At 59.2% G+C, this 115,343-nt stretch carries 97 protein-coding genes and 3 pseudogenes (2 of these 100 running past the window's edge); 53 read left to right on the plus strand and 47 right to left on the minus strand.

Features of this window, described 5'->3' with window-relative positions:
• The 4 genes and pseudogenes from PMI27_RS06720 to PMI27_RS06705 form a co-directional block, all read right to left on the minus strand.
• Positions 1-370 carry the 5' end (the start) of an ABC transporter ATP-binding protein gene (locus PMI27_RS06720; RefSeq protein WP_008153187.1) on the minus strand. It extends 1,463 nt beyond the left edge of the window, so the window shows 370 of its 1,833 coding nt (coding positions 1-370); the start codon lies at positions 368-370; its stop codon lies beyond the left edge, outside the window.
• An 82-nt stretch (positions 371-452) separates the two neighbouring features.
• Positions 453-1,010: a peptidylprolyl isomerase A gene (locus PMI27_RS06715; protein WP_008153188.1), complete on the minus strand. Its 558-nt coding sequence runs from the start codon at positions 1,008-1,010 to the stop codon at positions 453-455.
• Between the two features lie 3 nt (positions 1,011-1,013).
• Positions 1,014-1,819: pseudogene (locus tag PMI27_RS06710) on the minus strand (alpha/beta fold hydrolase).
• A 14-nt stretch (positions 1,820-1,833) separates the two neighbouring features.
• The gene (locus PMI27_RS06705) at positions 1,834-2,757 is read right to left on the minus strand and encodes a LysR family transcriptional regulator (protein ID WP_008153190.1); all 924 of its coding nucleotides are present in this window, start codon (positions 2,755-2,757) and stop codon (positions 1,834-1,836) included.
• Positions 2,758-2,806: 49 nt separating this feature from the next.
• Here PMI27_RS06705 and PMI27_RS06700 point away from each other — a divergent pair, with 49 nt between their 5' ends.
• The 4 genes from PMI27_RS06700 to PMI27_RS06685 all read left to right on the plus strand — a co-directional run bounded on the left by PMI27_RS06700 (position 2,807) and on the right by PMI27_RS06685 (position 6,180).
• Positions 2,807-3,136 (plus strand): hypothetical protein, encoded by a 330-nt coding sequence (locus PMI27_RS06700; RefSeq protein WP_008153191.1) that lies wholly within the window; start codon positions 2,807-2,809, stop codon positions 3,134-3,136.
• A 276-nt stretch (positions 3,137-3,412) separates the two neighbouring features.
• Positions 3,413-4,012 carry an FMN-dependent NADH-azoreductase gene (locus tag PMI27_RS06695; RefSeq protein WP_008153192.1) on the plus strand — a complete coding sequence of 200 codons (600 nt, stop codon included), beginning with the start codon at positions 3,413-3,415 and terminating at the stop codon, positions 4,010-4,012.
• A gap of 338 nt (positions 4,013-4,350) precedes the next feature.
• Positions 4,351-5,217 carry a carboxylate/amino acid/amine transporter gene (locus tag PMI27_RS06690; protein WP_008153193.1) on the plus strand — a complete coding sequence of 289 codons (867 nt, stop codon included), beginning with the start codon at positions 4,351-4,353 and terminating at the stop codon, positions 5,215-5,217.
• A 114-nt stretch (positions 5,218-5,331) separates the two neighbouring features.
• Positions 5,332-6,180 carry a mechanosensitive ion channel family protein gene (locus PMI27_RS06685; protein ID WP_008153194.1) on the plus strand — a complete coding sequence of 283 codons (849 nt, stop codon included), beginning with the start codon at positions 5,332-5,334 and terminating at the stop codon, positions 6,178-6,180.
• 10 nt (positions 6,181-6,190) lie between these two features.
• Here the strand turns inward: PMI27_RS06685 and PMI27_RS06680 are convergent, their stop codons facing one another.
• Positions 6,191-7,489, minus strand: coding sequence for a mechanosensitive ion channel family protein (locus tag PMI27_RS06680; protein WP_008153195.1), 1,299 nt, complete (start codon positions 7,487-7,489; stop codon positions 6,191-6,193).
• A 193-nt stretch (positions 7,490-7,682) separates the two neighbouring features.
• Here PMI27_RS06680 and PMI27_RS06675 point away from each other — a divergent pair, with 193 nt between their 5' ends.
• On the plus strand, positions 7,683-9,029 hold the full coding sequence (locus PMI27_RS06675) for a DEAD/DEAH box helicase (RefSeq protein ID WP_008153197.1): 1,347 nt from the start codon (positions 7,683-7,685) through the stop codon (positions 9,027-9,029).
• Positions 9,030-9,099: 70 nt separating this feature from the next.
• Here PMI27_RS06675 and PMI27_RS06670 read toward each other — a convergent pair whose 3' ends face one another.
• Both PMI27_RS06670 and PMI27_RS06665 read right to left on the minus strand, forming a co-directional pair.
• Entirely contained in the window at positions 9,100-9,375 is a 276-nt protein-coding gene (locus PMI27_RS06670; RefSeq protein WP_008153199.1) for a hypothetical protein, read from the minus strand.
• A gap of 178 nt (positions 9,376-9,553) precedes the next feature.
• Positions 9,554-10,288 (minus strand): DUF899 domain-containing protein, encoded by a 735-nt coding sequence (locus tag PMI27_RS06665; protein ID WP_008153200.1) that lies wholly within the window; start codon positions 10,286-10,288, stop codon positions 9,554-9,556.
• Positions 10,289-10,465: 177 nt separating this feature from the next.
• On the opposite strand from PMI27_RS06665, the gene PMI27_RS06660 reads away from it, so the two are divergent.
• Positions 10,466-10,858, plus strand: coding sequence for a hypothetical protein (locus tag PMI27_RS06660; protein WP_008153202.1), 393 nt, complete (start codon positions 10,466-10,468; stop codon positions 10,856-10,858).
• 123 nt (positions 10,859-10,981) lie between these two features.
• Here the strand turns inward: PMI27_RS06660 and PMI27_RS06655 are convergent, their stop codons facing one another.
• From PMI27_RS06655 to PMI27_RS06645, 3 genes are all read right to left on the minus strand, one after another.
• A complete protein-coding gene (locus PMI27_RS06655) occupies positions 10,982-11,851 on the minus strand; it encodes a DUF6279 family lipoprotein (RefSeq protein WP_008153204.1) in 870 nt (289 codons plus the stop codon).
• Between the two features lie 80 nt (positions 11,852-11,931).
• Positions 11,932-12,648, minus strand: a complete 717-nt coding sequence (locus PMI27_RS06650; RefSeq protein WP_008153206.1) for a TorF family putative porin — start codon at positions 12,646-12,648, stop codon at positions 11,932-11,934.
• Between the two features lie 219 nt (positions 12,649-12,867).
• Positions 12,868-13,056 carry a hypothetical protein gene (locus PMI27_RS06645; protein ID WP_017337097.1) on the minus strand — a complete coding sequence of 63 codons (189 nt, stop codon included), beginning with the start codon at positions 13,054-13,056 and terminating at the stop codon, positions 12,868-12,870.
• 351 nt (positions 13,057-13,407) lie between these two features.
• On the opposite strand from PMI27_RS06645, the gene PMI27_RS06640 reads away from it, so the two are divergent.
• A complete protein-coding gene (locus PMI27_RS06640) occupies positions 13,408-14,244 on the plus strand; it encodes a CvfB family protein (RefSeq protein ID WP_008153208.1) in 837 nt (278 codons plus the stop codon).
• A 71-nt stretch (positions 14,245-14,315) separates the two neighbouring features.
• Positions 14,316-15,260 (plus strand): DMT family transporter, encoded by a 945-nt coding sequence (locus PMI27_RS06635; protein WP_008153210.1) that lies wholly within the window; start codon positions 14,316-14,318, stop codon positions 15,258-15,260.
• On the opposite strand, the gene PMI27_RS06630 is transcribed toward PMI27_RS06635, so the two are convergent.
• On the minus strand, positions 15,205-16,386 hold the full coding sequence (locus PMI27_RS06630) for an MFS transporter (RefSeq protein WP_008153212.1): 1,182 nt from the start codon (positions 16,384-16,386) through the stop codon (positions 15,205-15,207). The genes PMI27_RS06635 and PMI27_RS06630 overlap by 56 nt on opposite strands.
• 103 nt (positions 16,387-16,489) lie before the next feature.
• Between PMI27_RS06630 and ptrR the strand changes: the two genes are divergently transcribed.
• Both ptrR and PMI27_RS32280 read left to right on the plus strand, forming a co-directional pair.
• Entirely contained in the window at positions 16,490-17,383 is an 894-nt protein-coding gene (ptrR, locus tag PMI27_RS06625; RefSeq protein WP_008153214.1) for a putrescine utilization regulator PtrR, read from the plus strand.
• 139 nt (positions 17,384-17,522) lie between these two features.
• Positions 17,523-17,651, plus strand: coding sequence for a PA1414 family protein (locus tag PMI27_RS32280; RefSeq protein ID WP_007914492.1), 129 nt, complete (start codon positions 17,523-17,525; stop codon positions 17,649-17,651).
• A gap of 206 nt (positions 17,652-17,857) precedes the next feature.
• On the opposite strand, the pseudogene PMI27_RS32170 reads toward PMI27_RS32280, so the two are convergent.
• The 6 genes and pseudogenes from PMI27_RS32170 to speB form a co-directional block, all read right to left on the minus strand.
• Positions 17,858-18,034 (minus strand): annotated as a pseudogene (locus tag PMI27_RS32170) (acyl carrier protein); the annotation flags it as partial.
• A gap of 17 nt (positions 18,035-18,051) precedes the next feature.
• Positions 18,052-18,777 carry an MBL fold metallo-hydrolase gene (locus tag PMI27_RS06620; RefSeq protein WP_008153216.1) on the minus strand — a complete coding sequence of 242 codons (726 nt, stop codon included), beginning with the start codon at positions 18,775-18,777 and terminating at the stop codon, positions 18,052-18,054.
• A gap of 85 nt (positions 18,778-18,862) precedes the next feature.
• Positions 18,863-20,242 carry a sodium:solute symporter gene (locus PMI27_RS06615; protein WP_008153218.1) on the minus strand — a complete coding sequence of 460 codons (1,380 nt, stop codon included), beginning with the start codon at positions 20,240-20,242 and terminating at the stop codon, positions 18,863-18,865.
• 148 nt (positions 20,243-20,390) lie between these two features.
• The gene (locus PMI27_RS06610; protein ID WP_008153220.1) at positions 20,391-21,902 is read right to left on the minus strand and encodes a purine-cytosine permease family protein; all 1,512 of its coding nucleotides are present in this window, start codon (positions 21,900-21,902) and stop codon (positions 20,391-20,393) included.
• Between the two features lie 54 nt (positions 21,903-21,956).
• Positions 21,957-22,364, minus strand: coding sequence for a YybH family protein (locus PMI27_RS06605; RefSeq protein ID WP_008153222.1), 408 nt, complete (start codon positions 22,362-22,364; stop codon positions 21,957-21,959).
• A gap of 9 nt (positions 22,365-22,373) precedes the next feature.
• Positions 22,374-23,324: an agmatinase gene (speB, locus tag PMI27_RS06600; RefSeq protein WP_008153224.1), complete on the minus strand. Its 951-nt coding sequence runs from the start codon at positions 23,322-23,324 to the stop codon at positions 22,374-22,376.
• A 331-nt stretch (positions 23,325-23,655) separates the two neighbouring features.
• Here speB and PMI27_RS06595 point away from each other — a divergent pair, with 331 nt between their 5' ends.
• Together PMI27_RS06595 and PMI27_RS06590 are read left to right on the plus strand one after the other, a co-directional pair.
• Entirely contained in the window at positions 23,656-24,552 is an 897-nt protein-coding gene (locus PMI27_RS06595) for a LysR family transcriptional regulator (protein WP_008153227.1), read from the plus strand.
• Between the two features lie 14 nt (positions 24,553-24,566).
• Positions 24,567-25,163, plus strand: a complete 597-nt coding sequence (locus PMI27_RS06590) for a tRNA-uridine aminocarboxypropyltransferase (RefSeq protein ID WP_008153229.1) — start codon at positions 24,567-24,569, stop codon at positions 25,161-25,163.
• Positions 25,164-25,405: 242 nt separating this feature from the next.
• On the opposite strand, the gene PMI27_RS06585 is transcribed toward PMI27_RS06590, so the two are convergent.
• The 3 genes from PMI27_RS06585 to PMI27_RS06575 all read right to left on the minus strand — a co-directional run bounded on the left by PMI27_RS06585 (position 25,406) and on the right by PMI27_RS06575 (position 30,470).
• Complete coding sequence (locus tag PMI27_RS06585) at positions 25,406-26,782, minus strand: HlyD family type I secretion periplasmic adaptor subunit (protein ID WP_008153231.1); 1,377 nt, start codon at positions 26,780-26,782, stop codon at positions 25,406-25,408.
• 9 nt (positions 26,783-26,791) lie between these two features.
• Positions 26,792-28,951 carry a type I secretion system permease/ATPase gene (locus tag PMI27_RS06580; protein WP_008153232.1) on the minus strand — a complete coding sequence of 720 codons (2,160 nt, stop codon included), beginning with the start codon at positions 28,949-28,951 and terminating at the stop codon, positions 26,792-26,794.
• Between the two features lie 160 nt (positions 28,952-29,111).
• Positions 29,112-30,470 (minus strand): TolC family outer membrane protein, encoded by a 1,359-nt coding sequence (locus PMI27_RS06575; protein WP_008153235.1) that lies wholly within the window; start codon positions 30,468-30,470, stop codon positions 29,112-29,114.
• 592 nt (positions 30,471-31,062) lie between these two features.
• Here PMI27_RS06575 and PMI27_RS06570 point away from each other — a divergent pair.
• A complete protein-coding gene (locus tag PMI27_RS06570; protein ID WP_024164591.1) occupies positions 31,063-36,201 on the plus strand; it encodes a retention module-containing protein in 5,139 nt (1,712 codons plus the stop codon).
• Positions 36,202-36,342: 141 nt separating this feature from the next.
• Here the strand turns inward: PMI27_RS06570 and PMI27_RS0229745 are convergent, their stop codons facing one another.
• From PMI27_RS0229745 to PMI27_RS06540, 7 genes are all read right to left on the minus strand, one after another.
• Complete coding sequence (locus tag PMI27_RS0229745; RefSeq protein ID WP_008156172.1) at positions 36,343-39,978, minus strand: hypothetical protein; 3,636 nt, start codon at positions 39,976-39,978, stop codon at positions 36,343-36,345.
• Positions 39,979-40,115: 137 nt separating this feature from the next.
• Positions 40,116-42,098: a hypothetical protein gene (locus PMI27_RS06565; RefSeq protein WP_008156170.1), complete on the minus strand. Its 1,983-nt coding sequence runs from the start codon at positions 42,096-42,098 to the stop codon at positions 40,116-40,118.
• Positions 42,099-42,164: 66 nt separating this feature from the next.
• Positions 42,165-45,332, minus strand: coding sequence for an RCC1 domain-containing protein (locus PMI27_RS06560; protein WP_008156168.1), 3,168 nt, complete (start codon positions 45,330-45,332; stop codon positions 42,165-42,167).
• A gap of 116 nt (positions 45,333-45,448) precedes the next feature.
• A complete protein-coding gene (lapD, locus tag PMI27_RS06555) occupies positions 45,449-47,389 on the minus strand; it encodes a cyclic di-GMP receptor LapD (RefSeq protein ID WP_008156166.1) in 1,941 nt (646 codons plus the stop codon).
• A 22-nt stretch (positions 47,390-47,411) separates the two neighbouring features.
• Positions 47,412-48,119, minus strand: coding sequence for a cysteine protease LapG (lapG, locus tag PMI27_RS06550; protein WP_008156165.1), 708 nt, complete (start codon positions 48,117-48,119; stop codon positions 47,412-47,414).
• Positions 48,120-48,371: 252 nt separating this feature from the next.
• On the minus strand, positions 48,372-48,767 hold the full coding sequence (locus PMI27_RS06545) for a YbaN family protein (RefSeq protein WP_008156164.1): 396 nt from the start codon (positions 48,765-48,767) through the stop codon (positions 48,372-48,374).
• A 10-nt stretch (positions 48,768-48,777) separates the two neighbouring features.
• Positions 48,778-49,365, minus strand: coding sequence for a UPF0149 family protein (locus tag PMI27_RS06540; protein ID WP_008156162.1), 588 nt, complete (start codon positions 49,363-49,365; stop codon positions 48,778-48,780).
• A 412-nt stretch (positions 49,366-49,777) separates the two neighbouring features.
• Between PMI27_RS06540 and recQ the strand changes: the two genes are divergently transcribed.
• From recQ to PMI27_RS06520, 4 genes are all read left to right on the plus strand, one after another.
• Complete coding sequence (gene recQ, locus PMI27_RS06535; protein ID WP_008156159.1) at positions 49,778-51,904, plus strand: DNA helicase RecQ; 2,127 nt, start codon at positions 49,778-49,780, stop codon at positions 51,902-51,904.
• A 119-nt stretch (positions 51,905-52,023) separates the two neighbouring features.
• Complete coding sequence (locus tag PMI27_RS06530) at positions 52,024-52,458, plus strand: MarR family transcriptional regulator (protein ID WP_008156157.1); 435 nt, start codon at positions 52,024-52,026, stop codon at positions 52,456-52,458.
• A gap of 128 nt (positions 52,459-52,586) precedes the next feature.
• Positions 52,587-54,353 (plus strand): FimV/HubP family polar landmark protein, encoded by a 1,767-nt coding sequence (locus PMI27_RS06525; protein WP_008156155.1) that lies wholly within the window; start codon positions 52,587-52,589, stop codon positions 54,351-54,353.
• Between the two features lie 33 nt (positions 54,354-54,386).
• Positions 54,387-54,674, plus strand: a complete 288-nt coding sequence (locus PMI27_RS06520) for a SelT/SelW/SelH family protein (RefSeq protein WP_008156153.1) — start codon at positions 54,387-54,389, stop codon at positions 54,672-54,674.
• On the opposite strand, the gene PMI27_RS06515 is transcribed toward PMI27_RS06520, so the two are convergent.
• Together PMI27_RS06515 and PMI27_RS06510 are read right to left on the minus strand one after the other, a co-directional pair.
• Positions 54,668-55,561 carry a DMT family transporter gene (locus PMI27_RS06515; protein ID WP_008156151.1) on the minus strand — a complete coding sequence of 298 codons (894 nt, stop codon included), beginning with the start codon at positions 55,559-55,561 and terminating at the stop codon, positions 54,668-54,670. The genes PMI27_RS06520 and PMI27_RS06515 overlap by 7 nt on opposite strands.
• A gap of 74 nt (positions 55,562-55,635) precedes the next feature.
• The gene (locus PMI27_RS06510; protein ID WP_008156149.1) at positions 55,636-56,400 is read right to left on the minus strand and encodes a helix-turn-helix transcriptional regulator; all 765 of its coding nucleotides are present in this window, start codon (positions 56,398-56,400) and stop codon (positions 55,636-55,638) included.
• Positions 56,401-56,529: 129 nt separating this feature from the next.
• On the opposite strand from PMI27_RS06510, the gene PMI27_RS06505 reads away from it, so the two are divergent.
• The gene (locus PMI27_RS06505; protein WP_008156147.1) at positions 56,530-57,345 is read left to right on the plus strand and encodes a UDP-2,3-diacylglucosamine diphosphatase; all 816 of its coding nucleotides are present in this window, start codon (positions 56,530-56,532) and stop codon (positions 57,343-57,345) included.
• Positions 57,346-57,482: 137 nt separating this feature from the next.
• Here the strand turns inward: PMI27_RS06505 and PMI27_RS06500 are convergent, their stop codons facing one another.
• Together PMI27_RS06500 and PMI27_RS06495 are read right to left on the minus strand one after the other, a co-directional pair.
• The gene (locus PMI27_RS06500) at positions 57,483-58,073 is read right to left on the minus strand and encodes an HD domain-containing protein (RefSeq protein WP_008156145.1); all 591 of its coding nucleotides are present in this window, start codon (positions 58,071-58,073) and stop codon (positions 57,483-57,485) included.
• Positions 58,074-58,100: 27 nt separating this feature from the next.
• The gene (locus PMI27_RS06495) at positions 58,101-58,412 is read right to left on the minus strand and encodes an Mpo1-like protein (RefSeq protein WP_008156143.1); all 312 of its coding nucleotides are present in this window, start codon (positions 58,410-58,412) and stop codon (positions 58,101-58,103) included.
• Positions 58,413-58,572: 160 nt separating this feature from the next.
• On the opposite strand from PMI27_RS06495, the gene PMI27_RS06490 reads away from it, so the two are divergent.
• Positions 58,573-59,634, plus strand: coding sequence for an AraC family transcriptional regulator (locus PMI27_RS06490; protein WP_081757436.1), 1,062 nt, complete (start codon positions 58,573-58,575; stop codon positions 59,632-59,634).
• On the opposite strand, the gene PMI27_RS06485 is transcribed toward PMI27_RS06490, so the two are convergent.
• A complete protein-coding gene (locus PMI27_RS06485) occupies positions 59,591-61,045 on the minus strand; it encodes a TrkH family potassium uptake protein (protein WP_008156138.1) in 1,455 nt (484 codons plus the stop codon). The genes PMI27_RS06490 and PMI27_RS06485 overlap by 44 nt on opposite strands.
• Before the next feature lie 122 nt (positions 61,046-61,167).
• Between PMI27_RS06485 and PMI27_RS06480 the strand changes: the two genes are divergently transcribed.
• Positions 61,168-61,734, plus strand: a complete 567-nt coding sequence (locus PMI27_RS06480) for an NAD(P)H nitroreductase (protein WP_008156135.1) — start codon at positions 61,168-61,170, stop codon at positions 61,732-61,734.
• 206 nt (positions 61,735-61,940) lie between these two features.
• Here PMI27_RS06480 and PMI27_RS06475 read toward each other — a convergent pair whose 3' ends face one another.
• From PMI27_RS06475 to PMI27_RS06450, 6 genes are all read right to left on the minus strand, one after another.
• Positions 61,941-63,281: a sensor histidine kinase gene (locus tag PMI27_RS06475; protein ID WP_008156134.1), complete on the minus strand. Its 1,341-nt coding sequence runs from the start codon at positions 63,279-63,281 to the stop codon at positions 61,941-61,943.
• A 244-nt stretch (positions 63,282-63,525) separates the two neighbouring features.
• The gene (locus PMI27_RS06470; RefSeq protein ID WP_008156131.1) at positions 63,526-63,978 is read right to left on the minus strand and encodes a Spy/CpxP family protein refolding chaperone; all 453 of its coding nucleotides are present in this window, start codon (positions 63,976-63,978) and stop codon (positions 63,526-63,528) included.
• Positions 63,979-64,197: 219 nt separating this feature from the next.
• The gene (locus PMI27_RS06465) at positions 64,198-64,875 is read right to left on the minus strand and encodes a response regulator transcription factor (protein WP_008156129.1); all 678 of its coding nucleotides are present in this window, start codon (positions 64,873-64,875) and stop codon (positions 64,198-64,200) included.
• A 7-nt stretch (positions 64,876-64,882) separates the two neighbouring features.
• On the minus strand, positions 64,883-65,296 hold the full coding sequence (locus PMI27_RS06460) for a hypothetical protein (protein ID WP_008156128.1): 414 nt from the start codon (positions 65,294-65,296) through the stop codon (positions 64,883-64,885).
• 109 nt (positions 65,297-65,405) lie between these two features.
• Entirely contained in the window at positions 65,406-65,705 is a 300-nt protein-coding gene (locus tag PMI27_RS06455; RefSeq protein ID WP_008156126.1) for a YciI family protein, read from the minus strand.
• Between the two features lies 1 nt (position 65,706).
• Entirely contained in the window at positions 65,707-66,303 is a 597-nt protein-coding gene (locus PMI27_RS06450) for a septation protein A (RefSeq protein WP_033053479.1), read from the minus strand.
• A gap of 87 nt (positions 66,304-66,390) precedes the next feature.
• On the opposite strand from PMI27_RS06450, the gene PMI27_RS06445 reads away from it, so the two are divergent.
• From PMI27_RS06445 to rluB, 5 genes are all read left to right on the plus strand, one after another.
• Positions 66,391-67,254: a PHP domain-containing protein gene (locus PMI27_RS06445; RefSeq protein WP_033053481.1), complete on the plus strand. Its 864-nt coding sequence runs from the start codon at positions 66,391-66,393 to the stop codon at positions 67,252-67,254.
• 13 nt (positions 67,255-67,267) lie between these two features.
• Positions 67,268-67,897: an L-threonylcarbamoyladenylate synthase gene (locus PMI27_RS06440; protein ID WP_033053560.1), complete on the plus strand. Its 630-nt coding sequence runs from the start codon at positions 67,268-67,270 to the stop codon at positions 67,895-67,897.
• Complete coding sequence (locus tag PMI27_RS06435) at positions 67,898-68,719, plus strand: segregation and condensation protein A (RefSeq protein WP_008156118.1); 822 nt, start codon at positions 67,898-67,900, stop codon at positions 68,717-68,719.
• An 11-nt stretch (positions 68,720-68,730) separates the two neighbouring features.
• On the plus strand, positions 68,731-69,732 hold the full coding sequence (gene scpB, locus PMI27_RS06430; RefSeq protein WP_008156115.1) for an SMC-Scp complex subunit ScpB: 1,002 nt from the start codon (positions 68,731-68,733) through the stop codon (positions 69,730-69,732).
• Between the two features lie 279 nt (positions 69,733-70,011).
• A complete protein-coding gene (gene rluB, locus PMI27_RS06425; protein WP_008156114.1) occupies positions 70,012-71,310 on the plus strand; it encodes a 23S rRNA pseudouridine(2605) synthase RluB in 1,299 nt (432 codons plus the stop codon).
• Between the two features lie 201 nt (positions 71,311-71,511).
• Here the strand turns inward: rluB and PMI27_RS06420 are convergent, their stop codons facing one another.
• Both PMI27_RS06420 and PMI27_RS31910 read right to left on the minus strand, forming a co-directional pair.
• Positions 71,512-72,477 carry a hypothetical protein gene (locus tag PMI27_RS06420; protein ID WP_008156112.1) on the minus strand — a complete coding sequence of 322 codons (966 nt, stop codon included), beginning with the start codon at positions 72,475-72,477 and terminating at the stop codon, positions 71,512-71,514.
• 69 nt (positions 72,478-72,546) lie between these two features.
• Positions 72,547-72,684 (minus strand): hypothetical protein, encoded by a 138-nt coding sequence (locus PMI27_RS31910; protein ID WP_008156111.1) that lies wholly within the window; start codon positions 72,682-72,684, stop codon positions 72,547-72,549.
• A 929-nt stretch (positions 72,685-73,613) separates the two neighbouring features.
• Here PMI27_RS31910 and PMI27_RS06410 point away from each other — a divergent pair.
• The 3 genes from PMI27_RS06410 to PMI27_RS06400 all read left to right on the plus strand — a co-directional run bounded on the left by PMI27_RS06410 (position 73,614) and on the right by PMI27_RS06400 (position 76,438).
• The gene (locus tag PMI27_RS06410; protein ID WP_008156107.1) at positions 73,614-75,035 is read left to right on the plus strand and encodes an amino acid permease; all 1,422 of its coding nucleotides are present in this window, start codon (positions 73,614-73,616) and stop codon (positions 75,033-75,035) included.
• A gap of 220 nt (positions 75,036-75,255) precedes the next feature.
• Positions 75,256-75,756 (plus strand): Hcp family type VI secretion system effector, encoded by a 501-nt coding sequence (locus tag PMI27_RS06405; RefSeq protein WP_008156106.1) that lies wholly within the window; start codon positions 75,256-75,258, stop codon positions 75,754-75,756.
• Complete coding sequence (locus PMI27_RS06400; RefSeq protein ID WP_177327878.1) at positions 75,749-76,438, plus strand: DUF4225 domain-containing protein; 690 nt, start codon at positions 75,749-75,751, stop codon at positions 76,436-76,438. Before PMI27_RS06405 ends, PMI27_RS06400 begins: the two co-directional genes overlap by 8 nt.
• Before the next feature lie 416 nt (positions 76,439-76,854).
• Here PMI27_RS06400 and PMI27_RS06395 read toward each other — a convergent pair.
• Positions 76,855-77,135, minus strand: a pseudogene (locus PMI27_RS06395) (alpha/beta fold hydrolase); the annotation flags it as partial.
• 70 nt (positions 77,136-77,205) lie between these two features.
• On the opposite strand from PMI27_RS06395, the gene arfB reads away from it, so the two are divergent.
• Positions 77,206-77,619 carry an alternative ribosome rescue aminoacyl-tRNA hydrolase ArfB gene (arfB, locus tag PMI27_RS06390; protein ID WP_008010994.1) on the plus strand — a complete coding sequence of 138 codons (414 nt, stop codon included), beginning with the start codon at positions 77,206-77,208 and terminating at the stop codon, positions 77,617-77,619.
• On the opposite strand, the gene PMI27_RS06385 is transcribed toward arfB, so the two are convergent.
• From PMI27_RS06385 to phhA, 6 genes are all read right to left on the minus strand, one after another.
• Positions 77,616-78,830 carry an MFS transporter gene (locus tag PMI27_RS06385; protein WP_008156103.1) on the minus strand — a complete coding sequence of 405 codons (1,215 nt, stop codon included), beginning with the start codon at positions 78,828-78,830 and terminating at the stop codon, positions 77,616-77,618. The genes arfB and PMI27_RS06385 overlap by 4 nt on opposite strands.
• Before the next feature lie 105 nt (positions 78,831-78,935).
• The gene (locus PMI27_RS06380) at positions 78,936-79,118 is read right to left on the minus strand and encodes a hypothetical protein (RefSeq protein ID WP_033053561.1); all 183 of its coding nucleotides are present in this window, start codon (positions 79,116-79,118) and stop codon (positions 78,936-78,938) included.
• A gap of 76 nt (positions 79,119-79,194) precedes the next feature.
• Positions 79,195-79,326: a hypothetical protein gene (locus tag PMI27_RS32285; RefSeq protein ID WP_008156098.1), complete on the minus strand. Its 132-nt coding sequence runs from the start codon at positions 79,324-79,326 to the stop codon at positions 79,195-79,197.
• 248 nt (positions 79,327-79,574) lie between these two features.
• Positions 79,575-80,771, minus strand: coding sequence for an amino acid aminotransferase (locus tag PMI27_RS06375; RefSeq protein ID WP_008156097.1), 1,197 nt, complete (start codon positions 80,769-80,771; stop codon positions 79,575-79,577).
• Positions 80,771-81,127: a 4a-hydroxytetrahydrobiopterin dehydratase gene (locus PMI27_RS06370; RefSeq protein ID WP_008030478.1), complete on the minus strand. Its 357-nt coding sequence runs from the start codon at positions 81,125-81,127 to the stop codon at positions 80,771-80,773. Before PMI27_RS06370 ends, PMI27_RS06375 begins: the two co-directional genes overlap by 1 nt.
• A gap of 104 nt (positions 81,128-81,231) precedes the next feature.
• A complete protein-coding gene (phhA, locus tag PMI27_RS06365) occupies positions 81,232-82,017 on the minus strand; it encodes a phenylalanine 4-monooxygenase (protein WP_008156095.1) in 786 nt (261 codons plus the stop codon).
• 414 nt (positions 82,018-82,431) lie between these two features.
• On the opposite strand from phhA, the gene PMI27_RS06360 reads away from it, so the two are divergent.
• The 24 genes from PMI27_RS06360 to PMI27_RS06245 all read left to right on the plus strand — a co-directional run.
• Positions 82,432-83,991, plus strand: a complete 1,560-nt coding sequence (locus PMI27_RS06360; protein ID WP_024164592.1) for a sigma-54-dependent phenylalanine hydroxylase transcriptional regulator PhhR — start codon at positions 82,432-82,434, stop codon at positions 83,989-83,991.
• Between the two features lie 272 nt (positions 83,992-84,263).
• Positions 84,264-85,004: a flagellar basal body rod protein FlgF gene (locus PMI27_RS06355; RefSeq protein WP_008146778.1), complete on the plus strand. Its 741-nt coding sequence runs from the start codon at positions 84,264-84,266 to the stop codon at positions 85,002-85,004.
• 45 nt (positions 85,005-85,049) lie between these two features.
• Positions 85,050-85,835, plus strand: a complete 786-nt coding sequence (gene flgG / locus PMI27_RS06350) for a flagellar basal-body rod protein FlgG (protein ID WP_008146776.1) — start codon at positions 85,050-85,052, stop codon at positions 85,833-85,835.
• Between the two features lie 52 nt (positions 85,836-85,887).
• Positions 85,888-86,583 carry a flagellar basal body L-ring protein FlgH gene (gene flgH / locus PMI27_RS06345; protein ID WP_008146774.1) on the plus strand — a complete coding sequence of 232 codons (696 nt, stop codon included), beginning with the start codon at positions 85,888-85,890 and terminating at the stop codon, positions 86,581-86,583.
• Between the two features lie 27 nt (positions 86,584-86,610).
• On the plus strand, positions 86,611-87,699 hold the full coding sequence (locus PMI27_RS06340; protein WP_166675827.1) for a flagellar basal body P-ring protein FlgI: 1,089 nt from the start codon (positions 86,611-86,613) through the stop codon (positions 87,697-87,699).
• Positions 87,700-87,710: 11 nt separating this feature from the next.
• The gene (flgJ, locus tag PMI27_RS06335; protein ID WP_008146770.1) at positions 87,711-89,009 is read left to right on the plus strand and encodes a flagellar assembly peptidoglycan hydrolase FlgJ; all 1,299 of its coding nucleotides are present in this window, start codon (positions 87,711-87,713) and stop codon (positions 89,007-89,009) included.
• Between the two features lie 23 nt (positions 89,010-89,032).
• Entirely contained in the window at positions 89,033-91,099 is a 2,067-nt protein-coding gene (gene flgK / locus PMI27_RS06330; protein ID WP_008146768.1) for a flagellar hook-associated protein FlgK, read from the plus strand.
• Between the two features lie 13 nt (positions 91,100-91,112).
• Entirely contained in the window at positions 91,113-92,681 is a 1,569-nt protein-coding gene (locus PMI27_RS06325) for a flagellar hook-associated protein 3 (RefSeq protein WP_008146766.1), read from the plus strand.
• Between the two features lie 124 nt (positions 92,682-92,805).
• The gene (locus PMI27_RS06320) at positions 92,806-96,378 is read left to right on the plus strand and encodes a glycosyltransferase (protein WP_008146764.1); all 3,573 of its coding nucleotides are present in this window, start codon (positions 92,806-92,808) and stop codon (positions 96,376-96,378) included.
• 216 nt (positions 96,379-96,594) lie between these two features.
• Positions 96,595-99,669: a beta strand repeat-containing protein gene (locus tag PMI27_RS06315; protein ID WP_024164593.1), complete on the plus strand. Its 3,075-nt coding sequence runs from the start codon at positions 96,595-96,597 to the stop codon at positions 99,667-99,669.
• Positions 99,670-99,949: 280 nt separating this feature from the next.
• Entirely contained in the window at positions 99,950-100,723 is a 774-nt protein-coding gene (gene rfbF, locus PMI27_RS06310) for a glucose-1-phosphate cytidylyltransferase (RefSeq protein ID WP_008151005.1), read from the plus strand.
• Positions 100,705-101,787, plus strand: coding sequence for a CDP-glucose 4,6-dehydratase (gene rfbG, locus PMI27_RS06305; protein WP_008151006.1), 1,083 nt, complete (start codon positions 100,705-100,707; stop codon positions 101,785-101,787). The genes rfbF and rfbG overlap by 19 nt, the downstream gene beginning before the upstream one ends.
• Positions 101,784-102,344, plus strand: coding sequence for a dTDP-4-dehydrorhamnose 3,5-epimerase family protein (locus PMI27_RS06300; protein WP_008151008.1), 561 nt, complete (start codon positions 101,784-101,786; stop codon positions 102,342-102,344). Before rfbG ends, PMI27_RS06300 begins: the two co-directional genes overlap by 4 nt.
• Complete coding sequence (locus tag PMI27_RS06295; protein ID WP_008151009.1) at positions 102,341-103,567, plus strand: class I SAM-dependent methyltransferase; 1,227 nt, start codon at positions 102,341-102,343, stop codon at positions 103,565-103,567. Before PMI27_RS06300 ends, PMI27_RS06295 begins: the two co-directional genes overlap by 4 nt.
• Positions 103,564-104,421, plus strand: coding sequence for an NAD-dependent epimerase/dehydratase family protein (locus PMI27_RS06290; RefSeq protein WP_008151012.1), 858 nt, complete (start codon positions 103,564-103,566; stop codon positions 104,419-104,421). The genes PMI27_RS06295 and PMI27_RS06290 overlap by 4 nt, the downstream gene beginning before the upstream one ends.
• Positions 104,411-105,481, plus strand: a complete 1,071-nt coding sequence (locus PMI27_RS06285; protein ID WP_008151014.1) for a class I SAM-dependent methyltransferase — start codon at positions 104,411-104,413, stop codon at positions 105,479-105,481. Before PMI27_RS06290 ends, PMI27_RS06285 begins: the two co-directional genes overlap by 11 nt.
• Positions 105,482-105,498: 17 nt before the next feature.
• Entirely contained in the window at positions 105,499-106,236 is a 738-nt protein-coding gene (locus tag PMI27_RS06280; RefSeq protein WP_008151017.1) for a cephalosporin hydroxylase family protein, read from the plus strand.
• Positions 106,237-106,287: 51 nt separating this feature from the next.
• Complete coding sequence (locus PMI27_RS06275) at positions 106,288-109,224, plus strand: TIGR00180 family glycosyltransferase (RefSeq protein WP_008151019.1); 2,937 nt, start codon at positions 106,288-106,290, stop codon at positions 109,222-109,224.
• 29 nt (positions 109,225-109,253) lie between these two features.
• The gene (gene pseB, locus PMI27_RS06270) at positions 109,254-110,255 is read left to right on the plus strand and encodes a UDP-N-acetylglucosamine 4,6-dehydratase (inverting) (RefSeq protein WP_008151021.1); all 1,002 of its coding nucleotides are present in this window, start codon (positions 109,254-109,256) and stop codon (positions 110,253-110,255) included.
• A complete protein-coding gene (gene pseC, locus PMI27_RS06265; RefSeq protein WP_008151023.1) occupies positions 110,252-111,415 on the plus strand; it encodes a UDP-4-amino-4,6-dideoxy-N-acetyl-beta-L-altrosamine transaminase in 1,164 nt (387 codons plus the stop codon). Before pseB ends, pseC begins: the two co-directional genes overlap by 4 nt.
• Before the next feature lie 6 nt (positions 111,416-111,421).
• Positions 111,422-112,117 (plus strand): pseudaminic acid cytidylyltransferase, encoded by a 696-nt coding sequence (pseF, locus tag PMI27_RS06260; protein WP_008151026.1) that lies wholly within the window; start codon positions 111,422-111,424, stop codon positions 112,115-112,117.
• Positions 112,114-113,619: a UDP-2,4-diacetamido-2,4,6-trideoxy-beta-L-altropyranose hydrolase gene (gene pseG / locus PMI27_RS06255; RefSeq protein ID WP_008151028.1), complete on the plus strand. Its 1,506-nt coding sequence runs from the start codon at positions 112,114-112,116 to the stop codon at positions 113,617-113,619. The genes pseF and pseG overlap by 4 nt, the downstream gene beginning before the upstream one ends.
• Positions 113,612-114,664, plus strand: a complete 1,053-nt coding sequence (gene pseI, locus PMI27_RS06250) for a pseudaminic acid synthase (RefSeq protein WP_008151030.1) — start codon at positions 113,612-113,614, stop codon at positions 114,662-114,664. Before pseG ends, pseI begins: the two co-directional genes overlap by 8 nt.
• A gap of 228 nt (positions 114,665-114,892) precedes the next feature.
• Positions 114,893-115,343, plus strand: partial view of a ketoacyl-ACP synthase III gene (locus PMI27_RS06245; RefSeq protein WP_008151032.1) — the 5' portion only. It continues 476 nt past the right edge of the window; only the first 451 of its 927 coding nucleotides appear in the window; the start codon lies at positions 114,893-114,895; the stop codon falls past the right edge of the window.

Consider the following 115,343-nt stretch of genomic DNA (forward strand, 5'->3'; position numbering starts at 1 on the left):
TGTGGTTCTGCCAGCGGATCAGGCTGGTCATGCTGGGGCTCAGGGTCTGGTGAACCAGCAGGTCATGCAGGCCAACAAAAATCGGCCGGAAAACCAGGGCTACCACCGCCATCCAGGCCAGCTCGATACCGTGTTCCTTGAAGAAATCGACGTTAGGCGTGCCTTGGGTCAGGTCGATGATGCGGCTCAGATAACTGAACAGCGCCACTTCAATCAGCGCACCGATCAGACCGACGAGCAGCAGGACGGCGAAACTCGGCCAGACCTGCTTCAGGTAATAGGTATAAAAAGGGAGAACCCGATCCGGCGGAGCGGCCGTCGGGGCCTCGCGGAAAATGTCGATCAGTTTCTCGAAACGGCGATAAAGCATCAGTTCTCCGCCCGCGCACGGGCTCTCCTTTGAACAGTGTGAGCGGCGCACTCCGGCAGCCGCTCAAGACTTCCTGTGTAGCTTAGTCGATGACTTTGGCCGACTTGATGAACACAGGGTCGGCTGGCACATCTTTCATGCCGCCACGGGTGGTGGTTTGCGAGTTGACGATGACGTCCACCACGTCCATGCCTTTCACGACTTTACCGAAGACCGCATAGCCGTCACCGCTGTCGAGGAAGTCATTGTCCTTGACGTTCACGAAGAACTGGCTGGTGGCCGAATCAGGATTGGAGGTGCGGGCCATGGACAGCGTGCCACGGACGTTATGCAGACCGTTTTTGGACTCGTTCTTGATCGGTGCCTTGGTTTCTTTCTGCTGCATTTGTTGAGTGAAACCACCGCCCTGAATCATGAACCCTGGAATCACACGGTGAAAGATCGTGTTGTTGTAGAAGCCGCTGTTGACGTAATCGAGGAAGTTCTTGGTACTGATCGGCGCCTTGACCGGGTCCAGTTCGATTTCGATCTGGCCGTTGGTGGTCTCCAGCAGCACGTGCGGCGCCTTGGCGGGCGTTGCGGCCATCAGGTTGGCGGCAAACAGAACGGAGCCAGCGACGAGGGCGATTTTTTTCAGCATGGGTCAGTGATCCTGAGTGAGGTGGTGTCGACTGCGGTGAGAAACTCGAGCAGCGTTTGGTTGAACATTTCGGGTTGATCCAGCGGGGTGGCGTGGCGCGAATCGGCGATCACCACCAGCCGTGCATCGGGCAGCAGTTTTACGTAGGTCTCTTTCAGCGAGACCGGCGTGTAGTCACGGTCGGCGCTGACGATGAGGGTTGGACAGGAGACCCTCGAAAGTCGTTCCTGAACCCCCCAGCCAACGATTGCATCGAAGCTGGCGAGATAAGCATGTTTGTCGTTTTTTGCCCAGCGCTCGGCCATCTTTTGTCGCAAATCTGCCTGTTCCGGTTTCGGGAACAGCTTGCCTCCAAGAGCCGTACCGATAGCGCCCAGACTGAGGACGCGCATCAGGCTCCAGCGCTTGAACCACTGCCAGTAATCGTCGCGGCTGCGCAGTTTGACCTCGGGCGCGCTGTTGACGATGCACAGGCTTTTGAGCAATTGCGGCTGGTCCACGGCCAGTTGAAAACCGATCATGCCGCCCATGGACAGGCCCACGTAATGAGTGGGGCCCAGGTTCAGGTGTTCAATGAGGGCGATCAGGTCGGCGCTGAACCCGGCGATGCTGTAGCGCTCGCGGGGTTTGTCTGAGCGACCGTGGCCGCGTACATCCGGCACGATCACCCGGTAGCGGGTCGACAACGCCGGGATCTGCTTTTCCCAGTCCAGGGTGCTGGAGCCGAGCCCATGGACCAGCAGCAACGGCGTGCCGTGGCCATATTCCTCATAGTGCAGGTTGCAACCTTCATGTTCGAAATAGGCCATGCGTACACTCCGTGTCAGGCTTGTTCTGGGGCGGCGAAAGGTGCATCCAGCGGCGCAGTGTCGAAAGTGCGCAGCAGTTCGATGAGAATCTGCGTGGCCGGACCCAACGGTTTGTCCTTGTTCGAATACAGAAAGAAGCTCGGGTTGCGGCTGCCACCCTGGTCCAACGGTAGCAGCTTGAGCAGGCCTTCCTTGATTTCCCGTTCGATCATGTGCCGAGGCAACCAGGCGAAACCCAGACCGCTGCTGACAAACGTCGCGGCGGTGGCCAGGCTGCCGACGGTCCAGCGCTGTTCCGCGCCGAGCCAGCCGACGTCCCGTGGCTGCTGGCGACCGGAGTCGCGGATGACGACTTGCAGCTGGCTTTCCAGGTCCTGGAAATTCAGTTCGCGGTTGAGACGGTGCAATGGATGTTCGGGATGGGCAACCGCCACGAACTCGACGTCGCTCAATTCCGCGCCCAGGTAACCGGGAATGCTGAAGCCACTGATGGCCAGATCGGCCACGCCTTCGAGCAAGACTTCTTCCACGCCCGACAATACTTCTTCGCGCAGACGCACCCGGCAGCCACGGCTCTGCGGCATGAACGCGGTCAAGGCGCGAACGAGGCGGGCGCTCGGGTAAGCGGCGTCGACCACCAGCCGCACTTCTGCTTCCCAGCCCTGTTCCATGTGATGGGCCAGGTCTTCCAGCTGGCTGGCCTGTTTCACCAGTTGCCGCGAACGGCGCAGCAGCACGCCGCCGGCTTCGGTCAGCACCGCTTTGCGGCCGTCGATGCGCAACAGCGGTACACCGAGTTGGTCCTGCATGCGCGCCACGGTGTAGCTCACCGATGATTGCGAGCGGTGCAGCGCTTCGGCGGCCTGGGCGAAACCACCGTGGTCGACCACGGCCTGTAACGTTCGCCATTGATCAAGGGTCACGCGGGGCGCTTTCATGAATAGCTCCTCTTGTCCTAAGCTGGCAGTCCTTATTGGAGACTGCTGAATGAAAAAGCTTTGTTGTGTGGTATCGGGTTGTGTGCTGCTGGCGATGCTGCCGCTGACGGCGTTTGCCTATCCGATCGACGTTGAAAAACAGCTGAACGGCTTGAGCATCGACTACAACGCGTATGACACGGATAGCGACATCGCCTCCATTCAGGTGAACAACTACGGCACCACCGATGCAGCCTGTAAGGTAGTTTTCAACAATGGCCCGGAAGCGCCACGCACCCGCAATATCGAAGTGGCCGCCGGTAAACACAAAAATGCCACCGCCAAGTTCAGCCGAAGCATCATCAAGATGCGTATCAAACTGACCTGCACCCCCAAATGACATTACAACCCTGTGGGAGCGAACTGTGGCGAGGGGGCTTGCCCCCGTTGGGTCGCGAAGCGGCCCCAAAAATCTGATGCACCAAAGATCTTGTGAGTGCTACGCACTCAAACGGGGGTAAACCCCCTCACCACAGCCCGCTCCCATAGGGCATGCTCTGCTTATAAACGAATTTATTGATGGTTTATAGCAGTTATTTGCGCTTTTTCATCGATTTAACTCTGTTTAACCTTCACTCCATCGACTTACAACATTCTCAGATGGAGGCTACATCCCATGTCCCGCGTTCTGATCATCGAAAGCAGCGCTCGTCAGCAAGACTCGGTTTCGCGTCAACTGACCCAGACCTTCATCAGCCAGTGGCAAACCGCGCACCCGAACGACTCAATCACCGTTCGTGACCTGGCCGTCAACCCGGTGCCGCATCTGGATATCAACCTGCTGGGCGGCTGGATGAAACCTGCCGAGCAGCGCAACGACCTCGAACAGGTTTCCCTGGAACGCTCCAACCAGTTGACCGACGAATTGCTGGCCGCCGATGTACTGGTCATGGCCGCGCCGATGTACAACTTCGCCATCCCGAGCACCCTTAAAGCCTGGCTCGACCATGTGCTGCGTGCCGGCGTGACCTTCAAGTACACCGACACTGGCCCGCAAGGCTTGCTCAGCGGAAAGCGTGCCTACGTACTGACTGCCCGCGGCGGAATCTACGCCGGCAGCACCGCGGATCACCAGGAACCGTACCTGCGCCAGGTCATGGCGTTCATCGGGATTCACGACGTGACGTTCATTCACGCCGAAGGCATGAACCTGGGCGGTGACTTCCAGGAAAAAGGCCTGAGCCAGGCCAACGCCAAGCTTTCCCTCGTCGCCTGAGGCTTTAATCGCCAGATAATCCCTTGATGTTCAAGTGACCTGGCGCAACCCCTTCATGGCTTTACGCGCATCGAACCTCCCTTTGCACTTATTGCTCCTGAGTGCTGTAGCCCGATTGAACGCTTTAGCGAGATCGGGCTTTTTTTTGCCTGCGATTTGGTTGGCTGCACGCAATCCTGTAGGAGCTGAGCTTGCTCGCGATGGCGGTATCACATTCAACATCGATATTGGCTGACACACCGATATCGCGAGCAAGCTCAGCTCCTACAGGGATCTGTGTGTTCTCGCGATAACGGGCAAAACCCGCTATCGTCGCCGCCATTCGAAACGAGGCGAGCATGGGCTATCTACTTTTTGTCACGCTGATTCAGGCGTTTTCCTTCAGTTTGATCGGCGAGTACCTGGCCGGTCATGTCGACAGTTACTTCGCGGTGCTGGTGCGAGTGGTACTGGCGGGGCTGGTGTTCATTCCGTTGACCCGCTGGCGTTCGGTTGAACCGGCGTTCATGCGCGGCATGCTGCTGATCGGCGCGTTGCAGTTCGGCGTGACTTACGTCTGCCTGTACCTGAGCTTTCGGGTGCTGACAGTGCCGGAGGTGTTGCTGTTCACCATCCTCACGCCGCTGCACGTGACCTTGATCGAAGACGCGCTGAACCGGCGCTTCAATCCGTGGGCATTAGTCGCGGCACTGGTGGCGGTGATGGGGGCGGCGGTGATTCGCTACGACCGGATCAACCCGGATTTCTTCATGGGGTTCCTGCTGCTGCAACTGGCCAACTTCACTTACGCCGCCGGACAGGTGCTTTATAAACATCTGGTGGCGCGTCATCCGAGCGATTTGCCGCATTACCGGCGCTTTGGCTACTTCTATTTGGGCGCATTGGCGGTGGCGCTACCGGCGTTTCTGCTGTTCGGCAAACAGAACTTCCTGCCCGAAGCGCCGCTGCAATGGGGCGTGCTGGCGTTCCTCGGGCTGGTCTCGACTGCGCTCGGGTTGTACTGGTGGAACAAGGGCGCGTGCCTGGTGAATGGCGGGACGCTCGCGGTGATGAACAACCTGCATGTGCCGGTGGGGTTGCTGATCAATCTTCTGATCTGGAATCAACATGAAGAGCTGGGGCGGTTGTTCCTGGGTGGGTCGGTGATTTTGATGGCGGTGTGGATTAGCCGGTTGGGTGTGCGAAAGTCTTTGGCGGTCACCTGACCCCTGGAGACTTGGTGCTGTTGTACTGCGATACATGGCGCAGCCCATTGACTGGCGGGGCATACAGGCTGTGCTAGGGTTTCGGAACCAATTCTTCACCTCTGGGCCCCAGCCATGGACGAGACTATCGTTAACGTTACTACCGCGAAGTTCAACGCGTTAATCGCGCTGGTGCAACAGTATGGTGCCGCTTTCGCGGTGAAGATCCTCTCCGCCATCGCCTTCTGGATTGTCGGACGCTGGCTGATAGGCTTTGCTGTCGGCATGGTGCAGCGGGCCCTGGGCAAACAAAAGGTCGACCCGACCGTTCTGCGCTATGTTGGCTCAGCCATTACCGTGACGCTGAACATCATTCTGGTGATCGGTATCCTCGGCTACCTGGGCATGCAGACGACCACCTTTGCCGCGCTGCTCGCTGCGGTCGGTCTTGCGATCGGTCTGGCCTGGTCGGGGTTGCTGGCCAATCTGGCGGCGGGCGCGTTTATTATTGTCCTGCGCCCCTTCAAGGTCGGCGACTTCATCTGCGCGGGTGGAGTGACGGGTACGGTCACCGAGATCGGTCTGTTCGCTACCGCTATCAACACCCCGGATAACGTGCTGACTCTGGTCGGCAATAACAAGATTTTCAGCGACAACATCCAGAACTTCACCCACAACCCGTTCCGCCGTGTCGAACTGAAAGCACAGCTATCGGGCGCGGCCGACTGGAAAGCGGCGGCGGCCTTGCTGAAACAACACATTGCCACGATCCCCAATGTGCTTGCCGAGCCAGCAGTGGAGGTGGAGATTTTAGAGTTCAATCTGGTCGGTCCGGTGTTGGCGGTGCGTCCTTACTGCCACAACGAGCACTATTGGCAGGTCTATTTCGACACCAACCGCACCATCAAAGACTCCCTCGGTGAAGCCGGTTTCCCGGCTCCGATGCCGGCGCAGACGGTAATCATCCAACAGCAAGCCGGGTGAGCCGAGGTGGTTACATGATGTGTTTTTCGGGTTCAGGGATGTGGCTCGCGCCTAACATGGCTGGCAACAACCCGGCCCGCAAATCCCCGCCACTCGGCTGCTGATACAAACTCAAGCCAAACTCCGGCAACACCGCCAGCAGGTAATCAAAAATATCCCCCTGGATCCGCTCGTAATCCGCCCACACGGTGGTGCGGGTGAAGCAGTAGATCTCCAGCGGAATGCCCTGCGCGGTGGTTTGCATCTGGCGGACCATGCAGGTCATGTTCGGCTGGATTTCCGGGTGACTCTTCAGATACGCCAGCGCATACGCGCGGAACGTCCCGATATTGGTCATCCGCCGACGGTTGGCCGACATCGCCGCCACATTACCCTGGGCTTCGTTCCAGGCCTTGAGTTCAGCCTGCTTGCGACTGATGTAGTCGGTCAGCAGGTGCACCTGGGACAGCTTCTGCTCTTCGTCATCGCGGATGAATCGCACGCCACTGGCGTCGATGAACAGACTGCGCTTGATCCGTCGTCCACCGGATTGCTGCATGCCGCGCCAGTTCTTGAACGACTCGGACATCAGGCGCCAGGTTGGAATCGAAACGATGGTCTTGTCGAAATTCTGCACTTTGACCGTGTGCAGCGTGATGTCGACCACATCACCGTCGGCGCCGACTTGCGGCATCTCGATCCAGTCGCCGACCCGCAGCATGTCATTGCTGGTCAGCTGCACGCTGGCGACGAACGACAGCAAGGTGTCTTTGTAGACCAACAGAATCACCGCCGACATGGCGCCCAGCCCTGACAGCAGCAATAGCGGCGAACGGTCGATCAGCGTGGCGACGATGATGATCGCGCCAAATACGTACAAGACCATTTTCGCCAGTTGTATGTAGCCTTTGATCGAGCGGGTACGGGCATGTTCGGTGCGCGCGTAGATGTCGAGCAGGGCGCTGAGCAGGGCACTGACCGCCAACAGCAGGAATAGAATGGTGAACGCCAGCGCCACATTGCCAAGGAAGATCAGACTGGTCTTGCCCAACTCCGGCACCAGGTGCAAGCCGAACTGGATCACCAGCGAGGGGGTGATCTGCGCCAGACGATGAAAGACCTTGTTATGCCGAAAGTCATTGATCCAGTGCAATGCCGGCTGGCGACCGAGTATTTTGGTCGCATGCAGAATGAGGAAGCGCGCCACTCGTCCGAGGACCAGCGCAACCACCAGCAATACCACCAAAGCCAGGCTGGAATGCAGGAGGGGGTGCTGATCGAGGGCACCCCAAAGGTCTTGGACGTTGAGCCAGAGCTGTTTGATATCCATGGGTAAAAACGGTTCTTCTGTAGGACGCGACGGGGCGATTAGAGCATTTAAGACGCTTTGGATGACGTTTGAGGATAAAAGACGCAACAAAAAAACCACTGTTTAGCGCCGTTTGTATAAAGAAACTCGGCCTGAGCGCTCGAAACCGTTACCCTATGCAGCTGTTTTTTTGTATTTCTTCGAGGTAGCACCCGTGTTTTCCCAATTCGCCCTGCACGAACGCCTGCTCAAAGCCGTGGCCGAGCTTAAATTTGTCGAGCCAACGCCTGTGCAAGCAGCGGCTATTCCGCTGGCGCTCCAAGGGCGTGACCTGCGGGTGACAGCGCAAACCGGTAGCGGCAAAACCGCTGCATTCGTTTTGCCGATCCTCAACCGTCTGATCGGCCCGGCTAAAGTCCGCGTCAGCATCAAGACCCTGATCCTGCTGCCGACCCGCGAGCTGGCCCAGCAGACCATCAAGGAAGTTGAGCGTTTCGCTCAGTTCACCTTCATCAAGTCCGGCCTGATTACCGGCGGTGAAGACTTCAAGGTCCAGGCCGCCATGCTGCGCAAGGTGCCGGACATCCTGATCGGTACGCCGGGCCGGATGATCGAGCAACTGAACGCCGGCAACCTCGACCTCAAGGAAGTCGAAGTACTGGTCCTCGACGAAGCCGACCGCATGCTCGACATGGGCTTTGCCGAAGACGTCCAGCGTCTGGTGGAAGAGTGCACCAACCGCCAGCAGACCATGCTGTTCTCCGCCACCACCGGTGGTTCGGGCCTGCGCGAGATGGTCGCCAAGGTACTGAACAACCCTGAGCACCTGCAGCTCAACAACGTCAGCGATCTGAATGCGACCACCCGTCAGCAGATCATCACCGCTGACCACAACCAGCACAAAGAACAGATCGTGAACTGGCTGCTGGCCAACGAGACCTACCAGAAGGCCATCGTGTTCACCAACACCCGGGCCATGGCCGACCGTATCTACGGCCGCCTGGTGGCGCAGGAATACAAAGCGTTCGTCCTGCACGGTGACAAAGACCAGAAAGATCGCAAGCTGGCCATCGACCGTCTGAAGCAGGGCGGCGTGAAAATCCTCGTCGCCACCGATGTCGCCGCTCGCGGCCTCGACGTGGAAGGCCTGGACCTGGTGATCAACTTCGACATGCCGCGCAGCGGCGACGAATACGTTCACCGCATCGGTCGTACCGGTCGCGCCGGCAACGATGGCCTGGCCATCTCGCTGATCTGCCACGGCGACTGGAACCTGATGTCGAGCGTCGAGCGCTACCTCAAGCAGAGCTTCGAGCGCCGCACCATCAAGGAAGTCAAAGGCACCTACGGCGGACCGAAAAAGGTCAAGGCCTCGGGCAAAGCCGTTGGCGTGAAGAAGAAAAAAGTCGACGCCAAAGGCGACAAGAAGAAAACCGGCGCCAAGGCCCCGACCAAACGCAAGATCGCCAACCGCCCGAAGACCGACGCCCTGTCGCTGGTCAGCAAGGACGGCATGGCGCCGCTCAAGCGCCGCAAGCCGGAAGCGCCGGCTGCTGAATAAGCAGTTCTAGCGACCCATAAAAAACCGGACCAATGTCCGGTTTTTTTATGCCTGGAATTCCTGAGTTTGATTAACTCTCGGCTTTCTTCTCCGCGGCCCCCAGCTCCTTCAATCGCTGATCGATCAACTGACACTTGTCCGGCAGATCCTTGCTGGCCGTCCCCAAATCCATCTTCTGCAACTCGGCGTTGATCTCCTTGGCCTTGGCTGGGTTTTGTTCGGTGAGCTTGGCGACTTCCTTGGCCAGTTGTTCGCGCTTAATGGTGGCTTCTTCGGGCGTGCAGGCCCAAACGGGGAGGGCGCAGGCGAGGGCGGCAGCGAGGGTGAGTTTGAGCAGGGTTTTCATGGGGCGGGCCTCATTTCCGGTTAAGGCGGGTTATCCGGTTGAGGGCTGAAGTGTGGAAAAAGTTCAGAGACGACAAACTCGTCAGCCTTTTGGGCGACGGTTTGCCAACATCTGTGGGAGTGACCTCGCTCCCACAGTTGATTTGCGGTGTTTGGGGATAGGGTGTTCGGCAGATGCTCTACCCCCCATGGCAGCAGATGGCCGGGGCCTTGTCGTCATACTGATCGTGAAGCCTTACCCACTCCATGATTTCCTCTTCGTTGCGGCCCTTAGGGGTCAGGTCCAAGTAGTTGTAAGCGCCAACCAACATGTCCAGACCGCGGGCATAAGTGGAATAGGTGTGAAAAATCTCTCCAGCTTCATTGCGATAAAACACGCTGAGGCCGGGGAGTTCTTCTTCGGCGCCGTCGGTTTTTTCGTAGTTGTAGGTGGCTTTACCGGCGGTAACGTCTTCTGCTCGGGCGGAGACGCCAAAGTCGTAATTGAAATCGCAGCCTTCTGACGACACCCAATCGAATTTCCAGCCCATGCGTCGTTTGAAGGCTTGGAATTCGGCGAACGGTGCGTGGGAAACCGCCACCACGGCGACGTCATGGTGGGCCAGGTGTTGGTTAGCACCGTCGATGTGGTCGGACAGGAACGAGCAACCGGAGCAGCCTTCGTCCCAGCCTTTGCCAAACATGAAGTGGTAGATGACCAACTGGCTACGGCCGCCGAACAGGTCAGCCAGTTTCAGTTCGCCGTTCGGGCCCTGGAAATGGTAGTCCTTGTCGATTTTCACCCAGGGCAGGGCGCGGCGTTCGGCGCTGAGTTTGTCTCGTTCTTTGGTGAAGGCTTTTTCGTGGGCCAGGTGTTGCTTGCGGGCGGCGAGCCATTCTTCTCGGGAGACGACGGGATGATTCTGAATGTTCATTGGGATTCTCCTGCAGGGTGCTGGGAGGGGACTTACACAGCCTAGTCGTTTGGCCTACGACCAATTCGACATACCGCCGGTCGGTGCTGTTCAAAACCTCAGCTGAACGGCTACGAACCGCACCGGTCACAACCTATGAAGGCCATCTCACTCGCGGGCACGGGAGGTTGAATCAGGATGACGACTTATAACTGGGATTTGATTGAACGCTTGCTGCATGAAGTGCAAAACGGCGCTGGCCACACTTTCACCCCACGGCCCTACGCCGAGCAGTATGCGGCGGAGAAAGCGTCGAAAGGAGAGCCGTTTGAGAACCTGGATCACCTGAAAACGGTAGCTGGCGAGTACGAAAAGTTATTGTTGATACGGGGCTATATCGAGCCTCGGCCAGAAGATCAGGGTGGCAATGGCGAGAACTACATTTTGACGCCCCGGGGCTCGAGTTTATTGAGCTTGATCGACAGCAGTATTCCGGGGAATGACCATCCGCGGCAGGTGTTGGATGAGCAGGAAGATGCGCTGGATGAGGTGAGGTTTGATGAGATCGCATCGAGGGCGCAGATAGCCTGAAGATCCCCGATAACCATTGTGGGAGCGAGCCTGCTCGCGATTGCGGTGTATCAGTAACATCATTGTTTACTGATACACCGCAATCGCGAGCAGGCTCGCTCCCACAGGGGAGTTGTGTAGTGCTTAACTTTGTTTTGCTGCTTTCAGGCACTTCAAATCGTTGAAGTCCTTGCGCACCCCTTCTATTTTCTTCAGCAACCGCTGGCGCTGTTCCGGCGTGCTTTCGGCCATCAAATCTACAAACAGTCCCCGTGCCTGGGCTTCGGTGTTGGCGTAGGCCTGGCGATAAGCGGGGGTCCACAAACTCTCGCGATTGACCAGAAGCGTCTCGATTCGCTGTGGGAATTCTGGACTCTGGCGCTGCGCAACTGCCGCACTGAACTGTTTCTGCCAATGGACGCGGTTGGCGATCCATTGCGTGTTCTGGTCACCCAAGGCGTTTGACCACGCGACAACACGCAGCTGCTGGGGCGCGCTGAGCGGGCCGAGCCAATCATTCAGACGTTTTTCCATGCGCTGGCTGCGCGCCTTGATCTGTTGATCGAGAGACGGTTTGAGGAATTGCTCCTGGCGTTTGCGCTGGTCCTTGGCGAAGGCCTCGTTCATTTCCGCGACTTGCTTGTCATCCAGCCCCTGTAACAGCTCAATGGCCGACGGGGTGATTTCCCGTGCGGTCTGGGCGATGGCCTGTTTGGCTTCCTGGGTGCGGGTTTGCAGTGCGGCGTCGGTGACCTGGTTGGTCTCGACCATGACTTTCAAGCGATCCAGCCAGTCGAGGTAGCCCGGCAATTGCGTGGTGCAGTGCCAGCTCAGGTGCTCTTTGAGGCGCTCGTTGAACCAATCTTTTTGCTCGCCGTTCATGTTCAGGTAGTCGCTGAGCGTCCACGGAATGATCACGTCGAGGTTGCGATAAGCCAGGCCCACGCGGCTGCACGCACCGAGGGCGAGACTGAGGGTGATAATGACGGCGAGACACTTCAACCAGCGCGACATGGGCGAATCCTTTGCGAAGGCCTGGCTTTTTTAATGGGCTTCTTTATGTGAACGCAGGATGAGCCTCGCAGTTCAGCCAATCAGTAAAAGGCGCGTTCGGCCTTGAGGGTGACCAACCCGTCGCATTGGCTGTTGTGCCCGGAATAGGCGGAACAACTGTTGCCGCTCAAGCTGGAGTCACTGTAGATCAGGTCCAGATCGACGCCCATGAACGGGCGGGAAAGTTTCACTGACCAGTCGGTAAAACTGCCTACATACCCACCGTCGACGGACACCGGCGCGTTGAGCTGGTGGGTGGTGTATTTCATGCTGATCCCGATGCCAAACGGCTGATTGCCACCGAGGTCGGCGAATACGGTGCTGTTCTGTTTGTCCGGGTCGTTGCTGAAGGCTGCGCCGAAACGGCTGTCCAGAAAGGTCAGGCCACCGAAAAGCTCCTGGCTGTCGAGCGTGTCCACTTTCGGGTAGCTGTAACGGATCATGCCGACTTCGTACCCGAGGGTATTATCGAAAGGCTGTTTAAAGCCCATGTAGGAGTCGACTTCAAGGTTGGCCCCTGGCGTTAAACCCATGCTCGGTGCCCATTGGCCCACGTAAAAACCGCTGTCGTGACTCAGGTCGAGACCACCGTGGAACGAACCGGTGCTGGAAGGTTTGACCAGCCCCTGGGCCATGCTGCGGCTGGGGGTGGTGCCGAGTTTGAGATCGAAGTCGCCCAGTTCACGCTGAAAGATTTGCGCATTGGCGACCGAACACGACAGCAGGGTGCCGAGCAGTAAATAGGAGGGTTTGAGCATGCGTCACTCCATGACAGCGAGGTGCAGGCACTAAAAACCTACTGAAACGCTTGATCTAGACGTGTGTAAGCATACCGGCGAATGCTCGGCATCGAAGGCCGTTCGTCGATTTTTGAAATATTGATGTGTTTGCGGGGGTGTTGCGAGGAGGGTTCCAGTCCAAGCGCTTCGAAGCTCAAAGCGCTTAGGGACCAGGTGACGCGGCGGATCTTGGGGAAGTTACTTCTTGCCCAGAGTGATCTGCTTGGACGGGCCGAACGTCTGGCCGCTGACGCCTTTGGCAATTTGCTGGATCTCTCCGCCGGACTTGAGGAACGCAGCAATCTGGTTGTTGATCGATTCGCTGGTTTCAACGGCTGGAGCTGGCTTTGCTTTGCTGTTGGATGCTTTTACACGCATGGCGGCCATTAACCTATAGAAAATTAACTTGGCCAGGCATCGTACAGGAAATACTTGACAATTGCTTGGTAAATATCCCCTCGAAATACACAGGGCAGATGAAGAATTAATCACAAGTTATTATTCTGAATTGGTCTCTAAGCTGCTGTTTTAACTAAGGACGATTGTGAAAAAATCCGGTTTTCCGCCTGGCGGACAGGTGCGAAAACCTCCAGAACGGCCTGACGAGCGGCCTGGCGTGTGCGGTAAAACCCAGGAAAATTAAGCCCTTCAGAGGATTTTCTTGCGCCACCGGGCTGGCCAGCGAACGCGGCCCGCAAAACCGGGTAGAATGCCGCCCACGCAATGAGGGTATTGGAAATGGCTTTAGTCGGGCGCTACAACAGTTTGCAAGTGGTTAAACACACTAACTTCGGTTTATATCTGGACGGTGGCGCGGATGGCGAAATCCTCCTGCCTAATCGTTATATTCCCAAAGATATTCCCAGCGAAGATGAAGATTGGCTCAACGTTTTTGTTTATCTGGACAGCGATGACAAACTCATCGCAACTACCGAAAAACCAAAAGTTCAAGTCGGTGAGTTCGCCAGTTTAAAAGTCGTTGAAGTCAACAGCATCGGTGTTTTCCTGGATTGGGGTTTGCCGAAGGATCTGTTGCTGCCGTACTCCGAAGAAAAGCGTCAGATGACCGCCGGCGAGTATGTCGTGGTGCACGTCTACCTCGACAAGCACACCCGCCGCATCACCGCGACGGCGCGTCTGGACCGCTACCTCGACAAGACCCCGGCCAACTACACCCCTGGCCAGGAAGTTGATTTGCTGGTTGCCGAAGCCACCGATATGGGCTTCAAGGCGATCATCAACAACAAGCACTGGGGTCTGATCCACAAGAACGAAATCTTCAAGTTCATGCGCGCCGGTAAAGAAGAGAAGGGCTTTATCAAAGAAGTCCGTGCCGACGGCAAGATCAGCCTGAGCCTGCAACCGGTCGGCGAAGAAGCCGCCACCAGCCTGAACTCGAAGATTCTCGCCAAGTTGCGCGACAACAATGGCAGCCTGCCGGTCAGCGACAAGAGCGACCCGACGGTGATCAGCAGTATGTTTGGCGTGAGCAAGGGCAACTTCAAAAAGGCCATTGGTGCGTTGTACAAGAACGGCCAGATCGTTATTCACGCCGATCGCATCGAACTAAGCTGACCGTAATACCGGTCAAGCTCTTGTAGCAGCTGTCGAGTTTCTGCCATGGATTGTGTTGTCGAGGTATCACGGTGAGCGCCACCCGGCGCAGCGCCGACGGGTTTGCCCTGCAAGTGATGATTGGGTTGTGCCTGATCTGGGGTATTCAGCAGGTGATGATCAAGTGGGCGGCGCCAGACATCGCGCCGGTCATGCAGGCCGCCGGGCGCTCGGGTATTTCCGCGTTGCTCGTAGGATTGTTGATCTGCTGGAAGGGCGGTTGGGATCAAGTGGGCAACACTTGGCGCGGTGGACTACTGGCGGGCGCGCTTTTTGGTCTGGAGTTCTTCTTCATTTCCGAAGGCCTGCAACTGACCACGGCTGCGCACATGTCGGTGTTCCTGTACACCGCGCCGATCTTCACCGCATTGGGCGTTCATTGGCTGTTGCCGAGTGAGCGTTTAAGGCCGGTCCAGTGGCTGGGGATTTTCCTCGCCTTCGTCGGGATCGCCATCGCCTTTGCCGGTGGGGTCTCGTGGGACAACCTCGATCACCGCATGTTGATGGGCGATGCGCTGGGCGTGCTGGCCGGCGCGTCATGGGGGGCAACCACGGTGGTGGTGCGCGCTTCGCGCCTGTCGGAAGCGCCGGTGACGCTGACGCTGTTCTATCAATTGATTGTCGGTTTCGTTGGCCTGTTGCTGATCGCGATCCTCAGCGGCCAGGTCACTCACGTCAGCCTGACCACCGTGGCGGTGGCCAGTGTGTTGTTCCAGGGGTTGGTGGTGTCGTTCTTCAGTTACCTGACCTGGTTCTGGCTGTTGCGCCGTTACCTGGCGGCGAACCTGGCGGCGAACCTGGCGGTGTTTTCGTTCATGACGCCGCTGTTCGGCGTCACGTTCGGCGTGGTGCTGCTGGGCGAAGAGCTGAGCTTCAACTTCGTTGTCGGCGCGGTGCTGGTGTTGTTGGGCATCACGTTTGTCAGCGCTGAGCAGTGGGTGCGCCGTCGCTTGCGCAAAGCCCTTGGGCAGAGCTGACCGGGCGCAATAACAGACCGCCAGCGACAATCAAACCACCGCCGGCGAATACCAGCGCGGGCTGCAAACCACCGCTGAAGTGGCTGCTCAACGCCGCCAGCAACGGCCCGCTGAGCTGGCCCACGGCAAAGCATGCCGTCAGCAGCCCGGCGTTACGTTGGGTGGTGTGGGGCGCCAGTTCCCGGGAACGTTGCATCACCAGCTGCATGCAGGCCAGGAACGGCGTGCCACAGAGGATCACGCCCAACGCCAGGCCTGGGCCGCTGCCCAACAAGCAGGCAAAGACCCCGGCGGCTTGCAGCCACAACGTCGCCATCAGCCAATAACGAGTGCCATGCGGGTATTGTCGACGCAGACTTACCAGCAGGACCCCGATGGCCGAAGCAAGACCAAAGCAAGGCCAGAACAGATCGGCCTGCCATTGGCCATGGAACTGCGCGTTGGCCATTTGCGAGAGGAAAGTGGCCGGAATGATGTAGCCCAAACCGTATAACCCATAGACCACGCCTAAACGGCCGATGCCGTGATTACCCGAGCCTGCGACGCTGGGAGCGGCGGCCACGGTCGTGGTCGGTTGCGGCAGGAACGGCAGAATCCCCAGCAGCATCGCCAGCCCGACGCCGGCATACACCAGCCACAAGGTTGCAGAAGTCTGCCCCAGCAGGTTCGATCCCAAGGCCAGCAAACCCGTCAGAAAAATCCCCAGACCCGGTCCGGCAAATACCAGGGCGCCAAGCCGTGGGCGACCGGCCGCCGCGGCCAGTGGCTGGCTCAACGCAGTGATCATCACCAGCACCCAGGCGCTGGCCACGCCGGTGCCGAACCGCAGCACCAGATGGGACCAAAACCCGTTGGCCCAGAACGAGGCCAGGGTCAGCAGCACGCAGAGCCACAAACCGCCCAGCAAACGCCGACGGACTTGCTCGGGGCGGCGAGAGAACATCGCGTCCACCGCACCGACGAAGTAGCCGAGGTAGTTGGCTGCGGCAATCAGACCGGCGGCGGTCAGGTCGATCTGCCCTTCGCTGAGCAGGTGCGGCAACTGGGGCGTGAGGGCGAAACGCCCGATGCCCATGGCCATCATCAGGGCGATGAAACTGGCGAGTAAGCGAATCAGAGGGGACATGGTCTGAATTCCAGCAGAGGATCAATGACCGTCAGGCTAGGACTGATTGACTTTCTTTTAAAATGAATAATAGTGAGTAACTTGTTCTGATTTGGAGAATGGTGTGGAATTCAGCCAATTGCGGATTTTCCAGGCGGTAGCGGAGGAAGGTTCCATCACCCGCGCTGCCGAACGCCTGCACCGGGTACCCTCGAACCTGTCGACCCGGCTTAAACAACTGGAAGAGCAACTCGGCGTAGAACTGTTCGTGCGTGAACGTCAGCGTTTGCAGTTGTCGCCTGCAGGAAAAGTCCTGCTGGACTACACCGCCAAGCTGTTCAATTTGCGCGACGAAGCTCAGGCGGCGGTGCAGGGCGGGCAACCGGCCGGGGACTTCGTGCTCGGCACCATGTACAGCACGGCGGCGATTCATCTGCCGGGGTTGTTGGCGCGTTATCACCGCACTTATCCGGCGGTGAACCTGCAAGTGCAGTCCGGCCCAAGCGGCGAATTGCTTGAAGGTTTGCTCACTGGGCGTCTCGATGCGGCGCTGGTGGACGGTCCGCTGGAGCTGGCCGGTCTGGACGGCGTGCCGTTGTGCGACGAACGGCTGGTGCTGATCAGCGAGGCCGATCACCCGCCGATCCTCAGCGCGCTGGATGTGGAAGGGCGCTCGGTGTTCACGTTTCGGCAGGGCTGTTCCTACCGGATGCGCCTGGAAGCCTGGTTCTCCCATTACCACGCGGCCATGGGCCGGGCGATGGAAATCGAGTCTTATCCGGGGATGCTTGCCTGCGTGATCGCCGGCTCAGGCGTGGCGCTGATGTCGGAGTCGATGCTTGCCAGTCTGCCGGGGCGCGAAAGCGTGGCGGTGCATCCGTTGGCCGAGCCATTTGCCAGTGCCACCACGTGGCTGATGTGGCGCAAAGGCATGGTCGGGGCGAACTTGAATGCCTGGCTTGAGCAGCAACAATCGGTCTATCCGTCGGCGCCGAGTCAGGCTCGGGCGATAGCTTGAACTATCGGTCAGGTATTTTGATCAATTCAGTAACAGATCATTGCGACTTTGGGCGAGCATTGCGTAGGACTTCGGACTATTATCAGTGCGAAGTGGCTACAGAATTTAGGCCACTCGGCACTACCCTGAAGGGGGCACCATGAAAGAGAAAATCCAAAACTGGCTGCACGACCTGGGTGTTGCACTCGGTTTGATCGAACCGCCTCTGCAACCTGTGCCTATTCGCACTGACGACGAACAGCGCCGACGCCAGCAGCGTCGCCGGTAACTACCGACACGAGGTCTGTGGCGAGCGGGCTGTTGTGGCGAGGGGATTTATCCCCGTTCGGCTGCGAAGCAGTCGTAAATAGCTTGACGTGGTCAGCCAGATACAACCCGGTTGAATGGTCTTGGGGCTGCTCCGCAGCCCAACGGGGATAAATCCCCTCGCCACAGGTTTTCGGATGCCAAATAGTCCGTATTTGGCAACCCGTCTCAATGCCGCCCAATCTCGATCAAAAACCGGCTCAAGTCATTCGCCGTCCTGGCGGTCCTGAGCCTCTGATCTTCCTCAGCCGTAAACGCCGTCAAACCCAGCTGATTTTCCAGATGGAAGATCAGCTCGTCGATATCTTCTTTGTCCAATCCCAATTGCGCCAGGCTCGCGTTGTCGGCTGAGTACAGCAGGCTCAGGCGTGCAAGCGCTGCCACTGGTCAATCATCGTGCGTAAATGTTCCCCGGAAAAACTCCCGAAATGCCCGCCATGCACCGTGCGGATCGGCAACTCGCGCAAACGCTGCAAGCTGCGGGCGTAGTCGTCGAGGTTGGAATGGTAGGCGTCTTCGATCAGCGGCCCGTCGTAGATGATGTCGCCGCTGAACAGGGTCTCGGTCGCCGCTTCGTACAGGCTGATGCCGCCGGGTGAATGTCCCGGTGTGTGCAGCACTTGCAGCGTGCGGTTGCCCAGATCGAGCACGTCGCCTTCTTCGATCAGGCCGGTGGCTGGGGCAGCTTTGACCCGATACTCGGCGTAACACAACGGGCAATCCGGGTGCGCTTCGAACATCTCGTCGCCAACAAACGCCGTGCTCAGTGTGTTCTCGCCGTCCGGTGATGCGAGGATCTGCGCTTCAGCCGGATGCACCAGCCGTTCGGGGAATTCGTGATGCCCGGCGATGTGGTCGAAATGGCAATGACTGGCCACGGCGACCAACGGCCGTTCGGTGATCCACGGCAGTTGCTCGCGCAGGCTGACCAGCCCGGAACCGCTGTCCAGCAACAGGTCCTTGTCACGACCCTGTATGTGCCAGAGGTTGCAGCGATAGAAGGGGCGGATGTAAGGCTCGTGAATCAGGCGAATGCCGTCACTGAACTGTTTCACCTCGAACCACTGATCGCGGCTGACGATCTTCATAAACGATTTTCTCCAGACGAAAAAAAACGGGTGTGGCAACCGACGCCACACCCGTCGAAGAAAGCATCAAGTCGTTATGTTCAGCTTAGGCAGGGCTGGCCACTGCTGCCGGACGAGGGGACAGCAAACTGACCACCACGAAACTCACCAGACCAACACCGAGGCTGTAGTAGATCGGGGTGTTGGCATCCAGACCGTCTTTGAACATGAACACCAACGCTGTGGCGAAGCCCATGCCCATGCTGGCGATAGCGCCGGCGGTGTTTGCGCGTTTCCAGAAAATCGCACCGATCAGCGGGATCAGCATGCCGCCCACCAGCAGGTTGTACGCCAGGGTCAGGGCGCTGATCACGTCATTCACGACCAGAGCGATGCCGAGTACAACGATGCCGGTCAACAGGGTGAACAGGCGGTTGATGCCCAGAGTCGACTGTTTACCGCCGCGCAGTTTCGGCAGCAGGTCTTCGGTCAGGGTGGTGGCGGCGGCGAGCAGGCCGGCGCTGGCGGTGGACATCATGGCCGCCAGGGCAGCCGCAATCACCAGGCCACGGATACCGTCCGGCAGGGACAGTTTGACGATGGCGGCGAAGGCGTTGTTGACGTTGTCCAGGTCCGGGATCAGCACATGAGCGGCCATGCCGATCAGGGCGCAGGCCAGTCCGTAAAGGATGCAGTAGAAGCCTGCGAATGTGCCGGCGACCTGGGCTACTTTGGCGCTCTTGACGGTGAACACACGCTGCCAGATGTCCTGGCCGATCAGGATCCCGAAGAAGTAGATCATGAAGTAGGTGATGATGGTGTCCCAGCCAATCGTGGTAAAGCTGAAGGCGGTGGCCGGCAGTTTCAACACCAACTCATCCCAGCCGCCAACGCGGTACAGGCAGATCGGCAACAGGATGAACATCAGGCCCACGGTCTTGATGACGAACTGGACGATGTCGGTCAGGGTCAGGGACCACATGCCGCCGATCGCCGAGTAAATCACCACCACGCCACCGCCGACCAGTACCGACAGCCAGAACGGCAGGTCGAACAGCACTTGCAGCACGGTGCCAATGGCCAGGATGGAGACCACGCCGATCATCAGCGCATACGCCAGCATGATCACCGCGCTCGCGGAGCGGGCCATCGGGTTGTAGCGTTTTTCCAATACCTGGGTAACGGTGTAGATCTTCAGTTTCAGCAGCGGTTTGGCGAGGAACAGGTTCAGCGCCACGATGCCGCAACCCAGTGCGGCGCAGAGCCAGAAACCGGAGATGCCATGGACGTAGCCCAGGCGCACGGTGCCGACGGTGGACGCGCCGCCCAGAACGGTGGCGGCCATGGTGCCCATGTACAGGCTCGGGCCGAGGTTACGACCGGCGACCAAAAAGTCTTCGTTGGTCTTGGCCTTGCGCATGCCGTAGTAGCCGAGTATCAGCATCGCGGCGGCGTAGATGAGTACGACGAATAAATCCAATGCCATGATGGCGTGTCTCCGATTGTCTTTTTTATGTTGAGGCAAAAATCAACGTGTAGGAGCACGGCTTGCCCGCGATGAAGACACCGCGGTCTGCCTGACCGCGTTATCGTTCATCGCGGGCAAGCCTTGCTCCTACAGGTAATGCGTTTAATCAGGCGGCTTGGCGCAACGCTGGTTTAGCGAGCGAATCCGCGCCCTTGCTGCGTGCATCGTTTGGACCGAACACCGCGGCCGATTCCGGGAACAGGCTCAACAGCGCCAGGTACACCAGCGACGCCAGGCCAAGGGTGACCGGCAGGCTGATGTCGATGCCGCCGGCCAGTTCACCGAGCGGACCCACGAACTGCCCAGGCAGGTTCACAAAGCACAAGCCCACCGCGGCACTCGGAATCCAGGCACCCAGGCCACGCCAGTTCCAGCCGTGCGTGAACCAGTAACGACCGCCTTTCTCGCCGCGGGTGAACACTTGCAGGTCATCCGGGCAGTAGAAACCGCGACGCACCAGCAGACCGATGATCATGATCACCATCCACGGGGTGGTGCAGGTGATGATCAGCACGGCGAAGGTCGACACGCTCTGCACCAGGTTCGCTGCAAAGCGGCCGATGAAGATGAAGGCAATCGACATCACGCCGATCAGCAGTGTGGCCTTGACCCGCGACAGTACCCGTGGGAACACGCTGGACATGTCCAGCCCTGTGCCATAGAGCGAGGTGGTGCCGGTGGACATGCCGCCGATCACCGCGATCAGGCACACCGGCAGGAAGAACCAGCTCGGTGAAACCGCCAGCAGGCCGCCGACGTAGTTGTTGGCCGCGATGTAGTCCGGCGCCTTGATCGCTACGATAGTTGCGGTGGCGAGGCCGAACAGGAACGGGATGAAGGTTGCGATCTGCGAGATCACCACGGCGGCCATGATCCGGCGCTTGGAGGTGTCACGCGGGATGTAACGCGACCAGTCACCGAGGAACGCGCCGAAGGAAATCGGGTTGCTCATCGCCACCAGCGCCGCGCCGATGAAGGCCGCCCAGAAACCGGGTTGACCCATGCTGACGGTGCCGGCGTAGTTCACATCGAACGGACCGACGAAGGCGAAGATGCCCAGCAGGAACAACAGGCTGGCGCTCCACACGGCGATCTTGTTGACCCACAGCAGGAAGCGGAAGCCGTAGATGCAAACGGTCAGTACCAGGATCGCGAACAGACCGTAGGCCAGGCCCAGGGTCAGGTCGGTTTCCGGAAGACCGATCAGGCGTTTGGCGCCACCGATCAGCGCATCACCCGAACTCCACACCGAGAGCGAGAAGAAGGCGATGGCGGTCAACAGCGACAGAAACGAACCGACGATCCGCCCGTGCACGCCGAAGTGCGCACCGGAAGACACGGCGTTGTTGGTGCCGTTGATTGGACCGAACAGACCCATTGGCGCGAGGATCAGCGAGCCCAGCAACACGCCCAGCACAATCGCCCAGACGCCCGCCTGAAAAGACAGGCCGAACAGTACCGGGAAACTGCCGAGCACGGCGGTGGCAAACGTGTTGGAACCACCAAAGATCATCCGGAACAAATCCGTCGGGCCTGCGGTGCGTTCACTGTCCGGGATCTGTTCGACCCCGTAGGTTTCAATGTGCGTAAGGCTTTGGTCTTTGTTGTTGTTATTCATGATCAGCTCCGATCATAAAGGCGCGCTCATCGTGTGTGAGCGTCACCTGTTTGGCTAAGGGGTTGGCAGCCCTTCCGGCATCGCGGACAAATGTTCGTGGCAGGCCAGCCATAGGCCTTGTTGTTGTCGGCGAAACACAATGGTCTCGCGCTCCTGGCTGAAGTGTTGCTCCCCTTGCATGCGCAGCTCGGTGGCCACGTCATGGATGAAAATCGCCACGTCCCCCTGCAGGCTGACGAAGGCGTTGCTCGAGGTGCACGAAAGCACCTCGAAGCCATCCTCCGAGCGCCAGGTGTCCCACAACGCCTGATAGGCATCGCGCGACAGCAGGGGCTGTTCGAGGGTGTAGAACACGAAGCTGGCGTCGGTGCTGAACGCACCGAAATAGGCTTCGCGATCGTTACGGGCAAAGGCGGCTACCAGATCGGCAGCGGCCTGGAGTACTTGATCACGTTCGTTCACGACCAATCCTCAGCGATGGACTACGCCAGGCAGTACGCAGAGCATTTCGTACAGCAGGTTGGCGGCCAGCAGCGAGGTGTTGCCGGTGGTGTCGTAAGCGGGCGAGACTTCTACCAGATCGCAGCCGACCAGGTCGAGGCCTTGGCAGCCGCGAACGATTTCAATCGCCTGAATGGTCGTCAGACCACCGATTTCCGGGGTGCCGGTACCTGGCGCCCAGGCTGGATCGATGCCGTCGATGTCGAAACTCAGGTACACCGGACCGCCGCCGACTTTCTCGCGAACTTCGGCCATCAGCGGAGCCAGGGATTTGTGCCAGCACTCTTCGGCCTGAACCACGCGGAAGCCCTGGTTGCGGCTCCAGTTGAAGTCGTCAGCGGTGTAGCCCTGAGCGCGCAAACCGATTTGCACCACGCGGTCCGGATCCAGAAGGCCTTCTTCGACAGCGCGACGGAAGGTGGTGCCGTGGGCGATTTTCTCGCCGAACATGTGATCGTTCACATCGGCGTGAGCGTCGATGTGCACCAGGCCGACCTTGCCGTGCTTCTTATGGATCGCACGCAGGATGGGCAGGGTGATGGTGTGGTCGCCGCCGAGGGTCAGGGGGATCACATTGTGTTCGAGGATTTTGTGGTAGGACTCTTCGATGATCCGTACCGCGTCCAGCAGGTTGAACGTGTTGATCGCCACGTCACCGATGTCGGCAACCGACAGCGAGTCGAACGGTGCAGCACCGGTGGCCATGTTGTACGGGCGGATCATCACCGATTCAGCGCGGATTTCGCGAGGCCCGAAACGGGTGCCTGGGCGCAGGGACGTGCCGATGTCCAGCGGGACGCCAACGAAGGCAGCATCCAGACCGGCAGCGGTTGGCACATGGGGGAGTCGCATCATGGTGGCGATGCCGCCGAAGCGCGGCATTTCATTGCCGCCCAGTGGTTGGTGAAGAATCTTGTCCACGGGTAAGGCCTCATCGTCGTTGTTTTATTTATGTCGGTTGCGCAGGTCGGGGAGACGCAGGCACCGCTGTGGGGCGATTCTGCGAAATGTAGTGGCCGGGAAGAATCGCTACGGGCAAATACTTAGTTCAGATTTTTCTAAACTAATGGCGACGACGGCGATAGACTTCAGCCTGAAGCGATTGCCCTTGTAGGAGCTGTCGAGTGAAACGAGGCTGCGATCTTTTGATCTTGAACAATCAAACTCAAAAGATCGCAGCCTCGTTTCACTCGACAGCTCCTACAAAGGGTTGCGCTCAGGAAATGATTTCGCTGATGTTCGGAGTGCCCCCATGGCCAACGCATTACCCGACCTGAAACTGTTGCGCATCTTCGTCAGCGTGGTTCGCCATCAGGGGTTTGCCAACGCCCAGCAAGAGCTCAACCTCTCGACCTCGGCCATCAGCACTTACATGAGCCAGCTCGAAGCCGCCCTCGGCCTGGTCCTCTGCCATCGCGGCCGGGGTGGTTTCAGCCTGACCAGCAAAGGCGAACTGTTCCACCAGGAAACCCTGCGTCTGCTCGGCGAACTCGAAGGCTTCGAGCAATACGCCGCGGCGCTCAAGGGCGAACTGCGTGGCACCTTGAACCTCGGCGTCATCGACTCCACCGTCAGCGACAAGGCCTTGCCGTTCGCCGAAGCCATTGGCGCCTACAGCCAGGAACACCCGGCCGTGCATTTGCATTTGTCGGTCATGAGCCCCTACGAACTGCAACTCGGCGTGCAGGACAACCGTCTCGACCTGGCCATCGGCGCGTTCTCCACGCGCATGAGCGGTCTGGTCTATATGCCGCTGTACCGCGAGCAACACTGGTTGTATTGCAGCAGTCGTCATCCGCTGTTCACCGAGCGGCGCATCCCTGAACAAGTGATCACCCAGCAGCGCATGGTCGGTCGTGGTTACTGGAGCCAGGCGGAACTGGCGCGCCACGGTTTCAAGCACAGCGCGGCGACGGTGGAAAGTATGGAGGCGCAGTTGATTCTGGTGCTGTCGGGCGCCTACATCGGTTACTTGCCGGAGCACTACGCTCAGGCTTGGGCCGACAAGGGCGATTTGCGAGTGCTGCTGCCGGCGACCTTCGGCTATCAGGCGCCGTTCTCGATGATCGTGCGTCGTGGCCGCAGCCGCGAGCCGTTGATCCAGACCTTTCGCGATTTGCTCAAAGCGCAGCTGAATCAGGCTGCTTAACGGAAAAACAAGCAATGTCCAGAATCCAATGTCCGCGCTGCCTGCGTCCGCAAACTCATTGCCTGTGCCCGCTGATTCCGAGCCTCGACAGCCGCACCCGGGTGTTGCTGTTGCAGCATCCGAGCGAAGTGAACCATGCGCTGAACACCGCGCGGTTGGCGGCGTTAGGGTTGAAGAATGCCGAGTTGATCGTTGGCGAGGTGTTCGAGGATTTGCCAGCGCTGTTGAATCAACCGGGCTATCAGGCGCGGCTGCTGTTTCCCGCCGATGATGCGCAGCCGTTGCAGGCTTACACGCTAAATGATGAACCGATGTTGTTGGTGGTTCCGGACGGCACCTGGCGCAAGGCGCGCAAGATGCTGCACCTCAACCCGCTGCTGGCGGCGCTGCCGAGGGTGACGTTGGCGCAGGGCGCAGTGTCGAGATATCGATTGCGCAAGGCACCGGGGCCGGGCGCGTTGTCGACGGTGGAGGCGATAGTGCAGGCGTTGCAGACCCTTGAAGCACCGAGCTCTTTCGAGCCGTTGTTAAAATCGTTCGAGGCGTTGATCGAGGGGCAGATTGCGGCGATGGGGGAAGAGACCTACCAGCGCAATCATGAGCCGAAATGATCATTGCCTGTGCGGGCCTCATCGCGAGCAGGCTCGCTCCCACAGTTGACCGAGTTCCTCCAGGAGAAATGCGATCCACTGTGGGAGCGAGCCTGCTCGCGATAGCGGTAGAACAATCACAGAAAATCCCGGCCAGCGACTCCCACAGTTGATCGAGTTCTTCCAGAAGAAATGCGATCCCCTGTGGGAGTGAGCCTGCTCGCGATAGCGGTAGAACAATCACAGAAAATCCGGGCCACAGACTAACGTTCGCGCATCGCCTCGGTCCGGGCTTTGAGCACCGGTTTAAGCAAGTAATCCAGCACGCTTTTCTCCCCGGTGATGATGTCCACCGTCGCCACCATCCCCGGAATGATCAGCAACGGTTTCACATCCCCGCCCAAGTGATTCTTATCCGTCCTCACCTGAATCAGGTAGAAGCTGTTGCCCTTGTCGTCCGTAATCGTGTCCGCCCCAATCAACTCCAGCTTCGCACTCAACCCGCCATAAATCGTGTAGTCGTAAGCACTGAACTTGACCATCGCTTTCTGGCCCGGGTGCAGAAACGCCACGTCCTGCGGCCGGACCTTGGCTTCGATCAGCAAGTTATCTTCAATGGGCACGATTTCCACCATGTCGCTGCCCGGCTGGACCACGCCGCCGATGGTGTTGACCTTCAGCACTTTGATAATCCCGTGAACCGGCGACACCACCGTGGTGCGGGTCACGCGGTCATCGATAGCAATGCTCGTTGCGGTGATTTTCGACAGGTCGGTGCGTTTTTCATTGAGCTCTTTCGCCGCGTCGGAGCGGAAGGATTGTTCGGACTCGTCAATCTTGCTTTTGATCTCATTGATCGCCGATTCCGCACGGGGAATCGCCAGGGTCGTGGCGTTCAATGAACCGCGAATCTCCACCGCGCTGCGTTTGAGTCGCAGGATTTCCACCGGCGAAACCGCCCCGGTGCCTACCAGCGGCGTGGACATGTTCATCTCTTGTTGCAGCAATGCCAGGCTTGAACTGAATTGGCCCTGTTTGGAGCGGAACTCTGCCAGTTCCTGGGATTTCTGCCGAAGTTGCTCACTCAAGGTGCGCTGTTCGCTGGCCAGTCGACGTTGCCGTTGTTCGTACAGCGAGCGTTCGTCCTCAGCCACTTGCGGCGCCTTGGCGATCACTTCGGGGGACAGTTTGAACGGCCGGCCTTCCGCCTCGGCCGACAGCCGTTCGACCTGCGCCGTCAGCGCATAGCGATCCGCCTCGCTTTCGCCCTTGTTCGACAGGAATCGAGTGTCATCGAGGCGCAGCAAGGTGTCGCCCTTGTTCACCATTTGACCCTCGCGAACGAAGATCTCAGTGACGATGCCGCCCTCCAGGTTCTGGATCACTTGAATCTTGCTCGACGGAATCGCCTTGCCTTCGCCCATGGTCACTTCCTGCAGCACCGCGAACTTGGCCCAGACCACCGCCGTGATAATCAGCGCAGCCGCCAGCCATACGGTGATCCGCGACCAGCGGGGTGAGTCCTGCAACGAGGCGCCGGCGGTTTCCGGCATGAATTCGCTTTCGGCGCTTTTACTGAAACTGCTGAAGTAGCCGCGTGGCTTCGAATTAGATGAGGTGTCGGATGATGAACGGGCCATGGCTAGCTCCTAGACAGCCGCAGAGCCGACACGGCCCTTGCGCAGTGCATCGATGACCACTTCTTTCGGACCGTCGGCGACGATCCGTCCGTTGTCCAGCACCACCAGCCGATCCACCAGGCTGAGCATCGAGGTACGGTGGGTCACCAGCAGCAGGGTTTTGCCCTGGACCCAGCGGTGGAGTTTTTGCCGCAGGATGTCTTCGCTGCTGTTGTCCATGGCGCTGGTGGGTTCGTCGAACAACATGATCGGCGGATCCAGCAACAAGGCGCGGGCCAGTAACACCGCCTGACGTTGCCCGCCGGACAGCAGTTGTCCGCGTTCACCCACTGGCCGGTCGAAGCCTTGCGGATGCTGACGCGCCAGTTCGGTGACACCGGTCAGTTCGGCGACTTCGAGCATCCGTGAATCGCTGATGTAGCGTGCGCCGAGGGTCAGGTTGTCGCGCAGGCTGCCGGCCAACAACGGCAGGTCATGGGCGACGTATCCGATTTGCTGGCGCAGGTCGGCGACGTCCAGTTGCCGCAAGTCCAGGCCATCAAGCAGCAGCTGGCCTTCTTCCGGCGCGTAGAAACCCATCACCAGCCGCGCCAGCGTACTTTTGCCCGAGCCGCTACGACCGATGATGCCGATCCGCTCGCCGGGTTTCACGCTGAAGCTGACGTTGGCCAGGGCCGGAGCGTTCTGGCCGTTGTAGTGGAACGTCACACTGCTGACGTCTATTGCGCCTTGCAGTTGCGTGCGTTCAAGCGGCCGGTGTTTGGCGTCGCGTTCCTGCGGCAAGGACATCAGCGCATCGGTGCTTTTCATGGTCAGTTGCGCTTGCTGATAGCGCGTGATCAAGCCGGCAATCTGCCCCAGCGGCGCGAGCACCCGGCTGCCGAGCATGTACGTCGCGACCAGCGCGCCGACGCTGAGGTTGCCGGCGATGATGCTGTAGACCCCGGCGACGATGGTCGCCATGCCGCAGAATTGCTGGATGAACAGCGTGCCGTTGGTGGCCAGCGCCGAGAGGTTGCGCGCATGGCTGTCGAGACGGGTGAGGGCGCCGTGGGTGCTTTCCCATTTGTGCTGGCGTTCGCTTTCGGCGCTGCACGCCTTGAGGGTTTCCAGACCGCCGAGGGTTTCGATCAGCAGCGCCTGGCGTTCGGCGCCCAGGCTCAGGCTTTTCTGTACGGTGTCGCGCAGGCGGACCTGAATCACCATCGCGAAGAGGATCGTGATCGGAAACGCCAGTACCGGAATCACCACCAGCCAGCCGCCGAGCAGGCCGATCACCACCAGCATCAGCACGGCAAAGGGCAGGTCGATCAGGCTCGTCAGCGTTACGGCGGTGAGGAATTCCCGCAGGCCCTGGAAGTCATGGATGCTTTGGGCGAAACCACCAATGGTCGCTGGCCGCGCTTTCATCGACATGCCAGTGATGCGTTCAAACAACGTGGCCGAAAGGATCACGTCGGTTTTCTTCCCTGCGGTGTCCAGCAGGTGCGCGCGCACCACCCGCAATACCAGTTCGAAACCGGTGCCGATCAGCAAGCCGATGGACAGCACCCACAACGTCGACGTGGCTTGGTTCGGCACCACCCGGTCGTAAGTCTGCATCACGAACAGCGGCACCATCAGCCCCAGCAGGTTGATCAGAAAACTTGCCAGAATTGCGTCGCTGTACAGCCATTTCGACAGCTTCAAAGTGTCGCGAAACCACGCCTCAACTCGCGGCACCAGCGGCGAACGCAGGTCTTCGAGTTCATGCCGTGGCCGCGCGAACAAGGCCTGGCCGCTGTAATTCTCGGCCAGCTCGTCCGTGCTGACCCATTGTTCACCGCCGTCGGCTTCGCTCGGCAATATCAACAACTGCCCGTCATCGCCGATGCGTCGCAGTATGGCCGTACGGCCGTTGTTGAGGATCAGCATTACAGGCAAGTTGAGAACGGAAATGTCCGCCAGTTCACGGCGCAGCAATCGCGCCTGCAAACTGGCCCGGGCCGCTGCGCGAGGCAGCAGGTCCAGGCTCAAGCGTTGTTTGTTCAGGGGCAGTCCGGCACTCAGGCTGGCGCGACTGACCGTCGCGCCGTGGAGTTTGCAGAGGATCAACAGACCGTCCAGAAGCGGGTCATCGAAGCTCAGACGCGGATCGACACCGATGTTGCCGGATTCCATGCTGGTCACATTGATCTCTCCCGTTGCGCTGCGGCAATTGGCATAGAAATCTACACATCTCCTGTAGGAGCTGCCGAAGGCTGCGATCTTTTGATCTTTTGATCTTTTGTGGCGGGGATTCGGGCGCCAAAGATCAAAAGATCGCAGCCTGCGGCAGCTCCTGCAGGGCCTACTTCAGTTCAGGCAAACGGGCTTCGTTTTTTACTTCCGTGGAGGCGATCGTATCGGCGGGCAACACCACCCGTTGTTTGCTCAGCAACTGCCCCATATTCGCCAACACGCGGTACATCGAGAACTCCTCGGTGTAGCGCACTTCGGTGTAGCGGCGGTTGGCGTTGTAGAGCTCGTTTTCACTGTCCAGCAGGTCGAGCAGGGTGCGTTGGCCGAGGCCGAACTGGTCCTGATAGGCCACCCGCACGCGTCGGCTGGTGTCCGCGTATTCGCGGGCGGTCGGGGTTTGTTTCTTGGCATTGACCATGGCGTTCCAGGCCAGGTGAATGTTCTCGTTGAGTTGGCGCAGGGCATTGTTGCGGACGTCCATCGCCTGGTTGATCAAGTGCGCATCGGAGGCCAGGCGAGCCTTGTCGCTGCCACCGCGGAACAGGTTGTAGTTCATCACTATGCCGACTCGCCATTCGTTGTCGTGGCCTTCATCGCCCTGCACGTTGTTGTTCGCACCCACGGCGGCTTCGGCGTCGAAACGAGGGTAGAACGGCGACTTGGCAACTTCGTACTGGCTCTCGGCCGATTGCACATCGGCCTGGGCGGATTTCAGGTACGGGTTGTTTTCCACCATGCTTTGCTGGGCTTCCTGCAGGGTGGCGGGCAGTTCGCCGCGGGTTGAGGGCGGGGCTTCGAGTTCATCGGGCAGGCGCCCCACGACGGCGTAGAAGTTCGACTCGGCATCCGCCAGATCGACTTCAGCGGTATCGAGGTTGTTTTGTGCCAGTGCCCGGCGAGCGATGGACTGGTCGGAGTCGGCGGTGCTGCCGATACCACGCTGGGTGCGCAGACCTATCTGATCGTTGACCCGCATGTGAGCTTGCAGATTGTTCGTGGCCAACGTCACCAGTTCGCGGCGCTTGAGCACTTCGAGATAGACCTCGATAGTGCGCAGGGCCAGATCCTGAGCGGTGCCCTGCGCGTAATAGGCCCGGGAGTTGACCACGCCTTTAGTGCGCTGGACTTCGTTCGAGGTGTTGAAACCATCGAAGAGCATCTGCCGCAGACGCAATTCCGATTGGGTGTAGGTCAGAATTTCGGTGTGGTGATTACCTAATGCCCGGGTGTTGGTGTTATCGCTGTACCCGCGCCCGTAGGCGGCATTCAAGTCAACCGATGGATAAAAGCCCCCTTTGGCAACTTTCACTTGTTCATCGGCCGAGAGGCGGCTGTCCACTCGAGACGCCAGTTCCGGGTGGGTCGCGATGGTGCTCTGGATTGCTTCCGTCAATGACATGGCTTGAGCCTGAGAAGTGCAGGCCATGGCCAACAGAATTGCGCTGCAGAGGGGGGATAATACGCGCATGGGTGCCTCTCCCTGATTCCTAATGGTGCTTATTAGTCGCCAAATATTTGACGACATTTATAGTGAAAACCGTTTCATGCTTGTAACAACAGAGCTAAGAACATTCTGGGGAAAACCATAGAAGAATTTTTCATAAGGCTTATGCCAAAAAAAACTTATGAGCTCCGCAAAATCCAGCACATTGTTTACTGCGAAAGCCCTTGATTTATGAGCGTTATGGAGCTCCGCGGGGCTTGATGAAAGTTCCAGACCACATATCGACATAGGGCGGGAAAGTGCTGGAGGGGAGGGAAGCGGACGGTTTTAGGGTGACGGTTTTTTGTCACCTTGGTGGGGAAAAACCGTTACGCATCGCTCAAAGGGCGACTTGTTGTGCAAGTGGATCCCGATGCCATTGATTGCAGAGGGTTTTTATCCCGCAGCAGACACGTCGCCCGCGAGCGGCACGCTTGGCGAGAACGGCGCCAGGGCAGCGGCTTACTTGAAGTAACCGCTGCCAGCAGGCGATTCCGCCAGGCAACCCGTTGGAGCCATGAGCACGTTCTTCGCAAAAACAGGATGCCGACAGCGGTTGGCAGCGGAGGAAGTGCACATGGCTACGCTCATCGGTATTGTCAGTAAGGTCATTGGTCAGGTGTTCGCGGTTGCGAGCGATGGCACCCGACGCGCGCTGGTCGAGGGGGACCGGTTGTTCGCCGGCGATCAACTGGTCACCGGGGCCGAAGGCGCGGTGGCGGTTCATCTGCACAATGGCCAGGAACTGACACTTGGACGTGGCAGCAGTATGGAGATGACGCCCCAGTTACTCGCGAATCAGGCACCCCATGTATACACCGCTGAAGCGGTGACACCGACTCAAGCGCAACTGACCGATGTCGAACAACTGCAAAAAGCGATCGCTGCCGGCGACGACCCGACACAGACTGCTGAAGCTACGGCGGCCGGACCGGGTTCGACCGGCGCACCTGGCGCATTGGGCGGCGGCCACTCGTTCGTCATGCTTGAAGAGGTGGGCGGGCGGGTCGATCCGACGATTGGTTTTCCTACCGCAGGCTTCAACGGCATCCCCGAATTTCCCCTGGGGCGGCTGGCCGGAAACCCGGACAACGGTGATAACGGTGCAGGTGCTTCAGGTGGTGCAGGTGGTGCAGGTGGTGCAGGTGGTGCAGGAGGATCAGGCGTTGTTCCTGTAACACCGGATGTTCCAGTTATTCCTGTGACACCGGTTGTTCCTGATGTGCCGAACAATCCGGTCACCCTCACCGGCCTGTCGGTGGCAGGGGGCGAACTGACCGTCAATGAGGCCAACCTGGCCGACGGTTCGGCCCCCAATCCAGAGGCACTGACCAAGACCGGCACGTTCAGCGTGTCCGCTCCTGACGGGCTGACCAGCCTGAGCATCGGAGGGGTCAACGTGATCAGCGGTGGCGTTGCCGCAGGCTTCCCGCAATCGATCACTACTCCGTTGGGCAACACCCTGACCATCACCGGCTACAACCCGGCCACGGGGGTTGTGAGTTATAGCTACACCCTCGTCGACAATGAAACCCATCCGACCGGTGACGGAGCCAACAGCATCACCGAGAATTTCAACGTCGTCGCCACCGATACGGACGGCAGTTCGGCGACCGGGCAAATCAACGTCAACATCGTCGATGACCTGCCGACCGCCAACCCCGACTCGACCGCGGTTGAGGAGGGCGGCATCGTCAGCGGCAACGTGCTGTTGAACGACGTCGGCGGCGCCGATGGCCCCGCCGCAGGGGGCGCGGTGCTTGGCGTGCGTGCTGGTTCCGACACCTCGGCCCCGGCCGTTGGCGGCCTCAACACTCAGATCAACGGCACCTACGGTTACCTGACGCTGGACGCCAACGGCAACGCTGAATACCACAGCAACCCGAACGCCGTGAGCGGGCCCGGCGCGACTGACGTGTTCACCTACACCGTGCGCGATGCCGACGGTGACGAAAGCACCACCACCATCACCATCGACGTGCACAACAGCTGCATTCTGGCGGTCAGCGACAGCGACGTGACCGTCTACGAAAAAGCCCTCGACCTGAACCAGGACGGCCAGGATCTGGTGCCCGGCACCGTCACCGGCAGCCTGCCGGGCAACACCGGCGAAACTGCCAGTGGCACCCTGGTCGGTTCGGTCAGCGGAGCGGTCGGCGCAATCACCTACACCCTGGTCGGCAGCGCCACCGGCACCTACGGGCAAATCCTGCTCAATCCCGACGGCTCCTACACCTACACCCTGACCTCGCCGGCCAGCACCACGCCGCACGCCAACGACGGTGCCAACACTCTGAGCGAAAGTTTCACCTACCAAGCCACCGACGCCTTGGGCAACAGCACCACCAGCACCATCGTGATCAACGTCGTCGATGACGTGCCGACGGCTCATGCCGACGAGGTTTCGGTCGCCGAAGGCGGCATCGTCAGCGGCAACGTGTTGTGGAACGACGTCGGCGGCGCCGATGGCCTCGCCGCAGGAGGCGCGGTGCTTGGCGTGCGTGCCGGTTCCGACACCTCAACCTCGGCCATCGGCGGTCTGAACAGCCAGATCAATGGCACCTACGGTTATCTGACGCTGGATGCGGCGGGCAACGCCGTCTACCACAGCAACCCGAACGCCGTGAGCGGCCCCGGGGCGACCGACACGTTCACCTACACCGTGCGCGATGCCGACGGTGACCAAAGCACCACCACCATCACCATCGACGTGCACAACAGCAGCATTCTGGCGGTCAGTGACAGCGACGTGACCGTCTACGAAAAAGCCCTCGACCTGAATCAGGACGGCCAGGATCTGGCGCCCGGCACCGTCACCGGCAGCCTGCCGGGCGACACCGGCGAAACTGCCAGTGGCACGCTGGTCGGTTCGGTCACTGGTGCCACCGGCACAATCACCTACACCCTGGTCGGCAGCGCCACTGGCACCTACGGGCAAATCCTGCTCAATCCCGATGGTTCCTACACCTACACGCTGACTTCGCCGGCCAGCACCACGCCGCACGCCAACGATGGGCCGAATACCCTCAGCGAAAGTTTCACCTACCAAGCCACTGACGCCCTGGGTAACAGCACCACCAGCACCATCGTGGTCAACATCGTCGATGACGTGCCGACGGCTCATGCCGACGAGGCTGCGGTCGCGGAGGGAGGGACCGTCAGCGGCAACGTGCTGTGGAACGACGTCGGCGGCGCCGATGGCCTCGCCGCAGGAGGCGCGGTGCTCGGCGTGCGTGCCGGTTCCGACACCTCAACCTCGGCCATCGGCGGCCTGAACACTCAGATCAATGGCACCTACGGTTACCTGACGCTGGACGCCAACGGCAACGCCGTCTACCACAGCAACCCGAACGCCGTGAGCGGCCCTGGCGCGACGGACTCGTTCACCTACACCGTGCGCGATGCCGACGGTGATCAAAGCACCACCACCATCACCATCGACGTGCACAACAGCAGCATTCTGGCGGTCAGCGACAGCGACGTGACCGTCTACGAAAAAGCCCTCGACCTGAACCAGGATGGCCAGGATCTGGCGCCCGGCACTGTCACCGGCAGTCAGCCGGGCCTCACGGCTGAAACCGCCAGTGGCACCCTGGTCGGCTCTGTCACTGGTGCCACCGGCGCGATCACCTACACGCTGGTCGGCAGCGCCACTGGTACCTATGGGAAAATCCTGCTCAATCCCGATGGCTCCTACACCTACACCCTGACCTCGCCGGCCAGCACCACGCCGCACGCCAACGATGGCGAGAACACCCTCAGCGAAAGTTTTACCTACCAAGCCACCGACGCCCTGGGCCATTCCACCACCAGCACCATCGTGGTCAACATCGTCGATGACCTGCCGACCGCCAACCCCGACGCGGTCTCGGTAGTGGAGGGCGGCATAGTCAGTGGCAACGTGCTGGCGAACGACTTCGGCGATGCCGATGGGGGTGGGGTGGTCGGCGTGCGTGCCGGTTCAGACACCTCGACCCCGGCCATCGGCGGCCTGAACAGCCACATCAATGGCACCTACGGTTACCTGACGCTGGATGCGGCAGGCAACGCGGTCTACCACAGCAACCCGGACGCCGTGAACGGTCCCGGTGCGACCGACGTGTTCACCTACACCTTGCGCGATGGCGATGGCGACGAGAGGACCACCACCATCACCATCGCCGTGAACAATAGCGGCATCAGCGACAGCGACTCGGCCAGTTCGACATTGCCGGACCCAGTCATTGCGAACGCGCCACCGGTGGCAGTCGATGACCACATCATCACCAACGTGCTGTCGGGCAACATCGTGCTACCGGACGAGTTGCTGCTGGCCAATGACACCGATCCGAATGGCGATCCGCTGACCGCTTCGCCGACCACCGTCAACACCGGTTGGATTGCCAAAGGCGCGGACTTCACCGGCACCAATCAGAACTTCAGTTTCACCGGCGGTAACGAGCAGGCGGTGACCCTCGCCCGCAGTGCATTCGTCGCCAACACGACAGCCATGACGGCGGTGTTGGTAGTCAGCGGGGCGCTGGGACCGGTCAACAACACCCACGCTGAGGACCGCATCACCATCGACCTCAAACAGGGTGAAACCCTTAACCTGGATCACAATCTGCCGGCCGATCATGTCGCCATGGAGTACTCAATCAACGGCGGCGCATGGATCGCCCTCGCGGACGGGCAAACCCTCACCGCAACGTCGGACAGCACCTACCAGATCCACATCACCAACATCGACAACCCTGGCCCGGGCAACAGCGGGAAGGGGGCGGAAGACTACCAGTTGACCATGACCGTCAACTACGCCGGTGCCCACGACATCACGCCAGATGCCCACGGCACCTATGTCGCCAGCGACAACCATGGCGGCAGCGACAGCGGTGCCGTGACCATCACCTATCAGGACAGCCACACCCTCACCGGCACGGCGGGCGACGATGTACTGGTGGCGGGCGCGGGTAACAATGTGATCAATGCCGGCGATGGCAACGACGTACTCACCGCCGGTTCTGGCAACAACGAAATGCACGGCGGCGCCGGCAATGACTTGCTGTACAGCGGTGCGGGCAACGACCTGCTCGACGGCGGCACCGGCGTCGACACCGCGAGCTATGCCCACGCCACGGCCGGGGTTACGGTCAATCTGGGCGTGCTCGGTGCGCAGAACACCGCGGGCGCCGGGACCGACACCCTGACGGCGATCGAAAACCTGACCGGTTCAAATTTCAACGACAGCCTCACCGGCGACAACCACAGCAACATCATCAACGGCGGCCTGGGTAACGACATGCTCAACGGTGGGGGCGGCGACGACTTCCTCATCGGCGGCCTGGGCAACAACACCCTCACCGGCGGCAGCGGTGCCGACACCTTCCAGTGGCTCAAAGGCAACAGCGGCCACGACGTGGTCACCGACTTCACGCCGGGCACCGACAAACTCGACCTGTCACAACTGCTGCAAGGGGAAAACAGCACCGCTGCATCGCTGGATGATTATCTGCACTTCAAAGTCACCGGCAGCGGCGATTCACTGGTCACCAGCATCGATGTCAGCGCCATGGCGGGCGCCGCGCCGAACCAGACCATCGACCTGGCGGGTGTGAACCTGGCCAGCCATTACGGCGTAACGCCGGGGGCGGGTGGGGTGATTGCCGGTGGGCAGGATACGGCGACGATTATCAACGGGATGTTGAATGATCATTCGTTGAAGGTGGATACGGTGTGACTTGAAATCTGAAAGGACAAAACCCGCTATTCCTGTGAAAGGAATGGCGGGTTTTGTTGTTCTGTTACATTGCTTTCGCGAGTAGGCGGAATTGGCCTAATGATTTTGGATAAATAATTCTGTCCACTTCCCCTTCAGTGCTCAGATGGCTCTTATACGCAGGTTGACCACTGCATAATCATTGCTGACATGAGTGGCTTGGTGAGTATTTATATATAATTCCAAAGAATTGGTTGTTGCGATGAATATTCCATGCAATGTTGTCCAGTTTGTCGTAAGAGTGGTGCCTCCGGTCAGATAACCTTGACTTGTACTTAAAGAAATTACAGGTGCAACGTTGCCCCCGCCTATATCGATTCTGGCAGCGTCAACGGAGAATTGATAATGTTGTCCTATTTTAAAATTCGGAAAGCGTTTTCTTAGAAAGATGCCTGCCAAGCTGCTGTAAGTATTGTTAAACAGTACGTAACGGCCTTGGTGCGCAATAATACGCAAATCTCTCGGGTCGGTGATGGGGCCACGTTCCCATCCCTCAAATGTTGCACTTGCGAATGTTGTCAGTTCATCCTTCAGGAACACCATTACTTTAAACGCTGCTGCTGGCGACTCTCGCTCTTGCCCTCCGGTTATACGCGTTACCAGGTAGGTGACCGTAACGTCATAACCTCGATTATTGATTGCCATCGCCCGGTCAACGTTGATTGTCCTGGGGCCCAATGAATCAATTCTCACAGGCAGCGTCGTGTCGCTGCCGCCCGGGCCTGTCCACCTCACTCTGACCATGTCGCCAATGGCCATGCCTTGATACTGAGGAATGATCACAGGAACGCCGCTGGCAGGAACACTATCCAGGTCAAGAAAGCCACCGACGACGCCAGTAACAGTGGGTGGCCCCAGTTTGAGCTCGACCACGACGTTAAAGGTGTAGGGCGGTGATTCACGCTCTTCCCCCCCCTCGGCACGCGTTACATGGTAGACCACCGTCACGCTGCGCCCGGCATTGGCGATCGCGACATTTCTGGGCACATTGAAGCTCATTTCTTCCCGTCTGGAGACTTCTTGTGGGGGGGAGGTGGTATGGGAACCACTGCCCGGAGCACCGCGCCAGGAGACGAAGATTTTGTCTCCCACGGCCATGCCACCATAACGAGGCACCTTCACCACCGCACCACTGGCGGGCAGGAGGACAGGGTCAAGGGCATTGCCCACCACACCGTCGACGCTGGGCGGGATCAGGACCAGCTCTCCCACTTGCAGCAACGTCAACACCAGTCGCGGAAACTCCTGTGCCGGGTTTGGATTGTCACCGCCATCGAAGGCGACCTTGGCAATCAGTGTGAGCGTTGTTTTGTCAGTCAATTGCAGAAGTCGTGCGCGTGAAAGAAAGGTACTCAAACCCCTTTCGGCTTCCTGCTGCGTAATGGCTTTGCCGTCATACAACGTAATGGTTTCAGGACTGCCGTTTCGGGTGCCTTCGGCGTGCAACCAGATTTTCTGGCCTTCGGCGCTGTGAGGCCAGTTGGCCAGAGTCGTGGTCGCATCTCCAATGAAGGCGGCCAGTTCCAGTACCTTGTCGTCGGGTGCCTGCGTGACTTTCGGGGTTGGCAGATCACTGAGTGAAAACTTCTGAACGTGAAGATTCAGCGGATCGGAAGCTTTCGGTTGGACATAGCGTTTGACGTTATAGGTGACCACCACGTCTCGATCCAGGTTGAAGGGGACCAAATGGGTAGGCATCTCAACTTCTTTAGGTTCAATCGTACGAACTTCTCTTTCAGGGCTCGTAAATGACCCTTGGCCCGGTGTCCCGGTCCAGGTGACGCTGAGTCGGTCGCTCTTTTCCATGGTGGCATAGCGCGGAATTTTCACCGTGAGGTGGGTCAGCGCCTTGATCGGATTCAATGCGTTGCCGTCAGCCTCTTTCACCTCCGGCGCTGGCAGTTCGCCAATCAACGTGCCGACGATCAACTGCAGCAGTTCCGAGTATTCGTAGTCGCCGGTGGTCGCGCGCTTGAGGGTGTAACGGACCTCGACCTGTTGGTTCATGTTTGGCTTGATGAATTGCGCATCGATCCTGAAGCTCAATGACTCGCCGACCAGATTGAGGGTGATTGGCAGTCCGTCGGTGGTAGTGCCGGCAGGTGAGATACCCCTCCAGTAGTAGGTCAACACATCTCCCTTGGCAGTGGGGATACGGGGGATACGCAAGGTGGCGTTGCGTGGTACCAGTGCTGGATCGAGCACGCCGTCCTGCGTTTTGTCCACCGCCGGGGCGGGCAACGTGGCCGATATTGTTCCGACCTTCACCCACAAATGTTCGGAATCGTCGACCTTGCGGGCTTGCGCCAGGTCATTGGATACACGGTAATAAAGGTCGAGTGTGCCGCCATCGAGCGGCGTGATGTGCTTATTCTCGACGAGCAGGGTGATGTGTTTGAGTCGGGCGTCGCCCGCCGTAACGGTATAGGGCACTTCATGCAGGTAGGGAATACCGTTGGCCCGTGTGCCTAACCAGAAGAGCTTGATACGGTCGCCGTCGGTCATTCCCGGATAACGGATGTGCACGGTCGCACGGCTTACACTGGGCTCCAGTATTTCCCCGATGACTTCGCTGATGGTCGGCGCCGGCAAATTCGAGATCTTGCCCTTGACTGTGGCAAAGGCGTGTTTGGAAGACAATGGTGGGTCACCGTTGGCTTTGATCAGCACGTATGACGCATCCGCCGAGCCCATCGCAATGGCTTTGACAAGCTCGTAGGGCACTTTGACCTGGACAGAGTCCGGCCCTTTGACAATGGGTACCGATTCTTTATGGTTGACCGGTTCGCTGGAAGAAGGGCGTGTACCGACCCAGGACACCTCAAGCGTGTCGCCAGTTTCGAAGTCCTCGGGCCTGATGTCTATTTGCAGTGTGACCGGGGCCCTGTTCAATTGGTCCAGATCGATAACACCGTTCAACGCTTCAACGATAAGAGGAGCCAGCAATCGCCAGGCACCGGCGTCGACATTCACTGGGGTGATTGCGGACCACTTTTCGCAGAAGTTGGACACTTCATCATAAACTTCGTAGCGCACTGGCAAGGCATTGCTGTCACCGCCGGCCAGGACCGTCGCCTGATCAACAGTGATGGTGATCGCCTCCGTGCCTGCGGCCTGTTGCTCGGTGATCCGCAGAGCAGGGGCGAACACAGTCCCCCACTTCAGTCGTACCGTATCTCTCGCGGCAATTGCCGGGTAAATCGGCACGGTGACTGGAATACCGTTTTTCGCCCATTCGGCATCCACGCCATTTTTTTTCACGTCATCGGGTAGCTGCGGCGCTTTGAGTTCTGAATGCCAGGCCTCAAAGGGTCGTTTATCCGGTCCGCCCGGGCGGTTGAGCTTGACCAGGATTCGCAGTGGTGCAGACGTCTCATCAGGGGCCGTCGAGCCATTGCGGGTTATCTGGTAATGCACATTCTCAACCCAACCAGCAACAATGCCGGTGATAGGTATGTAGAACAGCAGGCGTTGGTCGACTTCTTCAGGCAAAACCTCTTTTACATAGATCTTGAGATCGCCCCAGTAGATGTCGTGTCGGTCTCCCGCTTGCATGGCGCTATAAGGATCGATGTTGCAGAGCATCCCGGCGGGATGGCCGGTAAGCACTGCAATGTTGACTCCAGCATCACCGTCCGCGATACCTTGGATCATGCCGGTGATCATCAAGGGATACTCGACGAGCACAGAATCAGTGCCATCAAATCGAGAGAACAGGCCTGGATTGGGAAGGTCCATGGGAGCTCCTGAGGGTCATTACCTGGCGATGAGTCGTGGTTGCCCCTCAATCATGGAAACTTTATGGCTGAAGGGAGAAATGCAGCGCCGGGAGCCAGTCGAGGGTGTTCGCCTGGCCCCGGGGGGCAGAGTTGGTACTAAGCGTCTCGTGCCGGGTCAAAATCCTGCGCCGGGAGAAGACCGCCCCATGTCACGCAGCGGTTGTCCTCTTTGCGTGCGACAAAGCCCCCATACACGGCTCCTGAAGGAGAGGGTCTGCTCTGAACCGTATAGATTTCAACAACCCCGCTGTTCAATGCGCTTTGCAACGCTGGGGGAATCAGGCCGCCGTCCTGGTTCGGTCTGCCCCAGGCAACGACAGCGCCTTTGGTTTGGCCTTGATCGACCAGTGCGGCAAACGCACCGTTGGAGCAATACACTTTACGAATGGTACTGGCCATCAGGACCTGACGGGTCTCGTCAGGAAGTGTGCCTCCCGTTGCAGCCAATCCCCAGGCGATGACATCTTTGGTGCGACCATCGGCATCGCGACTGATCAACACGAAGCTACCGTCATTGCGTACCAGTTCGATGTCGCCACCATCTTTTGTTGCAACCCTGGACGACACTCGTGTCGATGCAGGGGGGGCGGAGAAAGCTCCAAAAGCCGCGAATGCCCCGAATGCCTCGGCGTCAGAGGGTTCGGCAACAGGGCTGGCTTCAAACAGTGATTCGATACGGCTTTGGGTGTCGCCTTCTTCAAAAAGTGCCTGTGCGTTCATGGAGGGTTTATCGACGCTTTCTGTTCTGGCCTTTACGCCCATGGCTCCCATAGCACCCATGGCCATGCTTCGGGTCGGGATCGGCCCCCCGCCGTAACCTGCATATCCCCAGGCTGCTGCCTGGCCTTTGTCATTGACAAAACAAAAGGCCCAGGGGCAGGCCCCACACAATACAAGGTTGCCCTTGGCAGCAAGGCTTGCTGCCGCTTCAGACATCGTGCCGCCGTGACTCGGACTCCCCCAGGTCACGGCTTTTTTCCTGTCCAAGGTGATTGCACAGAAGGCATGCTCATTGGCAATGACGGTTTGAACGCCTTTATCGTTGTAGATTTTATCCAGCGCGTCGGCCGGAATGGTGCCATTTGTTCCCCAGCCGATCAAATGGCGCTCGTCAGAGATTGCGCAAAACGCTTGAGATGAGGCAATGATTCGTTCCACCTTCATCTCGTCGAGTTCTGCCTGCACATTGGCCGGGATGACACCGCCTGTGGCGACCGGCCCCCAAGCGTATACCTTGCCGGCCTTGGTTAGCACAGCGAATGAGCTGGTGGTGGAATAGATGGCGGTTGGCGGGTCAAAAAACAGCTTGGTCTGAATAGCCAATGGGACCTCGCCCCCCGTCGCCGCGGAGCCGATAGCGCCAATGGTGTGTTCACCCGGTTTGGGGTCTTTATAGATAAACGCTATTGACGTCTCGTTGGTGTAAACCGCTTTGACATCCTTGATAATCGGCTTGTTGGCGGGCATGTTCGGACCCCAGGCAAGCAGCTGGTTACCGCGGCCTACCGGCACCAAAGCACCAAAGCTGCTATGGGTAGAGAACATGGTGGCGGCAGGGTTGTTCTCCAGCATTCTCTTTATATCGTCGGGCACAACACCACCGTAGGTACTGGCTCCAAAGATGGTAAGGTTCTGTGTGACCCGGTTTTTAAACGCCATTGCGCCCGCCGAGGTGGTGATCATTCCGTCCTTGGGGGTATTGGCGTGAAAGGCGTACTGACCGCGCTGCTTCAGGTAACTGTTCTCGCTCTCTTCGTCCGAGATGTTCTGGAATCCCCCCGTGGTGATGATGATCGGCTCGGAGAAGGTCTCCTCGCCAGTTTCACCGGACAAGGCGCTCGGAGTCACCGAGAATGTCAGCTCCATGCCATCGTGTTCGGGCAGCAGCGTTAAATCGAGCGTAGTGGCAATTACGTCGCCAGCCTTTCCCCCGTTGTACCAGCAGAACGTTGAGCCACTTTCGGGATTTTCGTCCGCATTCTGGTAGAGGTAGCTGCCGGTAATTGTTCCGCCAACGAGTGGTTGACCCATGATGGTGACGTCGCTGACAGTTGGTGCGGCTTTCACGTTGATGCTCATTGCATTTCTCCAGGGATAGGTTTCCCCACGTGCAGGAAACACAGTTCAAAAACTATTGGTTGTTGTTCACTCGGCGTAAGAAATCTGACCCTCGAGCGGTTTAAGATCGGGAGCGCCTGATCCCCAGGCGTACACCGTGTCTTGCGGAGTCAGAAGCACCCAATGAGGGCCCGCGTGGTAAACCCCGGCGGCTTCATGGCCCTCGGCTACCCCTGAATTGATGCCCCAGGACACTACCGTGAAGTCCTCCAGCAACGCGCTGAAAGATCCATAAGACGCCGACAACGTGAGTACCGGCCCAAGCCCCTGTGGAATCGTTGCTCCCTCGCCCGGATTTCCCCAAGCGACCAGCGAACCGTCCTTTTTCAATGCGCAGAAGGCGGTAGTGGTACCAGTAACATGCTGTACATTTTGCAAGGTGCCTGGCGCAGCGCCGCCGAATCGGGAGTTACCCCAGGCAATCGCCGATCCATCTACTTTCAAGGCGGTAAACGCTGCGCTGGTCGAACTGATATGCGTCACGTTCAGGAGCTGCTTTGCAATCGCTGCGGGAATCTCTCCGCCGTGCTCCTTGGAACCCCACGCCACAACCTTGCGATCAGTCTTGAGGGCTGCGAACGCGCGATTGTTGGCACTCAGGCGTGCAGTACCATTGGCTGCGGTTATGTTCAGACCTTGGGGCCAGGTCTCTCCCCAACTGAAGACACGACCGTCACTCAGTAATGCGCTGAAGTCGGTGGTCGTGCCGACAACCTGTTTCACCTGTCTGAGTTGTGAGCTGATCGCGGTGGGAATGACACCACCGAATTCTTTACGACCCCAGGCCACGAGGCTGCCATCGGCGCGCAGGGCGACAAATGCACCGCCACCGCTGGCGGCAATTTTCTTCACGCTTCGCAGTTGAGCGCTGATGATCGGCGGGATCGTCCCCCCGAACTCGGCAGCTCCCCACGCTCTGACGGTGCCATCTCGTTTGATCGCGGCATAAGCGAGCCCGCCGGCCACGACGTAGCTCACATCAGTGAGATCAACTGGGGGGAGCATTTCGGCGTTATCACTCCAGCCAAAAACACTGCCGTCATTCTTGGTAATGCACCCGCTGTGACGGTCTGCCAGATTGAACAAGCCCGTGATGTTGCCTGGGCGCAGAATGTGTTTCTCGATGAGAGTGCCCTGGTCTTGCAGGGTGACGACCAAGGGGCGTTCAGGCTCGATGTCGATAAAGTACTGACCTGCAATGCCGGAACTGTCGCCTTCATAGGCCCACAACACGTCACCACTACGAGTGGGGGTACCATTCAAGAGTGTCGGGTTCGAATAGTAATGAGGACCACTGGACGAGCGTCTGCCAACGATTTGCAGTACAGGTCGAGCTTTGCTGATTTTCAGGGTCAGCGTGTTCGAATAGCGAGTTTTTTTCTCAGAGGGTCGGTTGACTTCGTACCAGACTTCTACAATGCCGCGGCGATTGGGCAAGAGATGGTCGGTGACGAATTGGCTGCCAAGCTTGAACTCCACAGGCTTACCCGCGGTGAATGAGTTCAGGGTGATCGAATCACTGATACTGCCGCTGGTTGATCCCAACCAGGTGAACTTCACCACGTCTTCAGCTTGTGTACCGGTGTAGGGAATCGTCAGCCGAAATCCAGTGAGGACATCTTCGGGGTTGAGTGTGCCGCCTTGTTCCTTCTCGACTTCAGGTACTGCAAGCTCCAGCAATGGAGCCCCGATGATGAGCGTTTCCAGGTGAATGGATTCACGCTTGGTGGGTTTTTCGTCATCACCAATCGAATGGATCAGGTAGTACAGATCAAGTTTGCCGTCCTTGATTGCGACAATATGCTGACCGCTCACAGTGATGGGGATCGGCCGCCGATTGAGCATATCGTTGTTGCTGATCGGATACCGCTCCAGCCCCGGTTCGTAACTGCCGTTGTCGTGTTGGGTGCCCACCCATCTGAGCTCGATTTCCTGCCCGGCATCCATCGACTCATCGAATGGAATGCTGATGGTGGTGCTCGCGAGTGCAGGGTCAAGTGCACCTTGACGCGCATCGTCGGCGACGGGTGCTGCCAGGCGATTGGCTTCACCGATGATGTCAATGAATCGCCCTTTTGATTTCAGGTTTTTCGTCCCATCCTGATTTTCAAGGCGATAGGAAAAAACAGCCTGGGTCTGGGCGAGTAAACGTACAGCAGCATTTGGCAGCTCCACCTCGACGATAGTGTCAGGCTGTTTGTCGATGGTTTTGGAGACATTGATATCCACCGCCGGGCCTTCCAGCGGGTAGCCCTTGAGGTTGACAACAATGATGTCGTCTTTTTCAAAACTGGGTTTTTTCGCGTTGATCTGGACAATGACCTTTTCGCCGCCCAGCGCATCGAGATCAAGTACGTGGCCATCCGCTTGCTTGACCACGGGGGCATCGAGTCGTGAATTACCGGTATCGACCTCGACCCACTGCGGGGCGCTCCAGTCTTCGGAATGGTTGTTCACGACATCCCTGACATAAAAGGCGACTGCCAAGCCTTCTTCGTCAGAGTCGCCCACCAAAAGAATGGTTTCTTCGTCAACGGTAATGACGATGGGGTTGTTTGCCGGATCCTTTATTTGCAGTTCTGTCACCGGGGCCGACTCGACAATCTTCCAGCCCCAGCTCAGCCTGCATATATCGCCCACCGCAATATTGGGGTAAGCCTCTTTTTTTGTGCTGCCCGGCTTGGCCATGATGGTGATGGGTACGCCGTTTTTGGCGGTTTCTTTGTCCACGACTCCGCCAATGATTTGCGGGTCAATGAACATGTACAGTTCAGAATGTCCTGGCGTACTGCCATTTTCATCCTTGCCGCCAGGTCGCTCGAGTTTTGCGTAAACGCGGATTGGTGTTTCTGGCGCGTCGGACCCTCCACTCAATCGCGAAACGCTGTAGTTCAGCGTATAAGCGCCGGTGGTAAGGCGCCAGGGCTCAACGAACAAGGTCACGCGCTGTTTGACTTCATTGGCATCAATAACGTCATGATCGACTTCAATGCCATCGAGCAGTAGCACGACCTTGTCACCTACCTCCATTGGGTCCCATGGCTGGATTTGGCACTTCAATCCGTCATCCGGATTTACCCCTTGGGCGGCGGCGATGTTAATCCCCCATTCCTCTGAGGGAAGTGCGGGCTCGGTACGATCCGGAATGTCTAGTTCAGGCAATGATCTGACATTGGTCGGGAATTGGGAGGCCATCGATGCAACTCCGGTCAAGGAATAAGTGACGGAGTTATTAGGTCCCTAAGTCGCGTGTGTGGCTACTGTCACATTTGACAGGTAGATGATGGTTTCCGACGAATGGTCCAACCGCATTACATCGGCTCCGGCGGCCCAATCAACCGCCCCATCACCCCAAACAATCCCAACTCCCGGATTACCTCCAGCTCTCCTTTGGTCTCCACCATCTCCGCAATCAACGGCAAATCAATGCTGTTGGTCGCCCGGAAAATCGCCTCGATGAACAGCTTTTTATCACTCTGCTCATCAATGTGACGGATGTACGCCCCATCGATTTTCAAGTAAGCCAGCCCCAGTTGAGCCAGGTTGCCGATCTGGCCGAAGCTGCCACCAAAATGCTGCAGACCGATGCGGTAACCGGTGTTGAGCAGGCTGTGGCTCAGACGTTGCAGTTCTTCCTGAGGGGGCAGTTGGCGTTCGTCGATTTCCAGAATCAGCAACGGCGCGAGTTCGGGCAGCGATTCGAGCATGTCGAGGATGTGTTGCAGCTGTGCTGGATCGCGCAGGGTGCTGCCGGACAGGCTTAACGCCAGTGGCCAACGATTGACGATGAGGTAGTCGAGGGTGGCTTCGAGCATGGCCAGGTCGAATCGGGCCGACCAGCCGAGTCGCTCGATCCACGGCAGGAAATGCCCGGCGGCAATGGCCTCGCCCTGCGGGTCGAGCAGGCGTGCGAGGACTTTGTGATGCAGCACCTGGCTGGTGTCGGCGCATTGCACCACCGGCTGGAAATACAGTTGCATCTTGCCTTGGTTCAGGGCGTCGTCGATCCAGGTTTGCCAGTCGTTTTGGGACGGGGTCGGCGCGGTGATGGAGTCGGCCAAGTGGACCCACGGGCGCTCGGGATGTTGCCGGGCTTCGGTCAACGCCTGGTCCAGGCGCGTCAGCACGTCACTGGCTGGCTCGCCGGGGTGGTAAGGGGCGATCCCCAAGTGTGCCACCGGCATGGAGTCGCTGGCGCCGGTCAGGCGCAGGTTTTCCAGGGTGGCGCTGATTTCGCTGGCCAGGCGTGCGGCGTCGGCGCTGTCCAGCCCTGGCGTCAGCAAGCTGAATTCACCGCCGCGGTTGCGCGCCGCAAGCCAGGTGCGACGTTCCGGTGGCTGGGTCAGGCGCTTGAGCAATTCGCCGACGGCGCTGATCAGCGCATCGGTGCGCTGGCCACCCAGGCGTTGGTTGAGACCGACCAGATCGTTGATTCGCAGCATCAGCAAATGGCCGTCGCTGCTCTGCTCGGAGACCAGCAACTCGTCGGCCAGTTCTTCATCCAGCAAGCGTCGATTGGCCAGGCCTGTAAGGCTGTCCTGATAAGACTCGACCCGCAGTTTTTCACTGCGTGCGACCTCTTCGGCGAACAGCGCCTTGAGCTTCTCGACCATCTGGTTCATGGCCAGCACCACGCGTTTCAACTCCGGTGTGCGCGGCAGTTTCGGCAGGCTGAGGAACTCGCGTTTGCTGATGGCTTCGGCCTGTTTGACCATGCTTTCGAGTGGCCGAAATTGCCGGCGCAGCAACCAGCCGCCAAACACGGCACTGAGCAGGCCGCACACCAGCAACCAGATCAGACTGCCGAGGGTGCTGTCCCAGAGTTTGGCCAGGGCGAACTGCGGATTGCTCAACACTTCGACCCGTGCCGCCTGGACCCAGCCGCGCATGATCAGCGCTTCGCCACCGGGTGGGTGCAGGTTGACCAGGTTCACAAACCAGGCGGGAACGCCCTCGATTTGCCCCGGCACACTGCGTTCTACCAGCACCTGCGCATCCTCGATGTTGATGATTCGAATACTGCTGAAATAACCGCTGTCGAAAATCGAGCTGACCATTAATTCGATCATGGCCGGGTCATCGATTTGCGCGGTCAACGACAAACCTAACGCGGTGGCGGCGTCCTGGGCGTGGGAGCGCAACTGGCTGAGCATCTGGTCGCGAGAGCTTTCCAGGCTGACAAAAAAACTGCCGCTGAACGCCACCAGCAAGAACAGGCAGATGGCGAGAAACAACTGTTTACGCAGTGACATAAATCGCTCCTTGCTCAGGTGGCTAGCCGTCGCCCACGGCGAACCCTTCGGCCTGCATCTTTTTGAGTACGTCCTGCCAGCGCGACAGTTTTTTCGAGTCGCTGCTGCGTTTGCCGCCATTGGCTCCCGGCAAGTACAGGCCTTCGGCATTGAAGGCGTACACCGGCAGCAAGTCTTGGCGTTGGGAGGCGGGTCGGACGTCGCCGATCAAGTTGTCCAGCACCAGCGGATCGGCCGTGGGGCTGTTGTAGAACGTCAGCACCATGTGCGCCTGGTTCTGGGTCAGGGCTTTTACGTAGGTGATGCGTAGTTTTTCGCTGGGAATTCCCAGGTAGCGCAGGCTGAAATATTTCGCCAGTGCGTAGTCCTCGCAATCAGCGGCACCCTTGATCAGGGATTCGATGGGCGTTGCCCAGTAATCGGTCTGATGCCAGACGCGGGTGTCGTCCAGAAAGCTCAGTTGCTGATTGAAGAAGCGATTGACCGCGTTCAGTTGCTCGCGCTCGGGGGCGTTGACTTCGCTTTGCAGCATCTGACTCCAGGCCTCGATCCTTCCCCGTCCCGAACCGAGGGTGCCGTAGCGATTTTCGGCGGTTTGCAGAATCTGCGTAAAACTCCAGTTGGCCCCGACACTGCCTAGCCCGGCTAACAGAAAAGTGATCAGCAACAGCCATCCGCCGAACCGAAGTCGGAGCGTTGACCATCCTGGACTACGCAGACTGCGGGACATGTCTGGCCGCTCGGGTGCAGATGCCTGAAGTCTAGGCGGTGTTTTCAGCCAGGCAGGACAGATCGTCGGTTGGTGGTAGTGGTGGTGGTGGTGGACCCTGTGGCGAGGGGACTTGTCCCCGTTCGGCTGCGCAGCAATCGTAGATCCAGCAAGCGCGGTGTGTCAGAGGTAATCGGGTCGCAGGGTTTGGGGTCGCTTCGCAACCCAACGGGGACAAGTCCCCTCGCCACAAGAGCCCTTGCGCCACAGGGGTCAGGGTTTGTGCAGGGTTTTCTGTTTGAGGATGTAGAGGGTCACCAGCACGGCGCTGGTCAGCATGAACCCCCGCGCCCACGGCAGGGGCACCAGATAGCAGGAGAGCAGGATGCTCGCCCACATCAGGCCGATGGCGTAGACCTTACCCTTGAGCGGGATGCCGTTGCCGCTCAGGTAATCGCGAACCCACGGCCCAAGCCGCGGATGTTCAACCAGCCAATGATAAAAGCGCGGCGAACTGCGGGCGAAGCAGGCGGCCGCCAGCAGCAGGAAGGGCGTGGTGGGCAATACCGGCAGGAAAATCCCGATCACCCCCAGCGCTACGCTTAGCCAGCCGATGGCCAGCAGCACGTAACGCAACATCAGGGAGCGGTTGCCTATGGGGTTGTCCATAGGCAAAACCTTAGTGGTGACGAGGCTTGAGGATCGCCGGTTTTTCGTCTGGCGCCTGGCACAGCAGGTACAGCGCGGTCAGGGCTTCCGGGATCTGTACGATCATGTCGTCCATCAGGTTGGCGTCTTTGGCGATGTCTTCGAACTCAGGCTGTTCGTCGAACAGACCCGAACCGACCATGATCGGCAGCAGCATTTCGCTGACTTCGTCTTCGGCGGTTTCGAACCAGGCTGCTTCGCGCAGGAACACGCCTTCCATGAAACCGATGCACCAGCCGCGCAGGTCGGAATCGTCCGGCTCTTCGCCCAGGTCCAGGTCACAAGGCAACTCGAACTCTTCATCGGACGCCAGTTGGCGAGCGATGTGAGCCTTGAGGGCCAACAGGGTGGATTCGATCGCTTCACGCTCGGTGTCGTCGGCGTAATGCGGCTCTTCAGCGAAGAGGGCGTCGATCCATTCACGGTCGGGAACGGTTTCGGAACAGATCGACAGCGCAGTGAGGTAGCCGTGGGCGGCCACGTAGTCCAGCGCCTCGTCATGCAGTTCGTCGGCGTCGAGGAAGACTTGCAGGCGGGTTAGTTGCTCAGCGAAGGACATTAAAGGGCTACCTTGGGGAATATACGATGCAGGAATTCTAGGCCTTCTTGAGCGGTCAGGCCAGCCGCGCGGAATATTTGGACCCATGCAGGAGTATGGAGCGCCGCAATCCCTGTGGGAGCGAGCCTGCTCGCGATGGCGGCAGCCCAATCAACATTGATATTGAATGTAACGCCGCCATCGCGAGCAGGCTCGCTCCCACAGGTTGCGCGCAGTGTTCGTCCTTGTGTGTCTTATCAGCGGCACCCTTTGCAGGGGAGGGGTCGGGTATACTCCCGCGTTTTGTGATGCCCTGCCGGCGTCGCGGCTGAAATGAAAAGCGTCATGCAATGCGCACTTACGATTTGTCGGTGCAGCCTTCGTGGTTCTGAACCAGCCTTGCAGGGATGTTTTTGTGATTTTTGGAGTTTCTATGCTCGAACAGGCTCAACGCGTCCTCAAGGACATCTTCGGCTACGACAGTTTCCGTGGCCGTCAGGGTGCAATCATTGAGCGCGTGGCCAGTGGCGGCGACGCCCTGGTGCTGATGCCTACCGGTGGTGGCAAGTCCTTGTGCTTCCAGGTGCCGGCGCTGTTGCGCGAAGGCCTGGCGGTGGTGGTGTCGCCGCTGATCGCCCTGATGGACGACCAGGTCGCCACCCTCGAAGAGCTGGGTGTCGCTGCGGCGGCATTGAACTCCACGCTCAGCGCCGAGCAGCAGCGCGATCTGGCGGCACGGATCAAGCGCGGTGAAGTGAAAATGCTTTATCTCGCGCCCGAGCGTCTGGTTCAGCCACGGATGCTGGCTTTCCTGCAAAGTCTTGAAATTTCCCTGTTCGCCATCGACGAAGCCCACTGTGTGTCCCAATGGGGCCACGACTTCCGCCGCGAATACCTGCAATTGGGCCAGTTGGCGGAATTGTTTCCCAACGTCCCGCGTATCGCCCTGACCGCGACTGCCGATAAGCGTACCCGGGAAGAAATCGTCGACCGCCTTCATCTTCAGGATGCCGAGCGCTTCCTGTCGAGTTTCGACCGTCCCAACATTTTCTATCGCATCGTGCCCAAAGAGCAGCCGCGCAAGCAGTTGCTGGCGTTCCTCGCCGAACGGCGCAGCGATGCCGGCATCGTCTATTGCCTGTCGCGCAAGAAAGTCGACGAAGTGGCGGTGTTCCTCAGCGAGCAAGGCTTCCCGGCGCTGCCGTACCACGCCGGTCTGCCCAACGATACCCGGGCTCATCACCAGAAGCGCTTCCTCAATGAGGAAGGCCTGATCATGGTCGCCACCGTGGCGTTCGGCATGGGCATCGACAAGCCCAACGTGCGCTTTGTCGCTCACCTCGATTTGCCAAAATCCCTCGAGGCGTACTACCAGGAAACCGGTCGTGGCGGTCGTGACGGTCTGCCGGCAGACGCCTGGATGGCCTACGGCCTGCAAGACGTGGTGATGCTCAAGCAGATGCTGCAGAACTCCGAGGGCGACGAGCGCCACAAGCGTCTGGAACAGCACAAGCTCGACGCCATGCTCTCGCTCTGCGAAGAAACCCGCTGCCGCCGCCAGACGCTGCTGGCCTATTTCGACGAAGACATGCCCGAGCCGTGCGGCCATTGCGACAACTGCGTCGATGGCGTGCAGACCTGGGACGCCACCGAGCCGGCCCGTCAGGCGCTTTCGGCGATCTACCGCACGGGCCAGCGCTATGGCGTCGGGCATTTGGTCGATGTATTGCTGGGCAAGGACAACGAAAAGGTTCGCAACTTCGGCCATCAACATCTGTCGGTATTTGGTGTAGGCAAGGCGATGGGAGAGAGCGAATGGCGCTCCTTGTTCCGTCAGCTGGTTGCCCGCGGTCTGGCGGACATCGACCTGGAAGGCTACGGCGGCCTGCGTCTGAGCGACACCTGTCGACCGTTGCTCAAGGGCGAAGTGACCCTGGAGCTGCGTCGCGACCTCAAGCCGCAAACCACGGCCAAAAGCAGCAAGAGCCAGGCGAGCCAACTGGTTCGCGGCGAAGAGCGCGAACAGTGGGAAGCCTTGCGCGCCCTGCGTCGAAAACTCGCCGAAGAGCATGGCGTGCCGCCGTACGTCATCTTCCCCGACTCGACACTGCTGGAAATGCTCCGCAGCCAACCGACCTCGCTGTCGGAAATGGCCACGGTCAGCGGCGTTGGCGCGCGCAAGCTGGAGCGTTACGGCGAGGCCTTCCTCGAAGTCCTCGGCGGGCAAGTCGAGGCGCCGAAAGTGGTGGCCGACCTGCGCCACGAACTGATCACCCTGGCCCGAGCCGGCATGACACCGTTGCAGATCGCCGGTCAGCTGCAATGCTCGGAAAAGAACGTCTACACCCTGCTCGCCGAAGCGATTGGCAAGCAACAGTTGTCGCTGGAGCAAGCGCTGGATCTGCCTGAAGAGTTGATGGGTGAAATCCAGGATGCGTTCCTCGACGGCGAGGGCGAATTGCCGCCCGTGTCGGAGATTGCCGCATTGTTTGCCGGGCGAGTGCCGGAAGGCGTTTTGTACTGTGTTCGGGCGGCGCTGCAATCCGAATTCGAGATTTAGGTGATCTGCCCCATAGATGTAACGATTCAGTACAGAGCAAGCCTTGCCTCTGGCCAAGGGTCATGCTTAGCTGACTAATAATTAGTTTTTCTTTATTTCAGTCTAATCATGAGTGTTTTATGCCGTTAACCGACCAACACCGCTTTGGCATGCAACTGGCCCAGATGTCGCGCGGCTGGCGTGCCGAACTGGACCGCCGTCTGGCTGGCCTGGGGCTGTCCCAGGCGCGCTGGCTGGTGCTGCTGCACCTGGCGCGTTTTGATGATGCCCCGACCCAACGTGAACTGGCGCAGAGCGTCGGCGTTGAAGGGCCGACCCTGGCTCGTCTGCTCGACAGCCTCGAAAGCCAGGGACTGGTGCAACGTCAATCGGTGCTGGAAGACCGCCGGGCGAAGAAAATCGTCCTCTGTGCCCCGGCCCTTCCCTTGATCGAACAAATTGAAACCATTGCTACCCAACTGCGCCACGAGTTGTTCGACGGCGTCGATGAGGCGGACTTGAAGGTCTGCATGCGTGTCCACGGGCACATTCTGGCCAACCTGGAAAAATCTTGAGGCATTAACGCACCCAAGACTTTTGAGATACCCCGTTGGGCAGACTATAAAGAACTACTTGGCAATATCGTGTTCGTACCGGATGTGCGAACGCGTACAAGATGGTTCTGGTTATCTAAGGGATGCTCATGCTCGAGAGTTGGCACATGGCTTTACGGTGTTGCACCAGGCTGCTTCTGGTCGGTGGTGCTGTCACTTACTCGGCATTGGCGCCCGCGTTGGGCTTGGGTGATATCACCCTGCATTCAGCGCTGAATCAGCCGTTGCGCGCCGATATCGCACTGGAAGATGCCGCAGGTCTGGAGGAGGGCGAGCTCTCCGTCAGCCTGGCGACAGCAGACGAGTTCAGCCGCGCCGGCATCGATCGGGTGTTTTTCCTCAATAATCTGAAATTCACCCCGATACTGCGCGGCAACCGCAGCCTGATCCGGGTGAGCTCCAGCAAACCGGTCAATGAACCTTTCCTGAACTTCCTGGTGCAGCTCAATCAGCCCAACGGGCGGGTGCTGCGCGAATACACGGTGCTGATCGATCCGCCGGGTTCGCCGGGGATTGTTCCCGTCACTGACGAACCGGTGACCGACGTTCAGCCCTCTGGATTCCCGAAGGTTGAGGCGGCTGTTGCGAAGCCACCTGCGGCGAAAGCCAAACAGTCGCCACCCCCTCCTGCCGCAGCGCCTGTGAGTGATCCGGTTGCCGAACAACTGGCCGCCAGCGTGCTGCGAAACCAGCAACTGCAAGCAACCATCGATGAATTGACTGCGAAGCTTCAGGCCCAGGAGGAGCAGGTCGCCGGTCAGAAAAAGCAGGTGACTGAACTGCAAACCCAATTGGCGGAAATCAAGACCGCAACGGTGGAGCCGGTTGCACCCGCCGTTGTGGCTCCCGCGCCGGCCATTGTTGAAGAGCCTGAGGCTACTAACTGGGGGCTGATTCTCGGGTTGTTGGCGGTGGTGGCTCTGGTGTTGCTGGGGTTGTTCGTTCGGCGTCAACGACAACAGGTTCAGGCATTGCCCGACGCTTTACCTGTTTTGCCGTCACGGCATGAACCGGTGCTCAATCGCACTGCAAAACCGGTTGCCCAATCGTCAGAGGTGCAACCGGCAACTGAATCGGGTGAAGAGTCGCCCGCAGGCGATGTGCTTGAAGGGGTTGATATCTATCTGGCCTATGGCCGTTTTTCCGAAGCGGCCGGTTTGTTGCGAGAGGCGCTGATCAAGGAGCCGCAACGCACGGATCTTGCCGTTCAGCTGTTGGAAGTCTTGGGTCAACAGGGTGACGTACCCGCCTATGAAGCACAGGAAAACAACCTGCGTGACGCCGGATACGACCTGCAAGAACTTCAGAATATTCGCGCCCGACACCCGAAACTGAGCAGCGCAGCACCGTTGGCCGTTGCAGCGTCAATGACTCCCCCCAAGGCTGCGATTGCCGAAGCAGCACCCAACGATGAGTTCCAGTTGAACCTGGATGACCTGTCGATGGATTCGAGTTGGGACCTGATCAGCCCTTTTGAACACTCGCCGTCGGCCGCGAAGCCATCGAGCGAATCCGCGCCGGTCGAGCCGCCGTTTGCCTCGAACCTGCGTGTCTTGCCCGAGGTGTTTGAAATGCCCCTGGACGAGCCCGAACTTGAATGGGTCGCCGAGCCTGATTCGCAGACTCTGGATGACACCTTTCTCAACGAGTTCAGCGATCCCGGCCAGTCGCTGGAACTGCAACCGCTGAACCTGGAACCGCCCGAGCCGAGCAGCGCCGAAAAACTCGAACAAGCCCAGACCTGCATTGATGACGGCGATGTGGACAGCGCCATCGAATTGCTCAATGAGTTGCTCAAGGAAGGTAACGAGCCGCTTAAGCAGACCGCCCGGAACCTGCTCGCCGGGCTATCATAGCGGCGCCCCTCTGGCTCAGGAGTTTCGCCAATCATGACTGCACGCAAACCGGAAATCATCATCACGTATTGCACGCAATGCCAGTGGCTGTTGCGTGCTGCCTGGCTGGCCCAGGAACTGCTCAGCACGTTTGGCGACGACCTCGGCAAAGTGTCGCTGGTGCCCGGCACCGGTGGGGTGTTTCACATTTTCTGTGACGATGTGCAGATTTGGGAGCGCAAGGCTGATGGCGGTTTCCCGGAGGCCAAAGTGTTGAAGCAGCGGGTCCGTGATCAAATTGATCCGGAGCGCGATCTGGGGCACAACGACCGCACTCAGTGAGAGGCGGCTTCTGCCGCAACGGTCTTTTTGCTTGAACCGCCCGAGAGTCGGCTGGAGACTACGATCGCCACGATGATCAACGCGCCACCGATCAGCATGCGCAGCGTCGGGTTTTCATCAAACAGCAGCCAGGCCATGGTGATGCCGTAAACCGGCTCCAGGGCGAACACCACGGCCGCGGTCCGCGCCTTGATCACTGCCAGGCTGGCAACGAACAGACTGTGAGCGACGCCAGTGCAGAACACCCCGAGCAATGCGATCCACAACCAGTCGATGGCGCGCACTTCGCTCAACTGCGGTGCCGCCACCGGCAACAGGCACAACGCGACCACCACGTTCTGACACAGCGCCGCCTGCACCGCCGGGATTCGCCCGGAGCTGGCGCGGTTGGTCAGCGATAGCAGAGAGAACAGCAAACCTGAGCCCACCGCCCACAGCAGACCCATTGTGGCGCCGCTGGCCAGATCGAAATCAGGGGTGACCAGCACCAGCCCGACACTGACCAGCGCCACCAGCAGGATTTCGTTGGCGCGAATTCGCTCGCGGAAGATCAACCCTTCAAGGATCACGGTAAACGCCGGGAAGCTGGCGAAACCCAGGGTCGCGATTGCCACGCCAGCGACCTTCACTGCAATGAAAAAACTCACCCAGTGTCCGGCCAGCAGTAAACCGCTGAGCAACAGTCGGCGCCAGTCCACAGCCTCGAGTTTCTGCCAGCGAGTAGTGCTGGCGAATCGCGCAAAAACGGCCAATGCCAGCACAGCGAATGCAGCACGTCCGAAGACGATGATGGCGGGGGAGGCGGCAGCCAGTTTGCCGAAGACACCGGTCAGGCCGAACATCAATGCGCCAATATGCAAAGCGCCAAGGGCGGTACGGGGAGTCATTGCAATCCTTGAAAAACGTATAAAACCAGGCCCTATATTGAACCGCGCAACTTCCCGTTGTGTCTGTCGCCAGACTATCGTCCTTTGTCGCCAGCCTCTCGGCGCAACTTGCCAGGCGATGCGCCAAACTCCCGCAACACCGCTGCAGCAAATGCACTCTGGGAACTGTAACCGACCCGACTGGCAACCTCGCCGATGGGCAATGGCGAATCCCGCAGCAGTCCCACAGCGATATGCAAACGTCGACTGCGGATGTAATCCATCGGCGTCTGCCCGCATTCAGCAACGAACCGCGCATGCAGCCGAGCGCTGGACAGACCGGCGACGCGTGCCAGATCGGCGACTTGAAGTGGATAGGCGGCGTACTGATCGATGTGCGCATTCAGCGCCGCATAAGGCAGGCGCCGACCGCCGACGATCTCGGGTTTGGCGTTGTTGAGGCTGGCCAGCAACAACACCGCGCCTTGTTGCGCGATCAATGGATCGTTGACCTGACTGCCCGCCAACCAACTGACCAATTGGCTTTGCCCGGCATCGAGGGGCAGGCGACCGGCGTTGTCGAGCAAACGACGGCTGGCCTCGGCGTGATCGCCCAGGGACTGAGAAACCCATTGGTCGCTGGGCACATCCAGCACCAGGCAACGGCTGCCATTGGCGCTACCGCAGGCGTGATGGAAACCGGACGGCACCACCACGAAACTCTGTTGAACCACCTGACTGCCATGCCCGTCGACCTCGAAATCCAGCGCACCCGACAGCCCGAACACCAGTTGCGCGTGGTCGTGACTGTGGACGATCAGGTCATGAGTGTATTGGCGTAGCGTGAGGATCGGTCTCATCGCAGGTCTCCTGGTCAAGGTGCGGTCAGTCTACACCGGCCGGGCGCTGTCACAGGACTGACTCGCCACTGTCATGGGCGATTAACCCGACCGGCGCAAGCTTGTAAAAACTTTTCCAGAGGGTTGCCCATGACCAGCGCCGAGCTCGCCAAACCCAGTCGTAAGCAACGTGTGCGAACCTTGTGGATTTCCGACGTGCATCTGGGCACCCGGGATTGCCAGGCCGAACACCTGTCGCAGTTTCTCAAGGGCTATCACGCGGACAAGATCTACCTGGTCGGCGACATCATCGATGGCTGGAAGCTGCGCGGCGGCATGTACTGGCCTCAGGCGCACACGAATGTGATCCGCCGCTTGCTGACCATGAGCAAGCGCGGCACCGAGGTGATCTACGTCACCGGCAACCACGACGAATTCCTGCGCCGCTATTCGAAGCTGATTCTGGGCAATATCCAACTGGTGGATGAAGCCGTGCACGTGACCGCCGATGGTCGCCATCTTCTGGTCATTCATGGCGACCAGTTTGACGTGATCACGAGGTATCACCGCTGGCTGGCCTTTCTCGGCGACTCGGCCTACGAATTCACCCTGACCCTCAACCGCTGGCTCAACCATTGGCGCGCACGCTATGGCTACGGTTACTGGTCGCTGTCGGCGTACCTCAAGCACAAGGTCAAAACCGCGGTCAGCTTCATCAGCGATTTCGAAGAAGCCATCGCTCACGAATGCGTCAAACGCGAGTTGCACGGCGTGGTGTGCGGGCACATTCACCATGCCGAGATACGCAAGGTCGGCGGGGTGGACTACCTCAATTGCGGGGATTGGGTGGAGTCGTGCACCGCGCTGATCGAGCATTGGGACGGATCGATCGAGTTGTATCGACTGGCGGATGCCCAGGCGCGGGAGGCCGAGTTGAAAGCCATCAAAATCGCAGAGCCCGCCTGAAAATCAGGGTGTCTGGGCAGGCCCCATCGCGAGCAGGCTCGCTCCCACATTTTTGATCGTGTTTTCCTGAAAGAACTCGGTCACCTGTGGGAGCGGGCTTGCTCGCGAATGGACTGCGCAGCAGTCCCCAAGATTTATCAGGCCGACGCGTGTTCTTCCATCGCCACCTTGTAAATCGAGTACTTGGGCTGCGCAAACAACCGTTCCATCATCGGCTCAAAGAAGCTCAGCGGCAGCGTGTCATACGCCGGATCAAACGCCGCTGCGTCATATTTGGCGCAAAACTCAATCGTCGCCTGATACTGCGGATGCCCGCTGAATTGCTCGCGCAAATGCCGGTCCATCCCTAGATGATGGAAGAAGTAATACCCCTGGAAAATTCCGTGTTTCTCGACCATCCACAGGTTCTCGGCGCTGACGAACGGCTTGAGGATTGCCGCAGCGATGTCCGGGTGGTTGTAGGAACCCAAGGTGTCGCCGATGTCGTGAAGCAGTGCGCAGACCACGTATTCTTCATCGCGGCCATCACGCCAGGCACGGCTGGCGGTTTGCAGGGAATGGGTCAGACGATCCACCGGGAAGCCGCCAAAATCACCCTCCAGTAATTTCAGGTGCGCCACAATCCGTGTCGGCAATTGCCTCGCATAGGCACTGAAATCTGCGGCGATGATTGCCCAGTCTTCCTGCGTGCCGTCCTGCATGTGGGTGAAACGGGCGTGGGCGTTCATCGGCTCTCCTCCTGTGGTTCATTGCGCCTAGAACGGCACGCGACCCAGAATCATGTCTCGGTACATGACGAAATCGCCGAGCAGGCTGTAAAACGGATGTTGAAAGGTCGCGGGACGGTTCTTCTCGAAAAAGAAATGCCCGGCCCAGGCGAAGCTGTAACCCGCCAGAGGAAGGGCCCATAACAGCAGCCAGGCGCCTTTGCCGATGGTCAGGGCCAGGATGAAAATAACCAGCGTCGTGCCGATAAAGTGCAGTCGTCGGCAGGTGCTGTTGCTGTGTTCGCTGAGGTAATACGGGTAGAACTCAGCGAAGCTGTTGAAACGTTTGATGTTTTCCACGACTGCGATCTCTGTGGTTACTGTTCTGACTGCAAGTTGTTCTGCGGGTAGCTTATTTGAGTCTAGAGTGATCATTGGCATCAGCCAGTGACAATAGGCGCCACTTTAGTATCCTTCGGAAATTGGCCGTAGCATGCGGCTCATCATGTAAGTGGACGACATGAGCGAACGAACGACTTCTGCAAGCTGGGCGATGGGGATTGTCAAAGCTCTGGAGATGGACGGCCTGGATTGCCGGGTGCTGTTCAAACAGCTGGGGCTCGACTACGCGGCACTGGATGATCCGGACGCGCGCTTCCCGCAAGATTCCATGACGCGACTGTGGCAGCGCGCGGTTGAGCTGTCCGGTAACCCGGCGATTGGCCTGAACATGGGCAAGGTAGTGCGACCGGCCTCCTTTCATGTGGCCGGTTACGCCTTGATGTCCAGCCAGACCCTGGCCGAAGGCTTTCAACGGCTGGTGCGCTATCAGCGGATCATTGCGGAAAGTGCCGACCTGAGTTTCCGATTGCTGGAAGAAGGCTACGCGCTGATTCTGACGGTCCACGGCGACCATCTGCCACCGACCCGGCAGAGCGCCGAAGCTTCACTGGCCTGTGCCCTGGCGCTGTGCGGCTGGTTGACCGGGCGCACCCTGCAACCGCGCAAGGTGCTGGTGCAGGGCGAAGAGCCCGCCGATCTCGAACCTTATAAACAAGCCTTCCATGCGCCTTTGGTGTTCAACGCACCGTATGACGCCTTGATCTTCGAACGCGCTGACATGGAGGCACCGCTGCCTACCGCCAACGAGGCGATGGCGCTGTTGCATGACCGTTTTGCCGGTGAATACCTGGCGCGATTTTCCGAGAGTCGCGTGACCCACAAGGCGCGACAGGTGCTGTGCCGTTTGCTGCCCCAGGGCGAACCCAAGCGCGATACCGTGGCGCAGACGCTGCACCTGTCGCAACGCACCTTGCAGCGACGCCTACAGGAAGAGGGCACGAGTTTTCAGACGTTGCTGGACGACACCCGGCGTGAACTGGCCGAGCAATACCTGGCGCAGCCGACCATGACCTTGCTGGAAATTGCCTACCTGCTGGGGTTCGCCGATCCGAGCAACTTCTTCCGTGCTTTCCGCCGCTGGTTCGACGCCACCCCTGGCGAGTACCGGGCGCGGCTGATGGGCGCGCTTGCGCCTGTCAGTGACGCCAGAACGCCGGAATACACAGAACAAACACCGTAATGATCTCGAGTCGGCCCAGTAGCATGCCGAACGAGAGAATCCACTTGGCCGCGTCCGGCAGGGTGGCGAAATTGCCCGCCGGGCCAATGGTCTCGCCCAGGCCCGGGCCAACACCGGACACCGTGCTGGCTGCGCCGGTAAGGGCGGTCATCCAGTCCACGCCGAGCAGCGACAACAGCAGTGCGATCACGCAGATGGTGATGGCAAAGAAGAACGAAAAGGTCAGAATCGAACGCACGATCTCTTCGTCGAGGCGGTGACCGTTGTACTTCTGCTTGATCACCGCGCGTGGATGAATCAACTGGTTAAGGTTGGCCTTGAGCAGGATGTACGCGACCTGGAAGCGGAAAATCTTGATCCCGCCGGCGGTCGAGCCCGAGCAGCCGCCGACAAAACCCAGGTAGAAGAACAGCATCAGTGAGAAGTTGCCCCACAGGCTGTAGTCCCCCAGCGCAAATCCTGTGGTTGTTACCACCGAGGTCACGTTCAGCGCCACATGCCGCAGCGCCTCCAGCCAATGCAACTGGGTGGTCCACCAGTACCAGGTGCCGAGCACCAGCCAGGTCACCAGCAACATGCCGAGCAAGCCTTGAACCTGCTGATCCTTGATCAGTGCTTTGCGATTACCGCGCAAGGTCGCTACATACAGGGTGAACGGCAGGCTGCCGAGGATCATGATGACGATCGCCACCCAGTGCACCGCCGGCTGCGTCCACTTGGCCAGAGACTGGTCGGACGTTGAGAAACCACCGGTGGAGATCGCCGACATCGCGTGATTGATCGCATCGAACGGGCTCATCCCGGCCCACCAGAACGCCAGGCTGCCGATAATGGTGATGCCGACGTAGGCCGCAACGATCAAACGCGCCACCATGTGCGAACGGGGCATGACTTTTTCGGAACGGTCCGACGACTCGGTCTGAAACAGCCGCATGCCACCAATGCGCAGCAGTGGCAGAATCGCTACCGCCATGCCGATAAAGCCGATGCCGCCGATCCAGTGCAGCAACGAGCGCCACATCAGAATGCCAGGGGACATGGCGTCCAGGCCCGTGAGCACCGTCGACCCGGTGGCGGTAATGCCGGACATGCTTTCGAAGAACGAGTCGGTGTAGCTGATGTGCTGGGTCAGCAGGAACGGCAGCGCGGCGAAGATGCACACCACCAGCCAGCTGCTGACCGTCAGCAAGTACATGTCTCGCGGGCGCAGGTGTACATGTTCCGGGCGACCGGGGATGACCAGCGCGAGGCCGGCGACAAAGGTAATCATGCTCGCCCAGAGGAACGACGTCAGGTCGCTGGTGCGGTCGAAAATCACCAGTGTGGCCATGGGCACGACCATGGCGATGGCCAGGGTGATCAGGAAGATGCCGATGATGAAACCAATGAGACGTAAGGTCGGCAACGCCATGAAGTCCGCTCGGGCTGAAATAGGGAAGGGCGCCATTCTACCTGTGGGGTCTGCTATGTAAACCGGCACTCCCGAGGTGGTTGCAGCTAGAATAGCCTCACATTTTTTTCAGGAGGTGGCCGATGCAGGCTCTCGACGCTTTGCTCAACCGTGTTTCCGTTCCACGACTGATAGAACCGGCGCCCACCGCAGAACAGCGTGAAGTGCTGTTTGGCGCCGCGATGCGAGCGCCAGACCATGGCCACTTGCAGCCTTGGCGCTTCCTGACAGTCGAAGGCGCGGCGCGCGAGCAAATGGGCGAGTTGCTGGCCGAAGCGGCGAAGCTGCAGGACAGTGAAGTGTCCGAAGCGGCGTTGGACAAGGCGCGTAACGGTCCACTGCGCGCGCCACTGGTGGTTGTGGTGATCGCCCGGTTGCAGGATCACGTTAAATATCCGAAAACCGAACAACGGCTGGCGGCGGGCTGTGCGGCTCACGGGATTTTGCTGGCGGCTTATGCGCAAGGGATTGGCGCGGTGTGGCGCACGGGTGAGCTGGCGTATTCGGCGCATGTGGCCAAGGGCTTGGGTTTGGCGGAAGGGGAAGAGGTGATTGCGTTTCTTTACCTTGGCACGCCGCAGAAAGAACCGCGCGTGGCGGAGAAAGTCGACCTGGCTGAATTCGTCAGCGCCTGGCCTTCCAAGGGCTGAGAGCGGTCGTTTGTGAGTGAGGGGTGAATCATTGCGATCCAGCCCTCACCCTAACCCTCTCCCGGAGGGAGAGGGGACTGATCGAGGTGTTCTTGGAGCGGCATCGACCTGAAAATCCGAGTTGAACTCAGGATATGAAATGCCCCCCGATCTGCTCCCTTTCCCCCTCTCCCCCGTGGGGAGAGGGCTGGGGTGAGGGGCGGATTTCAGAGCTGCACCATAGCCCCAGGCACCAACGGCAATTCGAGACTGGCGATAAACCCGCCCTCCGGGTGATTAGCCAACACCAGACTCCCGCCATGCCGTTCCGCCGCACGGCGCGCAATCGCCAATCCCAATCCATGTCCAGCCGCCGTCTGCCCCGGCGCCCGGTAGAACGGCTCGCCCAACTGACTCAAATGCGCAGCCTCTACACCCGGCCCATGGTCGCGCACACTGACCACAATCCGCTCACCCTGACGCATCGCCTGCATTTCAATCGATTGCCCCACCGGGTTGAACCGCTGAGCATTGCGCAGCAGGTTGTCGAGGGCGCGCTCGATCATCGTCGGCCAGCCTTTAAGGTTCAGCTGCGGCTCGGCCTCAAGGTGCACGTTCTGCTCCGGCGAACCCAATTGAGCATCCTTTTGCAGGGTGTTGAGCAGCGCATTGAGATCAACCTCTTCAGCGCTGGCGTTGTCGGCATCGACCCGCGCCAGAACCAGGATTTCGCTGATCAGCGCTTCCAGTCGGTCGCACTCCCGAGTGAGGCGCGGCCAGAGTTTTTGCCGTTCTTCAGGGTTGGCCCGCTCGGCCAGAGCCAGCGCAATGCGCAGCCGGGCCAGCGGTGAACGCAGCTCATGGGACACATCACGCAGCAACTGCCGCTGACTGCCGATCAAACTTTGCAGACGCGCGCCCATGCGGTTGAAGTCGTTGGCCAGCACGCCGAACTCATCGCGCCGGTTGGCCAGTTTTACCAGGCTGTTTTGTTGGTAGGTGGTTTGCCCCAGATCATGCACCGCGCCGCGCAAGCGGTTGAGTGGGCGAGTAATGGACATCGTCACGAACAGGCTGAACAAGGTCAGGACCACCAGCGCGATACCCAGCGCACTCAACGGCCAGAGCAGGCTTTCGCGGTGCCACGCGTCCAGCTCCGGGTGCGGAATTCGATAGATCAGCAGGTAGGTGTCGCCGGTTTTTTCGCTGGTGTACTCCGCGGTCAGACGACGCCACGGCAGGCGACGGTCGTCGTTGTTCTGTCGCGCTTCGAAGGCGGCCGCCCTGCGTGGGAAGGTGCCGCGCACCACCGGATCACCGCTCTCGTTGAGCACTTGAACGTCGATGTGATACTGGCGCTTGCGCTGTTCCAGAATGTCCTGGGCCGCGTCTTCACCCTGTGATTCGTAGGTTTGCGTCCACTGTTCGGCCAAAGTATTGAGGCCCGGATGGCGGCTGAGAATCCACGCGTCCTGGTTGAGCATGTGCCCCAGCAGAATGGAAAGCCCTGCAACCAGAGCGATGGCCAACCAGAAGCTGGCCAGAATACGCCAGAACAATGAGCGCACAGAAAATCCTCAGACAAACACAAATCCCATGTGGGAGCGGGCCAATGTGGCGAGGGGGCTTGCCCCCGTTGGGTCGCGAAGCGGCCCCGGCATTTCAAAGTCAAACAGGTTTACGACTGCTTCGCAGCCGAACGGGGCGGTGCGGCGTTCCGACAAGCCCCCTCGCCACACAAGCTCGTTCCCACATTGAACTGAATGGCAACAGACCCGACGGTGTTAGCCGTCGGGTCTGGGGGTTAACGCATTATTGCGCCTTTTGCGGCTGTTGCGCTTTCCAGGCCTTGAACTCGGCCCATTCGGCGCGACGCTCAGCCTGTTTTTTCTGGATCTCGTCGAATTGCTTCTGTTGATCCGGTTTCAGCAAGGCACGCACGTCGGCTTCGGCTTTCTTGTGGTTGGCCGCCATTTCATCTTTCATGGCCTTCTGGTCGGCTGGCGAGAGTTTCTCCAGGTACTTTTCGACCACTTGCTTACGCTCGTGCATCTGCTCGCCCATGATTTTGCGGATCTGCTCGCGCTGTTCGCGGCTCAGGTCCAGTTGGCTGTACGGGCCTTTACCGTGCATGCCGTGCATCTGACCGCCATGGCGTGAGCCGTCCATCGGGCCACCCATCGGGCCGGCACCTTCAGGCATGGCGGCCATGGCAACGGTTGGCAGGGCGGCAGCGAACATCAGAGCGATAAGAGTCTTGCGCATGGTGAATCTCCTTGTCTCGTTCCCGGTACGTTCCGGATGAGTACAGATTACGGAGATCAAGGTCAGCGGCGGTCAGCGGAGCGTAAAGCTTGGGTAAAGACGATTTCTCGCCGACCTGACAAAACTTACAGACATCGTAGGAGCACGGCTTGCCGGCGATGGCGTCCTTGAGATAGTCATCGCCGGCAAGCCGTGCTCCTACGGGGGAGATGTTCGGGATTAGAGGCTGTAGTAATAGCCGCGGCTGCGCAGGGCCACGATGCGTGGGCGACCGTCGGGGTGCGGGCCGATCTTTTTGCGCAGGTTGCTGACGTGCATGTCCAGGCTACGGTCGTACAACGTCAGTTTGCGGCCAAGGGCGATTTGCGCCAGTTCCTGTTTGTCCAGCGGCTCGCCGGGTTGCTTGAGCAGGGCTTCGAGCAAACGGCTTTCGGAGACGGTGAGGGTGAATTCCTGTTCATCGATGCTGACCACGCCACGTACCGGGCTGAAACACAGATCGCCCAGTTCGAGCTGACTGGAGACGGCTGCCGGATGACTGCGGCGCAACACGGCGCGCAGGCGGGCGGTCAGTTCCCGTGGGTCGCACGGTTTGGCCAGGTAATCGTCGGCGCCGAGTTCCAGGCCGAGGATGCGGTCCAGTGGTTCGCCGCGAGCCGAGAGCATCAGCACCGGCAAGTCCGGATGATCGCTGCGCAATTGCTTGAGCAGCTCCAGGCCGCTGCCGTCCGGCAGCATCACATCCAGCACCACGGCTGCCGGAGACGTTTCGGCCAGTGCGCGACGGGCGCTCTGACCATCGTGGCAGGCGCGGACGTGGAAGCCTTCCTGGCTCAGCCAACTGCTCAGGAGCTCGCACAGCTCCTGGTCATCATCAATTAATAACAGCTCGCTCATGACTCACTCAATTTAGCCATTGCCTACGTTTTCTGGTGGCACCACTGGCGAAGATACCGCAGAGCAGCGCCAATAGCGCTACCCCGGCGCCGATGACGAACCACTGTTGCTGGTCGGTCAATAGACGCGGCAGCGGGCTGCTGGCCTGGGTTTCCTTGAGTTGCAGCTTGAGGCGCTGATTCTCTTGGCGCAACCGGCTCAGCTGAGCGCTTTCGCGTTCGGCATCGGTATTTTGCAGTTGTTTACTCAGTTCTTCTCGTTGCTGTTCGCTTACCTTCAAGCGCTGTTGCAACTGGGTGATCTGGCTGCCGGCGCTCAGGGACAATGGCGTGGAACTACCGCCCTCGGCGCTTTCTTCACCGTGGGCAGGGGCCACAATCGACAACGTCACCAACATCAGACACAACGGACCTTTGCGCATCGCCACTCCTGATTCCAATACGAGTATTGGGCAGGTTGTCGGCCGGTAAACGAGAATAATGAGCGTTGAGAGCACGATGAACCGACAAGGTTCATCGTGCGGGGAGAAATTACGGGAGGACTTGCTTGAACGGTTTGACCGAAACGTTGGCGTAGACGCCTGCGGCGATATACGGATCAGCGTCGGCCCAGGCCTGTGCGGCGCTCAGGGAATCGAATTCGGCGACGATCAGGCTGCCGGTGAAACCCGCAGCGCCCGGATCATTGCTGTCGACCGCCGGGTGTGGACCGGCCAAAACGATGCGACCTTCACCTTTGAGCACTTGCAGGCGCTCAAGGTGTGCAGGCCGTGCGGCCAGGCGGGCTTCCAGGGAGTTGGCGACGTCTGTGGCAATGATTGCGTAAAGCATGTCAGTCCTCGGTTTTTGGCGTAGTGGTATCGGCGTCGTGCAGGTGGCGGGACAGGTAAATGCCCTGGCCGACCAGGAACAGCAGCGTCATGCCCAGGCTGCCGAAGACTTTGAAGTCGACCCAGTAGTCCTGAAAGGTGAACGCGACGAACAGGTTGGCGGCACCGCAAAACAGGAAAAACCCGATCCAGGCGATGTTAAGGCGAGTCCAGACTGGCTCCGGCAGGGTCAGCGCGTGGCCCATGATGCGTTTGATCAGCAGTTGCTCACCGACGAAGTGGCTGCCAATGAACGCCAGGGCGAACAGCCAGTTCACCACCGGGGCTTTCCATTTCAGGAAGGTTTCGCTGTGGAACGCCAGGGTCAGGCTGCCGAAGACCAGGCAGGCGATGAGGGTCAGCCACTGGCTCTTCTCCAGCTTGCGCTGCTTGATGAACAGCGTGCCGTAAACCACCAGGGAGCTGATGATCAGCATGGCGGTGGCGCTGTAAATACCGCCTACAGTCAACTCGTGACCGGCGATGTCGACGACCCGGGGATCGAGTTTGAAGACGATGAAGAACAGCAGAAGCGGGATGAAATCGATGAATTGTTTCACAGTGGCAGCCAGAAGCAGGATGTGGCGGCATAATAACAAACATATGGGCGCGCGATAGCGCCAGCTGATTTGAGGTAAAAAAGTCCTGTGAATGTTGATTTGCACTGCCATAGCACGGCCTCCGATGGCGCTCTCGCGCCTGCAGTACTGGTTGCGCGTGCGTTCGAGAAAGGCGTGCGAGTCCTGGCCTTGACCGATCACGACACCCTCGAGGGCCTCGACGAGGCTCGCAGTGCGGCGACCGCGCTGGGGATGCAACTGGTCAACGGCGTCGAATTGTCCTGCACCTGGGGCGGCGCGACCATTCACGTGCTGGGCTATGGTTTCGACGTCAACGCTGTACCGTTGGTCGAAGCCATCGCAAAATTGCACGATGGCCGCTGGTTACGGTCCGAAGAAATAAGCCGAAAACTGGCATTGAAAGGCATGCCGGGTGCGCTGGAAGGTGCCCGGGCGATCCAGCAGGAACTGGGCGACAGCGGCAACGCGCCGGCCCGTCCGCATTTCGCCGACTGGATGGTGCGTGAAGGTTTCGTCAAGGATCGCGCCGAAGCGTTCCGCAAATGGCTGGGCGCCGGCAAGCTGGGGGACGTCAAGCAACACTGGCCGACCCTGGAAGACACGGTCGAAACCCTGCGTGCCGCCAAGGCCTGGGTCAGCCTGGCGCATCCGTGGCACTACGATTTCACTCGCAGCAAGCGTCGCCGCCTGATTTCTGACTATATTCAAGCAGGGGGCCACGCAATCGAAGTGGTCAATGGCCATCAGCCCGCCGAGCAAGTGGGCAGCCTGGCGATTCTCGCCCGTGAGTTCGGTCTGCTGGTCAGCGCCGGCAGTGATTTTCATGGCCCTGGAGGCTGGTCCGAGATCGGTGAGTACCGCCCGCTCCCGGAGGATCTGCCGCCACTGTGGTGTCGATTCAAACATGACCCAATTATTGCCGCCGTCTGAACAGGTAGAGAATGTGAGTCAATTTTTCCAGATTCATCCGGAAAACCCGCAAGCGCGCCTGATCAAACAGGCTGTCGAGATCATCCGCAGCGGCGGGGTGGTGATTTATCCCACAGACTCGTCCTACGCCATTGGTTGCCAGATCGGCGACAAGAATGCCGTGGAGCGCGTGCGTCGGTTGCGTGGACTGGATGACAAGCACAACTTCGCACTGATTTGCAGCGACCTGTCGCAACTGGGGCTGTTCGCCAAGATCGACACCGGCCTTTTCCGTTTGCTCAAGGCCCACTTGCCGGGTCCGTATACCTTCATTCTCAACGCCACCCGCGAAGTCCCGCGGCTGTTGTTGCACCCGAAAAAACGCACCATCGGCCTGCGCGTGCCGAGCCATCCGATTGCCCTGGCGCTGCTGGAGGAACTCGGCGAACCGCTGATGAGCGTGACCCTGATCATGCCCGGCGAGACCGACCCGATGACCGATCCTTATGAAATGCGTCAGTTGCTTGAGCATCAGGTCGACCTGATCATCGACGGCGGTTTCGGCGGGATCAAGGCGTCCACCGTGATCAATCTCGCCGACGGCGAGCCGGAAGTGATCCGCGTTGGCTGCGGCGACCCGACGCCGTTCATGGCCGAGGCGTAGATGTCTGCAGTAGAACCCGTTGTCGACAGTCAGGCCGGAGCCCAGCAAGAGCTGCCCTTCGCGATGGTCTATGGCCAGGCGGTCATGGAAATGCCGCTGGACCTGTACATTCCACCGGATGCGCTTGAGGTCTTTCTCGAAGCCTTCGAAGGCCCCCTCGACCTGCTGCTGTACCTGATCCGCAAACAGAACATCAACATCCTCGACATCCCGGTGGCGGAAATTACTCGTCAGTACATGGGTTATGTCGAGTTGATGCAGTCGGTGCGCCTGGAACTGGCCGCCGAGTACCTGGTCATGGCTGCGATGCTGGCCGAGATCAAATCGCGGATGCTGCTGCCGCGTGCCGAAACGATCGAAGCCGAAGAAGACGACCCCCGCGCTGAACTGATCCGCCGTTTGCAAGAGTACGAACGCTTCAAGGCCGCAGCCGAAGGCATCGATGGCCTGAGCCGTGTGGGCCGTGACGTGGTAGTCCCCAAGCTCGACGCCCCGGAAGCCCGGGCACGCAAGCTGTTGCCGGACGTGCGTCTTTCAGAGCTGTTGTTGTCCATGGCCGAGGTCCTGCGCCGTGGCGACATGTTCGAAAGTCACCAGGTCAGCCGCGAGGCACTGTCCACCCGCGAACGCATGAGCGATGTGCTGGAGCGCCTCAAGGGCGGCGGTTTCGTGCCCTTTGCCGAGCTGTTCACCGCCGAAGAAGGGCGCCTGGGGGTGGTGGTGACCTTCATGGCGATTCTCGAACTGGTCAAGGAATCTTTGGTCGAGCTGGTGCAGAATGAGCCGTTCGCAGCGATCCACGTGCGGGCCCGAGCCGAATAACGAGTTGAATCATGAACCTGACTGAACCCCGCGAGCTGGCGCCACTGCTTGAAGCCTTTCTGTTGGCCTCGGGGAAACCGCAATCGCTTGAACGCCTGTTCGAACTCTTCGAAGAGGGCGAGCGGCCCGAGCCGCCGGTCTTCAAGAAAGCCCTGACGATTCTCGCCAAGTCCTGCGACGGTCGCGCCTTCGAGCTGAAGGAAGTGGCTTCCGGGTACCGCTTGCAGATTCGCGAAAAGTTCTCGCCGTGGGTAGGACGTTTGTGGGAAGAGCGGCCGCAGCGCTATTCCCGCGCCATGCTCGAAACCATCGCGCTGATCGCTTATCGCCAGCCGATCACCCGGGGCGAGATCGAAGACGTGCGGGGCGTGGCGGTCAACAGTCACATCGTCAAAACCTTGCTGGAGCGCGAGTGGATCCGCATCGTCGGCTACCGCGACGTGCCGGGTAAGCCGGCGATGTTTGCGACTACCAAGGCCTTTCTCGATCACTTCAACCTGAAAAACCTCGACGATTTGCCACCGCTGGCCGAATTGCGCGAGCTTGAGCCTGATCCAGTGCTCGATTTCGACGACGCGCCGGTGCCTGCCGCACTGCAAGAGTTGGCCGACGCCAGCGCCGAGCCGGAAGAGCCGAAGGAAGAAACCAGTTTCCACACCCTGTTGCTGGAACTGGACACCATGGAGGAGGGGCTCAAGACCGACTTCGACGATCTGTTGCGCGATGGCGAGGTGACCGGCACCGAAGAGATCCTGGATCAGCCCGAGCCTGAGCCCGAGCCTGAAATCGAGGTTGAACTTCAGGTCGAGCCTGAAGCCACAGTCGAAGAAGAGCAGGAAGAAGAGCAGGAAGATGATGTGCTTGGCGTTGCCGAAGCTCGCGAGAAACTCCTGGCCGCTGTCGCCGCCCTTGAACAACACAAGCCCGAGCCCGAGTTGACCGACGAAGAAGCCGAAGCCCGGGCCCTCGCCGAAGCAATCGAGGCCGAACGCCGCGCATTCGAAGACGATTAACCTCCTGATCGTTCCTACGCGTTGGAACGGTCTTCAAAAACTGTAGGAGCCGAGCTTGCTCGCGATAGCGGTCTTCCTGTCACTTTGATGTTGTATGTGCCGACGTCATCGCGAGCAAGCTCGGCTCCTACACAAGCCGGTCGGCGGAAAAACAGGTAAGTCGCCATTGATCAGCTAGTCTCTGATGCGCGAACGCTCCCATGAGCGTATGATTCCCGACCCTTCGGCGATCCCTTCGCCAAGTACCCAGTTTTACAGACCACACCGGGAGGTGCCCAGATGAGTATCAACGACCAGAAAGACGACCAGGAAATCGGCCCAGCGGGCGAAAAGCTGCAGAAAGTCCTCGCCCGTATCGGCGTCGGCTCGCGCCGTGACGTAGAAGCCTGGATCAGCCACGGCCGCATCAAGGTCAATGGCAAAGACGCCACCCTCGGGCAGCGCGTCGACATGCACGACGCCATCACCATTGATGGCAAGGTGATCAAGCGCGAAGAAGCCGCCGAGTCGGTACGCCGCGTGATCATGTACAACAAACCGGACGGCGAAATCTGCACCCGCCTTGATCCGGAAGGTCGTCCGACCGTTTTCGACAAGATGCCGCGCCCGAAAGAAGGTCGCTGGATCAACATCGGTCGTCTGGACATCAACACCACCGGTCTGCTGATGTTCACCACCGACGGTGAACTGGCCAACCGCCTGATGCACCCTTCCTACGAAATGGACCGTGAATACGCGGTGCGTGTCCGTGGCGAAGTCGATGACGAGATGATCGAGCGTCTGAAAGCTGGCGTCGTCCTCGAAGACGGCCCGGCCAAGTTCACCGACATCAAGCAGGCGCCAGGTGGCGAAGGTTTCAACCACTGGTACCACTGCGTGGTGATGGAAGGTCGCAACCGCGAAGTCCGTCGTCTGTGGGAATCCCAGGGCCTGGTGGTCAGCCGTTTGAAGCGCGTGCGTTTCGGTCCGGTGTTCCTCAACTCCGACCTGCCGATGGGTCGCTGGCGCGAAATGAGCCAGTACGAAGTCGACATTCTGAGTGCTGAAGTCGGCCTGACCCCGGTGGCCATGCCGCAAATGAACGCCAAGAGCAAAGACAAGCTCGATCGCATGCAGCGTAAATCGTCGCGTCCGATGGGCAAGACCGAGCGCGTGCGTTCGTTGCGTCCAGCCATCGGTAACCAGACCGCTGCTACGCCGCGTGATACCCGCGAACCGCATATCGAAGGCGAGCGTCCAGCCCGCAAACCAGCGGCACCTCGTGCTGACGGCGAGCGCGGTCCACGCACGCCACGTCCGGCCAATGGTCGCACCGAACGCGGCGAAGGCCGCGGTGCGCCAAGCGGTGGTCGTAGCGATCGCGGTGCTCCAGCCGGTCGTGGCGAGTCTCGTGGTGAGTCGGGTCGCGGTACGCCCGTGGCAGACCGTCCTTCCGACACCAAGCGCCCGGCCAAGGCACCGGCGAAGAAGCGCCCAGGCATCGTTCTGGTCGACAAGGACGCGCCATCGGGCAAACGCCGTGGTGCACCAGCCGGTTCGGGACAGCGTCCGGGCTTCGGTCGCCGCAAGCCTGAGTAATCGGTAAGCGCCCCATAAAAAACGCTAACCTTCGGGTTGGCGTTTTTTTATGTCTGATTTTAAGTAAGGTGGTGACTGTTCGGGCCTCATCGCGAGCAGGCTCGCTCCCACAGTGGACCGAAATGTCAGGGAGGAACGCGGTTACCTGTGGGAGCGAGCCTGCTCGCGATGAGGCCCATAGCGGCACCGCCTACTTTGTGGCTAAAACACAAACCGCCCATCAAACACCGGCTCATCATCCAGCGCCAACACGCCGCTGGAGAAGAGCAGGTCCAGATGATGACTACCCTTCGCGCCACCGCCCAATCCCAGATGCAGCCCGCAATGGCGCTCCTCAAACCCGGCATTGCGCGCATACAGCGTCTTCACGCCTTCGTTGGTGCCGATCCCCAACTCCTCAATCCGTCGATTGGATGGATTGGCCTCCAGGTACTTGTTGAAGTCATGTTCCAGCCCTGGCACTTCGGTGGCGATTTTGCTGATGGTCGAGTTCTCGATCCACAACTCCAGCGGCGACTCCAGCACCCCGTATTTGCGGGCAAATGGAATGGTACTGAGAAAAGTCCCCATGAACTTGACCCTGCCGTTAATGGCTTCGCTGTGCGTGGCAATTTCACCAGGTGCCAGATCGAAGTTGCCGACACCGTTGATGTCGGTCCACTTCTTGATACTGCTCAACGGTGTTTCGAACCACGAGCCGTGATCATCTTTGAAACTTAGCGTGGTGGCATGGGACATGCGCTGGATCAAGTGGCTGTTCAACCCGGCAATGCGCTGCGGGGTGACACTGAACGTGTCGTAGAAGTAATCGCCGTAATCCTTGAACAGCAGCGACTTCTTCCAGTTCTCGGCCATGACGCCTTGCAGCGCGCGGACAAAATCCGGGCCGTCGGGGCGTGGGTTGGGCAGGGTGGAAGAGTCGTAGAAGAAAATGTACAGATCGCTGTCGGCAATCGCCTGGGCCAGCAATTCCGTGGGTTCCAGATCCAGTCGCATTGCGCTGAAACTGAACCGTGGGCTGTCACTGATCTGTTCGGCGATGGCGCTCGTCAGTGCCTGGTAATCAGCCGTGTGGCCGAGCAAGACCTTCGCCGGGTTGATGCCGGCAAGGGCAGGGTGATGTTCGAGGTAGTAAAGGAAATGCGAAATGGCGCGTTGCTTATCCATGTAGTCCTCCCTGACAAACCGAAAAAAAGTGGCAGGCACAACCGGCCGGATGGTGCCTGCCGGGATGTCTTACAGAGGCCACATCGCCGTGCCGAACGGAACAACCGCATCGGCTTGCATCATTTCAACGGCGGCGTCATGGGTCGGTGCTTCAAACCAATCGTCCAGTTGCAGTTCAGTTTCCAAGTCTTTTTCAAGTGCTTGCATTGTGAATCTCCTAGATGACTTTTTCGGTAAGTGCTGCGGCGCGTTTTCAGTCATTGAACAACCCGCCAACTTGCTGATCGATGCGTCTCGGCAAGTCGCTGAAAACCTAGTTCACAGGTTTTTAAATTGCAAAAAAATAATCAAATAAGATTTATTTGAACTTTTTATTCTGTTTTTCATTAAGCAATTTGTTAATAAAAAACAAAAAACTAACTCGACCTTTCCCTACGGAAACGTCCTACCGTCAATTTGCAGTCAACCTGACGTCAGATCTGATTCGGCAAATTTACGTTACGGCATGTAAAGAAATACTGACGAAATCAAGCCCCAAAGCCCTTGGTTTGACGCTTGCGGAAGGGATGTAAGGAAAACCTTCCGCCCGGCAGCCAATCAGGCCGCGCGCAGGGCTCTGGCGCGCTTGTTTCAGACGCGGTTGAAGGGTGAGATGCGCCCCATGCCTGTCGTGCAGGTGCATAACAAGAAGGAGGCGCAATGTACGCCGTGACTCATCCATATCTCCCCCGTGGAGCGATTTTTCCGTCGCTCCCGTCGATGACCCGCAAAGGTCTGACTCTATTTTTGCAGCCGCCCGAGACCCTCGAGGCGGACACAGGCAATCCCGGCAAATGACACGCTGATCCAGTGGTGTCTGGCAGCAGGGGGTTACAGGTGTACAATGCGCCGCGTTTTAACTGTGACCTCCTGCGCATCTGCGCAAACCTCAAGGCTATCCGCCTTGTTCACTCCGCCGCGCCACAAGCGTGTCGGGTTCGATTTCGTCACAGATAAAAACAAACAGGTGACGCATGACCGTTGTAAAAACGCTGAACTCCTTTTGCCTTCGCTGGGGTTTGATCGGCGCTGCTTGAAATCGCAACCGAGCAGCAACGTCTAACGAACATCATCAAACCTTGCGTGAGACCCTTTTCATGAGTGGACAAAACTCGCATTCAGGCGAGCTGAAACGCGGCCTGAAAAATCGCCACATTCAACTGATCGCCCTCGGTGGCGCGATCGGTACCGGGCTGTTCCTCGGCTCGGCTGGCGTCCTGAAATCCGCCGGCCCGTCGATGATCCTCGGCTACGCCATCTGCGGCTTCATTGCTTTCATGATCATGCGCCAGCTCGGCGAAATGATCGTCGAAGAGCCAGTCGCCGGTTCCTTCAGCCACTTTGCCCATAAATACTGGGGCGGTTTCGCCGGCTTCCTGTCGGGCTGGAACTGCTGGATTCTGTACATTCTGGTGGGCATGTCGGAGTTGACTGCGGTCGGCAAATACATCCACTACTGGGCACCACACATCCCGACCTGGGTCTCGGCAGCCGGCTTCTTCGTCTTGATCAACCTGATCAATCTGGCGAACGTCAAAGTCTTTGGTGAAGCCGAGTTCTGGTTCGCGATCATCAAGGTCGTGGCCATCGTCGGCATGATTGCGCTCGGCAGCTACCTGCTGGTCAGCGGCGACGGCGGCCCGCAAGCGTCGGTGACCAACCTTTGGGTCCACGGCGGTTTCTTCCCGAATGGCGTCAGCGGTTTGGTGATGGCCATGGCGATTATCATGTTCTCCTTCGGCGGCCTGGAAATGCTCGGTTTCACCGCAGCGGAAGCTGACAAGCCGAAAACCGTGATCCCGAAAGCCATCAACCAGGTGATCTACCGGATCCTGATTTTCTACATCGGTGCGTTGGTTATCCTGCTTTCTCTGACGCCATGGGACAGCCTGTTGGCGACCCTTAACGCGTCGGGTGATTCCTACAGCGGCAGCCCGTTCGTGCAAGTGTTCTCGATGCTCGGCAGCGACACCGCTGCGCACATCCTCAACTTCGTGGTCCTGACCGCAGCGCTGTCGGTGTACAACAGTGGCACCTACTGCAACAGCCGCATGCTGCTGGGCATGGCCGAGCAAGGCGATGCGCCGAAAGCCTTGTCGAAGATCGACAAGCGCGGCGTGCCAGTGCGTTCGATCCTTGCTTCGGCGGCGGTGACATTGATTGCCGTATTGCTGAACTACCTGATCCCGCAAAACGCGCTGGAACTGTTGATGTCGCTGGTGGTTGCCACCCTGGTGATCAACTGGGCAATGATCAGCTTCTCGCACTTCAAGTTCCGCCAGCACATGAACAAGACCAAACAGACGCCGCTGTTCAAGGCCCTGTGGTACCCGTACGGGAACTACATCTGCCTGGCGTTCGTGGTGTTCATTCTGGGCGTCATGCTGCTGATTCCGGGGATTCAGATCTCGGTGTATGCGATTCCGGTGTGGGTCGCGTTCATGTGGGTTTGCTACGGCATCAAGAACAAGCGTCGTGACCGGCATGCGTTGCAGGCTGCGGGTTCCGTAGCGAAGTAACGTAAACGCAAAAACAACAAACCCGGCCATGTGCCGGGTTTGTTGTTTTTGATGTGCTAACTTTGCGATTGAACTGAAGTCTTATTCCTACATGAGTGGTGGCTGTTTACTACAGCAGTTTTTGAAACTAATAAAGGCTCGTTGATTCAGAAGTTACCTACAACATGTCGGTTACGTTTTGTCATAGGCTGGTGCTTCCAATACATAAGGAGTGACCTATATGGCCAGCCACAGCTACATGACTATTACCGGTAAACGGCAAGGTTTGATTTCTGCGGGTTGCTCCGGTCATAGCTCTATCGGTAATAAATGCCAATCCGGCCACCAAGATGAAATCATGGTGTTGGCCTACTCGCACGATATGTTGGCGGGTAATGACGGTAACGTGGCAGGTGGCCGCGGCAAGCACATGCCGATCATGATTACCAAGGCTATCGATAAATCATCACCTCTGTTGGCGAGTGCACTGCATGAGTGTGAAGAAGTGGAGTGCGTTATAAATTTTTTCCGCACTGCCTCCGCGGGCGGGCAAGAACGATACTATTCAATTCATCTTACCGGTGCGCGGATCGCGCATATCAGCCAGCAAGTTCCCCACGCTATTCGTATGAACGATGCGGAGCCGCAAGAGCTCGTGTCCGTTCGATATAGAGACATTGCCTGGGCGCATGTGCCAGGGGCAACGAGTGCCTATAGTTCTTGGGGTAATGAGGATGAATGAAGCATCGTGCGATATTCATGATGTGACAAAGGCCGCGTCCGACCTCGTTGCGACGGGATGCAACATCGGCATGACTCATCTTCCTGGCAGTTACGCGCAACTGCGGTTCAGTTCGATTATCTCTGCTTATGCCAATGAGATTGTTCAAACGGTTGATGAAGGGTTATTAAGTGCATGGGAAGGCGTCCAAGAGATCATTGGCGAATACGAGGAATTGTCGTCAAAAGCGCGTTTTTACCTGCAAAATGGCATTGGTGTGGCGGCGGGCGTTATGCAGATTAGAACCGGTGTTGCGGCAACTGCAGCTCCCGGGGCAATTGGCGCAATACCAGGAGCGTTGTTGATTGCGCACGGCACTAATAATATCTATGAAGGTTTGGGGGATATTTTTAACGGCCCAGAAGCACCGGCTACAATTGGACCTGCCAGATATATCTATCAATCAGCATTTAAAAATTCTCGGAAGGGTAATGTTGCCTATTATTCTATTGATTTATTTTTATCTGGGTATGGGGTGCTCAGGCCAGTACAAAAACCTGGCACATTCGAACTTTTCAAACGTGATCCTAGGAATTATGAACAGGCTTTTCGGCAAACGGGTAAGTTAGCATTGGCTCTCGAAGCTTTGGTTGATTTTCTGACTGTGGATGCAATGCTTAAAGAAAGCTCTGCGGGTGGATGAAACGGCCCTTTCATTCGGAGGGTACGATTCAAGAGGACGTGAAAGTTTATGACGCTTGAGAATATTCGATACCATTTGTCTGTCACTTGCCTGGTTCTAGGCTGCTGTGGCTTGCCCACGGGCGCAATAGTTTGGTGCATAACCGAAATAGTACCCTTGGAAGGGAAGCATCTGAATATTGCTTATTTGATAACGTACGTGACTCTCGTTTTTTTTGGTTTACGCTTTTACATTCCGAGATTGCGTGGACATGCATAAGCCAGACTCTGACTGATGAACCGCGGGCAGCAGCGATCACCTGCTGTCCAACGGGCATTGGCAGTATCCTGCGCGTTCTGAGTCCGTAACGAAGTAACGCAAAACGCAGAAACATCAAACCCGGCCATGTACCGGGTTTGTTGTTTTGCGTCCGGCCGCTATTTCCCCTCCAGAAAGCTCAGCACCGTCGCATTGAAAAATCCGGATCCCGGATAAAGGCAAAGTGGCTGACATTGGGCAGGATCAACAAACCGGCACCGGGAATGGCCGACGCCATGTATTTCGTGTGTTCGCGTTTGATCGCCTCGTCATGGTCGCCATCCACGATCAATATCGGGGCTTTGATTTTCGCCAGCTCTTGCGTTGTCCAGTTTGGCTGGCTCGCCCACATATGGCTGATCTGCTCGACGAACGCATCGTATTCTTTGGGGGGCTTTGAAAAGGTGCGCTATGGAATGAAACACGGGGGATAATGACTGCCGCCCCGACTGAGCCTCTGTGAACTACCTATGCTGGTGATATCCAACAACGTGCACCTACCGGATGCCGAGATCGAATTGACCGCCATCCGCGCCCAGGGCGCCGGTGGGCAGAACGTCAACAAGGTTTCCAGCGCGGTGCACCTGCGTTTCGACATTCCGGCCTCGTCCTTGCCCGAGTTCTACAAGGAACGGCTGCTGGCGCTGCGTGACAGTCGCATCACCAGCGAAGGGGTGTTGATCATCAAGGCCCAGCAATACCGCACGCAGGAAGCCAATCGCGCGGATGCGCTGGAGCGGCTGACCGAGTTGATCCTCAGTGCCACGAAGGTCGAAAAGAAACGTCGCCCGACCAAACCGACCCTCGGTTCGAAGAAGCGTCGGTTGGAGTCCAAGACCAAGCGCGGCAGCATCAAGGCCGGGCGTGGCAAGGTCGATTTTTAGCGGGCTTGGCGCTCTTCCCGGTACTTTTCATTGAGGTACTTCGGCGCCTGCCGGTACAAGTAAACACTCAGTGCCAGACCGCTCAACGCGGCGAGCGCAGCGAACAGGAATATCGAGGCAAAACCAAAGCCTGCCGCAATCGCCCCCGCCACCGGCCCGGTGATCCCCAGCGACAAATCGATGAACAACGAGTAAGCCCCGACTGCCGCGCCTCGACTTGAGGCCGGTACCAGGTTGACCGCTTCCACCCCCAGCGCGGGGAACACCAGCGAGAAACCGAACCCGCTCAGCGCTGCACCGGCCAGTGCCCAATGAGCGTCCGGCGCCAGCCATAGCAGCAACAGTCCCAGTGTTTCCACCGACAGGCAGGCAATCGCCACGCGAAAGCCGCCGAGGCGGTTGATCAGGTTGCCGAACAGCAGCCGTGCACCGATGAAACTGGCACCGAACAGGCTCAGGCACAGCACCGCGTTGTCCCAGTGCTGAGTGGCGTAATACAGGGTGATGAAGGTGGCGATGGTGCCAAAGCCGATCGAGCCCAGCGCCAGACCGCAACCATGTGGCAGTACGCGCCCCAGCACATGCATGAACGGCAAACGCTCACCGACCACAATCGGCGCGGCGGTTTTCGGCCAGGCCAGCACCAGGCCGAGGACGGCCAGCAACACGATGCTCACGCCCATGCTCCACAAGCCCAGTTGATTAACCAGCAGCACGCCCAGCGGAGCGCCGACTGCCAGTGCGCCATAACTGGCGATGCCGTTCCAGGAAATGACTTTGGCAGTGTTCGCCGCGCCGACCCGGCCGATGCCCCAGCCAATCGAACCGGAGCCCACCAGGCTTTCCGCGCTGCCGAGTACCAGACGGCCGATCAACAGGCTGATCAGGCTCAAGGTCGGCAGGCTTTGGGTCCAGGCCGATATCAGCATGAATACGCCGCTCAAACCGCAGCCGGCGAGGCCGTACATCACGGCGAGTTTGCTGCCCTTGTTGTCGATGATTTTCCCGGCATACGGGCGGCTGAGCAGGGTGGCCAGGTATTGCACGCTGATCACCAGGCCGGCGATGACGGCGCCGAAGCCCAGATCGCTGTGGACGTAACCCGGCAACACGGCCAGGGGAATGCCGATATTCAGGTAGCCGATGAAGGTGAACAGGACGATGGAAACGACTTGCAGCGTGACCGCCAGGGGGCGCTGGTTTTCAGACATGGGTAAAGATCCACGGGGAAGCAGGATAGATAGGCTGCTTATGATAGCGGCGCGAACGGCTGCGGGTCGTGGAAAAAGTAAAACTATTTGCCGGACGGGGATGAATCAGGGTTTGGCGGGTGCGACCAGGTGCGTGGTGACCAGGGCGGCCAGGGCGTTTTCTTCGCTGCCGAAGCGGGCGAGCAGCGCGGCGCGTTTTTCGGGGGACAGGCGATTCCAGATCTCGATCATCTTCTCGGTGGTACCGATCAAGACGCTGGCCTGGGTTTCAGAGAAGTCATCGGACATGGTGTGGGGCTCGGGGTTCAGGCGGTGTGGAAAGCGCATGTTAGCGCTTTCCACACGGTCTGGCATTGCAGGTGAATCAGTCTTCGCTGTCGGCCTTGCGGCGTTCAGTGGCTTCTTTTGGCTCGGGCTGTTGGGCACCGGCTTGTTGCGTGGGCGTCTGCTCAGTTTCGTGCAGGCTTGGGAAGGGGAGATTAGGGATCTCGTGCATATCGCGCTCCTCGCAAAGTCTGTTGATAGATCTGGTAGATCCGCGCTTTTAAAAAGCTTGGGGAGGATACAGCAGAAGAAATGACAAAAAGACTTTTATATCCAATTGTTGCGACGGATGGGATTGTCTAGACAGGTCTGTGTAGGAGCTGGCGCAGCCTGGAGATCAAGATCAAAAGATCGCAGCCTCCGGCAGCTCCTACATTGGATTGCGTACATCCTGTAGGGGCTGCCGAAGGCTGCGATCTTTTAAGGGCGGCAGACTTCAGCGATGGCTTCGGCTAACAAGTCCAGGCGCGTCGCATCAATCCCGGCGACGTTGGCCCGGCCTGAGTTGACCATGTAAACGCTGTGATGATCGCGCAGTTGTTTGACCTGTTCCGGCGTCAAACCGGTATAGGAAAACATCCCGCGCTGCACGCCGATATGCGCAAAGCGCTCGCGCAAACCATGAGGTTCAAGCGCTTCAACCAAACCGCTGCGCAGTTGGGCGATACGCAAACGCATGGTTTCCACTTCGTCGGCCCAGAGGCTTTTCAGCTCTGGATCACCAAGGATGGTCGCTACCACAGCAGCGCCGTGATCCGGCGGCGTCGACCACAGGTTGCGGGCGATGTTGGCCAGTTGGCTGCGGATATCCACCAGCTTGTCAGCGGTTTTCGCGCAGACAATCAGCGCACCGGTACGGTCGCGGTACAGGCCGAAGTTCTTCGAGCAGGAACTGGTGATCAGCACTTCCGGCAACGCGGCAGCGAACAACCGGGTCGACCAGGCGTCCTGTTCCAGGCCATCGCCGAAGCCTTGGTAGGCGAAGTCGATCAGTGGCACCAGATTGCGACTGCGTACCACGTCCAGCACCCGGCGCCAGTCGTCATGGGACAGATCGAAACCGGTCGGGTTATGGCAGCAGGCGTGCAGCAGCACCACATCGCCCTTCGGCGCTTCGTTGAGTGCCGCGAGCATCGCTTCGACGTCGAGGCGGTTATCGCTGCCAACGTACGGGTAATGACTGACCTTGACCCCGGCTGCCGCGAAGATGGTTTCGTGGATCGGCCAGGTCGGGTTGCTCAGCCACACGCCACGGCCCGGCAGGCACTGGGCGATAAAGTCGGCACTCAAGCGCAGCGCGCCGGTGCCGCCCGGCGTTTGCGTCGCGCCGGCCCGTTGTTCGGTGATCAACGGGGAATCGGCACCTAGCACCAATTCAACGATGGCCTTGCCGAACGCCGATTCACCGTGGCCACCGATGTAGGTCTTGGTGGTCTGACGATCCACCAGGCGTTGCTCGGCGAGCTTCACGGACTGGGGGATCGGTGTCAGGCCCTGGGCATCTTTATAGACGCCCACGCCGAGGTCGAATTTGCGCGGGTTGGGGTCCTGCGCATAGGCCTCCATCAGGCCGAGAATCGGGTCGCCGGGTACTCGTCCGATGGCGTCGAAATGCATTATTTGCGGCCCTCGGCGTCCTTGGCCACTTCGTCAGTGCGGGCGGCCATGATGAAATCGTTGCGATGCAGGCCCTTGATGGAGTGGCTCCACCAGGTCACGGTGACTTTGCCCCACTCGGTCAGCAGGCCTGGGTGGTGACCTTCAGCCTCGGAGATTTCACCGACGGCGTTGGTGAACGCCAGTGCGTGCTTGAAGTTCTTGAACAGGAAAACTTTTTCCAGCTGCATCACGCTGTCGCGCACTTCGATGTTCCAGTCGGGAATCTGCTTGATCAGTACCGGCAGTTCTTCGTCGCTGACCTGAGGGGCATCGGCGCGGCAGGCTTCGCAATGGGCTTGGTTCAATGTGGACATGATGGGTTCCTGAAATCGAATTATTGGAAATCGGCCGTCAGTGTCACCACGCTAAACCAAAGCGTCGGTTCCTGACAGGCTCACTTGATTCTAAAAGCTGCGGATCACGCGGCCTTTGGCGGAAATTTTGGTGCGCGCAAGCCCAGCTGCATGCCTTGCTTGACCATGCCCATGATGTCTTCGTGGGCGAGATCGAACAGGCGCTTGAGGTTCGGCAGGACAAAGTACAGCGGTTGCAGAATGTCGATGCGGTACGGCGTGCGCATGCATTCCAGCGGATCGAAGGTCTGATGTTCAGGTTCGTCCGACAGGCAGTAAACGGTTTCTTTCGGCGAGGAGAGAATGCCGCCGCCGTAGATGCGCAGGCCTTTTGGTGTATCGACCATGCCGAACTCGATGGTCATCCAGTACAGACGCGCCAGGTAAACGCGTTCTTCCTTGGAAGCCTGTAGGCCGAGTTTGCCGTAGGTGTGGGTGAATTCGGCAAACCAGGGGTTGGTCAGCAGCGGGCAGTGGCCAAAGATCTCGTGGAAAATGTCCGGCTCTTGCAGGTAATCCAGCTCTTCGTGGGTACGAATAAACGTCGCCACCGGGAACTGTTTGTTGGCGAGCAATTCGAAAAAAGTCTGGAAGGGGATCAGTGCGGGTACCCGGGCAACCTGCCACCCGGTGGTTTCACCGAGGACCTTGTTGATCTCGCCGAGTTGCGGAATGCGGTCGTGGGGCAGACCGAGTTTTTCGATACCGTCCAGGTATTCCTGGCACGCACGACCCTCGATCACTTTCAGTTGGCGAGTAATCAGCGTGTTCCACACCGCATGTTCTTCGGCGGGGTAGTCGATAAAACCTTGCGCATCGGGCTCGCGAGCCACGTATTGCGTCTGCTTCATGCTGCTCTCCTGCTAGGGGATTTCGTTCTTGTTATGTCCTGCTATGGACCTAGAAATACCTCAAGAAATGCAGTGTTGCAGCACGCGAGTTGCGCCGTTCGTAGGAGAATTCGTCGATTTTCGTAAAGTATTCGTTACGGATTGACCGCAATGGCGCAGGGATTGAGATTTGCGGGTTTGAAATGGCTTGCAGGTGTCACATAATCTTGACGACTATCTTCACGCTTGACAGAAAAATCTGCCGGGAGCGTTCAATTGAGCGCTGCGATTCCCGTGTGGGAGCGAGCCTGCTCGCGATAGCGGTGTGTCAGCCAGCATAAATGTCCACTGACACACCGCTATCGCGAGCAGGCTCGCTCCCACAGGGAATGCGCACAGGTACTGACTTCATTTATCGTTTTTCGGGCCATTTATATGCGTATCAAAGTCCACTGCCAGAACCGCATCGGCATTCTGCGCGACATTCTCAACCTGCTGGTGGAGTACGGGATCAACGTCGCGCGCGGCGAGGTCGGCGGTGAGCATGGCAATGCGATCTACCTGCATTGCCCGAACCTGATCAACATTCAGTTTCAGGCGTTGCGGCCGAAATTCGAATCGATTGCCGGGGTGTTCGGTGTCAAGCGTGTAGGGCTGATGCCCAGCGAGCGTCGGCACATGGAGCTCAATGCGTTGCTCGGCGCCTTGGAGTTTCCGGTGCTGTCGATCGACATGGGCGGCTCGATCGTCGCGGCCAACCGCGCGGCGGCGCAGTTGCTTGGCGTGCGGGTAGATGAGGTGCCAGGGATTCCGCTGTCGCGTTATGCCGAGGACTTCGATTTGCCGGAACTGGTGCGCGCCAACAAGTCGCGGATCAACGGCTTGCGGGTGAAGGTGAAGGGCGACGTGTTTCTCGCCGACATTGCGCCACTGCAATCAGAGCATGACGACAGCGAAGCCATGGCTGGCGCGGTTCTCACGCTACACCGCGCCGACCGGGTCGGTGAGCGCATCTATAACGTGCGCAAGCAGGAGCTACGAGGTTTCGACAGCATTTTCCAAAGCTCGAAGGTGATGGCCGCGGTGGTGCGCGAAGCCCGACGCATGGCGCCGCTGGATGCGCCGCTGTTAATAGAAGGTGAAACCGGTACCGGTAAAGAATTGTTGGCGCGCGCCTGCCACTTGGCGAGTCCGCGGGGGCAGTCACCGTTGATGGCGCTCAACTGCGCCGGCCTGCCGGAATCCATGGCTGAGACGGAGCTGTTCGGCTACGGCCCTGGCGCTTTTGAAGGGGCGCGGGCCGAAGGCAAGCTCGGTCTGCTGGAGCTGACGGCGGGCGGTACGCTGTTTCTCGATGGTGTCGGGGAAATGAGCCCGCGTTTGCAGGTGAAATTGCTGCGTTTCCTGCAGGACGGTTGCTTCCGTCGTGTGGGCAGCGATGAAGAGGTTTATCTGGATGTACGGGTGATTTGCGCGACGCAGGTCGACCTGTCCGAGTTGTGCGCGCGGGGTGAGTTTCGCCAGGATTTGTATCACCGTTTGAACGTGCTTTCACTGCACATCCCGCCACTGCGCGAATGCCTCGATGGTTTGACGCCGCTGGTGGAACACTTCCTCGATCAGGCCAGTCGACAGATCGGTTGCCCGCTGCCGAAACTGGCGCCGGCGGCGATGGAGCGCCTCAGTCACTACCATTGGCCGGGCAATGTTAGGCAATTGGAGAACGTGTTGTTCCAGGCGGTTTCCCTGTGTGAGGGCGGGACCGTCAAGGCCGAACATATTCGCCTGCCGGACTACGGCGTGCGTCAGCCACTTGGCGATTTCTCGCTCGAGGGCGGTTTGGACGAGATTGTCGGGCGCTTTGAGAAGGCGGTATTGGAACGCCTGTATTCCGAGCATCCGAGCAGTCGCCAACTGGGCAAGCGGTTGGGGGTTTCGCATACGACCATTGCCAACAAACTGCGTGAGTACGAAGTCGGCAAAGACAACAGCTGAAGATCAAAAGATCGCAGCCTTCGGCAGCTCCTACAGGTGTACGCATTCCCCGGTAGGAGCTGCCGAAGGCTGCGATCTTTTGATCCGTTGCCGCGAAGCGGCATGACACCGCCGGTTTTTCGTCTTCGACACAATCCTCCAATCCCTCCTGAACCCCTCAAGTCCTTTGTTTGCCGGGCCCTGCGCCGCCAGAAAAAAGTTGGTCTGCAAATTGCTTATCGCTCAGCAGTACAGCAGTGGGCGGCAAACGTCCGGCATGCAGAGGAAAGAGTGTGGACAAGTACCTTTATGTGGCAATGACCGGCGCCAGCCAGAATGCACTGGCGCAGAAGGCTCATGCGAACAACCTGGCGAACATCTCCACCAACGGTTTCCAGAAAGACCTGGAACAGGCGCGTTCGATGCCGGTGTTCGGCGACAGCTTTCCGGCGCGTGCGTTTGCCCTGTCCGAACGTCCGGCCACCGATTTTTCCCCTGGCGCATTGGTGGAAACCGGTCGCGACCTCGATGTTGCGGTGCAAGGCAATGGCTGGATCGCCGTGCAAAATCCTGATGGCGGCGAAAGCTACGTGCGCACCGGCAGCCTGAACGTCGACGCCCTGGGCGTGCTGCGGGCCGGCAACGGTATGCCGGTGATGGGCAATGGCGGGCCGATTGCCGTGCCGCCCGAGCAGCAAATCGAAGTGGGCGAGGACGGCACCATCAGCATTCGTGCGATGGGCGAAGGTCCTCGCGTGATGGCGGAAGTCGACCGCATCAAACTGGTCAACCCGGACTTCAAGAACATGACCAAAGGCCTGGACGGTTCGATTCACACCAAGGACGGCAAGCCGGCGCAAGCCGATGCCAACGTCAAACTGGTGTCCGGTTTTCTTGAGTCGAGCAACGTCAATGCCGTGGAAGAGATGACTTCGGTGCTGGCCCTGGCCAAGCAGTTCGAGCTGCACATCAAGATGATGAACACCGCCAAAGACGATGACCAGGCCATGGCTCGGGTCTTGCAGATCAGCTAATTATCAGAACGTCGCGCCGTAAAACAGGCGCACGAGGAGAATCGAATGCTTCCGGCTCTATGGGTTGCCAAAACAGGTCTGTCCGCCCAGGACACCAACCTGACGACCATTTCCAACAACCTGGCCAACGTGTCGACCACGGGTTTCAAACGTGACCGCGCCGAGTTCCAGGACTTGCTCTACCAGATCAAACGCCAGCCAGGCGCCCAGTCGACCCAGGACAGTGAACTGCCGTCGGGTCTGCAAGTGGGTACCGGTGTGCGCATTGTCGGCACCCAGAAAAACTTCACCTCCGGCAGCCTGCAAACCACCGAGCAGCCGTTGGACATGGCCATCGACGGTCGCGGTTTCTTCCAGATTCTGCAGCCGGACGGCACGACTTCCTACACCCGTGACGGTACGTTCCACCTGGACTCCAACGGTCAGATCGTGAACGCCAGCGGCTTCGCCCTGGAACCGGCCATCGTCATCCCGAACGATGCCCAGACCTTCACAGTCGGTCGCGACGGCACCGTGTCCATCACCGTTGCCGGCAACCCGGCCTCCCAAGTGATCGGCAACCTGCAAACCGCCGACTTCATCAACCCGGCCGGTCTGCAGGCTGTGGGCAACAACCTGTTCCTGGAAACCGCTGCCAGCGGCGCGCCGCAAGTCGGTACCCCGGGCCTGGCCGGTTTCGGCACCACGCTGCAGAACACTCTGGAAACCTCGAACGTCAGCACCGTTGAAGAGATGGTCAACATGATCACCACTCAGCGCGCTTACGAGATGAACTCCAAGGTGATCTCCACCGCCGACCAGATGCTCTCGTTCATAACGCAGAATCTGTAATCAAGTCTATGAGGCGACCATGAGGTCGTCTGCAACACCGTGAGGTAGGGTCATGAATCGCTATGTATCTGTTCTGGCACTGAGTGGGATCGCCGCGCTTTCGGGTTGCGTCGGTCCGACGCCCAAGCCTAATGACCCTTACTACGCCCCGGTGTTACCGCGCACGCCGCTGCCGGCTGCCGCCAATAATGGCTCGATCTATCAGGCCGGTTTCGAACAGAACCTGTACAGCGACCGCAAGGCGTTCCGGGTCGGTGACATCATCACCATCACCCTGAACGAAAGAACCCAGGCCAGTAAAAACGCCAACTCGCAAGTGGCCAAGAACAGTAAGGCCGGCATTGGCCTGACGTCGCTGTTCGGCACAATCCCTCACGTCAACAATCCATTGGATGACGGTGACCTGACGCTGAATGCGAGTTACAGCGGCGACCGTGCGACCAAGGGTGACAGCAAGGCCGGGCAGGGCAACAGCCTGACCGGTTCGATCACTGTGACCGTCGCCGACGTCTTGCCCAATGGCATCATTGCCGTGCGCGGCGAGAAGTGGATGACCCTCAATACCGGTGATGAACTGGTGCGGATTGCAGGGCTTGTTCGCGCCGATGACATCGCGACTGACAACACCGTTTCGTCGACCCGTATCGCCGATGCACGCATCACCTATTCGGGCACCGGTTCGTTTGCCGATGCGAGTCAGCCAGGCTGGTTCGACCGTTTCTTCCTCAGTCCGCTGTTCCCTTTCTAGGTGGCCACGTTGAATTTCAAAAGCCTCATGGTGGCCGCTCTGATGCTGTCCGCGGCCTTCAACGCTCAAGCCGAGCGGCTGAAGGATATCGCCAGTATTTCCGGCGTGCGTTCCAACCAATTGATTGGCTACGGCCTGGTGGTCGGACTTAACGGCACCGGTGACCAGACGACGCAAACCCCGTTCACCCTGCAGACCTTCAACAACATGCTCTCGCAGTTCGGCATCAAGGTGCCGGCGGGTTCGGGCAACGTGCAGTTGAAGAACGTCGCGGCGGTGTCGATCAGTGCTGATTTGCCGGCGTTCGCCAAGCCGGGTCAACAGGTCGACATCACCGTATCGTCCATCGGTAACTCCAAGAGCCTGCGCGGCGGCACCTTGCTGCTGACGCCGCTCAAGGGTATCGATGGCAACGTCTATGCGGTCGCTCAGGGCAATCTGGTGGTCGGCGGTTTCGACGCCGAAGGTCGTGACGGTTCGAAGATCACCGTCAACGTTCCGTCGGCCGGTCGTATCCCGGGCGGTGCGTCGGTTGAACGTTCGGTGCCGAGCGGTTTCAACCAGGGCAACAGCCTGACGCTGAACCTCAACCGTTCGGACTTCACCACGGCCAAGCGCATCGTCGACAAGATCAACGACATGCTCGGCCCTGGTGTTGCCCAGGCCATCGACGGCGGTTCGATTCGCGTCAGTGCGCCGCTTGATCCGAGTCAGCGCGTCGACTATTTGTCGATCATCGAGAACCTTGAAGTCGACCCGGGTCAGGCGGTGGCGAAAGTCATCATCAACTCGCGGACCGGCACCATCGTGATCGGCCAGAACGTCAAGGTTTCCCCGGCCGCCGTGACCCACGGCAGCCTGACCGTGACCATCACCGAAGACCCGATCGTCAGCCAGCCCGGTCCTCTGTCCAATGGGCAGACGGCGGTCGTGCCGCGCTCGCGGGTCAACGCCCAGCAGGAAGCCAAGCCAATGTTCAAGTTCGGCCCGGGCACCACCCTCGACGAAATCGTGCGTGCGGTGAACCAGGTCGGCGCGGCGCCAGGTGACTTGATGGCCATCCTTGAAGCACTGAAACAGGCCGGCGCGTTGCAAGCCGACCTGATCGTGATCTGAGGACGGCGACCATGGATATGCGCAAGGGTGGATTGGGGGTCAGCAGCAACGATTCGGGTTCCTATTCGGACCTCAATCGCCTGAACCAGCTCAAGGTCGGCGACAAGAACAGCGACGGCAACATGCGTAAGGTTGCGCAGGAATTCGAGTCGCTGTTCCTCGGAGAAATGCTCAAGTCCATGCGCTCGGCCACTGAAACGCTGGGCCAGGACAATCCGCTCAACACGCCGGCAGCCAAGCAATATCAGGAAATGTACGACCAGCAGTTGGCCGTTTCCATGTCCCGTGAGGGGGGTGGTATTGGTCTGGCTGACGTGCTGATGCGTCAGATGTCGAAGAACAAACCGATGGCCCCGGGCGAGGCCGCTGCCGCGTCAGCCGCCAAGCAAGCTGCCGCGAAAGCCGCCGTGGAAACCCCGATTGCCGCCGGTACGGTCGCCACCAACGGGCCGTTGTCGCGCCTCAATGGCGAGCGTCCGTTGTGGGCTTCGCGCTCGGTGAAGTCGGCAAGTGCGGGTGAGGGCACTCATCGCAATGATATGGCGCTGATCAATCAGCGACGTCTGGCGCTGCCGCCGAAACTGGCCGACCGCTTGCTCGCAGGGCTGGTGCCGTCGGCATCGACCGCTGCCGCGACTGCCACGACGGCGCAGAACAGCATCCAAATGCCGCAGAGCACCAAGACCGGTGCCGGCCCCCTGTACAACGGCGATTGGCTGGCTTCGCAAACGGATGCGACATCCAGCGGGCGCCTGCAGATTTATGGCCGTGCCATGGCGCAAATACCGCTGGCGCCGGCGAAGAAAGCGTTCAGTTCCGCCGACGAATTCGTCAACACCATGCTGCCGATGGCCAAAGAGGCCGCCGAACGCATTGGCGTCGATCCGCGTTATCTGGTGGCGCAGGCCGCGCTGGAAACCGGATGGGGCAAATCGGTCATGCGCGCCCAGGATGGCAGCAGCAGTCACAACCTGTTCGGCATCAAGGCCAGCAGCAGTTGGAAGGGCGAATCGGCGCGGGCCATCACCAGCGAATTCAGGAATGGCGAGATGGTCAAGGAGACGGCGCAGTTCCGTTCCTATGATTCTTACAAGGACAGCTTCCATGATCTTGTGACGCTGCTGCAAACCAACAATCGCTATCAAGATGTTGTGAAGTCGGCCGATAACCCAGAACAGTTTGTGCGCGAGTTGCAAAAGGCCGGTTATGCAACCGACCCGGACTACGCAAGCAAGATTTCGCAGATAGCCAAGCAGATGACGAGTTACCAGAACTACGCTGCGGCGGGCGCTACCACCACGCCTCTATAGGCATAAGCTATAAGGTCTGAACCATGAGTTTGCTCAACATCGGGATGTCGGGGCTGTCAGCCAGCCAATCGTCGTTGATGACGACGGGTAACAACATCGCCAACGTCGATACCGCGGGTTACTCGCGTCAGCAGACCGTGCAGGGCACCAAAGCCTCGCAGCAGTTCGGCAATGTCTACATCGGCACCGGCACGACCCTGGCCGATGTACGTCGGGTGTACAACAGCTACCTTGACGCCCAACTGCAGACCACCACGTCGCTGAACAGCGATTCGGCCGCGTACCTGGGGCAGGTCACGCCGCTGGACACGCTGCTGTCGGACAGCGGCACCGGCCTGAACGGTGCACTGACCAAGTTCTTCGCCTCGGTGCAGAACGTCAACGCCAAGCCGGGTGACGACGCTTCACGCCAGTTGCTGCTCAGCGATGCCCAGGCCTTGAGCAACCGTTTCAATTCAGTGTCCAGCCAGTTGAACGCGCAGAACGCGAACATCAATGGCAACCTGACGAACATGGCCGATCAGGTCAACAAACTGGCCGCCACCGTGGCGCAGTTGAACCAGAAGATTTCCGAAATTTCCAGCTCCGGTGGCATGCCGAACGAGCTGCTCGACGCCCGTAACGAGACCGTGCGCCAGCTCTCGACCTTTACTGGCGCGCAGATCGTCGAACGCGAAGGTAACGTCGATATCTATCTGGGCAGCGGCCAGCCGCTGGTCATGGGCAACACCGTCAACAAACTTGAAGTCGTGCCGGGCAAAGACGACCCGAACCGCTTGGCGCTGCAACTCAATCGTGGTTCGAGCACCATCGATATCACGTCGATCATGACCGGTGGCGAAATCGGCGGTTTGCTGCGCTATCGCAGCACCGTGCTCGACCCGGCCATGAACGAACTGGGTCGCGTCGCTCTGGTCGTCGCCGGTCAGATGAACAGCATTCAGGCCCAGGGCATCGACAAGAACGGTGACTTCGGTTCGAACCTGTTCAACAGCATCAACAGTGCCGCGCAGATGGCTCAGCGCAGCATCGCCTCCGGTAATAACAGCGTGGGCTCGGGCAACTTCGATGTCAGCATCGAAGACACTGGCAAGCTGACCATCAACGATTACAAGGTGACGTTCACCAGCGCCACCGACTACACCGTGCAGCGCCTGCCAGACAACACTGCCATGGGCAGCTTCAGCACGCTGACCACGCCACCGCTGGTGATCGACGGTTTCTCCTTGACGCTTGCCGGTGGCACTGCCGCCGCTGGTGATACCTTCAAGATCACCCCGACCCGCAACGCGGCCACCAACATCAAGACCGAGATGACCGACTCCAAACGTCTGGCCATCGCGGCACCGTTGGGCGCTGCCATTGCAGCGAGCGGCAGTGGCAGCGGCACCCTGACGATCCCGGCCAGCGGTCAACCGACCCTGACCACCCAGTTCGATATCTACGACGCGGCGACCACCACCGCGATGCAGAACGGCCTGAAAAACTCCACGCCGACCAAGGTGGTATTTGGTGCGGTGTCCGCCGACGGCACCAGCCAGACCTACCAGTTCCTGGATGCCAAGGGCGGGTTGATCAGCAGCGGCACCATCAAGCCAGGTGAGAGCAACACCCTGAACCTGAGCATTCCGCTCAAGGATGCCACGGGGGCGCCGATCCCACCTGCGCCTGCCACTCAGTACACCGCAGCCTTCAGCATGACCATCGCTGGCTCCCCGAGCAACGGTGCCGGGATCAACGTCTCGCTCAGTCAGCCGGGCAGCCTGGACAACCGTAACGGTACAACCCTGGCCGGTTTGCAGACCGCGCAAACCGTGGACACCGGCTCCGCCAGCAAAGGCATTTCCCTGAACGACGCTTACGGCAAACTGGTCGAAGGCGTTGGCTCCAAGGCCGCCCAGGGCAAGCTCGACAGCGCCGCGACCGAAGCCATCCTGGCGAACGCCAAAGGTGCGCGCGACTCGCTTTCGGGTGTCGACCTCGATGAGGAAACCGGCAACCTGGTCAAGTATCAGCAGTACTACACCGCCTCTTCGCAGATCATCAAGGCTGCGCAGGAAATCTTCAGCACCCTGATCAACAGCATTTAAGGAGTCGTAGCCCATGCGCATTTCTACCGCCCAGTTTTACGAGTCCTCGGCTGCGAACTATCAGAAGAATTTCGCGAATGTGGTCAAGAGCAGCGAAGAGGCCAGCAGCCTGGTTCGCGTGAACACGGCTGCTGATGATCCGGTCGGCGCTTCGCGCTTGCTGCAATTGGGGCAGCAGGCTTCGATGCTCGATCAGTTCTCGAACAACATGACAACGATCAAAGCTACGCTTGGCCAGACCGAAGCGGTGATGACCAGCATCAACAACGTGCTGCAGCGCGCCAAGGAACTGGCCCTGGGCGCCGGCAACGCCGGTTATACCGACGCTGACCGCCAGGCCAACGCCTCTGAGCTGGGTCAGATCGAAGAGCAGCTGCTGAGCCTGATGAACACCAAGGACGAAAACGGAAAATACATCTTCTCCGGATCCAAGGGCGATATCGCACCGTTCTCGCGTAATACCGATGGCAGCTACACCTACAACGGTGATCAGGTCACGCTGGACCTGCCGATTGGCGATACCCAGTCGATGGCCACCAACAGCACTGGTTGGGATGTGTTCCAGCAAGCCATCAACACCAGCCGCACCCAGACTACAATGACCTCGCCAGCCGTCGATGACGGTCGTGTGGTGCTTTCCAACGGTCAGGTGGGCTCCGACGTTACCTACAACGCCAAATTCCGCAGTGGCGAACCGTACACAGTGAATTTCGTCAGCGACACGCAGCTGCAAATCACTGACTCGCTGGGTAACGATGTCACCGCCGAGGCCAGTCAGAACGGCGTGTTCAGTTCCACCGGTGGTGCGGCCACGCAGACTGTCAACTTCCGTGGCGTCGATCTGAAGTTGAACATTAACCTGCAAGCGGGTGACGTTCCGAGCACGGTGATCACCGGGCACAGTTTCACCCTGGCGGCCAAGCCGGACAGCTTCACTGCGTCCCGCAGCCCAGGTAACCCCTCGGCGGCGCTGGTCACCGGGACGGCGGTCACCAATAGCACCGACTACCACGCCAGTTTCCCGGGTGGCGGCGCGATCCTCAAGTTTACCAGTGCCACGGATTACGATTTGTATGCCACGCCTCTGACCGCTAACAGCACACCGATTTCCAGCGGCACAATGGCGGGTTCCACGGCAACAGCGTCAGGTGTCTCCTTTACTTTGGCCGGTACACCGGCGGCGGGAGATCAGTTTTCCGTTGCGGTCAACACTCACCAGACGCAAAACGTTCTGGACACTGTCAGTCAGCTCAAAACAGCTCTGTCGACGCCGACCAACAATAATCCGATAGCCATTCAGAAACTGAACGCGGCAATCGGCTCGGGTGTTGGCAACTTGTCCAGTGGCATCGACCAGTTGGCGTCGGGTCTCAGCTCCGTGGGTGGTCGCGGCTCATCATTGGTCACCCAGACTGACATCAACCAGAGCCTGGCACTGGCCAATACGCAGACGCAGGGTGCGATTCGTGATTCGGACCCTGCCGAAGTGATGACCCGTCTGACGCTGCAGCAAACCATGCTTCAAGCCTCGCAACTGGCGTTCAGCAAAATTGCTCAGTTGGGGTTGTTCAACAAAGTCTGAGTCAAGGCCCTCGCGATGTTGTCGCGGGGGCTAAAGACTGCTGAGTGCAAACCGTCTTTTTTCAGCGGTTCCGGGAACTCCACTTGTTTAGAGTGAGGTCCCGCCGCTCGAGAGTTCCCCCGCCGTGAAACCAGCTCCTCTTGTCACCATCGCCATCCCCGCCTTCAACCCGCAGTTCTTCCAGACGGCACTGCAAAGCGCGCTGAATCAGACCTACGCCAATCTTGAAGTGATCGTCTGCGATGACAGTGGTGGCGACGAGATCCGTAAGATCGTCGATGCCTGTGAGGTGCCTGTCTCGATTCGCCTGCGTTATGTGCGCAATCCGCAGCGCCTGGGTTTTCAGGCCAACCTCATGGCCTGTGCGCAAGAGGCCAGCGGTGACTATCTGAAGTTGCTGTGCGACGACGACCAGCTACTCCCTGAATGCATCACTCAACAGATCGTCGGCTTCATCGACCACGAAGACGTCAACCTGGTGACCGGCCAGCGGCAGTTTTACGACGGTGATTACATCCTGCTTTCTGACCGTGTGGAAAATTGCTGTTTTTCCACGGGTGTCACCTTGTTCAAGGGTGAGGATCTGCTGGGCATTCTGGAAAGCAGTCTGGTCAATTTTCTCAGTGGCCTCAGCGGGGCGTTGTTGCGAACCCGGCATGCGCTGGAATATTTGCCGGCCCTGACTCAGATTGGCGAAGGCTTTATCGCGTGTCTGGACTTCGCCTTGTTTGCCTGCCTGCTACGGCGTGGCAATCTGGTGGTGGTGGGGCAGGTGTTGAGCCTTGAGCGTTTGCATCCGGCGCGGCTGAGCGATCAGACACCAGTCAAGGCTGCGGTAATGACCGAGCTCGACTGGCTCAAGCAAATGCTTGCCTTGCGCAGTGGTGAGCCGGCGCCTGCGCCGGGCTGGGTACGTTATCAGGCACTGGCCGATGCGACTGAGGGGCACGCCTATGCCTGGGAAGAAACCGCGCTGGGACGACAACTGGGCTTCATTCAAACGATGGTGCACACCCGGGTAGGCGTCAAGAGCGACAGCTTTGCCGACATGTACCGGGAATGGCTGTCGTGCCGTCGTTTGAAACCGGCTCAGCAACGTTTGCTCGACACCCGTTTGCAGGGTTGGAGCTGGCGTCCGCGCATCGTGCCGATTGTTCTCGACAGCGAAGGCGATGTTCCGGCGCTGGAAGAGACGCTCAAGAGCATTCGTCATCAGACCTACGCCGCCGAGCACGTGGTAGTGCTGTCCCAATTACAGCACGCGCCATTCGACGGTGTGCGTCATATACGTCTGGATGATGAACCGGTTGCCCAGTTCAATCGCCTGCTGGCCCAGTTGGATAACGCAGACTGGATCTATCTGGTTCGCGCGGGTGATCGCTTGAGTGAAGTGGCATTGCTGTTGCTGGCAGAGCGCATGGTGGAAATGCCTGACGTGCGTTGCCTCTACAGTGATGAGGGCGGATTGCGTGATGACGTCTCGGTCGAGCCGGTGTTCAAGCCCGACTTCAACCTGGATCTGATGCGCAGCTATCCCTATGTCGGCCGGGTGCTGGCCCTGCAGCGGCAGCGGATTATCGAACTGGGTGGCATGCAAGACGGTTTTGGCGAGCTGGGTGTGCATGATCTGGTCTGGCGACTGGTGGAGAGTAACGGGCCACATGCGATTGGGCACATCGCTGAAGTTCTCGTGGAATCTGCTCTGTGTCTCTCCCAGTGGCTCACGCAGCCGCAGATTATCGAGCAGAACCCTCGCGTGCTGGCCGCGCACCTGCAGCGGCTCGGTGCACCACACCGGATTCGCCCTGGCAGTCAGCCGATGATCAATCGTGTGGACTACCTGCATGATGAGCCGGCCATGGTCTCGATCATCATTGCGACCCGCGATGAATTGGGTTCCCTGGAGCGTTGCGTCGAAAGTCTGTTGGAGAAAACCGCCTGCCAACGCTATGAAGTTCTCATTGTCGACAATGGCAGTACTGCCGTTGATGCCTGCAACTGGCTGTCGGCCATGGAGCAAATGGGCAGTGACAAACTTCGGGTGTTGCGCTGTGATCATGGTGACAATCTGGCGGCAGTGCAGAACTTCGCTGCCGGCCACGCCCGTGGCGACTATCTGTTGTTTCTCAGTCCCTACAGTATCGTTGTGAGCCCTGATTGGCTCGACGAGTTGCTCAATCACGCTCAGCGTCCTGAAGTCGGTGTGGTCGGCGGTCGGCTGGTGAGTCCGCAAGGGCGTATCGAGGGCACGGCCCAGGTACTGGGGTTGCGGGGGGCGGTCGGTGTTCCCAATCGTGGTGAGCTGCTCAACACGCCGGGTTACATGCAGCGCCAGCAGACGGTACAGAATTTCAGTGCCGTGGGCATCGATTGCCTGCTTGTGCGCAAGAAGGTTTTTGATGATCTGCACGGCCTGGACGAGCAGAATCTGGCGCAAGCACTCAATGGCGCTGACTTTTGCCTGCGTGTGAAGCAAAGCGGATACCTGGTGGTGTGGACTCCCTACGCCGAATTGATGCGAGTGGTTCCATCCTCTGCCTTCACTCCCGCTCCCAGGGTGTTGCAGGCCGAGCAGAAAAACTTTTACCAGCGATGGTTGCCAGTGATAGCCAGGGATCCGGCCTACAACCCTAATCTGAGTCTGGGCACCAGCAACTTCAGTTTGGAGCCGGGATTCAAGGATGGCTGGGACCCGTTCTCGCGTCAGCTTTTGCCCAAGATTCTGGCGATTCCAATCAATACCACCGCAGTGGGCCATTACCGGGTTGCCCAGCCGTTCCGTGAGTTGGAAGCGGCCGGGCGCGTGGTGGGGCACCTGAGTTATCACACGCCGACAGACATTGACCTTGAGCGGTGCTCCCCCGACGTGATCGTGTTGCAGGGGCGCTATAGCCAGAATGCGGTCGATGAAGTTGAACGAGTCAAAAACTGCTCGCACGCTTTGCGCATCTTCGAACTTGACGATTATGTGATTGATGTCCCGAAGAAGAACGCGCACCTGCGCAAGGCTGAGGTCGGGGTCGATAAAATAGTGCGCCGTGGCATAGGGCTGTGTGACCGGGTTGTGGTCTCGACTCAGCCCTTGGCTGACGCTTTGCGGGACATGCATCACGATATCCGGGTGGTCCCGAACATGCTTGCGCCACATCTCTGGACCGGGCTCACCAGTCAGCGCCGCACCTCTCGCAAACCTCGCGTGGGTTGGGGCGGCGGGACGAGTCATGATGGAGACCTGGCGATCATTGCGGACGTGGTACGCCTGCTTGCCAACGAAGTCGAATGGGTGTTCTTCGGCATGTGTCCGCCGGCTTTGCGTCCGTTTGTCCATGAGTTCCATCCCAGCATCGGCCTGGAGGCCTATCCGGCCAAACTGGCCAGCCTGAACCTCGATCTGGCACTGGCTCCGCTGGAGTTTCACATCTTCAATGACTGCAAGAGCAACCTGCGTCTGCTGGAGTACGGCGCCTGCGGTTACCCGGTGATTTGCACCGACACTGAAGCCTATCGCGGCTATCTGCCCTGCACCAAGGTCGTGAGCAACAGCACCGAGGAATGGCTCGAGGCAATCCGCATGCACCTGTCCGACCCTGATGCGAGCTATCGCATGGGCGATGCGCTGCGTGAGGAAGTGCTGCGCGATTACATGCTCAAGGGCAACAATCTCAACTACTGGGCCGAGGGCTGGTTGCCTGACTGATCGGGCATGGATGTACACCTACAGGCGGCCTTGGGCCGCCTGTTTTGTTTGTACCGATCGCGTTATGAATGTTTCGGTGGAGGTTCAAGCTTTGTGTCGTTTGTGTCGATAAATCGCCACAGCTTCGTTTATTGAAAGACTCACCAGCGACCTGCGTTTGCAGGTCGTCGTGGCGGCAGGTATCTGGTTCAACAATATGGCAAGGAAGAAGTCGAAATGGCAGTGATAAACGGGACAAACGGCGTGGATACGCTGACAGGTACCAGTGGGGATGATGAGATCTATGCCTTGGGTGGCAATGATGTGATCAAAGGGAGTGCCGGTGCGGACAAGCTGGATGGCGGCACCGGTACCGACACGGTCGATTACTCGACGTCGGCCGCCGGGGTGAACGTTGAGGTCCGTTTTGGCACAGGCATGGCCGGGTGGGGTGGCGATGCTGAGGGGGATACCCTGACCAGCATCGAAACCGTCATCGGTTCGGCGTTCAATGACACGTTTGCCGTCGGCCCGGATCACACCGCACCCAAGATCACGCTGGAAGGCGGTGCCGGTGACGATATCTACTACATCAACAACGGAGCTACAGCGTCCATCGTCGAACTGGCCGGTGGCGGCAATGACGAAGTGCGCGTGTCGGTGATTAACCCCGCCGGTACCGTCCTGGCGACGAACGTCGAGCGTTTGACCTATACCGGCAGCCAGGCCTTCACCGGTTATGGCAATGCCAGCGACAACCTCATCACTGGCGGTTCGGGCAATGACACGCTGTACGGTGGCGCCGGTGCCGACCAGTTCATCGGCGGTGCCGGGCTGGACACCGTGGGTTACACGGACAGTACGGTCGGCGTGACGGTCAATCTGAAAACCGGTGTGAATACCGGGATCGCAGCGGGTGATACCTACACCGACATCGAAGCGATCAAAGGTTCGAACTACAACGACACCTTTGTCGGCGATGGCCGGGGCATGGACTTCGACGGCGGGGTTGGTACCGATAAGGTCGATTACTCGACGTCGGCCACCGGGGTGAACGTTGAGGTCCGTTTTGGCGCGGGCCTGGCCGGCACCGGTGGCGATGCCGAAGGCAGCATCCTGACCAGCATCGAGAACGTCATCGGTTCGGCGTTCAATGACACGTTCGCCGTCGGCCCGGATCACACCGCACCCAAGATCACGCTGGAAGGCGGTGCCGGTGACGATATCTACTACATCAACAACGGAGCTACAGCGTCCATCGTCGAACTGGCCGGTGGCGGCAATGACGAAGTGCGCGTGTCGGTGATTAACCCCGCCGGTACCGTCCTGGCGGCGAACGTCGAGCGTTTGACCTATACCGGCAGCCAGGCCTTCACCGGTTATGGCAATGCCAGCGACAACCTCATCACTGGCGGTTCGGGCAATGACACGCTGTACGGTGGCGCCGGTGCCGACCAGTTCATCGGCGGTGCCGGGCTGGACACCGTGGGTTACACGGACAGTACGGTCGGAGTGACGGTCAATCTGAAAACCGGTGTGAATACCGGGATCGCAGCGGGTGATACCTACACCGACATCGAAGCGATCAAAGGTTCGAACTACAACGACACCTTTGTCGGCGATGGTCGAGGCACGGACTTCGACGGTGGAGTCGGTACCGATACGGTCGATTACTCGGCGTCGGCCGCAGCGGTGAATGTTGATATCCGTCTGGGCATGGGCCTGGCGGGCACCGGCGGCGACGCCGAGGGCAGCACCCTGACCAACATCGAAAGAGTCATCGGTTCGGCGTTCAACGACAGCTTCACCGTTGCATTGGGCGGGATAGCATTCGAAGGCGGTGCCGGGGACGATATCTACTACATCAACACCAGCGCCACGCCGAGCATCGTCGAGCTGGCCGATGGCGGCACCGATGAAATGCGCGTGTCGGCGGTCAACCCCAATCACACCTTCATGGCCGCCAACATCGAGCGCCTGACCTTCACCGGCAGTGGCGCGTACACCGGTTGGGGCAACGCCAGCGACAACATCATCACCGGCGGCTCGGGCAACGACACGCTGTACGGCGGCGCGGGCGCCGACCAGTTCATCGGCGGTGCCGGTTATGACACGGCGGGCTATAGCGACAGCACCGTAGCGATGATCATCAACCTGAAGACCGGTGTGTATTCCGGGATTGGGGCGGGCGATACCTTCACCGACATCGAAGCGATCAAGGGGTCGAGCTACAACGACATTTTCTATGGCGGTACCGCTGCCATGGGCCTGGACGGTGCCGTTGGGCAGGATCTGGTCAGTTACGAGCTTTCGGATGCCGCGGTGACCATCGACCTGACCACCAATGCCAACGCTGGAGATGCCGCGGGCGACACCTTCACCAACATTGAGATCTTCCAGGGCAGCAACTTTGATGACACGTTGTCGGGTTCGCGGTTCGGTGACGTCTTTATCGGTGGTGCAGGTGCGGATGTGATTGACGGCCGCGAGGGTCAGGACAGCGTCTTGTACATCACCAATACCACCGCTGTGAACATCAACCTGCAGACCAACGTCAACCAGGGCGGCGACGCTCAGGGCGATGTGCTGCGCAACATCGAGCGCGTAGTGGGCAGCCACTTCAATGACACCCTGACCGGTGATGCCAACGTCAATTACCTTGAAGGTGGGTTCGGTGACGACGTCATCTATGGTGGCGACGGCAACGATTACCTCTACGGAGGGCTGGTGTCCCAGATCGGGCCATTTACCCTTGATGGTGTGATCAATGGGCCGCAGGCTGACACCTTATATGGCGGTAATGGCAACGACACCATCGTCACTGCTGCCAACGATGAGGGCAGCCGGGCCTATGGTGAAGCGGGGGGCGACGTTATCACGGTGACTCATGGCATGGCCGATGGTGGGGACGGTGGCGACTTGCTGACCGGCACGGGCGCCGGTTTCTCGCTGTTTGGCGGTGCCGGGGATGACAATCTGGTGCTGCAAGCCAGCGGGTCGGCCTTTGGTGGTGAGGGTGACGATACTTACAACGTCAACACCTCGGCATTGGTGACGATCCAGGATGACGGTACCAGCCGCTCCGACAAAATAGTGCTGTCGTACATCAGCAGTGCCGAACTGCTGGTTGATCGCGTCGGTGATGACCTCTACCTGCACCGATCGAGTGTTAGTCCAGGACAGGTTCCGCAGGAAGGTGTACAGCTCAAGGACTGGTTCGCTGGCTCCGATACCATCGAGCAAATCCAGACGGCGGACGGACAGCTCTTCAACTGGCCGGCCAACAGTGATGCGTTTGCCATGTTTGGCTGAGACATGAATCAAGCGCCTTCTCTCCTGCAACGGGATTGAAGGTGCCCGCTTTACGCTTGGGGACGAACCCGGTCTGCATGATCCGGATTCGTCCCTTTTTTGTGCCTGCTATTTGGATTCATGAGCTGGCGCGTTTCCTGCAGGTCCCCCTCATATCGCCATAAAACGAGCGCTTGCGGCCGGTACGCCAGCGCCTGACACGGCAGAGCGTTTTAGCCAGACAGCCCGCAAAAGCTTGAAATAGCTTGGCCGAGCTCTGTGAAGAACAAGAGGGGAGACGATGAAGGCAGTTATTCTGGCGGGAGGCCTGGGCACGCGGATCAGCGAAGAGTCGCACCTCAAGCCCAAGCCAATGATCGAGATCGGCGGCAAGCCAATTCTTTGGCACATCATGAAGCAGTACTCCGCCCACGGGATTCATGACTTCGTGATCTGCCTTGGTTACAAGGGCTATGCGATCAAGGACTTCTTCGCCAACTACTTCCTGCACACTTCCGACGTCACCTTCGACATGCGCAACAACCGCATGGACGTGCATCAGAACTACAGCGAGCCGTGGAGCGTCACCCTCATCGACACCGGCGAGGAAACCATGACCGGTGGCCGCTTGCTGCGCGCCGGCCGTTACCTCAAGGATGAAGAGGCCTTCTGCTTTACCTACGGCGACGGCGTCTCCGATATCAATATCCGTCAACTGGTGGACTACCACACCGCCCACGGTCGTCTGGCGACCGTCACCGCCGTACAACCGCCGGGCCGTTACGGTGCCCTGGAACGTCACGGCGATCAGGTGCTCGGTTTCACCGAGAAGCCCCGTGGTGACGGTGGCTGGATCAATGGCGGTTTCTTTGTGCTTTCGCCCAAAGTGCTCTCGTACATCGGCGGTGATGACACCACTTGGGAAGCCGAGCCGTTGGCCCGTCTGGCCCAGGACGAACAATTGAAAGCCTTCGAGCATGAAGGCTTCTGGCACCCGATGGACACGCTGCGCGACAAGAACTACCTCGAAGCGCTGTGGCAGAGCGGGGAGGCCCCATGGAAGCAATGGGACTGAGCCCGGAATTCTGGCGTGGCAAACGCGTTCTGTTGACCGGCCACACCGGGTTCAAGGGCAGTTGGCTGACCCTGTGGCTGCAAAGCCTGGGCGCGCAAGTCAGCGGTTTTGCCCTCGACCCGTCGACCGAACCGAGCCTGTTTGAACTGGCGCGGGTACACGAGGGCATCAACGATCAGCGCGGCGACTTGCGTGACCTCGGCGCGCTGCTGGAGCTGATCGCCGAAACGCAGCCGGAAATCGTCCTGCACCTGGCGGCCCAGCCACTGGTGCGCGAAGGCTATCGCGATCCGCTCGGGACCTATTCCAGCAACGTCATGGGCACCCTCAACCTGCTCGAAGCGATCCGCCAGGTCGGTGGTGTGCGCGCCTGCGTGCTGGTGACCACCGACAAGGTTTACGCGAACAAGGAATGGCTGTGGCCCTACCGCGAAGACGAAGCCCTTGGCGGCCACGACCCTTACAGCAGCAGCAAGGCTTGCTGCGAATTGCTGGCCCAGTCCTATGCCGCTTCGTTCTTCCCGGCTGAGCGCTACGCTGAACATGGCCTGGCGCTGGCCACGGCCCGGGCCGGCAATGTGCTGGGCGGTGGTGACTTCGCTCCAGAACGCTTGATTCCTGATGTGCTCAAGGCCTGGTCGGCGGATGAACCGGTGACCCTGCGTTACCCGCAAGCCGTGCGCCCTTGGCAGCACGCTCTGGAACCGTTGGCCGGTTACCTGCAACTGGCCGCCGGTCTCTATGAAAAAGGTCCCGAGTTTGCCGGTGCCTGGAACTTTGGCCCGAGCGAAGCGGACATGTGTAGCGTCGGCGAAGTGGTCGAACTGCTCGCCAACCGCTGGCCACAAGCGCGCGGATTGCGCATCGAACCGAGCGATTTGCATGAGGCCGGTCTGTTGCGCCTCGACAGCAGCCGCGCCCGTCAACTGTTGGCCTGGAAGCCGCGCTGGTCGTTGCAGCAATGTCTGACTCATACCCTCGATTGGCACCTGGCCTGGCAAAACGGCGACGACATGCGCGCCATCACGTTGGGCCAGTTGAACCTGTACCGAGGCGCGCTGTGAGTGAGTTTCTGTTGAAGTCATTGCCGCTGGCCGGACTGTTCAGCGTGCAGCACAAACGCTTCGAAGATGAGCGTGGGCACTTTGCGCGGCTGTTCTGCGAAGGCAGCCTGAGCGCCTTCGGCCAGCCGTTTCATATCCGCCAGATCAACCATTCCTGCACCCGTGAGCGGGGCAGTGTGCGGGGTCTGCATTATCAGAACGCCAGCGCACCGGAAGCCAAATTGATCACGTGTCTGCGCGGTGAGGTCTGGGACGTGGCGGTGGATTTACGCCCGGACTCGGAGACCTTTCTGCACTGGCACGCCGAACACCTGCGCGCTGGCGACGGTCGCAGCCTGTTGATCCCGGCCGGTTTTGCCCATGGTTTCCAGTCCCTCACCGATGACGCCGAATTGCTTTACCTGCACAGCGCTGATTACACGCCTGCGCATGAGGGCGGTTTGTCGGTGAACGATCCACGGCTGGCGATTGCCTGGCCGTTGCCTGTCAATAATCTGTCGGCCAGGGATTCCAGCCATCCCGTGCTCGATGAACACTTCGCTGGAGTGCGTGTATGAACTGCCGTGGTTGCGCAACGCCGCTGGCCTTGCCGCTGATTGATCTGGGCACTTCGCCGCCGTCCAATGCCTACGTGCGCGTCGACCAGCTGGAACAATCCGAGCAATGGGTGCCGCTGAAGGTTGCAGTGTGTCAGCAATGCTGGCTGGTGCAGACCGAGGATTACACCAGCGCCGACAGCCTGTTCGACGCCGAGTACGCCTACTTCAGTTCGTTTTCCAGCACCTGGCTGACCCATGCCGAGCGCTATGTGAGCGAGATGGTCGAGCGTTTCGGTCTGACGGCTGACAGCCGTGTAGTGGAAATTGCCGCCAACGACGGTTACTTGTTGCAGTACGTGGCCGGGCGCGGCATCCCTTGCCTGGGCGTCGAGCCGACCCGCAGCACCGCGCAAGCGGCACGGGAAAAAGGCCTGGAGATCCGCGAGCTGTTTTTCGGTCGCGATACCGCGTTGCAGCTGACAAACGAAGGCTGGGCCGCCGACCTGATGGCGGCCAACAACGTGCTGGCCCACGTGCCGGATATCAATGATTTCCTCTGCGGCTTCGCCACCTTGCTCAAGCCGACGGGCGTGGCGACGTTCGAGTTTCCGCAGTTGCTGACCCTGATGGCAGGGCAGCAATTCGACACGCTGTATCACGAGCACTATTCCTACCTGTCCCTGACCGCCGTGCAAACGCTGTGCGAGCGCAACGGTCTGGAAGTGTTCGATGTCAGTCAGCTCTCGACCCATGGCGGTTCGCTGCGCGTGTTCGTTCAGCGCGTCGATGGTGTGCGCCGCGAAGTCCTGCCAGCGGTTCAACTGCAACTGCAAGCTGAGCTCGATGCCGGTGTAAAAACCCCCGAGTACTACGCAACCCTCGCGCCCGCCGCCGAACGCATCAAGCACGAACTGCTGCGCTTCCTGTTGCAGGCCAAAGCCGACGGCAAGCGTGTGGTCGGGTACGGCGCCGCTGCCAAGGGCAACACCTTGCTCAACTACGCAGGGGTCAAACCGGACTTGCTGGCCTGGGTCGCCGATGCCAACCCGCACAAGCAGGGCAAATACCTGCCGGGCAGTCGTATCCCGATCGTTTCGCCGGCGCAGATCGACATCGAGAAACCGGATTACGTGCTGGTCCTGCCGTGGAATTTGCTGCATGAAGTCAGTCAACAATTGGCCCAGGTGCGTCAGTGGGATGGCCGTTTCGTGATCGCCGTGCCCGAGTTGACCGTCCTGTGAAAGTGCTCGTGACCGGCGCCACCGGGTTTGTCGGCCGGCATCTGGTCGCGGCCTTGCTTGCTCGTGGTTGCGAAGTTCGCGCCGTGGCGCGCAACGCTGAGACTGCCGCGAGCATGCCGTGGATCAATGCGGTGGAGTTCATCGCCGCGGATATTCACGCCGCTGACCTGGACATCGCCAAGCTGACCGCGGGTGTCGATGCCTTGGCGCATCTGGCCTGGCCGGGGTTGCCGAACTATCAGGCACTGTTCCATTTCGAGCACAACCTGATGGCTGACTACCGGTTCATCAAGGGCGCGGTAGAGGCGGGTGTCTCGCAGGTTTTGGTGACTGGCACCTGTTTCGAATACGGTCTGCAAAGCGGGCCGCTCAGCGAGCAGACCGCGCCGCAGCCAAGCAACCCTTATGGGCTGGCAAAGAACACCTTGCGCGTGTTCCTCGAAAACTTGCAGCGCGTGCAGCCGTTCACCCTGCAATGGGCGCGGCTGTTTTACCTGCACGGCAGCGGACAGAACCCCAATAGTTTGCTGGCAGCGCTGGATCGGGCGATCGATGCCGGCGACGAACGTTTCAACATGTCGGCCGGTGAACAACTGCGCGATTACCTGGCCATCGAGACTGCCGCCGGTTATCTCGCGGCGATCCTGCAACAGCGGGATTTCAATGGCGTGATCAATTGTTCAAGCGGCCAGCCGATATCGGTCAGAGCGCTGGTCGAGCAACGGCTGCGTGAGCGTGGCGCATCGATCAGTTTGAACCTCGGTCACTACCCATACCCGACCCATGAACCGATGGCGTTCTGGGGCGTGGCGGACCGCTTGCAACAGCTAATGGGAGCAGAACATGAGGCATGAGTTGTATCGGGTCGCCGATCTGCCGGTGTTGCAGAATCGCACCTTCGCCGACCCGCAATCCGCCAGGGCTTCGGCCTCTGCCGACATGGTGTTGGTACAGGATGAGCAGAGCGGGTTGATCTTCAACCAGGCCTTCGATGCCGACAAGCTCAGCTACGACGCCGACTACCAAAATGAGCAGGCGCATTCGGTCCAGTTCCAGAAGCACCTGAGCGATGTCGAAGGCATCATTGCCCGCCACTTCAAGGGCCAGGAACTGATCGAAGTCGGCTGCGGCAAAGGCTACTTTCTCGAACTCCTGAAAGGTCAGGGCTATGCCATCACCGGCATCGACCCGGCCTACGAAGGCGACAATGTCGACGTGATCAAGGCCCCGTTCACGCGCGGGCTGGGTCTGGCGGCGGACGCCATCGTGCTGCGCCATGTGCTCGAACACATTCAGGATCCGGTGAGCTTTCTTGCCGAGATCGCCGAGGCCAATCAGGGCGGGCAGATCTACATCGAAGTGCCGTGCTTCGACTGGATTCTCGAGCACCGCGCCTGGTTCGACCTTTTCTACGAGCACGTCAATTACTTCCGCCTCGATGACCTGCGCCGGATGTTCGGCACCGTGCAGGAGGCCGGTCACCTGTTCGGTGGCCAATACCTGTACATCGTTGCGGATCTTTCGACCTTGCGCCTGATCCCGGAACAACCGGTGCCGCGCCTGACACTGCCCGAAGGTTTCACCGCCAGCCTCGACCGCGCCGTTCAGATCATTCAGGCCGCCCCCGAACAAGGTTCGGCGATCTGGGGGGCATCGTCCAAAGGCGTGATCTATTCACTGTTCCTGCAACGGGCCGGTGTCTCCGTGGACCGCGTGGTGGATATCAATCCGGCCAAGCAGGGCCGTTATCTGCCGCTGAGCGGCGTGCGGGTGTCCTCTCCACAAGAGGCCATGGATGCTCTGCCCGAAGGCGCCAATCTGTTTGTGATGAACTCCAACTACCTCGAAGAGATCAAGCGGATGACTGGTGGACGCTACGTCTATCACGCCGTCGACAACGCTTCGTTCCAGTGACCATTGAGAATTTTGAAATGACCGACAACAGCATCAACAAAGCCTTCGAAGCCGAATGCCAGGCAGAAATCGCGCGTCAGGGCGATGACCAGAAACTCACCGGCCTGGCCCGGGAGTTCTTCAACGAATCGGCCAGGCACAAATACAGCTACCACTTCTCGTGGATGGGCCGTCCGATCATCCAGTTGCCGCAAGACATGATGGCCATGCAAGAGATCATCTGGCAGGTCAAACCGGACCTGGTGATCGAATGCGGTATCGCCCATGGCGGTTCGATCATCTACTACGCATCGCTGCTGGAGCTGCAAGGCCACGGCGAAGTGCTGGGCATCGACCTCGACATTCGTGCGCACAACCGCGAAGCCATCGAGAGCCACCCGATGAGCAAGCGCATTTCGATGATCGAGGGTTCGAGCATCGATCCGGCCATCGCCGCCAAAGTGCGCGCTGCGGCCGAAGGCAAGAAAGTCATTCTGGTGCTCGACTCCAACCACACCCACGATCACGTACTCGAAGAGCTGCGCCTGTACGCGCCGTTGGTCTCGGTGGACAGCTACTGCGTGGTGATGGACACCGTGGTTGAAGACATGCCGGCCGACTTCTTCCCGGATCGTCCATGGGGCCCGGGCGACAACCCGAAGACTGCGGTATGGAAGTACCTGGAAGAGAACAAGGACTTCGAAATTGACCAGCAACTGCAAAACAAGCTGCTGATCACCGTGGCGCCGGACGGCTATCTGCGTCGCGTTCGTTAATCAAAAGTGGTTTCAGGTTCTTGGCGATCGGCCGGTTGTGGGGATAGGAAAATGCAGGTTCAAAGCAACACTCAAACCAACGTGACACCGCTGAACGAGCTGTTCACGGTGGTGGTTATCACCCACAACCGCAGTGCGTTCCTGCGACGTGCCTTGCAGTACTACAGCAGCTACTCCGCCAAGGTGCTGGTGCTGGATTCGTCCGTGCAGGGCGATGAGCGCCTCGCGGCCGACTTCCCGTCGGTCGACTATCGCCATTTGCCTCAGTTCACCTACACGGGTTTTCAGCAAAAGCTTGCGTATGGCGCCAGCCAGGTCACCACGCCATACATGGTGCTGGCTGCCGACGATGATTTCCTGCTGCACGATGCATTGACCGAGTCGGTGAACTTCCTCGAGGCCAATCCCGATTACGGCATGTGCCACGGTTACTGCCTGATGTACCTGACGCACTCCAATTATGTGCAGTACTACCGTCGCGACAAGAAGGTGAAAGAGGATTACAGCGCCGATCGCGCGCAGGATCGTGTGCTCGATTACATGGGCCAGTACATCCCGCCGTTCTATGCGGTGCACCGCACTTCGTTATTGCAGGACTGGTACGCGGCCATGCCGCAAGGCACGATTTTCGAGTGGCAGGAAATCGGCCATGTGTATTACATGCTCGCGCGGGCCAAGGCGCGGATTCTGCCGACGCCTTATGTGGTGCGGGAGGTCAACTATGGCCGTTCGGATCACAATACCGAAATCATTCACGTCCTGAGTTTCAAAGACGCCCGCTCCGTCGCCGAGCGTGAGCGCTTTGCCGGTTTCCTCGCCACGCTGCCGACCGGCATCAGTGGTCTGGACCAGGCGCAGATCGCCGAGTTCGCCCTGCAAAGTTTCCAGGCGCTGGCCGACAGCCTGGCCGCGCGCAATGCATTGACTATCGAGCCGATCTTCGAGTCCTACTGGAAAGATCCCACCGTTGGCCCGAAGCGCGCATTCGGGCCTCATCAGTATGTCGAGATGCCGTTCTACAACCAGACGTTTTTCGATCAACTGACCGAGTGCGAATTCCTGCTCCATGCGATGCCTGCCGGACGCTTGCAGCTGGAAGAAATGGAAGGTGCGTTACTTCAGCAGCACACGTTGCAGCGGATCTATTCCAATGACACGTCCGAGACCATCCAGAACCGTTTGCTGCATGCCGTACAGTTGGGCGCATTCAACCGTAGGGTTGTGCAAAAACTGGTGCAGCAGCTGTTGGACATGGGCGAGAGCGCCGATGCGAAAATATTGACGGACTGGATTGCCCGCCTCGACAGCGTACCAACCTACGACAGCCGTCAGTTGCTGGACAGTATGCCCTCCGGCCGGCTGTTGAACTGGTTGCAGGCTCGCCAGCCGAACGACACAGCCGTACGGAAAATCAATCAACATCTGGCGGCCAATGAGGGCGGGCCTCAGTTCGGCATTCTGCTGCTGGATCTTGAAGCCGACATGGACAAGTTGCAGACCACCTTTGACAGCCTGATGGAAAGCGCTTTCCGCGCCTTTAAGGTGGTGGTCTTCACCACCGGTGATTTGCCCGAGGTCACCACCGAACAAAATACTGTGCATTTTGTAAAGGTCAGTGCAAGCAACTACGTCGATAGACTGAACCAGATTGCCCAGCGCTCGACGTCGGACTGGCTGCTGTTGGCCGAGGCCGGCGATGAGTTCACGTCTGCCGGCTTCCTGCGTGCCAGCCTTGAGTTGCAGAACGCCGAAGGTTGCCGTGCGGTGGCGATGGATGAGATTCATCGCCGTAGCAACGGCACATTGACCGAAGTTTTCCGTCCTGACTTCAACCTCGACCTGCTGCAAAGTCTGCCGGCGTTGACCGCCCGGCATTGGCTGATCCGACGCGAGGTGCTGGTGGATGTCGGCGGTTATGCTCGCGAGTTCAGCGATGCCCTGGAGTTCGACCTGCTGCTGCGCCTGATCGAAACTGGCGGGCTGGCGGGTCTGGCGCATTTGGCCGAACCATTGCTCATCACCCCGGCGGTGGAGATGGCACCGAACGAGCACCAACGTCAGACTCTGGTGCGCCACCTGGCAACCCGTGGCTATCAGGCACAGGTGAGCGCTGAGGCATTTGGTGGCTTGCGGATCGACTACCGCCACGCCGGGCGTCCGAAGGTGTCGATCATCGTACGCAGCGAAGGCTGTCAGGAGCAATTGCAGCGCTGCCTGGTGAGCGTATTGCAGCGCACGCGCTATCAGAACAACGAAATTATCATCGCCGACAATCACAGTCAGTCAGCCGATCTGATGACGTGGCTCGACAGTCTGGAGCAAAACGGCGGCGGGCGGATTCGTCTGATCAAGAACGAGCGGCGCGTGAGCTCGTCGGCACTGCTCAACCAGGCCGTCGCGCAGGCGCAAGGTGAGTATCTGATACTGCTCGCAGAAGACGCCGAGGTGGTCAATGCCAATTGGGTCGAAGCCTTGCTCAATCAGGCTCAGCGTCCTGAAGTGGGTGTGGTGGGGGCCAAACTGGTCGATCGCGAGGGCAGCGTGACCGGCGCCGGTCTGATTCTGGGTCTGGAAGATGGCGTGGCTTCTGCGTTCATTGGCGAGAAAAAAGACGCACCGGGTCATATGCATCGACTGCTGGTCGAGCAGAATTATTCGGCAGTTTCCGATGCTTGTCTGATGGTGCGCAAGGAGGTGTTCGACGCACTGGGAGGGCTGGATGAAGAGCATTTCGAGCAAGCGTATGCCGATGTCGACTTTTGCCTGAAAGTCGCCGATGCCGGGTTGCTGACCGTATGGACGCCGCAAGTGCAAATCGCCCACCCCGGCACTTTGCCGGATGACCCGCAGGCGGCAGCTGCCCTGCGTGACAAGTGGCAGGCGCGCTTCGCTCAGGACGCGGCCTACAACCAGAATCTTTCCCTGACCGGCAAGGGCTTTACCCTCGGCGACGCCTCCAGTGTGAACTGGTCGCAGCTGCTTGCTTAAGCCTGGCTGACAGGTAAAAGGACTCAAGAATGTTCAACGGTAAATCGATTTTCATCTCTGGCGGCACCGGCTCGTTCGGGCGCAATTTCATCCGCCGGTTGCTGGAGCAATATCAGCCGAAGCGGGTGGTGGTGTTCTCCCGCGATGAGCTCAAGCAGTACGAGATGCAACAGACGTTCAACGCGCCGTGCATGCGTTATTTCCTCGGTGATGTGCGTGATGTCGAGCGTTTGCGTCAGGCCATGCGCGGTATCGATTACGTGGTGCATGCCGCAGCGCTGAAGCAAGTGCCGGCGGCGGAGTACAACCCGACCGAATGCATTCGCACCAACGTCAACGGTGCGGAAAACATCATCGCCGCGGCCATCGATAACGGCGTGAAAAAAGTCGTCGCGCTGTCCACCGACAAGGCCGCCAGCCCGATCAACCTGTACGGCGCGACCAAGCTGTTGTCGGACAAATTGTTCGTCGCCGCGAACAACATTGCCGGTGACCAGAACACCCGTTTTTCGGTGGTCCGTTACGGCAACGTCGCCGGCTCGCGGGGGTCGGTGGTGCCGTTTTTCAGCAAGCTGATTACCGAGGGCGCCACGGAGCTGCCGATCACCGATGAACGCATGACGCGTTTCTGGATCACCCTCGATCACGGTGTGCAGTTTGTGCTAGACAGCTTCGCCCGCATGCACGGTGGTGAAGTGTTTGTGCCGAAAATCCCGTCGATCCGTATCGTCGATCTGGCGTTGGGCATGGCTGAACATTTGCCGCACAGGAACGTCGGTATTCGTCCGGGAGAAAAACTCCATGAGCTGATGGTCCCGCTGGATGACGCGCGGATGACCCTGGAGTTCGATGATCACTACACGATTCAGCCGTCGATTCGTTTCACCAGCGTCGACGTGGATTTTGCTGTCGACAAACTGGGCGAGCAGGGCACGCCTGTCAGTGAAGACTTCGAGTACCGTTCCGACACCAACCCGCACTTCCTGTCGGTAGGCCAGATCGCAGATCTGCACGCGGAGCTGTCGGCATGATTCCCTACGGTCGGCAAAGCCTCGATCAGGCAGACATCGATGCGGTGGTCGCCGTGTTGCAGTCCGACTGGCTGACACAAGGGCCGACCATTGAACGCTTCGAACAGGCCATGGCCGAGCGTTGTCAGGCTGATTTCGCGGTGGCGGTGTGCAATGCCACCGCCGCGTTGCACATTGCCTGTCTCGCCGCCGGGCTCGGCCCGGGCGACCGGTTGTGGACCACGCCGAACACCTTTTTGGCTTCGGCCAATTGTGGTCGCTATTGCGGCGCCGAAGTGGACTTCGTCGACATCGATCCGCTGACCTGGAACCTCGACGCCTACACGCTGGCGGCGAAGCTTGAAGCTGCCGAGCGTGACGGCACGCTGCCGAAGGTTCTGGTAGCCGTGGCGTTTTCCGGTCAGAGCTGCGACATGCGCATGATCGCCGAGTTGGCTGAACGCTATGGCTTTACGGTGATCGAGGACGCGTCCCACGCGGTCGGCGCATCCTATGCCGGGCGTCCGGTGGGCTGCGGCGAATTTGCGGCGATGACGGTGTTCAGTTTTCACCCGGTGAAGATCATCACCAGTGCCGAGGGCGGCATGGTTCTGACCAATCGCCCGGAATTGGCCGAGCGCTTGCAGCGCTTGCGCAGCCACGGCATGACCCGCGATCCGCAGCAGATGACCGAACCCAGTCACGGTCCCTGGTACTACCAGCAAGTGGAATTGGGCTTCAACTATCGGATCACCGATCTGCAAGCGGCGCTCGGTTTGTCACAACTGAACAAGCTCGATGGCTTCATCGAGCGTCGTCGTGAACTGGCGGCGCGGTATGACCGATTGCTGGCGTACCTGCCGCTGACCTTGCCCAGCGCGCAGCCCGAAGCCGGGTCGGCATGGCATCTGTACGTGGTGCGGTTGCAGCCTGATCGGATCAACCTCAGCCATCGGCAGGTGTTCGAAGGGTTGCGGGCGGCCGGGATCGGGGTGAACCTGCACTATATTCCGCTGCATTTGCAGCCGTACTATCGTGATCTGGGGTTTGCCGAGGGAGACTTCCCGCAGGCCGAGCGTTATTACGCCGAAGCCATCAGCTTGCCGATGTTTCCTTTGCTGAGCGATGAACAACAGGACTTCGTGGTCGAGCAACTGCGTCGGTTGGTTCTTGAGGAGTAGTGACACTTGAGTTGCGTTGCAATCATTCCGGCCCGCGGTGGCAGCAAGCGAATCCCGCGCAAGAACCTCAAACCGTTCGACGGTGTACCGATGATCGTCCGTTCGATCCGTACGGCGCTCGATTGCGGGTTGTTCGATCAAGTCGTCGTCAGTACGGATGACGAAGAAATTGCCGACGTCGCCCGGGCTCATGGCGCGCAGGTGCCGTTCGTGCGGCCTGTCGAACTGGCTGATGATTTCACCGGGACAGCTGCGGTGATCGTGCATGCCTTGAGCCAATTGCCGATCTTCGACTACGTCTGCTGCATCTACGCTACCGCACCGCTGTTGCAGGCACGCTATCTGCGTCAGGGGCATGAATTACTGGTGCAGCATCCGGACAAGTCCTTCGCTTTTTCCGTGGCCGGTTTCGGCTTCCCGGTACAACGTGCCTTGACCCTCGACGAGCAGGGTGCCTTGACCTCGCTCTATCCGGAGTTTCGCAACACCCGCTCCCAGGATTTACCTGAAGCCTATCAGGATGCCGGTCAGTTTTACTGGGGGCGCAGAGAGGCCTGGTTGCGCGGCGATGTGCTGTTTTCTCCGGCGAGCCTTCCGGTGATTCTGCCGCGGCATCTGGTGCAGGACATCGACACCCTTGAAGACTGGAAGCGTGCCGAATACCTGTATGCCGCATTGAAAGCTGGCGGAGAGCTGCAATGAGAGTGCTGATCCGCGCCGATGCGTCGCCGAGCATTGGCAGCGGTCACATCGCTCGCTGTTTGACCCTGGCCAGAGTCTTGCGCAAGCAGGGTGCGCAGGTGGCCTTTGCTTGTCGTCTGTTGCCGGGCCATCGACTGGACGCACTGCAAGCCGAGGGCTTTGAAGTCTTCGCCCTGGCGGCTCGTTACCCTGATGAAGATCCGCAGCAGGCAATCGAATCCTTGCTGCCTTGGCAGGCGGACATCGCCGCGCTTGAGCACGCGCTGAGCAATCATCCGGCCTTCGATTGGGTCATCGTCGACCACTACGGCCTCGACCATCATTGGCAGACCGCAGCCCGCCGCTGGGCGCCAAGGATTGCAGCTGTGGACGACCTCGCCACTCGAACTTACAGCGTCGATCTGCTGCTCAACCAGAACTTGTCGGGTACGCCACTAGCCTATGCTTCGCTGTTAGCACCTGGCTGCCAGACTTTGCTCGGTCCACGTTTTGCCCTCCTGCGCGATGAATTCTGTTGCCCGGCAATCGAAATCAAACCCAAGGCCAAAAGGGTGCTGGTGAATTTCGGTGGTTTCGATGCGGCGATGCAAACTCATCACGCGATGCTGGCAATGGCGGAGTTGCATGAGCTCGAAGTCGATTTCGTCGCCGGTGCCGACAACCCGGCCTGGGCACAGATGCAGGCCTTGGCGGAGAGTCGTCCGAACTGGCGCTTGCACAGTTTTGTCAGCGACTTTTACCGACTGATGACCGAGGCCAACCTGTTTGTCGGTGCCGGCGGTGGCACCAGTTGGGAGCGGGCAGCCATGGGGTTGCCGACGATCTGCATTGCGGTCTCGAATAATCAGCAGGCCAACGCCGAAATCATGGCGACCTCAGGTTCCCATGTGTATCTGGGCCCCCGCGAGCACGTCAGTGTCGAGCAGTTGCGTCAGGCCATTGCTTTTCTCGTGGGTAATCAGGGGTTACGCCAAAGTCTGGCCGAACACTCGCGTCAGTTGGTCGATGGGCGGGGTGCGCAGCGGGTTGCGGCAGCGCTCGCCGGTGCGGTACTGCAGGTTCGCAAGGCGTCCCTGGACGATGCGCCGCTGCTGTTCGAGGGGCGCAATGCCGAGTCGGTGCGGCGCTGGTCGCTGGACACGCAGGTCATCGATTGGCAACGGCATCAAGACTGGCTGGCCGCGAGCCTGAGCAACCACGGACGATTACTGTTGATCGCCGAGGCGGACGATGGCCCGGTCGGGGTGCTGCGTTATGACCTGGACGGACTTGAAGCCGAAGTCTCGATTTACCTGCTTGAAGACCGTCTCGGTCTGGGGTGGGGCAGGGCGCTGTTGGCGCGGGGCGAAGCCTTCGTGACCACCCACTGGCCGCAACTGCAGGCCATCACCGCTCAAGTGTTGCCGGCGAATCAGCCGTCGCTGAAGCTGTTTCGCGAGGCAGGATTCACCCAGCGTGCTTGCGCGTTCACGCGCATATTGAAGGATCACCGCAATGACTAGCTTCAAGATTGGCAATCGCTCCATCGGTGCCGATGCGCCGCCGTTCATCATTGCCGAGATGAGTGGCAACCATAACCAGTCCCTTGATGTGGCGCTGCAGATCGTCGAAGCCGCGGCCAAGGCCGGAGCGCATGCCCTGAAGCTGCAAACCTACACCGCCGAGACCATGACCCTGGACCTGTCCGAAGGTGAGTTCTTCATCAAGGACCCGAGCAGCCTCTGGGCCGGTTCTTCGTTGTACGCGTTGTACGAGAAGGCCCACACACCGTGGGAATGGCACGCGCCGATTTTCGCCCGGGCCAAAGAACTGGGCATGCTCGCGTTCTCCACACCGTTCGATGACACAGCGGTGGACTTCCTCGAAAGCCTCGACGTACCGGCCTACAAGATCGCCAGCTTCGAGAATACCGACCTGCCATTGATTCGTCGGGTCGCTGCGACCGGCAAGCCATTGATCATTTCTACCGGCATGGCCAGCATCGCTGAACTCGATGAAACCGTGCGTGCCGCCCGCGAGGCCGGTTGCAAGGATCTGGTGTTGCTCAAGTGCACCAGCACTTACCCCGCGACGCCTGCCAACAGCAACGTGCGGACGATTCCTCATTTGCGTGAATTGTTTGGCTGTGAAGTTGGCCTGTCCGATCACTCCATGGGAGTCGGAGTGTCTGTGGCCGCGGTGGCGCTGGGGGCGACGGTGGTGGAAAAACATTTCACTCTCGATCGTGCGGCGGGTGGCGTTGATGCCAGTTTCTCCCTGGAACCGGCAGAGCTGGCCAGCCTGGTGATCGAAACCGAACGCGCCTGGCAGGCCATGGGCCGTGTGCATTACGGCGTGACCGAAGCCGAGCGCAAGTCGCTGGTGTACCGCCGCTCGCTCTACGTGACTCAGGACATGGCTGCCGGCGAACCCTTTACTGTCGCTAATCTGCGAGCCATTCGTCCGGGTCTGGGGTTGGCTCCAAAACACACGGAAACGCTTCTGGGCCGCCATGCCCGTCAGGCCATCCCGCGCGGAACGCCGCTGGACTGGTCGTTGGTCGAATAACCCCATGTGGCGCTGATTCGGCAAAATAGCGTGACCTGCGAGTCATAACGCGCATCTTCACTGTATTGTATAAATCGGGGAGGTGGCGCCTGGTGTCTTTTTGACCCGGTGATAGCCTTATATTCTTCCCGCCGTCGCCTCAGTGAGGCGACGTTTTTATCCGTTTGTCGGCGCCCCTCGAATCATTACGAGCGGTGGTATTGGGCTGTTTATTATTGGGAAGCCGTAATGATTGGCATAAAAAGCATTGCGAGCTACGTTCCTGTAGCCGGCGTGGACAATTACGCACAGGGTGCAAAATTCGAAAAGGATGAAGAATTCATCCTGGGCAAAATCGGTTCGGCCTTCCTGCCGCGTAAAGACGCCGGGCAGGAAACCTCGGACCTGTGTGTCGAAGCAGCCAATGCGCTGTTCGCCAACAATCCCGACTTGAAACGTGAAGACATCGACGTGCTGATCGTTGTCACCCAGAACGGCGACGAAGAAGGCCTGCCGCACACCGCAGCCATCGTTCAGGACAAACTGGGCCTGCCGACTACCGTGGCCGCGTTCGATATTTCTTTGGGCTGCTCCGGCTACGTCTACGGCATCTACGCCATCAAGGGCTTCATGGAAGCCGCAGGCTTGAAGAATGGCCTGCTGATCACCGCTGATCCGTACTCGAAGATCGTCGACCCGG

Origin of the sequence: Pseudomonas sp. GM41(2012), assembly GCF_000282315.2 — a bacterium.
Taxonomy (GTDB): Bacteria; Pseudomonadota; Gammaproteobacteria; order Pseudomonadales; family Pseudomonadaceae; genus Aquipseudomonas.

Bases quoted from the DNA above. Each gene is read 5' to 3' on its own strand.
- PMI27_RS0229745 (WP_008156172.1), bottom strand. From the start codon at position 39,978: ATGGACCTTCCCAATCCAGGCCTGTTCTCTCGATTTGATGGCACTGAT.
- PMI27_RS06490 (WP_081757436.1), top strand. From the start codon at position 58,573: ATGAGCGAACGAACGACTTCTGCAAGCTGGGCGATGGGGATTGTCAAA.
- pseI (WP_008151030.1), top strand. From the start codon at position 113,612: ATGACTAGCTTCAAGATTGGCAATCGCTCCATCGGTGCCGATGCGCCG.
- PMI27_RS06540 (WP_008156162.1), bottom strand. From the start codon at position 49,365: ATGTCCTTCGCTGAGCAACTAACCCGCCTGCAAGTCTTCCTCGACGCC.
- scpB (WP_008156115.1), top strand. From the start codon at position 68,731: ATGAACCTGACTGAACCCCGCGAGCTGGCGCCACTGCTTGAAGCCTTT.
- arfB (WP_008010994.1), top strand. From the start codon at position 77,206: ATGCTGGTGATATCCAACAACGTGCACCTACCGGATGCCGAGATCGAA.
- PMI27_RS06460 (WP_008156128.1), bottom strand. From the start codon at position 65,296: ATGCGCAAAGGTCCGTTGTGTCTGATGTTGGTGACGTTGTCGATTGTG.
- PMI27_RS06375 (WP_008156097.1), bottom strand. From the start codon at position 80,771: ATGCATTTCGACGCCATCGGACGAGTACCCGGCGACCCGATTCTCGGC.
- PMI27_RS06325 (WP_008146766.1), top strand. From the start codon at position 91,113: ATGCGCATTTCTACCGCCCAGTTTTACGAGTCCTCGGCTGCGAACTAT.
- PMI27_RS06695 (WP_008153192.1), top strand. From the start codon at position 3,413: ATGTCCCGCGTTCTGATCATCGAAAGCAGCGCTCGTCAGCAAGACTCG.
- lapG (WP_008156165.1), bottom strand. From the start codon at position 48,119: ATGTCCCGCAGTCTGCGTAGTCCAGGATGGTCAACGCTCCGACTTCGG.
- flgK (WP_008146768.1), top strand. From the start codon at position 89,033: ATGAGTTTGCTCAACATCGGGATGTCGGGGCTGTCAGCCAGCCAATCG.
- PMI27_RS06455 (WP_008156126.1), bottom strand. From the start codon at position 65,705: ATGCTTTACGCAATCATTGCCACAGACGTCGCCAACTCCCTGGAAGCC.
- PMI27_RS06670 (WP_008153199.1), bottom strand. From the start codon at position 9,375: ATGAAAACCCTGCTCAAACTCACCCTCGCTGCCGCCCTCGCCTGCGCC.
- rfbF (WP_008151005.1), top strand. From the start codon at position 99,950: ATGAAGGCAGTTATTCTGGCGGGAGGCCTGGGCACGCGGATCAGCGAA.
- rfbG (WP_008151006.1), top strand. From the start codon at position 100,705: ATGGAAGCAATGGGACTGAGCCCGGAATTCTGGCGTGGCAAACGCGTT.
- PMI27_RS06575 (WP_008153235.1), bottom strand. From the start codon at position 30,470: ATGCGCGTATTATCCCCCCTCTGCAGCGCAATTCTGTTGGCCATGGCC.
- PMI27_RS06275 (WP_008151019.1), top strand. From the start codon at position 106,288: ATGCAGGTTCAAAGCAACACTCAAACCAACGTGACACCGCTGAACGAG.
- PMI27_RS06595 (WP_008153227.1), top strand. From the start codon at position 23,656: ATGGCCAACGCATTACCCGACCTGAAACTGTTGCGCATCTTCGTCAGC.
- recQ (WP_008156159.1), top strand. From the start codon at position 49,778: ATGCTCGAACAGGCTCAACGCGTCCTCAAGGACATCTTCGGCTACGAC.
- PMI27_RS06585 (WP_008153231.1), bottom strand. From the start codon at position 26,782: ATGGCCCGTTCATCATCCGACACCTCATCTAATTCGAAGCCACGCGGC.
- PMI27_RS06530 (WP_008156157.1), top strand. From the start codon at position 52,024: ATGCCGTTAACCGACCAACACCGCTTTGGCATGCAACTGGCCCAGATG.
- PMI27_RS31910 (WP_008156111.1), bottom strand. From the start codon at position 72,684: ATGCAAGCACTTGAAAAAGACTTGGAAACTGAACTGCAACTGGACGAT.
- PMI27_RS06505 (WP_008156147.1), top strand. From the start codon at position 56,530: ATGACCAGCGCCGAGCTCGCCAAACCCAGTCGTAAGCAACGTGTGCGA.
- PMI27_RS06620 (WP_008153216.1), bottom strand. From the start codon at position 18,777: ATGAAGATCGTCAGCCGCGATCAGTGGTTCGAGGTGAAACAGTTCAGT.
- PMI27_RS06700 (WP_008153191.1), top strand. From the start codon at position 2,807: ATGAAAAAGCTTTGTTGTGTGGTATCGGGTTGTGTGCTGCTGGCGATG.
- flgH (WP_008146774.1), top strand. From the start codon at position 85,888: ATGAATCGCTATGTATCTGTTCTGGCACTGAGTGGGATCGCCGCGCTT.
- flgJ (WP_008146770.1), top strand. From the start codon at position 87,711: ATGGATATGCGCAAGGGTGGATTGGGGGTCAGCAGCAACGATTCGGGT.
- PMI27_RS32285 (WP_008156098.1), bottom strand. From the start codon at position 79,326: ATGCACGAGATCCCTAATCTCCCCTTCCCAAGCCTGCACGAAACTGAG.
- pseB (WP_008151021.1), top strand. From the start codon at position 109,254: ATGTTCAACGGTAAATCGATTTTCATCTCTGGCGGCACCGGCTCGTTC.
- lapD (WP_008156166.1), bottom strand. From the start codon at position 47,389: ATGTCACTGCGTAAACAGTTGTTTCTCGCCATCTGCCTGTTCTTGCTG.
- PMI27_RS06545 (WP_008156164.1), bottom strand. From the start codon at position 48,767: ATGGACAACCCCATAGGCAACCGCTCCCTGATGTTGCGTTACGTGCTG.
- PMI27_RS06315 (WP_024164593.1), top strand. From the start codon at position 96,595: ATGGCAGTGATAAACGGGACAAACGGCGTGGATACGCTGACAGGTACC.
- pseC (WP_008151023.1), top strand. From the start codon at position 110,252: ATGATTCCCTACGGTCGGCAAAGCCTCGATCAGGCAGACATCGATGCG.
- PMI27_RS06285 (WP_008151014.1), top strand. From the start codon at position 104,411: ATGAGGCATGAGTTGTATCGGGTCGCCGATCTGCCGGTGTTGCAGAAT.
- PMI27_RS06705 (WP_008153190.1), bottom strand. From the start codon at position 2,757: ATGAAAGCGCCCCGCGTGACCCTTGATCAATGGCGAACGTTACAGGCC.
- PMI27_RS06420 (WP_008156112.1), bottom strand. From the start codon at position 72,477: ATGGATAAGCAACGCGCCATTTCGCATTTCCTTTACTACCTCGAACAT.
- PMI27_RS06405 (WP_008156106.1), top strand. From the start codon at position 75,256: ATGGCCAGCCACAGCTACATGACTATTACCGGTAAACGGCAAGGTTTG.
- flgG (WP_008146776.1), top strand. From the start codon at position 85,050: ATGCTTCCGGCTCTATGGGTTGCCAAAACAGGTCTGTCCGCCCAGGAC.
- PMI27_RS06680 (WP_008153195.1), bottom strand. From the start codon at position 7,489: ATGGATATCAAACAGCTCTGGCTCAACGTCCAAGACCTTTGGGGTGCC.
- PMI27_RS06360 (WP_024164592.1), top strand. From the start codon at position 82,432: ATGCGTATCAAAGTCCACTGCCAGAACCGCATCGGCATTCTGCGCGAC.
- PMI27_RS06470 (WP_008156131.1), bottom strand. From the start codon at position 63,978: ATGCGCAAGACTCTTATCGCTCTGATGTTCGCTGCCGCCCTGCCAACC.
- PMI27_RS06400 (WP_177327878.1), top strand. From the start codon at position 75,749: ATGAATGAAGCATCGTGCGATATTCATGATGTGACAAAGGCCGCGTCC.
- PMI27_RS06660 (WP_008153202.1), top strand. From the start codon at position 10,466: ATGACGACTTATAACTGGGATTTGATTGAACGCTTGCTGCATGAAGTG.
- PMI27_RS06370 (WP_008030478.1), bottom strand. From the start codon at position 81,127: ATGTCCACATTGAACCAAGCCCATTGCGAAGCCTGCCGCGCCGATGCC.
- PMI27_RS06715 (WP_008153188.1), bottom strand. From the start codon at position 1,010: ATGCTGAAAAAAATCGCCCTCGTCGCTGGCTCCGTTCTGTTTGCCGCC.
- PMI27_RS06640 (WP_008153208.1), top strand. From the start codon at position 13,408: ATGGCTTTAGTCGGGCGCTACAACAGTTTGCAAGTGGTTAAACACACT.
- PMI27_RS06650 (WP_008153206.1), bottom strand. From the start codon at position 12,648: ATGCTCAAACCCTCCTATTTACTGCTCGGCACCCTGCTGTCGTGTTCG.
- PMI27_RS06340 (WP_166675827.1), top strand. From the start codon at position 86,611: ATGGTGGCCGCTCTGATGCTGTCCGCGGCCTTCAACGCTCAAGCCGAG.
- PMI27_RS06665 (WP_008153200.1), bottom strand. From the start codon at position 10,288: ATGAACATTCAGAATCATCCCGTCGTCTCCCGAGAAGAATGGCTCGCC.
- PMI27_RS06465 (WP_008156129.1), bottom strand. From the start codon at position 64,875: ATGAGCGAGCTGTTATTAATTGATGATGACCAGGAGCTGTGCGAGCTC.
- PMI27_RS32280 (WP_007914492.1), top strand. From the start codon at position 17,523: ATGAAAGAGAAAATCCAAAACTGGCTGCACGACCTGGGTGTTGCACTC.
- PMI27_RS06570 (WP_024164591.1), top strand. From the start codon at position 31,063: ATGGCTACGCTCATCGGTATTGTCAGTAAGGTCATTGGTCAGGTGTTC.
- PMI27_RS06565 (WP_008156170.1), bottom strand. From the start codon at position 42,098: ATGAGCATCAACGTGAAAGCCGCACCAACTGTCAGCGACGTCACCATC.
- PMI27_RS06630 (WP_008153212.1), bottom strand. From the start codon at position 16,386: ATGTCCCCTCTGATTCGCTTACTCGCCAGTTTCATCGCCCTGATGATG.
- PMI27_RS06515 (WP_008156151.1), bottom strand. From the start codon at position 55,561: ATGACTCCCCGTACCGCCCTTGGCGCTTTGCATATTGGCGCATTGATG.
- PMI27_RS06645 (WP_017337097.1), bottom strand. From the start codon at position 13,056: ATGGCCGCCATGCGTGTAAAAGCATCCAACAGCAAAGCAAAGCCAGCT.
- phhA (WP_008156095.1), bottom strand. From the start codon at position 82,017: ATGAAGCAGACGCAATACGTGGCTCGCGAGCCCGATGCGCAAGGTTTT.
- PMI27_RS06480 (WP_008156135.1), top strand. From the start codon at position 61,168: ATGCAGGCTCTCGACGCTTTGCTCAACCGTGTTTCCGTTCCACGACTG.
- PMI27_RS06295 (WP_008151009.1), top strand. From the start codon at position 102,341: ATGAACTGCCGTGGTTGCGCAACGCCGCTGGCCTTGCCGCTGATTGAT.
- PMI27_RS06435 (WP_008156118.1), top strand. From the start codon at position 67,898: ATGTCTGCAGTAGAACCCGTTGTCGACAGTCAGGCCGGAGCCCAGCAA.
- PMI27_RS06500 (WP_008156145.1), bottom strand. From the start codon at position 58,073: ATGAACGCCCACGCCCGTTTCACCCACATGCAGGACGGCACGCAGGAA.
- PMI27_RS06560 (WP_008156168.1), bottom strand. From the start codon at position 45,332: ATGGCCTCCCAATTCCCGACCAATGTCAGATCATTGCCTGAACTAGAC.
- PMI27_RS06690 (WP_008153193.1), top strand. From the start codon at position 4,351: ATGGGCTATCTACTTTTTGTCACGCTGATTCAGGCGTTTTCCTTCAGT.
- PMI27_RS06380 (WP_033053561.1), bottom strand. From the start codon at position 79,118: ATGTCCGATGACTTCTCTGAAACCCAGGCCAGCGTCTTGATCGGTACC.
- PMI27_RS06685 (WP_008153194.1), top strand. From the start codon at position 5,332: ATGGACGAGACTATCGTTAACGTTACTACCGCGAAGTTCAACGCGTTA.
- PMI27_RS06385 (WP_008156103.1), bottom strand. From the start codon at position 78,830: ATGTCTGAAAACCAGCGCCCCCTGGCGGTCACGCTGCAAGTCGTTTCC.
- PMI27_RS06510 (WP_008156149.1), bottom strand. From the start codon at position 56,400: ATGAGACCGATCCTCACGCTACGCCAATACACTCATGACCTGATCGTC.
- PMI27_RS06590 (WP_008153229.1), top strand. From the start codon at position 24,567: ATGTCCAGAATCCAATGTCCGCGCTGCCTGCGTCCGCAAACTCATTGC.
- PMI27_RS06410 (WP_008156107.1), top strand. From the start codon at position 73,614: ATGAGTGGACAAAACTCGCATTCAGGCGAGCTGAAACGCGGCCTGAAA.
- PMI27_RS06525 (WP_008156155.1), top strand. From the start codon at position 52,587: ATGCTCGAGAGTTGGCACATGGCTTTACGGTGTTGCACCAGGCTGCTT.
- rluB (WP_008156114.1), top strand. From the start codon at position 70,012: ATGAGTATCAACGACCAGAAAGACGACCAGGAAATCGGCCCAGCGGGC.
- PMI27_RS06615 (WP_008153218.1), bottom strand. From the start codon at position 20,242: ATGGCATTGGATTTATTCGTCGTACTCATCTACGCCGCCGCGATGCTG.
- PMI27_RS06520 (WP_008156153.1), top strand. From the start codon at position 54,387: ATGACTGCACGCAAACCGGAAATCATCATCACGTATTGCACGCAATGC.
- PMI27_RS06610 (WP_008153220.1), bottom strand. From the start codon at position 21,902: ATGAATAACAACAACAAAGACCAAAGCCTTACGCACATTGAAACCTAC.
- PMI27_RS06280 (WP_008151017.1), top strand. From the start codon at position 105,499: ATGACCGACAACAGCATCAACAAAGCCTTCGAAGCCGAATGCCAGGCA.
- PMI27_RS06485 (WP_008156138.1), bottom strand. From the start codon at position 61,045: ATGGCGTTGCCGACCTTACGTCTCATTGGTTTCATCATCGGCATCTTC.
- pseG (WP_008151028.1), top strand. From the start codon at position 112,114: ATGAGAGTGCTGATCCGCGCCGATGCGTCGCCGAGCATTGGCAGCGGT.
- PMI27_RS06655 (WP_008153204.1), bottom strand. From the start codon at position 11,851: ATGTCGCGCTGGTTGAAGTGTCTCGCCGTCATTATCACCCTCAGTCTC.